This window comes from Streptomyces sp. NRRL F-5727 (assembly GCF_000719555.1).
Lineage (GTDB): Bacteria > Actinomycetota > Actinomycetes > Streptomycetales > Streptomycetaceae > Streptomyces.
In genome coordinates this window covers 57,672-159,968 of sequence record NZ_JOGX01000011.1, presented here as the reverse complement: position 1 = coordinate 159,968, position 102,297 = coordinate 57,672, and the positions used below count along the sequence as shown (strand labels likewise).

Here is a 102,297-nt window from a genome sequence, read left to right as displayed (position 1 = left end):
GGGCACGGCGGCGGCCGGAGCGGCAGGTGCGGCCTGTGCGGGGCCCGCCTGCTGCGCCGAGGGCGCGGCCGTCGTGGTGGCGGCCGGGGCGGACGGGGTCTCCGCCGCACCCGGCTTGTAGTCGGCGAAGAAGTCCCACCAGGCACGATCGACCGAATTCGGGTCCTGGAGGTACTGCTGGTAGATCTCGTCGACGAGCCACTCGTTGGCACCGAAGGCGGCTGCGGGGCTCACGCCACGCCCGTCTTGGTCGGCCGGGGAGCTCGGGGTACTGGGGGACTGAGACGACACGGCGGCAACCGCCCTCTTCCGCTTCGCAAGGTGATGGACAGCGGAAATAAAGGCTACGCCTGTCCGGGCGGGACGTGCAGGCCGGGCACTCCAACGTCGTGCAAGTCACACTTGACGACGTGTTTCGACGCCGTGAATGGCGGGAAACAAGCGAGGTTCCGCATCTGTGAGGGTACGGAAAAGCGCGGGCTACGGCCCCCTTCGGCCGTTCCCTGACCACGTCCTGCCACTGATCACGCAGAACGTTCGCTTCCGGTTCGAACCCTACGTCAATCGCGAAGGGGAAGGCTGCCCGGAAGAGTGACGCGGATGCGGCACCCGCGTGAAGATTCGGCCACACCGATCCCGCCACCGTGCAGATCCACCGCCCAGCGCGCGATCGCCAGACCGAGCCCCGTGCCCCCGTCGCTCCCCGGCCCCTGTCGGTCCGGGGCCGTGCCCCGGTTGAACCGCTCGAAGACCTTGTGCCGCTCCTGCTCCGGGATGCCCGGACCCTCGTCCTCGACCACCAGCTCCAGCGACTCCGGGTACGGGCCGCGCCGGGCCCGCACCGTCACGCGCCCGTGCGGCGGGGAGTGCTTCACCGCGTTGTCGATCAGGTTCGCCATCACCTGGTGCAGCCGCTCCACGTCCGCGTACGCCGTCAGGTCGGACGGCGACACGTCCAGATGCAGATGCACGTCCGTACGCCGGTGCAGACCGGACGTCGACGGCAGACCGCGCTGCGCGGCGGCCAGATTCGCCTCCCGCAGCACCCCGGACAGATAGGGCCACACCTCGAAACGGCGCACCCGCAGCTGTACGACACCGTTGTCGAGCCGCGACAGGTCGAGCAGCGTCTCCACCAGCCGGCCCAGCCGCTCGGTCTGCTTCAGCGCCGACCGCATCGTCTCCGGATCGGCCTCCGAGACCCCGTCGACCACGTTCTCCAGCACCGCGCGCAGCGCCGCGATCGGCGTGCGCAGCTCGTGCGAGACATTGGCGACCAGCTCCTTGCGGTGCCGGTCCACCGCCTCCAGGTCGTCCGCCATGCGGTTGATCGTCGACGCCAGGTCGCCCAGCTCGTCGCGCCGGTCCGCGCCCCGCACCCGCCGAGAGAAGTCACCGCGCGAGATCGACCCCGCCACCGTGTTCATCTCGTCCAGCGGCGCGGTCAGCGACTGCGCCACGAACTGCGTGATCAGCAGCGTCGCGATCATCGCGAAGATCGTGATGTACCGGAACTCGGTGGACGTGCGGATCGCCACCAGGGCGAGACCCGAGGTCAGCAGCACCGCGCCGACGACCAGCGCGCCCAGCTTCGTCTTGATCGAGATCACGATCCGGCGCCGGGACCGTCCGGTGCGCCGCCCCGGCCGGCTCACGACGCCGGGGTCTCCAGCGCGTACCCGACGCCGTGCACCGTACGGATCCGCTCGGCGCCGATCTTCCGGCGCAGCGCCTTGATGTGGCTGTCCACGGTCCGGGTGCCGGAGGCGTCCGCCCAGTCCCACACCTCGGCCAGCAGCTGCTCCCGGGAGAGCACCGCGCGCGGGGTGTTGGCCAGGCAGACCAGCAGGTCGAACTCGGTCGGCGTCAGGTGGACGTCCTCCGCCCGCACCCGGACCCGGCGCTGCGCGTGGTCGATCTCCAGCTCGCCCAGCCGCAGTATCCCGCTGCGCGGGGTCACGGCGGCGAGCGCGGCCCGCTCCACCCGGCGCAGCAGCACGTGCACCCGGGCGGCCAGCTCACGCATGGAGAAAGGCTTTGTCATGTAGTCGTCGGCGCCGACGCCCAGCCCGACCAGCATGTCGGTCTCGTCGTCCCGCGCCGTGAGCATCAGCACCGGCACCGGGCGCTGCGCCTGGACCCGGCGGCAGACCTCCAGGCCGTCGAAGCCGGGCAGCATCACGTCGAGCACCATCAGGTCCGGCTGCCACGCCTCGGCCGCCTCGACGGCCGCCGGGCCGTCGGTGGCCGTCTGGACCAGGAAGCCCTCGGCGCGCAGCCGGGCGGAGACCGCCTCCACGATCGTCGCGTCGTCCTCGACGACCAGGACGCGCCGCTGGGCCCCCGGAGTCGCCGCACCGTGGTGAGTGGTGTGTGTCTGCTCCATTGCCCCGCCTCGCGTCGCCGATGTCGGTGCAGCAGCCTAGAGGTACCGGCGGCGTCCCGGCTACGCAGGCCGGATGCCGAGGTGGACCACGTCGGGGACGCCCCGGGCAACGGGGATCTCTTCCGTCCGTACCCCGCTGAATCCGGCATTCCGCAAGGACTCCTCGAAATCGCCGGACGGCCGCGCCGACCACACGGCGAGCACCCCGCCCGGGTTCAGCCGGGCCGCGCAGGACGCCAACCCCCGTGCCCCGTACAGGGATTCGTTGTCCTCGGTGACCGTCCAGTCCGGGCCGTTGTCGATGTCCAGACAGAGTGCGTCATAGGTGTCGCCGGACGTCTCCAGGTACGCCACCAGGTCCGTGTGCAGGATCACGGTCCGCTCGTCGGCGAGCGCGCGCCCGGAGAGCGCGGCCAGCGGGCCGCTCCGGTGCCAGTCGATGATCGCCTCCTCCCGCTCGACCACCGCGATCCGCCCCCAGCGCGGGTCGGCGGCCGCGTGGGCGAGGGAGAAGCCGACGCCGAGCCCGCCGATCAGGACGGACGCGCCCGCGCGCGCCCGCGCGGGAAGCGCCTCCATCGCCGCGTCCACGAGCAGCCGCTCGGAGCGCCCGTCGGAGGTGTCCATCAGGAAGGTGCCGTTGGCGATGATCTCGAAGTCGGTGCGGTCACCGGCGTCCCGGCGCCGCAGTACGACCTCTCCGTACGGGCCCTCGCGGCGGTCGAGGGTGACGGGGCTGTTCATGATCACTCCGTGTCTCGTCGTGCGGTACGCGTGGTCCCGGCCATCCTCGCGGAGCGCGGACGGCCGGGACAAACACGTTTCGGAGCCGCCGGGTGACGGAGCGGAACCGCCCCGCTACGGGCGCGGCGCCTCGCGCTCCACGTACCGCTGGACCGCCTTCAGCTCGCGCCGCGCGTCGACCGGGGTGCCGTAGGTGCGGTCCCAGGTGATCGGGGCGACGGTCACGTGCCCCCGGCCCAGCAGCCAGGTCGAGTCCGCGTCCGCGCGGTGCTCGACGCACTCGCCGGTGCTCCGCTCGCCCTCGCACAGGCCCAGCGCGATGTCGAAGGTGTCCCCCGAACCGCGCTGCTCGTACGCGTGGTAGGCCACCGCCCCGTCGCCGACCCGGGTCCACACCGGGGCCTTCGCCCGCTGCCCGGCGCTCACGTCCGGGTAGTCGACCTTCAGGGCGAAGGCGGAGGTCAGCAGCCCCCGCTCCCTCAGTCCCGCGACGAACCGCGCGCCGAACTCGGCGTGCGCCCGGTAGTTCTCACGCGGGAAGTACAGCTGGCTCTCGTCGCCCGAGGAGGAGAACGCGATCGCCGGCACCTCCTGGTCGATCGCCGCCACGGCCGCGCCGACGGTCCCCGAGTCGTTCACGCTCGCGGCGACGTTCGGGCCCGAGTTGATGCCGGTGAGCACCAGGTCGGGGGCGCTCTTCCAGCCGACCTTCGCCGCCAGACCGCCGCGCAGGGCCAGCTTCACGGTGTCCGCCGGGGTCGCGCTGGGGGAGTCCGGCGCACAGCCGCCCTCCGCGAGGCAGACGCCGAAGACGGCGCCCCCGGAGGGCGCCCCCGCGCAGTCGCCCTCGTACCCGGCGGGCAGCGCGGTACGGCGCTGGGCGGTCAGCGCCCCGCCGTTGGTGACGGCCGTGCCCTTGCCGGACTGCACCTGCCAGGGCGCCATCACCACGACGTCGGCCCCCGCCGCGCACATCGCGCGGCGGAGCTCGTACAGGCCGAGCCCGTCCGAGTTGCTCGCCTTCGCGGCCCGCATGGAGTCGTCGTTGGAGAGGAGGATCCGCAGGCCGGCGAGCGGGCGGCGCCCGTCCTGTGCCCCCTCGGCGGCGGGGGTGGTCGCGTAGGCGGTGGCGCCCAGGCCGGCGAGTACGGCTGCTGCGGTGGTCAGCGCGAGAGTACGGCGCATGGCGGTGCGTCCTTTCATGGGCATGACAGGTGAAGGGGCGGGGAGGACGGGGAGATCCGGGGCCCGGCCCCCCACGGGCGGGCCCCGGATCGCGCGGGGTCGTCAGGATCCCCGCGGTCTGTGATCGGATCCGATGGCTGTCCTGGACCCGATGTCCTGGATCCGGATCCGGCGTGCTGGATCCGATGGCCTGGATCCTGGATCCGACAGCCTGGATCCGATTCCTGGATCTTGGATCCGATGTGCTGGATCCCGGACCCCATTCGTCAGGTCAGAGCGTCAGCCCGTGCCCGTGCGGGAACACCGGATCCTCCGTGTCGTTCGGTACGTCCGGCCGGGCCGCGCGGACCGCGGCCATCGAGCGCGGCAGTTCGAAGGGGAGGCGGCCCTCGGGGCGGGCGCGGCCGAAGACGACGTCGAGGACGGCGGCGTCGCTCGCGCCGTAGTCGGCGAGGAGGGCGGCGGCGTGGGCGGCGATCTCGGGGAGGACGGCCGGGCGCTCCAGGTTGACGCAGACGACGGTGGGCACGGTGGCGAGGAGGCGGAGGATCCGGTCGAGTTCCGGTGCGTCGAAGGCGAGCGAGCCGGAGTGGAAGAAGGACTCGAAGCGGCCCGGGCGCCGCTCGTACGGGGTGCGGAGGCGGAGGAGGGCGAGGTCGGCGGCGTCCGGGGTGGCGACGACCTCGCCGTAGCCGGCGGCGACCGCGGGGTCGACGCCTTCGACGTACAGCCGGGGGGAGCCGGGGAGCGGCAGCGGGCCGTCGGTGAGGACGGTGAGCGAGCGGCGCTGGGCGGCGGCGCCGGCGGCGGTGAAGTCGGCGCGGCCGACGGTCTCGGCGGCCTCGTCGGGGTCCACGTACCGGCGCTCGTCGAAGAGGCCGAGCAGGAACTTCTCGCGCAGCAGGCGCCGTACGGACGCGTCGACGCGGGCCTCGGGGATCCGGCCGGACGCCATCAGCTCCACGATCACCTCGGGGCACTGCTCGCCGCCGAACTGGTCGACGCCCGCGTCCAGTGCCTGCGCGGCCCGTTCGGCCACGCTCAGGTGCTCGACGCCCCAGGCGCGGGCCGGGTGCGGTTCGCCGAGGATCACCGAGTCGGTGAGGAGGCCCCAGTCAGTGCAGACGATCCCGGCGAAGCCCAGCTCCTCGCGGAGCAGGCCGGTGATGACGCCGCGGTTGAAGCCGAAGCCGACCTCCTCCCAGTCGGTGCCGACCGGCTGTCCGTAATACGGCATCACCTGCGAGCAGCCGGCGGCGATCGCCGCCCGGAAGGGCTCCAGGTGGTGGTCGCGCAGGCCGCCCGGGTAGACCTGCTCCTTGCCGTGCGGGAAGTGCGGGTCCTCGCCGTCCTTCTGGGGGCCGCCGCCGGGGAAGTGCTTGACCATGGCGGCGACCGAGTCCGGGCCGAGCGTGTCGCCCTGGAGGCCGCGGACGTACGCCGCCGCCAGTTCGCCGGTCAGTCTCGCGTCGGAGCCGAAGGTGCCGGACTGACGGGACCAGCGGGGCTCGGTCGCGAGGTCGATCTGCGGGTGGAGCGCGGTGCGGAAGCCGACGGAGAGGTACTCGCGGCGGACGGTGTCGGCGAAGCGGAACACCAGCTCCGGGTCGCGGAGGGCGGCCAGGCCGAGGGGTTCGGGCCAGGCGGAGAAGGCGCCGGCGTCGAAGGAGGCGCCGATGTTGTCGGTGAAGGCGTGGCGCGGGTCGGTGGAGAGGCTGACCGGGATGCCGAGGCGGGTCTCGGCGGCCATCGACTGGACCGCGTTGTGCCACCGGGCCATCTCGCGGGGGCCGTGGCTGCCGAGCAGGTTGAAGTGGGTGAGGCCGCGGCCGGCGATCAGCTCGGGGGTGGTGAAGCGGGAGGTCGAGTCGTCGGGCTCGGTGACCGGGGTGCCGTCCGGGTTCATCGTCAGGATCGTGTGGAAGAGCTGACCGGCCTTCTCCTCCGGCGTCATCCGGGAGAGCAGGTCCTCCACGCGCTCGTCCACGGGGCGACCGGCGTCCTGATAGGGGTGCGGCATCGCGTCCGTACCTGCCTTTCGTGACGGAGCGGACGGGGCGGCGCCGTCCTCGACGGGCACAGGCTAAGTGCGAAAACCGAGTGGGTACTAGGTTTGTCATCTGTGAGCCGGATCACAGCCCGGAGGGGCCGGTCGAGGGCCGGGCTAAGGTGTCCGCATGCCGGAGAAGAAGGTCACCGCGAGCGGCAGAAGCGCAGGTCGCGGCAGTTACGCCGTCGGCGACGCCCGCCGCCGGCTGATCCTGGACACCGCCGTCGACCACTTCGGGCAGTGGGGCTTCCACGCCTCCTCCCTCGCCCGCATCGCCCATGACTGCGGCATCACCCAGGGCGGGCTGCTGCACCACTTCCGCAGCAAGGAGGACCTGCTCCTCTCGGTCCTGGCGCAGAGCGAGGAGCACGACGTCGAGCGCCTCTTCGGCACCGAACCGGAGTCGTACGCGGCCTTCCTCGACGCCCTCGTCCGGCTGATCGAGGACAACACCCGGCGCCCCGGCATCGTCCGCATGTTCAACGTCCTCGTCGGCGAGTCCGGTAACGCCGGCCACCCCGCCCACGCCTACTTCAAGGACCGGTACGCGCGCGTGCTCGCGCACAGCGTCGAACGCCTGGAGGAGGCCGTCCGGCGCGGCGAACTCCGCCCCGACATCGACTGCCAGGGCATCGCCCGGGAGTACCTGGCCGTCATGGACGGCCTTCAGATCCAGTGGGCCCTCGACCCGGACTCCCTGGACATGCCCGCCCGGGTGCGGGACTACCTCCAGCGCCAGTACGCGACGATCCGCGCGACGCCGGAGTGACCCCCGGGGGCCCTGGCCCCTTCGTTCACGGAGAGGTCGGGGGGCCGCCCTCCGGGAGGGCGTCGAGGACGCGCTGGAGGGCGGCGGGGCGGTCGCGGTCGCCTGCCACGACCGTGCGGTCGTGGTACGTGACGGCGTACTGGAAGCCGTCGGCGACCGGCGGGCCGGTCGGGCGGTCGGGCACGCGCGCGTAGGCGGGGTCTTCGAGGGCGGCGCGCAGCTCGGCGAGGTCGGCGGCGGTCATGCGTCCGGTGCGCGGCTCCCCGGTCCTGGACCGGACGGTCCAGCTTCCGTCCTCGCGGACCACGAGGCGGTTGTCCACGCCGGCGAAGCCGCCGCTCACCCTGATCTCGACGAGCACGGTTTCGGAGCGCGGGTCCGCGGTGGCTTCGGTGGCTTCGGTGGTGGCCGTGCTCGCCGTGCCGGCCGTGGTCGCCGTGCTCGCCGTGCCGGCCGGGGGCGCCGTGCCGGCCGGGGGCGCCGTGGTCGCCGTGCTGGCCGTGGTCGCCGTGCTCGCGGGGCGGTCCGTGGCCGGCGGGGGGTCGGCGTCGGCGCATCCGCCCACTCCGACCACCAGGGCCGCCACCACCGCCGGCACCGCGGCCCACGCCCGTCCACGCCGCACACGAGACTCCATGGGCCCGAGCATGCCCGTCCCCGCGTCCGGGCGCAGCCGGAACGCGCGAGGGCGGGGCGGAACCGGCCCCCGGCCTGGCGCTCTTCGCATGATCGCTCAGAGCGAACAACCCCCGGGGAACATTCCCGCGCTCACATGCATTGAGTCGGCATAGCTCAACTTGACTGCCGAAGGGGAGATCATGGCTTCTGTCTCCAAGCCGTCCGTGCCGCTCACTCTGCCTGTGCTGCCGCTCGATGACGAGGTCGTGCTGCCCGGGATGGTCGTGCCGCTCGATCTGTCGGACAACGAGGTCCGGGCCGCCGTCGAGGCCGCTCAGGCCGCCGCCCGCGGGGCGGGCGGGAAGCCGCGGGTGCTGCTGGTGCCGCGGGTGGACGGGACGTACGCGGGGACCGGTGTGCTCGGGATCGTCGAGCAGGTGGGCCGCCTGTCGGACGGTGACCCGGGCGCGCTGATCCGGGGCATCGGACGGGTGCGGATCGGGGCCGGGACGACCGGGCCGGGCGCGGCGCTGTGGGTCGAGGGGACCGTGGTCGAGGAGACCGTGCCCGAGCCGCTCCCCGGTGCCGTGACCGAGCTGGTCACGGAGTACAAGGCGCTCGCCACCAGCTGGCTGAAGAAGCGCGGCGCCTGGCAGGTCGTCGACCGGGTGCAGCAGATCGACGGGGTCGGCGCGCTCGCCGACAACTCCGGATACTCGCCCTTCCTCACCGTCGAGCAGAAGGTCGCCCTCCTGGAGACCGCCGACCCGGTCGCCCGCCTCAGGCTCGCCACCGCCCAGCTCCGCGAGCACCTCGCCGAGCAGGAGGTCGCCGAGACCATCGCCAAGGACGTCCAGGAGGGCGTCGACAAGCAGCAGCGCGAGTTCCTGCTCCGCCGCCAGCTCGAGGCCGTCCGCAAGGAACTGCGCGAGCTGAACGGCGAGAAGGACGGCGAGGAGTCCGACGACTACCGCGCCCGCGTGGAGGCCGCCGACCTGCCCGAGCAGGTCCGCGAGGCCGCGCTCAAGGAGGTCGACAAGCTGGAGCGCTCCAGCGACCAGTCGCCCGAGGGCTCCTGGATCCGGACCTGGCTCGACACCGTCCTCGAACTGCCGTGGAACGAGCGGACCGAGGACCGGTACGACATCCAGGGCGCCAAGGCCGTCCTGGACGCCGAGCACGCGGGCCTGGAGGACGTGAAGGAGCGCATCACCGAGTACCTGGCCGTGCGCAAGCGGCGCTCCGAGCGCGGCCTCGGCGTCGTCGGCGGGCGGCGCGGCGGCGCGGTGCTCGCGCTCGTCGGCCCGCCCGGCGTCGGCAAGACCTCGCTCGGCGAGTCCGTCGCCCACGCCATGGGCCGGAAGTTCGTCCGCGTCGCCCTCGGCGGCGTCCGGGACGAGGCCGAGATCCGCGGCCACCGGCGGACGTACGTGGGCGCCCTGCCCGGCCGGATCGTCCGCGCGATCAAGGAGGCCGGCTCGATGAACCCGGTCGTCCTCCTCGACGAGATCGACAAGGTCGGCTCCGACTTCCGCGGCGACCCCGCCGCGGCCCTGCTCGAAGTCCTCGACCCGGCGCAGAACCACACCTTCCGGGACCACTACCTGGAGGTCGAGCTCGACCTCAGCGACGTCGTCTTCCTGGCCACCGCCAATGTCCTGGAGGCCATCCCGGAGGCCCTGCTCGACCGCATGGAGCTGGTCCGCCTCGACGGCTACACCGAGGACGAGAAGGTCGTCATCGCCCGCGACCACCTGCTGCCCCGGCAGCTGGAGCGGGCCGGCCTGGAGCCCGGCGAGGTCGCCCTGGAGGAGGCGTCGCTGCGGAAGCTGGCCGGCGAGTACACCCGGGAGGCCGGCGTCCGCACCCTGGAGCGGGCCATCGCCCGGCTGCTCCGCAAGGTGGCGGCCCAGCACGAACTCGGCGACCGCGAGCTGCCGTTCACGGTCACGCCCGAGGACCTGCGGGCCCTCATCGGACGCCCGCACCACGTGCCCGAGTCCGCCCAGGACCCGGCCGAGCGGCGGACGGCCGTGCCCGGTGTGGCCACCGGCCTGGCCGTGACCGGCGCCGGCGGTGACGTCCTCTTCGTCGAGGCGTCCCTCGCCGACCCGGAGACCGGCGCCGCCGGACTGACCCTCACCGGCCAGCTGGGCGACGTGATGAAGGAGTCCGCGCAGATCGCGCTCTCCTTCCTCCGCTCGCACGGCGCGGAGCTGGAGCTGCCCGTGACCGGTCTGAAGGACCGGGGCGTGCACATCCACTTCCCGGCGGGCGCGGTCCCGAAGGACGGCCCGAGCGCGGGCATCACCATGACGACCGCGCTGGCCTCGCTGCTCAGCGGCCGGCTGGTCCGCACGGACGTGGCCATGACCGGCGAGGTCTCCCTCACCGGCCGGGTCCTGCCCATCGGCGGCCTGAAGCAGAAGCTGCTCGCCGCGCACCGGGCCGGGATCACCACGGTGGTCATCCCCAAGCGGAACGAGGCCGACCTGGACGACGTCCCGGCCGAGGTCCTGGAGAAGCTGGAGGTCCACCCGGTGACCGACGTCCGCCAGGTCCTGGAGATCGCCCTGGCTCCGGCGGAGGTCCCGGTGGCGGTCGTCGCCTGACCCGCGCCGACGACGGCGAGGCCCCCGGTACGCGCGCGTACCGGGGGCCTCGCCCGCGCTCAGGCCGGGGTCGTACGGCGCACGGCCTCGACGATCACCGAGGCCAGCGACGGGTCGTCGGCGTGGGCGGCGGCGCGCTGGAGGTCCGCGCCGGTGCCGCGGGACAGGACCCGGGCCACGCCCTGCTCGGCGCGCTCCAGGTCGCCCGCCTCCTCCAGGGCGGGGCGCACGTGGTCGAGCAGGGCGAACAGCACCTCCCCGGCCGGGGCGGGCCGCCAGCTCAGCGGGTGGAGCAGCTCGCCGCCGAGCCCGTACCGGCTGGCCCGCCAGGCGGCGAGCCGCAGCACGACCGTCGACACGGGGTCGGGGACCCGGTGCCGTCGCCACTCGCGGGCCGCGGTCTCCACCAGCGCGCGGCTCAGCACGGCCAGCAGGACCGTGTCCTCCACGTCCAGGCAGACGTCGCCGACCCGGATCTCCACCGTCGGGTAGCGGCGGGAGAGCCGGGCGTCGAAGTAGACCATGTGGTCGTCGACCAGCACGTCGCTGGCGAGCATCTCGCGGGTGGTCCGCTCGTACGCCTCCACGTCCCCGTACAGCTCGCTCGGGCCGGACATCGGCCAGCGCTGCCACAGCTGGTGGCGCCAGCTCGCGTAACCGGTGTCGACGCCCTGGAAGTAGGGGGAGTTGGCGCTGAGCGCGAGGAGCGGGGCGAGCCACGGCCGGATCCGGTCGAGCACGCCCACCCCTTCCTCCGGCGAGCAGAGGTGGACGTGGACGTGGCAGGCGCAGGCGTACTCCTCGTCGACGAGGTGGGCGTACCGGTCGCGGATCCGCCGGTAGCGGTCGTCCGGGGTGAGCAGGGGGCCGAAGTCCACGGGCGGGGTCGCGAGGGCCGCGACCGCCACCCCGGCCTCCTTGGCCGCCGCCGCGGCGGCGAGCCTGGCCCGCCGCAGCTGGTCGGCGAGCTGGGAGGTGGTGGCGCAGGGGGCGGTGCCGATCTCCAGCTGCTCGGAGTACAACTCGGGCTTCGCCGGTTCCGGGCCCTCGGTTCGCGGCCCGGCGTCGGCGTGCCAGGCGGCGATCTCGGTGACGGTGCCGGCGACGGGCTGCGGGAGCCCGGTCTCGGGATCGACCAGGAGGAGCTCCTCCTCCACCCCGAACGTGCGCAGCCCTTCCCCGCGGTGGTAGACCCACCGCTGCTGGTTCCGCATGGAGCGCTCTCCTTCACGGGCGGACGGTGGTGCGCTGACGGGCGTTCGAACGTGCTTTCTCCAAGGCTGTCCACGAACGTCCCGTCTTCCACCCGTCCTCGCACAGATGGCGCGAAAACGCCCCCCGGAGGTGGATTCCGGGGGGCCAGGCGGGGGAGTGGGTCTAGGAGGCGGACGTGTCGCGGCGGCGGCCCAGGAGCAGGCTGCCCGCGCCGAAGACGGCGAGCGCGCCCGCGCCGGCCAGGGCGAGCGGCAGCGGGGAGTCGGGGGTGGCGGTGGCCTCGGCGGAGAGCGCCGGCGGCTGTTCGTCGCCGCCGTGGCCCGCGTGGCTCACGGTGGACAGTTCGGCGCCCGCGGCCAGTTCGGCCTCGGTCGGCGCCTCGGCCTTCCGTGCGGCGGTGGAGGCGGCGGACGTGCCGAAGGTGACGTCGGAGCAGCTGTAGAACGCCTCGGGGCTGTCGTTGCGCTGCCAGACCATGTAGACGATGTGGCGGCCGGTGCGGGCCGGCAGGGTGCCGGTGAAGGAGTAGTAGCCGTCGGTGGCGGTGCGGGTGGTGTCGTACACGGCGACGGGGGTGGCGTCGAGGTCGGACCACTTGAGCGGCTGCGTCGGGTCGAAGCCCGCCTTGGTGACGTACATGGTCATCCGGCCGGAGTGCGCGGCGGTGGCACGGATCCTGAAGCCGAAGGCGCCGGCGCTGACGGCGGTGGCGGGCCAGTCGGTCCGCGCCCAGTCGAGGGCCCGGTACTTCTCGCGGTTGGCCGAGCAGAGCTTGCCGTCGGGGATGAGGGCCTGGTGGTTGCCGTCGGCGTTGGCGATGTTGACCTCGTTCCAGTCGTAGAGCGGCTGGGTGCCGGAGTCGGCGACGAGGTCCTTGCACACCTGCGAGTCGGGGCTCTCGGGGCCCTCGGCGTAGCAGGCGGCGACCCGGCTCACGGGGTTGAAGACGGCTCCGTGGGCGGCGGCGGTGGTGGGGGTGAGGGTGACGAGTGCCGCGGCGGCGGACAGGGCGGCGACGCCGGCGGCGGTACGGCGGGTGGACGGCATGCGGGGGCTCTCTCTCGTGCGTGGGGGAGTACGGGACGAGCAACGCGCGCGTGGCGCACGGAAGTTGAAACCCGGGCGACCGGGGTAGAGACTCGCATTGGTCCATACCAATGGGCAAGGGGGTGGGCGGAAAAAGCCCCTGAGCACGCGGAACGGCGGCCCCGGGGGAGCCGCCGCATCCCCGGAACCGCCGTGCGCCGTACGGGTGTCAGCCGTGCGGAGGTCATGCGTGCGGACGTCGGCCGGGCGGACGTCCGCCGTGTGTGGACGCCGGTCGTGCGGGCGTCCGTCGTGCGGGCGTCCGTCGTGCGGGCGTCAGCCGTTCGCGAGCGCCTGGACCCGCGAGAGGTCGCCGTTGAAGTGGTTGTGGTCGCCGACCGTCGGGCCGGACGAGGTGTACTGCCACATCGTGTAGTACGGCCAGCCGGCCGGGAGTTCGCCGACCTCGGAGGCGTACCGCGCGATCCACAGCGGGTTGGTCGAGGCGAAGCCGGAGTAGTTGCCGGTGCACTGCTTCCACCAGCTGGTCGCCGTGTAGATGACGGCGTCACGGCCGGTGCGGGCCTTGTACCGGTTGAGGAAGTCGCGGATCCAGGTGACCATCCCGGACTGCGTCTTGCCGTAGCAGGTGGCGCCGTACGGGTTCCACTCGATGTCGAGGACGCCGGGGAGGGTCTTGCCGTCCCTGGACCAGCCGCCGCCGTTGTTGACGAAGTAGTCGGCCTGGGCGGTGCCGGTCGTCGTGTCCGGGGTGGCGAAGTGGTACGTGCCCCGGATCATGCCGACGTTGTACGAGCCGTTGTACTGCTGCGTGAAGTAGGTGTTCTTGTAGTACGTGCCCTCCGTCGCCTTGACGTAGGCCCACTTCACGCCGCTGTTCCAGAGCGTGGACCAGGCGACGTTGCCCTGGTGGCTGGAGACGTCGACGCCCTCCGTCCAGGTGGCGAGGGTGGAGACGCCGCCGGAGTCGGTGACGCCCCGGCCGTCGTGCTTGAGGACGCCCATGCCCATGTGGGCGGTGCCGCGCGCGGGGACCGCGGCGCGGGCGCCCGGGTCGGCGGCGCCGGCCTGGCCGGCGAGGGGCAGGACGAGGGCGGTGGCCGCGAGGCCGGCGAGCAGGGTGGTGGAGACGGATCTGCGCACACGCATGGCGTGACTCCCGAGGGGGCGTGGGGGTGGTGTGGACATGCCAGTCGCTTGCTCGACGGCGACTCTACGCACGTAGACAGCCGGGGTGGAAGAGGGCCCGGGTTCCGCCGTTGGTCTACTCCTGCGAAATACTGAAGGAGCTGCGGCGATACCCGCCGGAGCGGGAAACTTTCAGCCGACGAAACACGCGTGGGAGGTGCGGCGTGCGCGCAGGCGGAACGACCGGTGAAGACGGCGCCACGCCCGGGGGAACCCCCGACGCCCCCGCCGGCGGCACCGGCGCCGCCGCGCCCGCCGAGCGCCCGCACGCCGCCGGGCCCGGTGGGAGCCCCCGTGCCGGCGAGGCCGCCGAGCGCCTTCAGGCCGGCGAGGCCGCCGAACGCCCCCGGGACGCCGAGCCCGTCGAGCGCCCGCCCGCTGCCCCGCCCGACGGCCGCCCTCGGGCGGGGGAGGCCGCCGAACGCCCCCGGGACGCCGTGCCCGCCGAGCGCCCGCACGCCGCCGGGCCGGCCGAGGGCCCTCGCGTCGGCGCGCCCGCCGGGCGTCCTCACGCCGACGGGTCCGCCGAGCCCGACGGGCCCGCCGGGCGCGGGTCCGCCGAGCGGGAGTTTCTCGCGTTGGAGCGGGAGCTTGCCGTGTTTCTGCGGCGGGCTCGGGCGCAGTCCGGGGAGATGGCGCGTGAGGTCCATCCGGAGCTGGAGTCCTCCGCGTACGGCCTCTTCGTGCGGCTCGACGACGCCGGGCCCCAGCGGGCCACCGAGCTCTCCGCCTACTTCGGGGTCGGCAAGGCCACCATGAGCCGCCAGCTGCGCGCCCTCGAACAGCTCGGGCTGGTCGCCCGCGACCCCGACCCCGCGGACGGGCGCGCCTCCCTGGTCCGGCTCACCGACGAGGGACGCGACCGCTTCCGGCACGTCCGCGGCGCCCGCCGCGAGCGGTACGTCCGGAAGCTCGCCGACTGGGACCGCGCCGAGGTCGCCGAACTGGCCCGGCTGCTCCACCACTTCAACCAGCGCTCCGAAGGCTGAGCCGCCTCAGAACGTCACGTACACGCCCGTCGCGTCGTCATGGGTCTTCCCGCGGCGGACGTTGCCCGCCGCCGCGTCCGCCGTCTCCAGCACCCGCACCCGCTGGAGCAGCCCCGCCGGGCCCTCCTTCGCCAGGACCCGGGCGCACTCCGTCCAGTCGCCCGCCCGGAACAGCTCCACCCAGCGGCTCGCCCCGTCCGTGAGCGCCGCCAGCGCCCGGACCTCCGCCAGCGGGGTCGTACCGGTCACCGCCCGCTCCGCCACCGACGGGTCCGCGGCCGCCGTGAAGAACCCGCCCTCCCGGTTCCGCACCCGGTCCGTCGCCTCGTGCGAGCGGAGCACCTCGCGCGGGATCCGGTCCAGCCGGTCGTCCCGCACCGCCCGGACCGAGCCGTCCGGCGCCTGCAGCAGCAGCACCGCGTCGGACAGGACGAGATGGTCGACCGCCTCCGCGTCCCACCGCGCGAGGACCACGGTCGCCTGAGGCGTACGCACGTGAGAAAGGTCACAGGTGTCCGCATGGAGCTCCGCGGTGCGCCGGATTGCCAGGGACAGGATCTCGGACAGCGTCAGATCGGCACGGGAAGCGGACAGTTCGGTCAAAGCGCCGCCCAGTCGCGCGGTGAACCACGGCACCGAGTGCACACAACCGTCATCGCCCGGGGGAGGGGTCACCCCGTCCAGGAGGGCCAGCGTCCCCCCGTCCCCGGAGGCGGGCAGAGCTGCGGCGGCCCAGTCCTCGTTGGGGCGTTCGGGGCTGCCGGGGAGGGTGGCGACTTCGCTGCGCATGATGTCCAGTGTGCCCGGCTCGCGCACGGTCTTCACACCACCTGCAAAGGGCCGAAAATGGCCTGTACCAACCAGCGATGGCCCGTCCGGACGCCGGAACCGTCAGCTCCGGCGAGCTGCGGGCGGGCATCCTGCCAAAGCCCGCCCGGAAGATCCAGCCGGGGCTCCGCACATGCCCCTGGCGGCGGCCGCCGGAAGTTGTTCGCCAACTCAGGAGTGTTGTTCACTCGTTCGGGTGGCGGAGCGGCCGATGCCCGTCCCCTGCCGAGAAGCGCTGGAATGGTCGGAAGCCGTACCAGGGGTGGGGGCGGAACCTCGTGACCGGCCGTCACCTCTGCTGTGTGGCGGACGAGTCAAGAATGCGAGCACCGGTGCAGAAGAAGCGGCCTCGGAGCATGAACGGCGCGCGGAGCCAGACCCCCGGTGAGCCGTCGACCCCCGGCACCCCGCCGAACACGGGAAGTACGCCGTCCGCCGGAACCGGCACCGGAACCGGCACGCCCGTCGTCGGCGCACCCGCTGTCGGTACGCCCTCCGTCGGCGCCCCCGCTGTCGGCGCCCCCGCGCCCACCCCCGGCGGCCGTACCAAGCGCGTCCGCAACCGCCTCGTCGCCGGTGTCGCCCTCGTCGGCGTCATCGTCCTCGGCGCCGGCGCCCCCGCCGTCCTCACCGCCTCCACCGAACTGAACGAGTCCCGGCGCCTGGTCACCCTCGCCGAACTCGACCGGCAGGCCGTCACCCTCGCCCACTCCCTCGCCGACGAGCGCGACGAGGTGGTCGCCTTCGTCGCGGCCGGCCGCGACGAGCAGACCGGCCCGAAGAAGGACCGGCGGACCCTCACCCCCGCCAAGTCGACCCGGGTCGACCGCCAGATCGACGAGATCCGGTCCGCCGCCCCCGACGCGCTCCGCCGCGAACTCGCCGGCATCGCCTCCGTCCGCCGCACCGCCGTCACCGGCAAGGGCACGGCCCTGGAGGCCCACAAGGCGTACAGCGACGTCATCGCCAAGCTCCAGGACCTCGCCGACGAGCTCGCCGAGCGGACCCCGCCGCGCGCCACCGACCCCGGCCTCACCGGCACCGGCCGCGCCCCCGCCGACCTCGGCCGCGCCGTCGAGCAGGCGTCCGCCACCCGCGGCCTCCTCCTCGCCGCGCTCACCGTCCCGCAGCCCGAGCCCAGCGGCGACCTCCGCTACGACGCCACCACCGGCACCTACGTCGCCGACGAACCGGAGGGCAAGGAGGAGGCCGAGCGCGCCCGCGACCTGCTGAGCGCCGCCGCCCAGCAGGCCCGCGTCCGCGAACTCGCCGCCCTCGGCGACTTCGACCGGTCCGCCGGACCCGCCGCCCGCGACTCCCTCGCCGCGACCGTCGCCGGCCCCGAGGTCAAGACCGCCGAACTGGCCCTCGGCCGCCTCACCGACCAGCCCACCCTCTCCGAGGCCGAGACCCGCACCTCCCCGTCCGGCCTCGACTCGGCGCTCTCCGCCCGCATCGAGCAGATGCGCGGCGTCGAGTCCGCCCTCGCCGCCAAACGGGTCGAACGGCTCACCGCGCTGCGCGACGACGACGTCACCGCCCTCGAACTGCGCCTCGCCTTCCTCGGCGGCTGCCTGCTGCTCGCCGTCGGCGTCTCCACCTACGTCGCCCGCAGCCTCACCCGGCCGCTCGCCGTGCTCCGCCTCGGCGCCGCCCGGCTCGCCGCCGCACCGGACCCGGCCGCCGAGGAAGCCGTCCGCTTCACCGGCCGCAACGACGAGTTCGCCCAGGTCGTCCGCTCGCTCAACACCCTCCACGGACAGCTCGCCGCCCTCGCCGCCCACACCGGCCGGCTCACCGGCGAGCGGGCCGGCCTGGTCGCCGCCGAGGAGGCCGCCCAGGCCGAACTCGCCGCCCAGCGCGCCGAGCTCCAGGGCCGGATCGCCGTGCTCACCGCCGACCTCGAACGGCTGCGGGGCACCGTCCAGCACACCTTCGTCAACCTCTCGCTGCGCAGCCTCGGCCTCGTCGACCGGCAGCTCGGGGTCATCGAGAAGCTGGAGGAGCGCGAGCAGGACCCGGACCGGCTCGCCACCCTCTTCAAGCTCGACCACATGGCGACCGTCATGCGCCGCCACAGCGAGAACCTGCTGGTCCTCGCCGGGCACGAGCACGTCCACGGCCACACCGGCCCCGTCCCGCTGGTCGACGTGCTGCGCGCCGCCGTCAGCGAGATCGAGCGGTACGAGCGGGTCACCATCCAGTCGCTGCCCCCGCACGCGCAGCTCGCCGGTTTCGCCGCCGACGACCTCAGCCACCTCGTCGCCGAACTCCTGGAGAACGCCACCGCGTTCTCCCCGCCGGACGCCGAGGTCCAGCTCTCCGGCTGGCTCCTGGAGACCGGCGAGGTCATGCTCTCCGTCCAGGACTCCGGCATAGGGATCCCCGAGCACCGGCGCGCCGACCTCAACGCCCGCCTCGCCGCCGCCGACCCGGAGGCGTTCGAGGGCGAGGGGCTCGGCATGCGCGTCGTCGCCCTGCTCGCCGCCCGCCACGGCGTCGGCGTCGAGCTGCGCGAGCAGAAGCCGGGCGGCACCGCGGCCGTCGTGGTGCTGCCGCTGCCGCTGCTGCCGACCGCGCCGCCGGCCGCCGTCCCCGAGCCGGTACGGCTCGCGGGCACCGGCACCGTACCCGTGCTGCACCTCCCCGGCTCGGAGGCCGAGGCCAACTCCAACGCCCTGCCGTCCCGCAGCCGCGACCCGCTCGTGGAGGCGGCCGAACGCGCCTTCCGCGAGGCGGAGTCCGAGCCGGCCCCGGCGGAGCCGCAGCCCGAGCCGGTGTACGAGGCCGAGCCGACGTACGAGCCGGAGCCGGAGCCGGAGCCGACGTACGAGCCCGAGGCCGAGCCCGAGGCGTCCGCGTACGAGCCCGAGCCGGTGAACGAGCCCGAGCCCGAGACGCCCGCGTACGAGACCGAGCCCGAGGCCCCCGCGTACCAGACCGACGCGCCCGCCCCGGAGCCGTACGAGCAGCCCGTCGGGAGCGCCGGGCAGCGGCCCGCCGAGTCCGTCTCCGAGACGACCCTGCAGGTGCGGCTGCCCGACCCGCCGCCCGAGCCGGACCGTCACGAGCGGGCCGCCGAGCCGCAGGTCACGTCCGTACCGGAGCAGACCGGGCCCGTCGACGACCCGCAGGTGCCGGGACCGCGGCCCGCGCAGTGGGAGCGCGTGACCGACAAGGGCCTGCCCAAGCGGACCCCGCAGGTGGTCCGCGGCCCCGCCGCGCCCACCGCCCCCCGCCAGGGCTCGGTGGACGCCGAGGCGCTGCGCCGCCGCCTGGGCGGCTTCCACCGCGGCGCCGTGGCCGGGCGCCGCGACGTCGAGGCGGAGATAGCAGCAGGAAGCACCGCGCGCACAGAGGAGATGACGGGGGACACAGTCGAGGAGGCACGCAGTTGACCGCCACGGGAACGAGCACCACGAGCACGACCGGTACGTACGGACTGAGCACGGAGGCCCGCAACCTGCAATGGCTGCTGGGCAACCTGGTGGAGGAGGTACCCGGCGTCCGCTCGGTCGCCGTCGTCTCCTCCGACGGGCTCCTGCTGCTCTCCTCCGACCCCGACGAGCGCCCGGACCGGGCCGCCGACCTGGCCGCCGACGGGCCCGCCCGCCCCCGGGGCCCGCGCGGCTCCAGCGCCGACCTGGCCACCATCGTCTCCGGCATCGGCAGCCTCACCGTCGGCGCCGCGCGGCTCATGGACGGCGGCGGCGTGAAGCAGACCATGGTCGCCATGGAGGAGGGCAGCGTCTTCGTCATGTCGATCAGCGACGGCTCGCTGCTCGGCGTGCACGCCACCCCCGACTGCGACATGAGCGTCATCGCCTACCACATGGCGCTCTTCGTGGGCCGGGCCGGACACGTCCTCACCCCCGAAGTCCGCAGCGAGCTGCGCAAGTCGATGGAGACCCACCGGTGACCTCGCTGACCGCCGCCCACCGGCTGCCCGTGCGGGGCGAGGGACGGCGCCCCGCGCGCGTGCGCCCGTACTCGCTCACCGGCGGCCGCACCCGGTTCGGACACGTGCTGCTCGTCGAGACCTTCGTCGCCGCCCTGGAGGCGCCGATCGCCCGCAAGGTCCTCACGGACGGCGGCCACGGCGCGCGCGGGCTGATGCCCGAGATGCGCGCCATCGTCGAGATCTGCCGCCGGATGCGGACGGTGGCGGAGATCTCGGCCCTCCTCAAGATGCCGTTGGGTGTCGTCCGGGTGCTGCTCAGCGACCTGGCCGACCAGGGAAAGATCCGTGTGTACGGGACCGGTCACGGCACCGGCCAGCCCGACCGCGCGCTCCTCGAAAGGGTGCTGAGTGGACTCCGTCGTCTCTGACGCCACCGCCGTCGACACCGCCGTCGACACCCCCGCCGCCTCCCCGGCGGAGACCGTCCCCACCGCCGCCATCCCCGCCCAGCCCGGGCCCGCCACCGGGGAACCCGACCCCGAGGACGGCGCCCAGGACTGGCAGCTCGACCACTCCCGCGCCCCGATCGCGACGAAGATCGTGGTCGCGGGCGGCTTCGGCGTCGGCAAGACCACCTTCGTCCGCGCGGTCTCGGAGATCACCCCGCTCCAGACCGAGGCGCTGATGACCCGGGCGAGCGAGGAGACCGACGACCTCACCGCCACCCCGGACAAGCTCACCACCACCGTGGCGATGGACTTCGGCCGGATCACGCTCGACAACGACCTGGTCCTCTACGTCTTCGGCACCCCGGGCCAGCAGCGCTTCTGGTTCATGTGGGACGACCTCGTGCGCGGCGCGATCGGGGCGATCGTGCTCGCCGACACCCGCCGACTCACCGACTGCTTCCCGGCGCTCGACTACTTCGAGAGCTGCGGCCTGCCGTACGTCGTCGCCGTCAACCACTTCGAGGGCACCGAGCGGTTCGACCCGGAGGACGTCAGGGAGGCCCTGACGATCACCCCCGAGGTCCCCGTGGTGATCATGGACGCGCGCAAGCGCTACAGCGTCGTCGAGACCCTGCTCGCCATGGTCGAGCACGCGCTCTCCGCGACGCCCGAGTAGCCGCCCCACCCTCCCCGTTCTCGCCAGGAGCTCCACCCATGCGGAAGATACTCATAGTCGGCGCCGGACAGTCCGGTCTCCAGCTCGCCCTCGGCCTCCAGTCCCACGGGTACGAGGTCACCCTGATGTCGAACCGGACCGCGGACGAGATCCGCTCCGGCCGCGTCATGTCCACCCAGTGCATGTTCGACACCGCGCTCGGGCACGAGCGCGACCTCGGCCTGAACTTCTGGGAGTCCCAGGCCCCGAGGATCGAGGGCCTCGGCGTCTCCGTCGCCGGCCCCGACTCCGCCCGTCTCATCGACTGGGTCGGGAAGCTCGACGGCTACGCCCAGTCCGTCGACCAGCGCGTGAAGATGGCCGGCTGGATGGAGACCTTCGCCCAGCGCGGCGGACAGCTCGTCATCCACGGCGCGGCCGTCGGCGACCTCGACTACTTCGCCCGCCGCTACGACCTGGTGCTCGTCGCCGCCGGCAAGGGCGAGCTGGTCTCCATGTTCGGCCGCGACGCCGACCGCTCCCCGTACGCCGAGCCGCAGCGCGCGCTCGCCGTCGCGTACGTGCACGGGCTCGGCCCGCGCCCCGAGCACCCCGACTTCGACGCGGTCCGCTGCAACCTCGTGCCCGGCGTCGGCGAGCTCTTCGTGATGCCGACCCTCACCCTCGGCGGCCGGGCCGACATCCTCTTCTGGGAGGGCGTCCCGGGCGGCCCCGTCGACGCCTTCCAGGGCGTCAAGGACCCCGCCGAGCACCTGGCGCTGACGCTGGAGCTGATGGAGAAGTTCCTGCCCTGGGAGTACGCGCGCGCCACCCGGGTCGAGCTGACCGACGCCGGCGGCACCCTCGCCGGCCGGTACGCGCCGACCGTCCGCAACCCGATCGGCCGGCTCCCCGGCGGCGGCCTGGTCCTCGGCGTCGCCGACGTCGTCGTCGCCAACGACCCGATCACCGGCCAGGGCTCCAACTCCGCGTCCAAGTGCGCCGCCGCCTACCTCGCGGCCATCGTCGAGCACGGCGACCGGCCCTTCGACGAGGAGTGGATGCGGTCCGCGTTCGACCGCTACTGGAAGACCGCCGAGCCGGTCACCAAGTGGACCAACGCCATGCTGGCGCCGCCGCCGGAGCACGTCCTGAACCTGCTCGGCGCGGCCGGACAGCTCCAGCCGGTCGCCGACCGCTTCGCCAACGGCTTCGACGACCCGGCCGACTTCGAGGACTTCTTCTTCGACCCGGAGAAGGCGTCCGCCTACCTGGCGTCCGTCGCCGGAGCCTGACCGCCGCCGCCCCACCTCGTGCCGGACCCCCTGTCGTACCCCTCGTCCGAGCCCTCCCGGGCGCCCTCCGGGAGGGCCGGCGGGGTGTACGACGCCAGGGCCGTGCCGCCGGGATCCGGCCGTACGGCCCCGAGCAGCGGGTTCGCCGCGAGGGGGGAGACCTTCACCCGCCCGCCCGGCCGCGGGGCCTGCACGACCAGGCCCTCACCCAGGTAGAGGGCCACGTGCGTGGCGCCGGGGAAGTACACCACCAGGTCCCCGGGCCGCAGCTCGCCCAGCGCCACCCGGGGCAGCTCCGCCCACTGCTCCTGGCTGGTGCGCGGGATCTCCCGGCCGGCCGCCGCCCACGCCCGCTGCGTCAGCCCCGAGCAGTCGTAGCTGTCCGGGCCCTCCGCGCCCCACTCGTACGGCTTGCCCAGCTCCCCGACGGCGAAGGCCAGCGCCTCCGCGCCCGCCCGGGACGGGGTGAGGGCGGGGTCGAGGACGCCCGAGTCGAGGAGTTCGCGCTGGGCGCCGGCCGTCTCGGCCCGCTCCAGCTCGGTCAGGCGCGCCAGCTGCTCGGCGGAGAGCGAGGCGAGCAGCCCCTCGACCTCGGCGAGCTTCCGCCGCACCTCGTCCCGCCGGGTCCGCTGCCGGGTGGCGAGCGTCTTCTGCCGGCCGAGCGCGGTGCGGGAGGCGGCGGCCAGCGCGGCGGCCCGGCGCTCGGCGGCCTGGAGCCGGGGCACGGCGGAGGCCCGGTCGCGGGCCGTGCGGTCCATCAGATGCCGGGCGTCGAGGGCCGACTGGGGGTCCGGGGCGAAGAGCAGCCGCAGCGGGGAGGCGAAGCCGGTGCGGCCCTGGTACTGCTCACGGGCCAGCCGCCCCGCCTCGGCCCGGCCCCGCGCGAGCGCGGTCCGGGCGGTCTCCAGGTCGGCGGTGACCCGCCGGGTGGCGGTGTTCTGGAGCCGCAGCGCCTCCTCGGCGGCGTTGAACCGCTCCGTGGCCTCCTCGGCCTGCCGGTAGAGGGTGCGGAGCCGTGTGAGCAGCGTCGCCACGGAGTCCCCGCCGGAGGGCGCGAGCGCGGCGGCGTCGTCGGCCTCCGCGGCGGGAGCGGCCTCTCCGGCGGGAGCGGCTGCCTCGCCGGGCTCGGCTGCGTCTGCCGGTCCGGCTTCCGCGTCCGGTCCGGCTTCTCCGTCCGGTCCGGCTTCTCCGTCCGGTCCGGCTTCTCCGTCCGGTCCGGCTTCTTCGTCCGGTGGGGTCTCCGTGTCCCGTGCGGCGGCCGCCGCCGCGTCCGGGTCCACCGGTCCGACCGGTTCCGCCGCCGGGTCCGCCCAGGCGATCGGCGCCGATTCGGCGGGCGGGTCCGCCGGCGGACCGGGCGGTACGGGCACGGCCGCCGCCGTGCCGGTCAGGGCCGTCAGCGCGGCCAGCGCTCCCGTACAGACCGTGCGCAGCAGCCTTCGCGACACGTCACCACCACCTCCAGAGCGGGCTCCGGAGGCATCATGGCGCGTCGATTCATCCGATTACCGTACGAAGCGGGGCGCGCCCTCCCGACTCACCCGTTCGGCTCTCCGGGGGACCGCCCGGGCTCCTCGGGCCCGTCGGGACCGTCGGGGCGGGGGGTCGGCTTGGACCACGGCCACTTCAGCTCGCGCCGCTCGCGGCCCTCGGGGGCGTACTCGTAGACCCAGCCGCGCTGGAGGCCGAGCCGCTTGGTGTGGCCCGCGGGCTCGCGCCGGTACGTGTACAGCATGGGCGGCCGGCCGTCGTGGGCCGGCACCGGCACCTCGTACCACTTCGGCGGGTGGCCGGTCGCGCCGAGCAGGATGGGCAGCACCCGCCCGTCGAGCGGGCCGCCGCGGAAGGGGGTGTTCTCGCTTCTCACCCCACCAGTCTCTCCCGGCCGCCCCGGGCGCGGGCGGTCAGAGCAGGTGCGCCGCCTCGCCGGCGAGCGGCGCGAGACGGCGGGCGAGACCGGCGACCGGACCGTCGGGGGTCTCCTGGGCGAGCAGCCGCCGGACGACCTCCGCGGTCTCGGGGTCGCGCGCGGAGCTCGCGGCGAGCAGCGCGACGAGATGGTCGACCAGCCAGTCGCGCAGCTCGCCCGCGTCCGGCCGCTTGCCGTCGCCGAGCCAGAGGAGGGAGGCCGCCTCGACGGCCGCGATCCAGGTGCGGACCAGCATCCCGAGCCGCCCGCCCGGCCGCTCCACGCCCAGGTGCAGGAAGATCTGCCCGGCCGCGGCCCGCCGCACCTCGTCCACGATCGCGGCCGTGTGCGCGGTCTCGACGACGCTGCCGCCGCGCAGCAGCGCGCTGAAACCGGCGTCGTGGCCGTCCACGAAGGCCAGGTAGCGGTCGAGGACCCGGCCGAGCCGCTCGGTGGGCGGGCCCTCGGCCGGCTCGGCGAAACAGCGGTGCAGGGCGTCCGCCGAGGAGCGCAGGGCGGCCTCGTACAGCTGCTGCTTGCCGCCGGGGAAGTAGCGGTAGACCAGCGGCCGGGAGACCCCGGCGGCCTCGGCGACGTCGTCGAGCGACACGTCCTCGGGGGCCCGGTGCGCGAAGAGCCCGAGCGCGGCCTCCAGGAGCTGGCCGCGCCGCTCCTCGACGCTGAGCCGGCGGTACGCGGGGGAGGCGGCGCTCGTCATGCCCGCAGCGTAACCCCGGTACCGCCCGCTCCGGCGCCCCGGCCGGAAGCCTGCCCCGGTACCGCTCCGGACCGTGGCCGGAACCCGCCCGGTGCCGCTCCCGTCCCTGGCCGGAAGCCGCCCCCGCCGTCCCGGCGCACCCTCCCCTCAGGCCAGCAGTCCCGACGAGCGCCACAGCCGGCGGCCCGGGCCGCGCAGCACCCCGATGTCGTCGAGGAAGTCCGTCAGGCGCCGGGCGCCGCTCTGCATGACCTCCCGCCGGTGTCCGCTCGCCCGCACCTGGGCGACCGCCTCCCGCCGGTCCAGGCCCACCGCGTCGTACACCGCCGGGTTGACGAAGCAGGTGGAGAAGACCCGGGCGGCCTCTCCGCAGCTGAGCCGGGTGAACTCCCGCTCCCAGCGCGGCGCCGTCACCATCTGCCGGCGCAGCTCCTCGCGGGCGTACCGCACGTGCCGGGCCTCCTCCACCACATGGATCCGGGTGACCCCGCGCACCAGCGGCTGGACCCGCTCGTCCGGGAAGGTCAGCCGCTGCATCCAGTCGAGGATCTCCTCGCCGAGCAGGGTGGCGGCGAAGGAACCGGGGGTGGTGGAGACGGTCTTCAGGACGCGCCCGAGGTTGTGGTAGACCCGCGGCACCGGGTACTCGCCGGTCCCGCTCTTGCGGATCAGCCGGGCGAACATCATCGAGTGGCGGCACTCGTCGGCGATCTCGGTGAGCGCGTACCCCACGTGATGGCTGGTCAGCGACTTGTCGTAGATGTGCCGGACGAGCAGCTGCATCAGGATGACCTCGAACCAGATGCCCAGCGAGGCGAGCGAGGCGGCCTCGTGGCGGGAGAGGGCGATCCGCTGTTCCTCGGACATCCGGTGCCACAGCGGGGTGCCGTGGAGCGAGACCAGCTCCGGCGGCCAGTACCACTTCCCGTCCTCGAACGGCGCGTCCCAGTCGAGTTCGGTGTCGGGGTCGTGGGAGTGCTTGCGGGAGGACTCCAGGAGCCGTTCGGCGAGCCGCTCGCGGTCGCGGAGCGGCCCCAGGGCGTCCCGCAGCAGGGTGAGGTCGGGCTCGGTGAAGGGGCTCGTGGCGCGGCTCATGGCGGGGACACCTCGCTGGCGGCGGGTTCGGGTTACCGTCGGTCACTCGCTATCAGACTGCCCGTCAGCAAGCCCGTCAATCCCTCGTGTACGACTTGTTGACGCTTCGTCCAGCAACGTGTGAGCCTGCTGGCGACGGCTGACGTGCCGTCAGGCCGGAAGGAGTGGTCGATGTCGACCCACGAGCTCTACGTGAACCCCCCGTCCGGACCCGGCCGGGAGATCCCGGCCACCGGAGAGGCCCGCTTCTCCTGGGAGTACGACATGGCCGACGCCGGCCGTGACCGGCTCCTCGCCCTCTACCAGAAGGGCAAGGACAAGCAGTGGGACGGCGCCCGCCGCATCGACTGGGAGCTGGAGGTCGACCCGTACGACCCGCTCGGCACCCCCGACGAGGCGCTCGCCCTGTACGGCACCCGGCACTGGGCCAAGCTCACCGAGAAGGACAAGGGCGAGCTGCGCCGGCACTACGCCTCCTGGAACTTCAGCCAGTTCCTCCACGGCGAGCAGGGCGCCATGGTCTGCGCCGCCCGGATCGTCGAGTCCGCGCCCGACCTCGACGCCAAGTTCTACTCCGCCACCCAGACCATGGACGAGGCCCGGCACGCCGAGATCTACGGCCGCTTCCTGCACGAGAAGATCGGGATGCTCTACCCGATCAACGACCACCTCCAGTCCCTCCTCGACGACACCCTCCGCGACTCCCGCTGGGACATGCCCTACCTCGGCATGCAGGTGCTCATCGAGGGCCTGGCCCTCGCCGCCTTCGGCATGATCCGCGACACCACCGACAAGCCGCTGCCGAAGCAGATCCTCGCGTACGTCATGCAGGACGAGGCCCGGCACGTCGCCTTCGGCCGGATGGCCCTGCGCGACCACTACAAGCAGCTCACCGACGCCGAACTGCGCGAACGCGAGGAGTTCGTCATCGAGGGCTGCTACCTGATGCGGGACCGGCTGCGCGGGGTCGAGGTCCTGGAGAGCTTCGGCGTCGGGCGGAAGGAGGCGGAGGAGTACAGCGAGCAGAGCGAGTTCCTGCACCTCTTCCGGAAGCTGCTCTTCAGCCGGATCGTGCCCTGCGTCAAGGACATCGGCCTCTGGGGCGAACGCCTCCAGCGCGCCTACCTCGACATGGGCGTCTTCGACCTCGGCGACTCCAACCTCGACCTCCTCATGACCCAGGACGAGGAGATCGCGGAGCGCCTGGACGCGGAACGCTTCGCGGCGGAGGAGCGCGAGCGCGTGGCGGAGGTGGCACGGGCGGTCGCGGACGGCGCGGCGGAGTAGGCCCCTCACCGCGCCGGCGGTCCGCGGCGGGGCGGGTGACTGGTGCGCCGCGCGGGTGGGGCGGGGCGATACCCGGCTCAGCCCGTCCCGCCGGTCCCGCCCGTCCCGCTGGTCCCGCCGGTCCCGCCCGTCCCGCTGGTCCCGCCCGTCCCGGGCGCTCCGCGGGGCGCGGGCGGGGTGGCCGCTCGGCCCCCGGCGGGGCGGGTGACCGGTGCCTTCCGCGGGTGGGGCGGGGGTGTGGCCTCCGGCGCCCGGCCGCCGGGCGGGCCGGCGGGGCGGGGTGCCTTCGTCTGCGGGGCCGGCGCCCGCGCGCCGCGCGGTCCCGGCGTGCCGGACGCGCGCGCCTCCGCCTCCAGGCGGAGCGCCTCCCGCATCACGTCCCGGGCGATCGGCGCCGCGCTGCCGCCGCCGCTGATGTCGGTGCGGGACGCCTCCGCGTCCTCCACGACCACCGCCACCGCCACGGCCGGCCGGCCCGAGTCCTCCGCCTGCGCCCAGGCGATGAACCAGGCGTACGGGGTCCCCGTGTTGCCGAGGCCGTGCTGCGCGGTGCCGGTCTTGCCGCCGACCCGGGCCCCGGGGATCGCCGCGTTCGACCCGGTCCCCTCGTCCACCGCCCTCACCATCAGCCGCTGGAGCTGGAGCGCGGTCGACGGGCTCATCGCCTGCCGGTAGGTGCGGCGCGGGGTGCGGTCCACGGTCGTGCCGCCGGAGGTCGTCGTCCGGTCCACCAGGTACGGCTGTGCGATCTCCCCGGTGTTGGCGACCGCCGCCGCCACCATCGCCATCTGGAGCGGGGTCGCCGTGGTGTTGAACTGCCCGATCGACGACAGCGCCAGCTGGTCCGGGCTCATGTCGCGGTCGAAGTTGGACTTCGCCACCCAGGACGGCACCCGCAGCGTCGTGTCGTCGAAGCCGAACCGTTCCGCCGCCTCCACCATCCCGGCCAGGCCCACGTCCACGCCGAGCCCGGCCATCACGGTGTTGCAGGACCACTGGAGGGCGTACGCGAGAGAGGCGTCCTCGCAGCCCCGGGCCGCGTTCGGCAGCACCTGCCGGGTGCCGGGCAGCACGAACGGGTCCGGCGTGTCCGTCGGCGCGTCCACGTCCCGCACCACGCCCGCGTCCAGCGCCGCCGCCGCCGTCACGATCTTGAAGGTGGAGCCGGGCGGATAGGTCTGCCGCAGCGCCCGGTTGAGCATCGGCTGGTTCGGCGAGGTGGTCAGCCGGGTCCAGGCGTCCTTCACGTCCGGGCCGTTGCCGGAGAGCACGCCGGGCTCGTACGAGGGGGAGGAGACCAGCGTCAGGATCCGCCCGCTCGACGGTTCGAGCGCGACGACCGCGCCGCGCTTGCCGCCGAGCCCCCGGTAGGCGGCCTCCTGCATCGGCGCGCGGATCGTCGTCACCACGTCGCCGCCGGGGGAGCGGCCCCGGGTGAGGTCGTTCCACAGCGGCAGCGGCGCCAGCATCGGGTCGGTGCCGGCGAGGATCCCGTCCTCCGCGTGCTCGACCATCGTGGTGCCGTACGTCTGGGAGGCGTAGCCGGTCACCGGCGCGTACAGCGGGCCCCGGCGGTAGGTCCGCTCCCAGCGCAGCTGCTGGCCGCTGTCCCGGGAGCCGGTGACCGGCTTCCCGTCGACGACGATCTCGCCGCGCGGCTCGGCCCAGCGGGCGATGGCGCTCCGCCGGTTGGCCGGGTTCGCGTCCAGCTCGCCGGCCTCGACCAGCATCACCCGGGCCGCGTTGACCAGCAGCGCGGCGAGCAGCAGCAGACAGAGCGCGGCGGCCCGCCGGATGTACCGGATCACCGGCCGGCCTCCACCCGGGCCGGCTCGCCGGTCTCGGCGGCCTCCGGCTGCGGGGCCCGCGCCGAGTCGCTGACCCGGATCAGGAGGGCGACGATCACCCAGTTGGTCACCACCGACGAACCGCCCTGCGCCAGGAACGGCATCGCCATGCCGGTCAGCGGGATCAGCCCCATCACCCCGCCCGCGATCACGAAGACCTGGAGCGCCACGATCGACGCCAGCCCCACCGCGAGCAGCCGCCCGAAGGGGTCCCGCAGCGCGAGCCCGGCCCGGTAGCCGCGCGCCACGAAGAGGGCGTACAGCAGGAAGAGCGCGGTGAGCCCGACCAGCCCCAGCTCCTCGCCGGCCGTCGCCAGGATGAAGTCCGACTTGGCGGCGAAGCCGATGAGGACCGAGTGGCCGAGGCCGAGGCCGGTGCCGAGCATCCCGCCGGCGGCGAAGGCGAAGAGCGACTGGGCGAGCTGCCCGGGCCCGTCCCCGGCCCGGATGGAGGCGTACGGATCGAGCCAGTCCTCCACCCGGCCGTGCACGTGCGGCTCGACGGAGCCGATGAGAAACGCCCCGGCGGCGGCCAGCAGCAGCCCGATCGCGATCCAGCCGGTGCGCCCGGTGGCCACGTACAGCATGATCACGAAGAGGCCGAAGAAGAGCAGCGAGGTGCCCAGGTCCCGCTCCAGGACGAGGACGCCGACGCTGAGCAGCCAGATCGCCACGATCGGCCCGAGCACCCGCCAGGTGGGGAACTGGAACCTCCAGATCCGGCGCCCGGCGTAGGCGAGCGCGCTGAGGTTGGCGGAGAGGTACGCGGCGAAGAAGACCGCCAGCAGGATCTTCGCGAACTCGCCCGGCTGGAAGGAGAGCCCGCCGATCCGGATCCAGATCCTGGCCCCGTTCACCGCCGGGAAGAAGATCGGCAGGATCATCAGGGCGAGCGCGGCGGCCACGGAGACGTACGCGTACCCCCGCAGGGCGCGGTGGTCGCGCAGCACGAGGACGACCACGATGAAGAGCGCGACGCCGAGCGTCGACCACACCAGCTGGGTGGTGGCCGCCAGGTCGTGCGGGGTCTCCAGGTCCAGCCGGTAGATCAGCACCAGACCGAGCCCGTTGAGCAGCAGGGCGATCGGCAGCAGGAGCGGATCGGCGTACGGGGCCCGGAACCGCACGGCGAGGTGCGCGAGCAGCGCGAGGAGCCCGAGCCCCGCCCCGTACCGGGCGGCGTCCGGCGGCACGGCCCCGTCGTGGGCGAAACCCACCTCGGCGTAGCCGCAGACGGAGATGAGCACGGCGCCGAGGAGCAGCACCAGTTCCACCCCGCGCCGCTTCCGGCCCCGGACACCCGGCGGCGGCGCGGCCGGGGGCGCGTCCATGGTCCGAGGTGCGGTCATGGTCGGCAACGTAGCAAGCCGTATGCCGTATGTCCCTTTTGTGTGACGGTGTGCCGTGCGGGCTGTTCACGTGGTGCGGGCTGCTCATGTGGTGCGGGCTGTTCATGTGGTGCGGCTGTTCACGTGGTGCGGGCCGTTCACGCGGCAGGGGCGTTCATCCCTCCGGGCCGTCGTCCGTGAGCCGCACGTACTCCGGCAGTCGGATCCGTGCCTCGGCCCCGCCCTCCGGGGCGTCGGCGAAGACCAGCTCCGCGCCGATCACCTCCGCCTGCCCCACCGCGATCGTCAGCCCGAGACCGTGTCCCTTGCCGCCGCTCTCGGTGCGGAAGCGCTGCGGGCCGGAGGTGAGCAGGTACTCCGGATAGCCCGGCCCGTGGTCCCGCACCGCCACCACCGGCCCGTCCACGGTCACCACGACGGGCGCGCGGCCGTGCCGGTGCGCGTTGGCGACCAGGTTGCCGAGGACGCGTTCCAGGCGCCGCCGGTCGGTCTCGACCTCCGCGTCCCGGACGATCCGCACCGCCGTGTCGGTGCCCGAGGCGCGCACCACCCGCTCGACCAGCGGCCCGAGCTCGTGCACGGCCAGATCGACGGTCTCGTTGCGGGCGTCGAGCCGGGAGATCTCCAGAAGGTCCTCGGTCAGCCCCCGCATCGCCCGCACCCGGTCCCGCACGAGCTCGGCGGGCCGCCCCTCCGGCAGGAGTTCGGCGGCGGCCGACAGCCCGGTCAGCGGGGTCCGCAGCTCATGGGCCACGTCGGCCGTGAAGCGCTGCTCGCTCTGGAGCTTGCGCTGGAGCGAGGAGGCCATGGTGTCGAGCGCCCCGGAGACCGTCGCCACCTCGTCCTGCGGGCGCCGGGGGTCCTTCGTGCGGGGGTCGTCCACGCGCGCGTCCAGGTCGCCCGCGGTGATCCTGCGGGCCACCTGCGCGGTGGCGTGCAGCCGCCGGGTGACCCGGGTGACGGCCAGGACGCCGACCGCCAGGGTCGCCGCGATGGCGAGGACCGACGAGCCGACGATCGACCGGTCCAGGGCGTCGATGGTCCCCGCGCCCACGCTGTGGTCGACCCGGACGGCGAGGGCGTGCCCGTCCGCCGGGCCCGCCGCCCACATGGTGGGCCGGCCCTCGTGGTCGGCGATCATGGTGCCGCGCTCGCCGCGCGCCGTCAGCCGCCGCAGCGGTTCCGGCAGCCCGTCCGGGTCGAGCCCGGCGAACGGCGGCAGCGGCTCGCCCGCCTCGTACACCCGGGTGACCTCCACCAGCCGGGCCAGCGCCTTCTCCCGCGCGTCCCGCTCGGTCTGCCGGGTCACCGAGACGTGCACCAGCGTGCCGAGCAGCGCGGCGAGCGCGCAGCACATCACGGCGATGAAGACGGCGGCCTTCCAGGTGAGCGTCGCGGTCCAGGCGGGCGCCCGGGGCCGGCGGGCGCGGCGCGCGGTCACGGGGCGGGCTCCGAACGCGGGGAGGCGCGGCGGGGAGCCGCGGACGGCGTGCGTACGGGCACGATCTCGTCGCGCGCCGGGAGCATGCTGTGCTGCCGCTCGTCCCACGACCAGGCCGTGCGGTACTCGTACCCCGGGATCCCGGCCGAGGCGGCCCGCACGATCAGGTCCCGGCCGGCCAGCTCCACGCTGATCACCTGCTCGACGGTGGACATCACCCGGGTGAGCCCGCCCCGCTCGGCGAGGTACACCCGGACGGCGACCTGCTGCTCGGGCATCCGGATCCCGACGATCAGCTCGTCCCGGCCGTTCCCCGTGAGGTCCCGGTAGTACGGCGACAGCACCGGGCAGGCCGCCGGCGCGGTGTCGCAGGCGAGGATCGCCCGGGCGGTCTCCTCGTACATCCCGTCGCCGCCGGTGTACGTGTCGGGGTGGGCGGCCACCTCGGCCCGGACCACCGCGACCGGGTCCACGGTCCGCACGTCGGCGCCGCGCACGACGATCCCCGGCACCCGGGCGGTGTCCGTCTCCCCGTAGTCGACGGGCGGGTCCGAGGCGGGCGGCAGCTCCGGCCAGAGCCGCACCGGCCCCACCGCCGTCTCCACCGGGCCGTCGCTCTTGAGGCCGCCCTCGCCGCCGCAGCCGGCCGTCGCCGCGGCGATCGCGGCGACGGCGGCGAGGGTGCGGGCGGCGGTGCGGACGCTCACGGGGCTCCCGGGTCGGAGGGACGGTCTCGGAAAGACCATATGTCCAAATGGAGAAGGACATCCCTCTTCGGGGTGTGGGCCTCGGTCTCCGGGGTGTGGGCCTCGGCCTTCGGGGTGCGGGCCTCGGCCTTCGGGGTGTGTGGGCCTCGGCCTTCGGGGTGCGGGCCTCGGCCTTCGGGGTGTGTGGGCCTCGGCCTTCGGGGTGCGGGCCTCGGCGGCCCCGCGCCCGTCAGGCGCCGTCCGGGTCCCGGCCCCCCGGGCGGTCCGTGTCGGCCAGGGGCCGGGCCTCCTGCCACGGGGTCCGCCGCTCCATGCGGGCCAGGGCCGCCCGGCACAGGGTCAGGAGCTTCTCGTCCTGGTGGATGTCATGGCTGCCGGAGGCGCCCTCCCGGGCGTTGTGCCGGCGGCGGCGGGTCAGCTCGGTGAGGATCGACAGCTGGGCCTCCGCCGCCGCGGGACCCATCTCGGCGAGGCACTCGGCGATGTCCACGCGCGCGTGCCGGTTCTCCTCCCAGGCCGCGAGCAGCACCGGCAGCGTCCGCTCCGTCTCCCCGGACACCCGCCACAGGGCCGCCGCGCACCGCACCCGCTCCCACAGGTCACGCGAGGTCAGCCCCGGCCGCAGCGCCCGCGCCGCCCCGGCCGCCGCCGGGCCGATCGCGCCCAGCGCCTGCGCCGCCGCGCACCGGTCGGCGCCCGACGCACCCGGCCGCAGCCACCGCACCAGCACCGGCACCACCGCGTCCGCGTCGCCCTCGACCTCCCACAGGGCGCGCGCCGCCGTCGTGGAGACCGTCGCCGAGTCCGCGGCCAGCAGCTCCCGCAGCTCCGGTACGGCCTCCCGGGCCGCGGGCCCGAACGCGCCGAGGGTCCGCGCCGCCGCCTCCCGCACCCACGCGCGCCGGTGCTCCGGCGCCCCGCGCAGCAGCCGCAGCACCTCCGGCAGCGCCTGGCCGCCCCGCACCGCCGCCAGCGCGTACAGCAGCGGCGCCGCCCGCTCGTACAGGTCCTCGTCCAGCTCGACCGCCGCCAGCCGCCGCCGCAGCAACGGCGCGAGGCCCGCCGCGGCCGGCCCGAGCCCGTCGACCGCGTACAGCAGCTCCCGCCGCACCTCACCCCGGCCCTCAAGAGCCCGCGCGAGCAGCGGTACGGCACGGGCGTCGCCACTCCGCGCCAGCGCCAGCAGCGCGCCGTCCCGCCCGGTCCTGCCGGTCAGCTCCGCCAGGCCGCCGGGCGCCGCGGGCGCCCCGCCCGGCCCGCGCGCCAGGACGCCCGCGAGCGCGTCGGCCGCCGGGGCCGCCCGCTCGAAGAGCCGCTCCAGGAAGGAGATGGCGGCCTCCCGGAGCCGCGCGTCGGGATCGGCGAGCTGCTCGCCGACGAGCCGTACGACCTCCTCGTACCGCCCCCGCCAGAGCCGTATCAGCCCGCCGCACAGCCAGATCGCGTCCGACCGCTGCCCCGGGTCGGGGCTGCGCAGCTGCGCCGTGATCAGCGCGATCCGGTCGTCCACCCGGTCGTCCAGCGCGCCGTGCAGGGTCCGCAGCAGCTCCTCGGTCCACGGCGTCCGCCGCCCCGCCGCATGCTCCTCCAGGAGTTCGCGGACCTGCCCCACGAGCGTCACCGGCATCCGCGCGGGACCCGGCTCGCCGCCCCCGTCGTCCGGCTCCGGCGCCGTCCGGATCTCCTCCAGGAGCTCCGTCACGCGCCCCACGATGTCGTCCGGGATCCGGCCGGGGCAGCACCGCGCGAGCTGTGCGAGGGCCGCGAGCCTCAGCCCCGGGTCGTGGGCCGCCCGCGCCAGCCAGGCCAGCCAGTCGACCGTCTCGGCGCAGAGCGAGGCGTGCCGCAGCGCGATCCGCCCCACCGCCTCGACCAGCGCGAGCCGCACCTCCGTGTCCGGCTCCACGGTCAGCCGCTCCCGCAGCAGGGTCAGCACGCGCGCGGGGTCCGGGTGCAGCGACGCCAGCGCCACCGGCGCGGCGAGCCGCACCTCCGGGTCGGCGTCGTCGACCAGACCGAGGAAGACGTCGGCTCCGGCGGCGACGGCCGCGGCCGCCATCGCGAAGTTCGCGGCCGGGACGAACCCGTCGTCGTCCACACCCGTCCCGGCCGGCCCGTCCAGGTCGTCGTCCTCGTCGTCGAGCTCGATCCCGCCGATGCTGGTGAGCAGTTCGACGATGCCGCCGCGGTCCTGGACGGCGGGATCGGCGACCAGTTCCAGGAGGAAGGGGATGCAGGCGAGGGTGGAGTCGTACACGTCGCCCTGGTGGTGGACCGCCCCGTACATGCCGTCGAGGCCGGCCTCCCGCTCGGCGGGGTCGGGCGAGGCGAGACCGCGGAGCAGTGCCGGCACGTCGTCCGCGGGGCCGTAGGCGTGCCCCAGCGAGGCCCAGTCGACCTCCTCGATCCCCGTCAGCATTGCCCGGCCGCCTTCCCCGTGAGCCCTCTACCAGGCAGCAAGTGTGCACCACAGGAAGGACATCGACGCCGAACCGGCGCCACCCACCCCACGACCGGCGAGTGTTGCGCTCGGTTTGCGCCATGTACGGTGCGAGGACCCGCCGTTGTCGACGAAAACACCCCCACGCACGCGCGCGCGGGGGTCGCGGGGGCGCGCGCCACGCCCCCGCGGGCACGCGCGCGTGGAGGTCACGCGGACCGGAACCACGTCACCCCCACCCCCTCAGGCACGCGCGCGTGGAGGTCACGGGGAAGCGGGTTCCACGCCCCCCGGCGCCCGCCCGCCCGGAGGTCCCGGGGGCCGGGTCTCACACCCCCTCCCCCCGGAACCGTACGAACGCGGGGGCGCCGGTCTGTCGTCCCGCGACCTGCCGCAGCTCCACCGCCTGCGGCCGCGCGAGCCGCAGCACCGGTCCGTGCTCGGGGTCGGTCTCCGGCGTCAGCCCGCCGCCTGCCTCCGCGACCCGGGCCCCGACCTCCCGGGCCTGCACCGCGGTCAGCCGGGGCACCGTCGTCAGGGTCCGTCCGTCCGGCAGCCGGACCAGCAGCGCCCGGGGGCGGTCGGCCGGGCCGACCAGCCCGGTCAGCTCCGCGTCCACGGTCTCGGAATGCCGCACCTTCCGCCAGGCCCAGGTGGCGCCGGAGCGGTACGCCGAGCCCATCGCCTTGGCCACGACCCCCTCCACGCCCGCCGCCCGCAGATCCCGGAACCACGCGCGCGCGGTCTCCTCGTCGTCCGTCGCCAGCACCCGCTGGAGCGGCGGCCCGACCTCGCTCAGCGCCGTGCCGAGCAGCTCCCACCGGTCCCGCAGCGGCAGCGCCCGGACGTCCCGGCCGGGCACGGCGAGCAGGTCGAAGGCGATGTACGAGACGGGCACCCCGGTCCGTACCCGGTCGGCGTGCGAGCGCAGCAGGTCGGTGAAGCTGAGCCGCCCCTCGCGGTACGCGCACAGCTCCCCGTCCAGCACGATCCCGGCCGGCAGCCGGGCCGCCAGGGCCGCCGCGATGTCCGGGAACTCGGGGGCGAGGTCGCGCCGGGACCGCGACTGGAGCACCACCCGCCCGCCCTCCAGGACGAAGGCGAGCGCCCGGAAGCCGTCGAGCTTGAGGGAGTACTGGAGCTCCCGGGGCGGCGGCGCCTGCGGGGGGATCTCCTCCGCCGGCCGCGGCCGCATGACCTCCACCGGCGGCACGAGCACGACTCCGCCGCCACCGCTCACCCCGCTGCCGGCGTGGCCATCGCGCATCCCGCTGCCGCCGCTCCCACCGTGCCCACCGCGCACCCCGCTCCCACCGTTCCCGGCGTGGCCCCCGCGCACTCCGCTGCCGCCGCTCACGGCACTTCCCCCGCCCGCCCCGCGTCGAACAGCGGCCCCATCAGCTCCCCGTACCGCTCCAGACGTGGCGTGATGTCGTCCATCACGAAGACCAGGTCCGCGGGGTTCGCGCACGCCTCGACCTCCTCCCAGGTGACCGGCGCGGAGACGGTGGGCCGTTCGCGGGCCCGGAGGGTGTAGGGGGTGGCGGTGGTCTTGGCGGCGGCGTTCTGGCTGTGGTCGACGAAGACCTTCCCGGCGCGCAGGGCCTTCGTCATCCGGTGCGTGACCAGCCGCGGCAGCTCCGCCTCCGTCTCGACGGCGAGCCGCTTCGCGTACGCGGAGACCTGCCCGGACGGCGTCGGCAGCACCGGGACCAGCAGATGGAGCCCCTTGGCGCCGGAGGTCTTGGCGAAGGCGGCCAGACCGTCCCGGGCGAGCCGTTCGCGCAGGTGGAGCGCGACCCGGCAGCAGTCGACGACGGTGGCCGGCGGCCCCGGGTCGAGGTCCAGGACGAGCCGGTCGGCGACGGCGGGGGAGGCGGCGGTCCACTGCGGGGTGTGGAACTCCACGACCAGGTTCGACGCCCACACCAGCGACGGCAGGTCCTGGACCATCACCTGCCGGGCGCGCGGGTCCTCGGTGCGCGGCACGGGCGTGGTGGCCACCCAGGCGGGCGTACCGGGCGGCGGATTCTTGGTGAAGAAGAGCTGCCCGCCGGGCCCGTCCGGATAGCGCAGGAAGGAGACGGGCCGGTCGCGCAGATGCGGCAGGATCGCGGCCTCGACGGTGGCGTAGTAGTGCAGCAGCTCGCCCTTGGTGGTGCCCGTGGCGGGGTGGATGACCTTGCCGAGGTTACTGAGCGTGATGCGCCGCCCGGCCACCTCTGTGATGGGCGTCATACGATGAGACTCCCATGTTTCCCGCCGAACCGGTACGAAGGGAACAAACCGTGCGATCGATCTGGAACGGCGCCATATCCTTCGGCCTGGTCAGCATCCCGATCAAGCTGGTGAACGCCACCGAGAGCCGGTCCGTCTCCTTCCGCCAGATCCACGCCGCGGACGGCGGCCGGATCCGCTACCGGAAGGTCTGCGAGCTGGACGGCGAGGAGGTCACGCAGGCCGAGATCGGGAAGGCGTACGAGGACGCCGACGGGACCATGATCCCGATCACCGACGAGGACCTGGCCGCGCTGCCGCTGCCCACGGCCAAGACGATCGAGATCGTCGCCTTCGTCCCGGCCGGCGACATCGACCCGCTCCAGATGGACGCCGCGTACTACCTCTCGGCGAACGGGGTGCCGGCCGCCAAGCCGTACACGCTCCTGCGGGAGGCGCTGAAGCGCAGCGACAAGGTGGCGGTGGCGAAGTACGCGCTGCGGGGCCGCGAACGGCTGGGCATGCTCCGGGTCGTGGACGACGTGATCGCCATGCACGGCCTGCTCTGGCCGGACGAGATCCGCGCGCCGGAGGGCGTGGCCCCGGAGACCCAGGTGACGGTCCGCGACGCCGAACTCGACCTGGCGGACGCCCTGATGGCCACCCTCGGCGAGGTCGACATCAGCACCCTCCACGACGACTACCGCGAGGCGGTGGAGGAGATGATCGCGGCGAAGGCGGCGGGCGGCGCGGGAGTGGCGCCCCCGGAGCCGGGCGAGGAGGGCGGCGGCCAGGTGATCGACCTGATGGCGGCGCTGGAGAAGAGCGTCCGCGAGGCGAAGGAGTCCCGGGGCGAGCCGGCCGTGGTCACGGACATCAAGAGCCGCCCGGCGAAGAAGACGGCGACGGCGAAGAAGACGGCCGAGAAGACGACGACGACGGCGAAGAAGACGACGACGGCGAAGAAGACCGCGGCGGCCAAGAAGACGACCGCGACGAGCAAGACGGCCGGGACGAAGAAGGCGGCCGAGACGAAGAAGGCGACGGCCAAGCAGGCTGCATCGAAGAAGGCGGCACCGAAGAAGGCGGCACCGAAGAAGCGCACGGCCTGACCCCGGGCCGACCCCGCCCCCTGAACCACCACGGGCCCCCTGCCTCCCTCCGGAGGCAGGGGGCCCAGCCATGCCCGACCCGCCCCAACTGTTCCCGCTCCGAGCCCGGTTGACATGCCGCATAGCGGACACCCCACCCCGTCCTTCGGACAACAGATGGTCAAATTCTTGTTGCATACCTGTCAAAGAACGCGTTCTCCTGGCACGCTCCCCACCGCGTCACCCCCCACATGAACCCCCACGCGTTTCAGCGAAGGAGCCCGCGTGATCCGCCAGCAGTCCTCGCACCGCCGGACCGTCGTCCGCACCGCCGCCCTCGTCGCCTCGGCCGCCATGGTCGTCGTCGGAGTCCAGACCGGAACCGCCGGAGCCGCGGTCGTCAACGAGACCGGCACCGGGGCCGGGGCCACCGCCCTCGTCCTCAGCGCCCCCCAGCGGGCCGCCGCGATCCAGCAGGCCCAGGCGTCGGCCGCCGCCACCGCCGAGGCGATCGGCCTGGCCGACCGGGAGAAGCTGGTCGTCCGCGACGTCGTGAAGGACGCGGACGGCACCGTCCACACGCGGTACGAGCGCACCTACGACGGCCTGCCGGTCCTCGGCGGCGACCTCGTGGTCCACCAGAAGAAGAACGGCGCCCGCTCCACCACCAAGGCGACCTCGGCCCGCATCTCCGTGCCGACCACGGCCGCCGCCGCCACGGCGCGCGAAGGCGCCCGCAAGGTGATCTGGGCGGCCGGCGGCAAGCCCGTCCTCGCCTGGGAGACCGTGGAGACCGGCCACCAGCACGACGGCACGCCGAGCGAGCGCCACGTCATCACGGACGCCACCACCGGCAAGGAGCTGCACTCCTACGAGGCGATCGAGACGGGCGTCGGCAACACCCAGTACAGCGGCCAGGTCACCCTCGGCACCTCGCCCGGCTTCACCCTCACGGACGCCGGCCGCGGCGGCCACAAGACGTACGACCTGAAGGGCGGCACCAGCGGCACCGGCACCCTCTTCACCAACTCCACCGACACCTGGGGCAACGGCCTGGCGAGCAACCGCGAGACCGCGGCCGCCGACGCCCACTACGGCGCGGCCGTCACCTGGGACTTCTACAAGAACGAGCTCGGCCGCAACGGCATCCGCGGCGACGGCGTCGCCGCCTACTCACGCGTCCACTACGGCAACGCCTACGTCAACGCCTTCTGGTCCGACTCCTGCTTCTGCATGACGTACGGCGACGGCGCCGGCAACGCCAAGCCGCTGACCTCCCTCGACGTCGCCGGCCACGAGATGACCCACGGCCTCACCGCCTCCACGGCGAACCTCCGCTACAGCAAGGAGTCCGGCGGCCTCAACGAGGCGACCTCCGACATCCTCGGCACCTCGGTCGAGTTCTACGCGAACAACGCGTCCGACGCCGGCGACTACCTCATCGGCGAGAAGATCGACATCCGCGGCAACGGCACCCCGCTCCGCTACATGGACAAGCCCAGCAAGGACGGCAACTCCGCCGACTACTGGTCCAGCAGCCTCGGCCGCCTCGACGTCCACTACTCCTCGGGCCCGGCCAACCACTTCTTCTACCTCCTGGCGGAGGGCAGCGGCACCAAGACGATCAACGGGGTCACCTACAACTCCCCGACCTACGACAACTCCACCGTCACCGGCATAGGCCGCGAGAAGGCGTACCAGATCTGGTACAAGGCCCTCTCCACCTACATGACCTCCTCCACCACCTACGCCGGCGCCCGCACCGCCACCCTCTCCGCGGCGTCCGACCTCTACGGCGCGACCTCCTCCGAATACAACGCGGTCAACGCCGCCTGGAAGGCCGTCAACGTCAAGTGACGTGACCACCCGTGCCCCCGGCCCCGACGCCGGGGGCACACCCCTTGCCCAAGCCCCCACGCGATCTCCCCATGGACCGCCGATCACGGTGCCTCGACGAGCGGTGTCGAGCCGGCGGCAGCGTTCGTTTGACCGCGTCTCCGGTGCCGAGGCCGAGTCGGCATGGACGTACCTGTGCTCGGAGGCGCCGGGCGCGCTACGGAGAGCGACGAAACTAAGCCGTTCGAGTGAAATCGAACTGTGCCGCTCATGTAACTTTCCGTGCGCAAGGGGAAGGGGCGGGCGTCCGTGGTGTGCCTTGCCGGGCGGGAGCCACTTCGACTGTCTGTCGCTGCCCCATGTCCCAGAGCACTACTCCCTGCATCGGGGGATGCCGAGCTGCCTCGTCGGTGTCTGACTGGCTAATGGGCCGAGTCCGGCCGAAACAGGCATGAAGGGAGAGCACCGTGGGATGGGACCGCAATGATCTGACCGTCGCTTCGGGCAGCCCGGCACCTGCCGGCGGAAACCCGGACGGATACACCTGGGACGTGGACAAGACCCAGCACGTGGTCTACCGCGGCCAGGACAATCGCATCCATGAGCTGTGGTTCAACGGCGCCTGGCACCACAACGACCTGATCACCGCATCGGGCAGCCAAGTGCTGGCGAACGGCGATCCCTCTGGTTACACCTGGGACGTGGACGGGACCCAGCACGTCGTGTACTGCGGTCTGAACACGCACATCCAGGAACTGTGGTTCAACGGCGCATGGCACCACAACGATCTGATCGCCGCATCGGGCAGCCCGGAACGCGCCCATCCCAACGGCGACCCCTGTGGTTACACCTGGGACGTGGACAAGACCCAGCATGTCGTGTTCTGCGATGAGGACAGCAACGTCCGGGAGCTGTGGTTCAACGGCTCGTGGCACCACAACAATCTGAATGCCGCGTCCGGCAGCACCGCGAAGGTGGCAGGGTTTCCAGACGGGTACACCTGGGACGTGGACGGGACCCAGCACGTGGTCTACCGCGGCCCGGACAACCACATCCACGAGCTGTGGTTCAACGGCGCCTGGCATCACAACGACCTGACCGTCGCGTCCGGCAGCCCCGTCGAGGCCGATGGCGACCCCGCCGGGTACACCTGGGATGTGGACGGAACCCAGCACGTGGTCTACCGCGGCCCGGACAGTCGCATCCATGAGCTGTGGTTCAACGGCGCCTGGCACCACAACGACCTGATCACCGCGTCGGGCAGTCAGGTTGCGGCGCATTCCGATCCGGTCGGATACACCTGGGACGTGGACAAGACCCAGCACGTGGTCTACCGCGGGAGTGACAAGCACATCCACGAGCTGTGGTTCAACGGCGCCTGGCATCACAACGACCTGACCGTCGCGTCGGGTGGCTCCATGCAGGCTGTCGGTACCCCTGCCGGGTACACCTGGGACGTGGACGATACCCAGCACGTGGTCTACCGCGGCCAGGACAACCACATCCACGAGCTGTGGTTCTCGTGATCACACCCGGCGCATCCGCTGTCAGCCCGCCGGTCCCGCATCTCGCCGGCGGGTGAAGACCGGCCCGGTGGACAAGGCCGCCGCACATGAATGGCCCCTGACCGGGCAACCTGGTCGGGGGCCGCTTCCGTGTCCGCGCACCGCGACCACCCGGCGTTCCCCGCTCGACCGGGCACGGGAGGGGCACGCTTCTCCTCGCCGAGCCGTGTACTTCGGCGGCTCCCGGCCCGCCGAAGCGGTCGGCCCGGCCGAGCAGGACCTCACCCTCCCCGAGTCCGGCTGGGGGCCCTCCTGCCCCCGAGCCCCCGGCCGCGAAGAGGGCATACAACAAGACCCCGCTCTCAGCGATTTCGCTGATCACGGGGTCTGTCTGGCACTTCTCGCGAAGTGCCCCCGGCAGGATTCGAACCTGCGCACACGGCTCCGGAGGCCGTTGCTCTATCCCCTGAGCTACGGGGGCTTCGTCGCTGCTTGGCGGCGACGGGTGAAACCTTACCAGCTCTCGCGGGGTGCCTGTGAACAGGTATTTCCGGGGCGTCACCAGGGGGGTGTTCGCTCGCACGGGTCGGAAGTGGGCAAAACCCGGACGCAGCCCCTCGGGGCGGCCTACTCTCGTTCACGTGTCAGGCATGTCCGGGCGGGTGCTCGTTGTCGACGACAACAAGGTCATCCGGCAGTTGATCAGGGTCAATCTCGAACTCGAGGGGTTCGAGGTCGTGACCGCGGCCGATGGTGCCGAGTGTCTGGACGTCGTGCATCGCGTCCGGCCCGACGTCGTCACCCTCGACGTCGTCATGCCACGGCTCGACGGCATCAAGACCGCCCAGCGGCTGCGGGAGGACCCGCGGACCCGGCATCTGCCCGTGGCCATCATCAGCGCCTGCGGGGAGGGCGAGGCCGCGCCGGCCGCGGACGCGTTCCTCGCCAAGCCCTTCGAGCCGGCGGAGCTCGTACGGGTCGTCCGGCAGCTGCTGCACCGGGAGCCCCGGCAGCGGCGACAGGCCGGTGCGCCCGACGCGGGAGAGGAGCCGTCCGCAGGGGACGGCAGCCAGGGCAGACCGGCGGCCGGGAGCGTACGCCCCGGGCGGTGAGCCGGGTGGTGAGTCGGATGTGAGTCGGCGGTGAGTCGCCGGTGAACCGTTTCCGCCTGGGGATTCGTCGCGTGCGGCGCCGCGGGTGACCGGATGGCGAAACCGGTTCGCGTTCCGACCCCCCTCCTCCCCTAGGCTGGGACCGTGACCCCCGCGGACCTCTCCCTCACCGTGCAGCACGCCGTGCGCCGTGCGGTCGACGACGGTGCGCTGCGGGTCGACGTCCCCCCGCGGGTCAAGGTCGAGAAGGCCCGCCCCGGGGGAGTGGGGGAGTACGCCAGCAGCGTCGCCCTCAGCCTCGCCCGGCCCGCCGGGCGGCCCGCGCTCGACGTCGCCTCCGTGCTCAAGGAGCGGCTGGACGGCGCCGCCGGGATCCTCGCCGTGGACATCACCGGGCCCGGCTTCCTGAACTTCACCCTCCGGCCCCAGGACGGCGCCGAACTCCTCCGGGCCGTGCGGACCGCCGGGCTCGCGTACGGGCAGGGCGACGCGCTCGCCGGGGAGGCCGTGCGGTTCGAGCCGCCGGCCGAGGACCGCGCCACCGTGATCGTCGGCTGTCTCACCGGGCTGCTGCGCGGCCAGGGCGCCGACGCCCGCGTCGAGGCCGGCGGCGAGCGGCCGTACGTCCACCCCGGCGCCGACGAGACCGCGCTCCTCGGGAGCGACGCCGCCCGGTGGCGGCTGCTGCGGGCCGCGCCCCACGACCGGCCCCTCGACGGGCCCCCGCTCCTCGTACGGCACGAGCGCAACGCGCTCTTCCGCGTCCAGTACGCCCACTCCCGCACCCGGCGGCTCCTCGCCAACGGCGCGCAGCTCGGCGTGCTCCCCGCCTACGAGACCGAGGTCCACGGCACCGAGGGCGAGGGCCCGCTGCTCGGGCTGCTCCGGGACCACCCCGCCGTCCTCCTCGCCGCCGCCCGCCACCGCGCCCCCGACCGGGTCGCCCGGCACCTCGAAGCCGTCGCCGACGCGCTGCTCGGCTTCCAGCACACCGTTCTGCCGCTCGGCGACGAGAAACCCTCGGCCGCCCACCGCTCCCGGCTCGCGCTCGCCGAAGCCACCGGGACGGTGCTCGCCGGCGGCCTCTCCGTGCTCGGCATCAGCGCACCCGACCGGATCTGAAAGAGCTGACCAGACATGAGCCGTTCCGCCCACCCCGCCGGCCCCCGGCACGCCGACGTCCTCCCCGAGGGGCACTACACCGCGCCGCCCGCCGACCTGAACACGCTCGACCCCAAGGTGTGGGCGCGGACCGTCGACCGTGACGAGCAGGGCGTCGCGACCATCGGCGGACTCCGCGTCACCGACCTCGCCGAGGAGTTCGGCACCCCCGCCTACTTCCTCGACGAGACCGACTTCCGCACCCGCTGCCGCGCCTGGGCCGACGCCTTCGGCCCGGACGCCGACGTCTTCTACGCCGGCAAGGCGTTCCTCTCCCGCGCCATCGTCCGCTGGCTGCACGAGGAGGGGCTCAACCTCGACGTCTGCTCCGGCGGCGAGCTCGCCACCGCGCTCTCCGCCGGCATGCCCGCCGAGCGGATCGCCTTCCACGGCAACAACAAGAGCGAGGCCGAGATCCGGCGGGCCGTCGAGGCCGGCGTCGGCCGGATCGTCCTCGACTCCTTCCAGGAGATCGTCCGGGTCGCCCACATCGCCCAGTCCCTCGGCAAGCGGCAGCGCGTCCAGATCCGCGTCACCGTCGGCGTCGAGGCGCACACCCACGAGTTCATCGCCACCGCCCACGAGGACCAGAAGTTCGGCATCGCCCTCGCCGGCGGCCAGGCCGCCGAAGCCGTGCGCCGGGCGCTGCAGCTGGACGGCCTGGAGCTCATCGGCATCCACTCGCACATCGGCTCCCAGATCTTCGACATGGCCGGCTTCGAGGTCTCCGCCCGCCGCGTCGTCCAGCTCCTCGCCGAGGTGCGCGACGAGCACGGCGTCGAGCTGCCCGAGATCGACCTCGGCGGCGGCCTCGGCATCGCGTACACCTCCGAGGACGACCCGCGCGAGCCGCACGAGATCGCCAAGGCGCTCAGCGAGATCGTGACGCGGGAGTGCGAGTCCGCCGGGCTGCGCACCCCCCGGATCTCCGTCGAGCCGGGCCGCGCCATCGTCGGCCCGACCGCCTTCACCCTGTACCGGGTCGGCACCATCAAGCCCCTCGACGGGCTGCGCACGTACGTGAGCGTGGACGGCGGCATGTCGGACAACATCCGCACCGCCCTCTACGACGCCGAGTACAGCGTCAGCCTCGTCTCCCGCGTCAGCGACGCCGAGCCGATGCTCTCCCGGGTCGTCGGCAAGCACTGCGAGAGCGGCGACATCGTCGTCCGCGACGCCTTCCTCCCCGCCGACCTGGCGCCCGGCGACCTGATCGCCGTGCCCGCCACCGGCGCCTACTGCCGCTCCATGGCGAGCAACTACAACCACGCCCTCCGGCCGCCCGTGGTGGCGGTCCGGGACGGCGAAGCAAGGGTCATCGTCCGGCGCGAGACGGAGGAAGATCTCCTGCGTCTCGACGTCGGCTGATGAAATAGTCGGGTGGTGGAATCGATGTCTCAGGATCCGGACGGACGGCTGAATCGCCCGTCCGGTGAGTGAGACTGGTTCCCACCCCCGTCAGAACCGTAGAGATACGAATCAGAAGTACGAGAAACGAGGTCGGATGATGCGTACGCGTCCGCTGAAGGTGGCGCTGCTGGGCTGTGGAGTTGTCGGCTCCGAGGTGGCGCGCATCATGACGACGCACGCCGACGACCTCGCCGCGCGCATCGGCGCGCCGATCGAGCTCGCCGGCGTCGCCGTCCGCCGGCCCGACAAGGTCCGCGGCGGCATCGACCCCGCCCTGATCACCACCGACGCGACCGCCCTGGTCAAACGCGGGGACATCGACGTCGTCGTCGAGGTCATCGGCGGGATCGAGCCGGCCCGCACCCTCATCACCACCGCCTTCGAGCACGGCGCCTCCGTGGTCTCCGCCAACAAGGCGCTGCTCGCCCAGGACGGCGCGACCCTCTACGCCGCCGCCGAGCAGCACGGGCAGGACCTCTACTACGAGGCCGCCGTCGCCGGCGCCATCCCGCTGATCCGGCCGCTCCGCGAGTCCCTCGCCGGCGACAAGATCAACCGTGTCATGGGCATCGTCAACGGCACCACGAACTTCATCCTCGACAAGATGGACTCGACCGGCGCCGGCTACCAGGAGGCCCTGGACGAGGCCACTGCGCTCGGTTACGCCGAGGCCGACCCGACCGCCGACGTCGAGGGCTTCGACGCCGCCGCCAAGGCCGCCATCCTCGCCGGGATCGCCTTCCACACGCGCGTGCGCCTCGACGACGTCTACCGCGAGGGCATGACCGAGGTCACCGCCGCCGACTTCGCCTCCGCCAAGCAGATGGGCTGCACCATCAAGCTGCTCGCGATCTGCGAGCGGGCCGCCGACGGCGGGTCCGTCACCGCGCGCGTGCACCCCGCGATGATCCCGCTGAGCCACCCGCTGGCCTCCGTCCGCGAGGCGTACAACGCGGTCTTCGTCGAGGCGGAGGCCGCCGGGCGGCTCATGTTCTACGGCCCCGGCGCCGGCGGCTCGCCGACCGCCTCGGCCGTCCTCGGCGACATCGTCGCCGTCTGCCGCAACCGTCTCAACGAGGCGACGGGCCCCGGCGAGTCCGCGTACACCCAGCTGCCCGTGAGCCCCATGGGCGACGTGGTGACGCGGTACCACATCAGTCTCGACGTGGCCGACAAGCCGGGCGTCCTCGCCCAGGTCGCGACGGTCTTCGCCGAGCACGGCGTATCGATCGATACCGTGCGCCAGCAGGGCAAGGACGGCGAGGCCAGCCTCGTCGTCGTCACCCACCGCGCCGCCGACGCCGCCCTCTCCGGGACGGTCGAGGCGCTGCGCAAGCTCGACACCGTGCGCGGTGTCGCCAGCATCATGCGTGTTGAAGGGGAGTAAGGACCCATGACCAACCAGGGCACCCACCAGTGGCGCGGCATCATCGAGGAGTACCGGGACCGTCTTCCGGTCACGGACACGACGCCGGTCGTCACACTCCGTGAGGGCGGTACGCCGCTCGTCCCCGCTCAGGTCCTCTCCGAGCGCACGGGTTGCGAGGTGCACCTCAAGGTCGAGGGCGCCAACCCCACCGGGTCCTTCAAGGACCGCGGCATGACGATGGCCATCACCCGGGCCAAGGAGGAGGGCGCCAAGGCGGTCATCTGCGCCTCCACCGGCAACACCTCCGCCTCCGCCGCCGCGTACGCGGTCCGGGCCGGGATGGTCTCCGCCGTGCTGGTGCCCCAGGGCAAGATCGCGCTCGGCAAGATGGGCCAGGCCCTCGTGCACGGCGCGAAGATCCTCCAGGTCGACGGCAACTTCGACGACTGCCTGACGCTGGCCCGCTCGCTCTCCGAGAACTACCCGGTGGCGCTGGTCAATTCGGTCAACCCGGTCCGTATCGAGGGCCAGAAGACCGCCGCGTTCGAGATCGTGGACATGCTGGGCGACGCCCCCGACATCCACGTGCTGCCCGTCGGCAACGCCGGCAACATCACGGCCTACTGGAAGGGCTACACCGAGTACGCCGCCGACGGCATGGCCACCCACCGGCCGCGCATGTGGGGCTTCCAGGCGTCCGGTTCGGCCCCGCTGGTGCGCGGCGAGGTCGTCAAGGACCCGTCGACCATCGCCACCGCGATCCGCATCGGCAACCCGGCATCGTGGCAGTACGCGATCGCCGCGCGCGACGAGTCGGGCGGTTTCATCGACGAGGTGACGGACCGTGAGATCCTGCGCGCCTACCGCCTGTTGGCCGCGCAGGAGGGCGTCTTCGTGGAGCCCGCCTCGGCCGCCTCGGTCGCCGGTCTGCTGAAGGCCGCCGAGCAGGGCAAGGTCGACCCGGGCCAGCGGATCGTCTGCACGGTCACCGGAAACGGCCTGAAGGACCCCGACTGGGCCGTCGCCGGCGCCCCGCAGCCGGTCACCGTCCCGGTGGACGCCGCGGCCGCCGCCGAGCGGCTCGGACTGGCCTGATCCCGATGCCCCGGACGGGGGAGCGGATGCTCGGGAACGAGCGGAGAACTCCCCCGACCGGGTGAGGCTCCTGGTCGAAACCCGATCAGGAACGTACATAGGCGCACAGGTTGGCGCGCGACACGCATCGTGCGCCTCCCGTGCGCCCTATGTCGCCACAGAACCTTCCTTCGATAGGCTGTACCGAACCCGCCCCGGCGCATATGCGCGGTGTCGTCGCCGTGGTCGCCTCTCCGCGACCGAACGGCCGAAACGGCCCCCCGGGTTCCCCAGCACTTCTCTTGAACACCCCCGTTGCCGCAGTCAAGGAGAGTCATCGAGCGATGGCCGGTCCCGCGTTCCGCGCCGCCGCCGTACGGGTGCGCGTCCCCGCCACCAGCGCCAACCTCGGCCCGGGCTTCGACGCCTTCGGCCTGTCGCTGGGCCTCTACGACGACGTCGTCGTCCGGGTCGCCGACTCCGGGCTGCACATCGACATCGCCGGAGAGGGCGCCGAGACGCTCCCGCGCGACGAGAAGCACCTGCTCGTACGCTCCCTGCGCACGGCCTTCGACCTGCTCGGCGGGCAGCCGCGCGGCCTGGAGGTCGTCTGCGCCAACCGCATCCCGCACGGCCGCGGCCTCGGCTCCTCCTCCGCCGCCATCTGCGCCGGCATCGTCGCCGCCCGCGCCGTGACCATAGGCGGGGACGCCAAGCTCGACGAGGCCGCCCTCCTGGAGCTGGCCACCGAGATCGAGGGCCACCCCGACAACGTCGCCGCCTGTCTGCTCGGCGGCTTCACCCTCGCGTGGACCGAGGCCGGCGCCGCGCGGGCGATCAGGATGGATCCCTCGGATTCCATCGTTCCGGTGGTTTTCGTGCCCGGCAAGCCCGTGCTGACCGAGACCGCCCGGGGCCTGCTGCCGCGCACCGTCCCGCACGTGGACGCCGCCGCCAACGCCGGTCGCGCCGCCCTCCTCGTCGAGGCCCTGACCCGCCGCCCCGAGCTGCTGCTCGCGGCCACCGAGGACCGGCTGCACCAGGAGTACCGGGCCCCCGCGATGCCGGAGAGCATCGCGCTCGTGAACCGGCTGCGGGCGGACGGCGTGCCCGCGGTCATCTCCGGCGCGGGCCCCACGGTCCTCGCGCTGGCCGACAACGGGACGGCCGACAAGGTCGCCCTGCTCGCGGGCGAGGGCTGGGCCGCCAACCGGCTCGACCTCGACGCGTCCGGAGCGAGCGTGCTGCCGCTGACGCCCTGACGGCGCGGTGGCGGACGCCGTACGGGACGCCGGGCAGCGTCCTGAACACGCGATTGCCGGTGAGTGAGAGGGGGAATGTTTGTTGGAGCCGGTAGTGTTAACCTCAAGTCTGCACCCGACCTCTTTGTGGAGCGGTGCGGAGTGTCCCCTCAGGGACCACCCATTCTTCCGGGAGCCTCCCCAACTGCCTGAGCAGCCTGCCTGAGCAGTTTCGAGCACGCTCCGGAACCGGCACGACACCCCTCGCTCTTTCCACGCGAGGGCCGAGCAGGGGGCGCTCGGGCCGGACCCACAGCACGTTTTCTCTCCTCTCGCCGCATCCCGGCGGGACCACCGCCCCGGACACGGTCCGCCAACCAGGACCGCTGCCGGACAGCACAACCGGTCGCCGAGCCACAGGGCCGACGTCCGCTCCAGGGAAGGACCCTTCGTGAGCGACACCACCGATCTGATGGGCGTGACTGCCGACGAGACCGTCGACGCCGCCGCGCCCGCCGCAGGTGCTGCCAGTGGCGGCACCGCACGGCGCCGCCGCTCCGGCACCGGCCTCGAGGGCATGGTCCTGGCCGAGCTGCAGCAGGTCGCGTCCGGCCTCGGCATCAGGGGCACCGCGCGGATGCGCAAGAGCCAGCTGATCGAGGTCATCAAGGAGGCGCAGGCCGGTTCCGGCGCTGCCGCCCCCGCCAAGACCGAGGCCGCCGCCGAGGCCAAGCCGAAGCGCCGCGCCACGTCCAAGGCCCGCACGGGCGAGACCGCCGAGGCCGCCGCGCCGAAGGCGGAGAAGGCCGAGCAGGCCCCCGCCCAGCAGCAGATCGACATCCCGGGCCAGCCGTCGAAGTCCGCCGAGGCCGACGAGCAGCCGGCCGGCGAGCGCCGCCGCCGCCGTGCCACCGCCCCCGCCGGTTCGCCGGAGGGTGCCGAGGGCGCGCAGGCCGTGAAGACCGAGGCCCGTACCGAGACGCGTACCGAGGCCAAGGGCGAGCCGCAGGGCGACAAGGCCGAGGCCGCCGTCGACGGCGCCGAGGGCCGCAGCCGCCGGGACCGCCGTGACCGTCGCGACCGCCAGCGCGAGCGCGGCAAGGGCGACGACCAGCAGCAGGGCGGCGGCCAGCGCAAGGACCAGCAGCGCCAGGGCCAGGGCCAGGGTCAGGGCCAGCAGCAGGGCCAGGGCCAGGGGCCGCAGGGCGGCGGCTTCCAGGACGACGACGACTTCGAGGGCGGCCGTCGCGGCCGTCGCGGCCGCTACCGCGACCGCCGCGGGCGTCGCGGGCGCGACGAGTTCGCCGCCGGCGAGCCGCAGGTGTCGGACGACGACGTCCTGATCCCCGTCGCGGGCATCCTCGACATCCTCGACAACTACGCGTTCATCCGGACCTCCGGCTACCTGCCCGGTCCGAACGACGTGTACGTCTCCCTCGCCCAGGTCCGCAAGAGCGGCCTGCGCAAGGGCGACCACCTCACCGGCGCGGTCCGCCAGCCGAAGGAGGGCGAGCGCCGCGAGAAGTTCAACGCGCTGGTCCGCCTGGACTCGGTCAACGGCATGGCGCCGGACTCCGGCCGCGGCCGCCCTGAGTTCAACAAGCTGACCCCGCTCTACCCGCAGGACCGGCTCCGCCTGGAGACCGACCCGGGCGTGCTGACCACGCGGATCATCGACCTCGTGTCGCCGATCGGCAAGGGCCAGCGCGGTCTGATCGTGGCCCCGCCGAAGACCGGCAAGACCATGATCATGCAGGCGATCGCCAACGCGATCACCCACAACAACCCCGAGTGCCACCTGATGGTCGTCCTGGTCGACGAGCGTCCGGAAGAGGTCACCGACATGCAGCGGTCGGTGAAGGGCGAGGTCATCTCCTCGACCTTCGACCGCCCGGCCGAGGACCACACCACCGTCGCCGAGCTGGCCATCGAGCGCGCCAAGCGTCTCGTCGAGCTGGGTCACGACGTGGTCGTCCTGCTGGACTCCATCACCCGCCTGGGCCGCGCGTACAACCTCGCGGCGCCCGCCTCCGGCCGCATCCTGTCCGGTGGTGTCGACTCGACCGCGCTCTACCCGCCGAAGCGCTTCTTCGGCGCCGCGCGCAACATCGAGGACGGCGGCTCGCTGACCATCCTGGCCACCGCGCTGGTCGACACCGGCTCGCGCATGGACGAGGTGATCTTCGAGGAGTTCAAGGGCACCGGCAACATGGAGCTCAAGCTCGACCGGAAGCTCGCCGACAAGCGGATCTTCCCGGCCGTCGACGTCGACGCCTCGGGCACCCGCAAGGAGGAGATCCTCCTCGGCAGCGACGAGCTCGCCGTCACCTGGAAGCTCCGCCGCGTGCTGCACGCGCTCGACCAGCAGCAGGCCATCGAGCTGCTCCTGGACAAGCTCAAGCAGACGAAGTCGAACGGCGAGTTCCTGCTGCAGATCCAGAAGACGACGCCGGGCGGCAACAACGACTGACGTCGTCGAGGAGACCCGCGTCACATCGCGGAGACCGGCCCCCGGGCCGTAATCCGTTCGTGACCTGCGCGAACACTGTGCCCGCCACTCATCGAGTGGCGGGCACAGCGCGTTGTCGGCAGCTCGCTCACCGAAACCCCACAGGTCCGTATGCAACCCTTTCGGGTGCTTCGCCGTCACAAAAGGTGAACCATAGGCCCGAGGGAAGACGATGACCGAGCAGAACCAGAGCGGGCGCGCACGCGGAGGCGCCACCGGACGCCGCCGCAAACAGCCCGCCAAACGCCGCCGCCGGGTGGGCATAGCCGTGTCCGGCGCCACCGCCGTGCTCGTCCTGGCCGGCGCCGGACTCGGCTACGTGTTCCTCAAGCTGGACGGGAACATCCAGGGCGTCGACATCAACGCCCAGCTGGGCACCGACCGCCCCAAGAACGTCGACAACGGCTCGATGGACATCCTCGTCCTCGGCTCCGACTCCCGCTCCGGCGACAACGGCGCCTACGGCAAGGACGAGGGCGGCGCCCGCTCCGACACCGCGATGGTCGTCCACGTCTACGAGGGTCACAAGAAGGCGAGCGTCGTCTCCATCCCGCGCGACACCCTCGTCGACCGCCCCGCCTGCACCGACGGACAGGGCGCCGAGGTCGCCGGCGAGAGCCGCGCCATGTTCAACACCGCGTACGAGGTCGGCGGCCCCGCCTGCGCCGTCAAGACCGTCGAGGCGATGTCCGGCATCCGCATGGACCACTACATCGAGGTCGACTTCACCGGCTTCAAGAAGCTCATCGACACCCTCGGCGGCGTCGAGATCACCACCACCCAGGCCATCAGGGACTCCAAGAGCCACCTCGACCTGGAGCCCGGCACCCACACCCTCGACGGCGAGCAGTCCCTCGGCCTCGTCCGCACCCGGAGGAGCGTCGGCGACGGCAGCGACCTGGGCCGCATCCAGCTCCAGCAGGCGTTCATGAAGGCGTTCATCGACCAGGTCAAGGGCCTCGGCCTCGGCACCAACCCCAAGAAGCTCCTGGACGTCGCCGACGCCGCCACCAAGGCCATCACCCCGGACTCCGAGCTCGACTCCGTCCAGGAGCTGATGGGCTTCGCCCAGGGCCTCACCGGCCTCTCCGCCGGGAACGTCCACATGGTGACCCTCCCCGTCCGGTACGACCCCGCGGACCCCAACCGGGTCGTCCCCGTCGACGAGAAGGCCGGGCAGGTCTGGACGGCCCTGGAGGGCGACCTCCCGATCCCCGCCTCGGCCACCAAGGACACCGCCACCGGCAAGGCCGAGGGCGTCGTCCGCTAGCCCCTTCGCGGACCCCCGGGAATACCGGCGCTCCCACCCCGGTTTGGGGAGATGCGGCCGGTCCTGGCAGACTGGTACGTCGGCCCCGGTTCACGTCCGCCGCAACCCGCGGCGACGACCCGGCGCCCTCCCGGAACTAGGAGACACCTTGAAGCGCGAGATCCACCCCGAGTACGTCGAGACCCAGGTCAGCTGCACCTGTGGCGCGTCGTTCACCACCCGCAGCACCCTCACCGAGGGCACCATCCGTGCCGAGGTCTGCTCCGAGTGCCACCCGTTCTACACGGGCAAGCAGAAGATCCTCGACACGGGTGGCCGCGTCGCCCGCTTCGAGGCCCGCTTCGGCAAGGCCGCCGGCTCCGCCAAGAAGTAGCGAGCCCCCGCGCCGGTCATCGGCCGCCCCCGAGCGGGGCGGCCGGGACCGGCGCTTTGGCGTCCCCGTAGCAACTGACGAAACCAGGAGCCCGAGATGTTCGAGGCGGTCGAGGAACTGGTCGGCGAACACGCCGACCTCGAGAAGAAGCTCGCCGACCCGTCGGTCCACGCCGACCAGGCCAACGCGCGCAAGCTGAACAAGCGCTACGCCGAGCTGACCCCGATCGTCGGCACGTACCGCTCCTGGAAGCAGACCGGGGACGACATCGAGACCGCGCGCGAGTTCGCGCACGACGACCCCGACTTCGCCGCCGAGGTCAAGGAGCTGGAGAAGCAGCGCGAGGAGCTCACCGAGAAGCTCCGCCTCCTGCTGATCCCGCGCGACCCCAGCGACGACAAGGACGTCATCCTGGAGATCAAGGCCGGCGCCGGCGGCGACGAGTCCGCCCTCTTCGCCGGGGACCTGCTCCGGATGTACCTCCGCTACGCCGAGCGCGTCGGCTGGAAGACCGAGATCATCGACGCCACCGAGTCCGAGCTCGGCGGCTACAAGGACGTCCAGGTCGCCGTGAAGACCAAGGGCGGCAACGGCGCCACCGAGCCCGGCCAGGGCGTCTGGGCCCGCCTCAAGTACGAGGGCGGCGTCCACCGCGTGCAGCGCGTGCCCGCCACCGAGTCCCAGGGCCGCATCCACACCTCCGCCGCCGGCGTGCTCGTCACCCCGGAGGCCGAGGAGGTCGACGTCGAGATCCACGCCAACGACCTGCGCATCGACGTCTACCGCTCCTCCGGCCCCGGCGGCCAGTCGGTCAACACCACCGACTCCGCGGTCCGCATCACCCACCTGCCGACCGGCATCGTCGCCTCCTGCCAGAACGAGAAGAGCCAGCTCCAGAACAAGGAGCAGGCCATGCGCATCCTGCGCTCCCGGCTCCTCGCCGCCGCCCAGGAGAAGGCCGAGGCCGAGGCCGCCGACGCCCGCCGCAGCCAGGTCCGCACGGTCGACCGCTCCGAGAAGATCCGCACGTACAACTTCCCGGAGAACCGCATCTCCGACCACCGCGTCGGCTTCAAGGCGTACAACCTCGACCAGGTCCTCGACGGCGAGCTCGACGCCGTCATCCAGGCGTGCGTCGACGCCGACTCGGCGGCGAAGCTCGCCGCGACCTGAGCAAGGCCACTCCCCAGCCCCACCCCGCACCACGGAGGACCGCGTGAACCTGCTGCTCGCCGAGGTGGCCCAGGCCACCCAGCGGCTGGCCGACGCCGGCGTTCCCTCACCGCGTTTCGACGCCGAGGAGCTCGCCGCGTTCGTGCACGGCGTCAAGCGGGGGGAGCTGCACAACGTCAAGGACGCCGACTTCGACGCCCGCTACTGGGAGGCCATCGCCCGCCGCGAGGCGCGCGAACCCCTCCAGCACATCACCGGGCGGGCGTTCTTCCGCTACCTGGAGCTGCAGGTCGGCCCCGGCGTCTTCGTGCCCCGGCCGGAGACCGAGTCCGTGGTCGGCTGGGCCATAGACGCCGTGCGCGCCATGGACGTCGTCGAGCCGCTCATCGTCGACCTCTGCACCGGCTCCGGCGCCATCGCCCTCGCCATGGCCCAGGAGGTGCCGCGCTCCCGGGTCCACGCCGTCGAGCTGTCCGAGGACGCCCTCGTCTGGACCCGGAAGAACGCCGAGGGCTCCCGCGTCACCGTCCACCAGGGCGACGCGCTCACCGCGCTCCCGGAGCTGAACGGCCAGGTCGACCTGGTCATCTCCAACCCGCCGTACATCCCCCTCACCGAGTGGGAGTACGTCGCCCCCGAGGCCCGCGACCACGACCCCGAGATGGCCCTCTTCTCCGGCGAGGACGGCCTCGACACCATCCGCGGCATCGAGCGCACCGCGCACCGGCTGCTCCGCCCCGGCGGCCTCGTCGTCATCGAGCACGCCGACACCCAGGGCGGCCAGGTGCCGTGGATCTTCAACGAGGAGGCCGGCTGGGCGGACGCCGCCGACCACCCCGACCTCAACAACCGGCCGCGCTTCGCGACCGCCCGCAAGGCGATGCCATGAGCCGGCACCGCACCACCACAGAGGAGGAGCGCGACTGATGGCACGTCGATACGACTGCAACGAGGCGACCGACCGCGCGACCGGCCTGCGCGAAGCCGCGTCGGCCGTCCGCCGCGGCGAGCTCGTCGTGCTCCCCACCGACACCGTGTACGGACTCGGCGCGGACGCCTTCTCCGGCGAGGCCGTCGCGGACCTGCTCGCCGCCAAGGGCCGGGGCCGCACCATGCCCACGCCGGTCCTCATCGGCTCCCCGAACACCCTGCACGGCCTCGTCACCGACTTCTCCGAGCAGGCGTGGGAGCTCGTCGACGCCTTCTGGCCCGGCCCGCTGACCCTCGTCGCCCGCCACCAGCCGTCCCTCATGTGGGACCTCGGCGACACCCGCGGCACCGTGGCCATCCGCATGCCGCTGCACCCGGTCGCCATCGAGCTGCTCACCGAGGTCGGCCCGATGGCCGTCTCCTCGGCCAACCTCACCGGGCACCCCGCGCCGGAGGACTGCGACGCGGCCCAGCAGATGCTCGGCGACGCCGTCTCCGTCTACCTCGACGGCGGCCCGACGCCCGGCATCGTCCCCTCCTCCATCGTCGACGTCACGGGCAAGGTCCCGGTGCTGCTGCGCGAGGGCGCGCTGTCACCGGAGGAGCTCCGCAAGGTCGTACCCGACCTCGAGGTGGCCAGTTGACCGCCCCTGAGGGGCGTGGCATAGCGGGGTACGAGCAGCACGTCGGCACCTTCCGCATCCTCCACGTCAGCACCGGCAACGTCTGCCGCTCGCCCATCACCGAGCGGCTGACCCGCCACGCCCTGGGCCAGCGGCTCGGCGACGGGCTCGGCCGGGGCCTCATCGTGGAGAGCGCCGGCACCTGGGGCCACGAGGGCGCCCCCATGGAGACCAACGCGGAGCTGGTCCTCGCGGACTTCGGCGCCGACCACAGCGGCTTCGTCGGGCGCGAGCTCCTCGACGAGCACGTCATCCGCGCCGACCTCGTCCTCACCGCGACCCGCGACCACCGCGCGCAGGTCATCTCGATGGGTCACTCGGCCGGCCTGCGCACCTTCACCCTGAAGGAGTTCACCCGGCTGGTCCGCGCCATCGACCCCGCGACCCTCCCGGACCCGCGCGACGGCGTGGTCGAACGCGCCCGCGCGCTGGTCCGCGCGGCCGCCGCTCTACGCGGGTGGCTCCTGGCCCCCTCCGCCGAAGCCGACGAGGTCAACGACCCCTACGGCGCCCCCATCACCGTCTTCCGCTCCATCGGCGACGAGATCCAGGAGGCCCTGGACCCCGTCGTCACCGCCCTGACGGGCGTGCCGACGCGGCGCTGACGCGACCATCCGGCACCCCGCTGCGCCGGCGGCCGGAGGCCGCCGCAGCGGCCCGAAGCCCGGGAGGCCCCCGGGCCGAGCGGCGCGAGCGGCGCGTGCAGGGCCGGCCCCCCGTGGTCACCGCCCTGACGGGCGTGCCGACCAGGCGCTGACGCGGGATCGTACGCCCGGTCCCCGATTCCGCGGCCGGAGGACGCCGCAGCGCCCCGAAGCCCGGGCGGCCCCGGGGTCGAGCGGCGCAAGCGGCGCGTCCAGGGCTGGCCCCGGCTGGCCCCCGGTGGTCACCGCCCTGACGGGCGTGCCGAGCAGGGGCTGATCTCCCGGGGGGCGCCTGGGGGAGGGCGCGCCTACATTGGTGCTACGTCCCTCCAGGCACGGAGTCAGCCATGTCCGTCAGCGCGCCCCCCGATGAGGTCCTCGACGTCCTGCGGCGGCAGGATCCGCAGATCGCCGACGTGCTGCTGGGGGAGGCGCGGCGGCAGGCCGAGACGCTGCAGCTGATCGCGGCGGAGAACTTCACCTCGCCGGCGGTGCTGGCGACGCTGGGGTCGCCGCTGGCGAACAAGTACGCCGAGGGGTACCCCGGCGCCCGGTACCACGGCGGCTGCGAGTACGCCGACGCGGCCGAGCGGATCGCCGTGGAACGGGCCACCGCGCTCTTCGGAGCGGATCACGCGAACCTCCAGCCGCACTCCGGCTCCTCGGCCGTCCTGGCGGCGTACGCGGCCCTTCTCAGGCCCGGTGACACGGTCCTCGCCATGGGCCTGGACCAGGGCGGGCACCTCACCCACGGCTCGCCGGCGAACTTCTCGGGCCGCTGGTTCGACTTCGTCCCGTACGGCGTCGACCCCGAGACCGGGCTCATCGACTACGAGCAGCTCGCCGCGCTCGCCCGCCACCACCGGCCGAAGGCGATCGTCTGCGGCTCGATCTCCTACCCCCGCCACCCCGACTACGCGCTCTTCCGGGCCGTCGCCGACGAGGTCGGCGCCTATCTGATCGCCGACGCCGCCCACCCCATCGGGCTGGTCGCCGGGGGAGCGGCGCCGAACCCGGTCCCGTACGCCGACGTCGTCTGCGCCACCACCCACAAGGTGCTGCGCGGTCCGCGCGGCGGGATGGTGCTGTGCACGGCGGAGCTGGCCGAGCGGGTGGACCGGGCGGTCTTCCCGTTCACCCAGGGAGGCGCGCAGATGCACACCATCGCCGCGAAGGCGGTGGCCCTGGGGGAGGCGTCCACTCCGGCGTTCACCGGGTACGCCCATCGGGTGGTCGACCACGCGCGCGTGCTGGCGGCCGCGCTCTCCGCCGAGGGCTTCGCGCTGACCACCGGCGGCACCGACACCCACCTCATCACCGCCGACGCCTCCCCGCTCGGCGTCGACGGCCGCACCGCCCGCGCCCGGCTCGCCGCGGCCGGCATGGTCCTGGACACCTGCGCCCTTCCGTACGGGGACGGGCGCGGGATCCGGCTCGGCACCGCCGCGGTCACCACCCAGGGGATGGGCGCCCCGGAGATGGCCAGGATCGCCGCCCTGTTCACCGCGGCGCTGCGCGATGAACCGGAGGAGACGGCTCGGGTACGGGCCGAGGTACGGGAGCTGACCAGGAGTTTTCCCCCGTATGGACGGTGAGCGGGGGGCTGCCGCAACCGTTCCGCGGCCCCCGATGTCTCCAACCACATGGACGGCACGGCTAGGGTGTGGGGCTGAGATGGCCAGCGATTCCTGTGGGGACAGCCCGTGCGTGATTACCTGCTGACGCTCTGTGTCACGGCCGCGGTGACCTATCTGCTGACCGGTCCGGTGCGGAAGTTCGCCATCGCGACCGGCGCGATGCCGGAGATCCGCGCGCGTGACGTGCACCGAGAACCGACTCCGCGGCTCGGTGGCATCGCCATGTTCTTCGGGCTCTGCGCGGGCCTGCTCGTCGCCGACCACCTCCAGAACCTCAACAGCGTCTTCGACCAGTCGAACGAGCCGCGGGCGCTGCTCTCCGGCGCCGCGCTGATCTGGCTGATCGGCGTCCTGGACGACAAGTTCGAGCTGGACGCGCTGATCAAGCTGGGCGCCCAGATGATCTCCGCCGGCGTCATGGTGGCGCAGGGCCTGACGATCCTGTGGCTGCCGATCCCCGGTGTCGGGACGGTCGCGCTGACCCAGTGGCAGGGCACGCTGCTGACGGTGGCCCTGGTGGTCCTCACGATCAACGCGGTCAACTTCGTGGACGGCCTCGACGGCCTCGCCGCCGGCATGGTGTGCATCGCCACCGGCGCCTTCTTCCTGTACGCGTACCGGCTCTGGTACGGCTACACGATCGAGGCGGCGGCCCCCGCGACCCTCTTCGCCGCGATCCTCATGGGCATGTGCCTGGGCTTCCTGCCGCACAACATGCACCCGGCGCGGATCTTCATGGGCGACTCCGGCTCGATGCTGATCGGCCTGATCCTGGCCGCGTCCGCCATCTCGATCACCGGCCAGGTGGACCCCGACACCCTGAAGATCTTCGAGGGCTCGACCCGGGAGGCGACCCACGCGGCCCTGCCGGTCTTCATCCCGCTGATCCTGCCGCTGACCATCATCGCGATCCCGATGACCGACCTGGTCCTGGCGATCGTGCGGCGCACCTGGAAGGGCCAGTCGCCCTTCGCCGCCGACCGCGGGCACCTGCACCACCGGCTCCTGGAGATCGGCCACTCGCACAGCCGGGCGGTGCTGATCATGTACTTCTGGTCGGCGCTGATCGCCTTCGGCACCCTCGCGTACTCGGTGCACTCGACGTCGATGTGGATCGTGCTGGTCATCACCGTGCTGAGCGCCATCGGTCTGGTGCTGCTCCTGCTGCCGCGCTTCTCGCCGCGGGCGCCCCGCTGGGCGGAGGCCGTCGTCCCGCCGCGGTACCGGCGCCGCAAGCCGGTCCCCGAACCGGAGCCGGAGCACGAGGCCGCGGCGGACGAGCGGGTTCCGGTGCCGGCCGGGCTGCACGGTTCGACGGCCATCGGTCACCGTTCGCGCTTCTCCGACCGGCGGAAGGCCGGAACGCCGAGTTGACGCGGCGCCCTGCCCGCCCGCCCGAAAGCCGCAGCGAAGCCCAATACCAGACAAGCCACCCCGCTGTCGCGCACAACCGCGCGTTGTACCCCTCATGTGTGACAGTTGGCACACCCATGAGTAAAGACCTATTCAAATAGTTTGTGATACGGTTCACGAGACCCGGCGACAGTGCCGAAAGACCGTAGTGCGACGGTCTGTTGGCCCCGAGACCCACCTCGGACCGGGCATACGCTCGTCCCTGACGACACCATCGCCCCCTCCAGCAAGCGGAGACACCGCCATGCCTTCCACCGACGCACGCCTTCTTCTCTCGGCCGTCGTACCCACTGCCGCCGTCGGCGCCATCGCCACGGTCGTCAGCGGGATCGTCGCCGGCGGGAAGGGGGCGATCGGCGCCGTGCTCGGCACCCTGGTCGTGATCCTCTTCATGGGCATCGGGATGCTGGTGCTCCAGCGGACGGCGAAGAAGCTTCCGCAGCTGTTCCAGGCCATGGGGCTCTTGCTCTACACGACCCAGCTGCTGGTGCTGTTCGTCTTCCTCGCCTTGCTGAAGGGCACCACGGTGTTCGACTTCAAGGCGTTCGCCTTCACGCTGCTCGCGGCGACCGTGGTGTGGGTCGCGGCCCAGGCCCGTGCCTACATGAAGGCCAAGATCGCGTACGTCGAGCCCGAGAAAACGGGTTCGAAGCCGTGAGGGGTAGGGCCGGTATAAAGACGCGTTCTGCTTCCTGCTATCGTCCGGTGCCAACTGCGGCACTGCGGGCGCGGGCATCCGAAGAGGCGCCTGTCCCAGCGCGAGGCTCGATGCCGAACCGCCGCCCCCTTATCCGTAAGACCAGTCCAGTGCCGACCCGCGGCTGCGCGCCGCGCCGACACAACGAGGTTGCCGTACCTATGCGCCACGCTGAAGGAGCCCGCGGTGAGTGCTGACCAGACGCTTGCCTTCGACCCGGATTGCCACATCTTCACCGGATGTGGCTTCCCGGCTCCGGGCCTGCACACGTTCATCTACGAGCCGATCGCGACGTGGGGCAGCTTCGAGCTGACCAAGCCCATGCTGCTCGCGGTCCTGAGCTCGGTCGTGGTGGTCGGTTTCTTCTGGGCGGCCTTCCGCAAGCCGAAGCTGGTCCCCGGCAAGATGCAGATGGTCGGCGAGGCCGGTTACGACTTCGTGCGCCGCGGCATCGTCTACGAGATCATCGGCAAGAAGGACGGCGAGAAGTACGTCCCCTTCATGGTCTCGATGTTCTTCCTCGTCTGGATGATGAACCTCTGGTCGATCATCCCGCTCGCCCAGTTCCCGGTCACCTCGCTGATCGCCTTCCCGGCGGCCCTCGCGCTGATCGTGTACGTGCTCTGGGTCACGCTGACCTTCAAGAAGCACGGCTTCGTCGGCGGCTGGAAGAACATCGTCGGCTGGGACAAGTCCCTCGGCCCGATCCTCCCGCTGGTCGTCGTCCTCGAGTTCTTCTCGAACCTGATCATCCGGCCCTTCACGCACGCGGTCCGACTGTTCGCGAACATGTTCGCCGGTCACCTGCTGATCGTGATGTTCTCGCTGGCCTCCTGGTACCTGCTCAACGGCATCGGCGTGATCTACGCCGGCACCTCCTTCGTGATGGTGCTCGTGATGACCGCCTTCGAGCTCTTCATCCAGGCCGTCCAGGCGTACGTCTTCGTCCTCCTGGCCTGCAGCTACGTCCAGGGCGCGCTCTCCGAGCACCACTGAGCCCCCTGCCACGGACCAGCTCCACCACCCACCCCGCAGTCTCCGGTGGCCAACCCCCACCGGGTCCTTGAAAGAGAAGGAAGAACCGGCATGTCCGCTCTCCAGACCCTTGCTGCTGTCGAAGGCAACGTCGCCGCCATCGGTTACGGCCTCGCCGCGATCGGCCCCGGCGTCGGCGTCGGCATCATCTTCGGTAACGGCACCCAGGCCCTCGCCCGCCAGCCCGAGGCGGCCGGCCTGATCCGCACCAACCAGATCATGGGTTTCGCCTTCTGTGAGGCGCTCGCCCTCATCGGCATCGTCATGGGCTTCGTCTACTAAGCCTGCTTCTCGACGACAGCCACATTTTCACGGAAGGCACTGATGTGAACGCTCTGCTTCTTGCGGCCGAGGGGGAGCCCCAGCCCCCCCTCCTCCCGCATCTTGACGAGCTCGTCATCGGCCTGATCGCCTTCGTCATCGTCTTCGGCTTCCTCGCCAAGAAGCTCCTCCCGAACATCAACAAGGTTCTGGTCGAGCGCCGCGAGGCCATCGAGGGTGGCATCGAGAAGGCCGAGTCGGCCCAGATCGAGGCTCAGAGTGTGCTGGAGCAGTACAAGGCACAGCTTGCCGAGGCCCGCCACGAGGCCGCGCGTCTCCGCCAGGAGGCGACGGAGCAGGGCACCGCGATCATCCAGGAGATGAAGGCGGAGGGCCAGCGCCAGCGCGAGGAGATCATCGCCGCCGGCCACACGCAGATCGAGGCCGACCGCAAGGCCGCGGCCGCCTCGCTGCGCCAGGACGTCGGCAAGCTCGCCACCGACCTGGCCGGCAAGCTGGTCGGCGAGTCCCTCGAGGACGCCGCCCTCCAGAGCCGCACGATCGACCGCTTCCTCGACGAGCTCGAGGAGAAGGCTGAGGCCGTCCGATGAACGGAGCGAGCCGTGAGGCACTGGCCGCCGCCCGCGAGTCCCTCGACGCACTGACCGACAACACCTCGGTCGACGCGACGAAGCTGGCGGACGAGCTGGCCGCAGTCACCGCCCTGCTCGACCGTGAGGTGTCGCTGCGCCGGGTCCTGACCGATCCCGCGCAGTCGGGTGAGGCCAAGGCCGAGCTCGCGCAGCGACTCCTGACCGGTCAGGTGGGCGGGGAGACCGTCGATCTGGTCTCCGGCATGGTCCGGTCCCGCTGGTCGCGCTCGCGCGACCTGGTCGACTCGGCCGAGGAGCTGGCGAACACCGCCGACCTCACCGCGGCCCAGAAGGCGGGCGCCCTCGACTCCGTCGAGGACGAGCTGTTCCGGTTCGGCCGGATCGTGTCCTCCAGCACCGAGCTCCGCTCGGCGCTGACGGACAAGACCGCCAAGGCCACCGCCAAGGGCGAGCTGCTCCGCAGCCTGCTCGGCGGAAAGGCCCACACGACCACCGAGCGTCTGGTCGTCCGTCTGGTGACCCAGCCCCGGGGACGTAGCCTGGAAGCGGGACTCGAGTCCCTGTCCAAGCTCGCCGCGGCGCGCCGGGACCGGATGGTCGCGGTCGTCACCTCGGCGGTCCCGCTGACCGATCAGCAGAAGCAGCGCCTCGGAGGCGTCCTCGCGAAGCTGTACGGCCGCGAGATGCACCTGAACCTGGACGTGGACCCCGCGGTCCTCGGCGGGATCTCGGTGCGAGTCGGTGACGAGGTCATCGACGGCACGGTCTCCGAGCGCCTCGGCGAGGCGAAGCGGCGGCTGGCCGGCTGACGGCAGCAGCCGCCGGCAACACAACACGCATCACAGCGGCCCGGTTGGGCCGTGCAGAGATTGCAGAAGATTCCTGGGGGTCGGCCCCCAGACCCCTTAAGAAACTTCGGGCCCAACAAGGAGAGCAGGGAACCCAGATGGCGGAGCTCACGATCCGGCCGGAGGAGATCCGGGACGCACTGGAGACCTTCGTCCAGTCGTACCAGCCGGACGCGGCCTCGCGCGAGGAGGTCGGCACGGTCAGCCTGGCCGGCGACGGCATCGCGAAGGTCGAGGGTCTTCCCTCGGCCATGGCGAACGAGCTGCTGAAGTTCGAGGACGGCACCCTCGGCCTCGCGCTGAACCTCGAAGAGCGCGAGATCGGCGCGATCGTCCTCGGCGAGTTCAGCGGCATCGAGGAGGGACAGTCGGTGCAGCGCACCGGCGAGGTCCTCTCCGTCGGCGTCGGTGAGGGATACCTGGGTCGCGTCGTCGACCCGCTCGGCAACCCGATCGACGGTCTCGGCGAGATCGCGACCGAGGGCCGCCGCGCCCTCGAGCTGCAGGCCCCGGGCGTCATGGCCCGTAAGTCGGTGCACGAGCCGATGGAGACCGGCTACAAGGCCGTCGACGCCATGACCCCGGTCGGCCGCGGCCAGCGTCAGCTGATCATCGGCGACCGCCAGACGGGCAAGACCGCCCTGGCCGTCGACACGATCATCAACCAGCGCGACAACTGGCGCTCGGGCGACGTGAACAAGCAGGTCCGCTGCATCTACGTCGCCGTCGGCCAGAAGGGCTCCACCATCGCGTCCGTGCGCGGCGCCCTGGAGGAGGCCGGTGCGCTCGAGTACACGACGATCGTCGCCGCCCCCGCGTCCGACCCGGCCGGCTTCAAGTACCTCGCCCCGTACACCGGCTCGGCCATCGGCCAGCACTGGATGTACCAGGGCAAGCACGTCCTGATCGTCTTCGACGACCTGTCGAAGCAGGCCGACGCCTACCGCGCCGTGTCGCTGCTGCTGCGCCGCCCGCCGGGCCGCGAGGCGTACCCGGGTGACGTCTTCTACCTGCACTCCCGCCTGCTCGAGCGCTGCGCCAAGCTCTCGGACGAGCTGGGTGCCGGCTCGATGACCGGTCTGCCGATCGTCGAGACCAAGGCCAACGACGTCTCGGCGTTCATCCCGACCAACGTCATCTCCATCACCGACGGCCAGTGCTTCCTGGAGTCCGACCTGTTCAACGCCGGCCAGCGCCCGGCCCTGAACGTCGGTATCTCGGTCTCCCGTGTCGGTGGCTCCGCCCAGCACCCGGCCATGAAGCAGATCGCCGGTCGCCTCCGCGTGGACCTCGCCCAGTTCCGTGAGCTGGAGGCGTTCGCCGCCTTCGGTTCCGACCTGGACGCGGCCTCGAAGGCGCAGCTGGAGCGCGGTCAGCGGATGGTCGAGCTGCTCAAGCAGGCTCAGTACCAGCCGATGCCGACCGAGAACCAGGTCGTCTCCGTCTGGGCCGGCACCACCGGCAAGATGGACGACGTCCCGGTCGCCGACATCCGTCGCTTCGAGGCCGAGCTCCTGGCGTACCTCCGCCAGAACCACTCCGGTCTCATGACCTCCATCCGCGAGGGCAAGAAGATGTCGGACGACACCCTGACGGCCGTGGCCGACGCCATCGCGGAGTTCAAGAAGCAGTTCGAGACCTCTGACGGCAAGCTGCTCGGCGAGGACGCTGCCGCTCCCGCCGCCGTCAACGTCTCGAAGTGACGACGGAAGGGACCTGACTCATGGGAGCGCAGCTCCGGGTCTACAAGCGTCGCATCAAATCCGTCACCGCGACGAAGAAGATCACCAAGGCGATGGAGATGATCGCCGCCTCGCGCGTGGTCAAGGCTCAGCGCAAGGTGCAGTCGTCGACCCCGTACGCCACCGAGCTCACCCGCGCGGTGACCGCGGTGGCCACGGGCGCCAACGACAAGCACCCGCTGACCACCGAGGCCGAGAACCCGACCCGCGCCGCGGTTCTGCTCCTGTCGAGCGACCGCGGCCTGGCCGGCGCCTTCAACTCCAACGCCATCAAGGCGGCGGAGCAGCTCATCAAGCGGCTGGAGGGCGAGGGCAAGGCGGTCGACATCTACGTCGTCGGTCGCCGTGGCATCGCGCACTTCAACTTCCGTGAGCGCAAGCTGGCCGACACCTGGGCCGGCTTCACGGACGAGCCGACGTACGCGGACGCCAAGAAGATCGGCCAGCCGCTGATCGAGGCGATCGAGAAGGCCACGGCCGAGGGTGGTGTGGACGAGCTCCACATCGTCTACACCGAGTTCGTCTCGATGATGACGCAGACGGCGGTCGAGGCCCGGCTGCTGCCCCTCAGCCTCGACGAGGTGGCGAAGGAGGCCGGCGAGACGGACACGCTCCGTCCGCTGTACGACTTCGAGCCGTCGGCGGAGGACGTCCTGGACGCCCTCCTGCCGCGCTACGTCGAGAGCCGCATCTACAACGCGCTGCTCCAGTCGTCGGCGTCGAAGCACGCCGCGACGCGGCGCGCGATGAAGTCGGCGACCGACAACGCGGGCGAGCTGATCACCAGCCTGACCCGACTTGCCAACGCGGCCCGACAGGCCGAAATCACCCAGGAAATCAGCGAGATCGTCGGTGGCTCCGCAGCCCTGGCCGACGCGACCGCGGGGAGTGACAAGTAATGACGACCTCTGTTGAGACCGCCGCTGCCACGGGCCGCGTCGCCCGGGTCATCGGCCCGGTCGTCGACGTGGAGTTCCCCGTCGACGCGATGCCGGAGATCTACAACGCGCTGAACGTCGAGGTTCCGGACTCGGCCGGCGAGGGCACCAAGACGCTGACCCTCGAGGTCGCGCAGCACCTCGGTGACGGCATGGTCCGCACCATCTCGATGCAGCCCACCGACGGTCTGGTCCGCCAGGCCCCGGTGGTCGACACCGGCGACGGCATCACGGTGCCCGTCGGCGACGTCACCAAGGGCCGCGTGTTCAACACGCTCGGTCAGATCCTGAACGAGCCCGAGGCCGAGTCCGAGGTCGGCGAGCGCTGGTCCATCCACCGCAAGGCCCCGGCGTTCGACCAGCTCGAGTCGAAGACCGAGATGTTCGAGACCGGCCTGAAGGTCGTCGACCTTCTCACCCCGTACGTCAAGGGTGGAAAGATCGGTCTGTTCGGTGGCGCCGGTGTCGGCAAGACCGTTCTGATCCAGGAAATGATCATGCGTGTGGCGAAGCTGCACGAGGGTGTTTCCGTGTTCGCCGGTGTCGGTGAGCGTACGCGTGAGGGCAACGACCTCATCGCGGAGATGGAGGACTCGGGCGTTCTCGACAAGACCGCCCTCGTCTTCGGCCAGATGGACGAGCCCCCGGGCACCCGTCTCCGTGTGGCCCTCGCCGGTCTGACCATGGCGGAGTACTTCCGCGATGTGCAGAAGCAGGACGTGCTGTTCTTCATCGACAACATCTTCCGCTTCACCCAGGCCGGTTCCGAGGTGTCGACCCTGCTCGGCCGTATGCCCTCCGCGGTGGGTTACCAGCCGAACCTGGCCGACGAGATGGGTCTCCTCCAGGAGCGCATCACCTCGACCCGTGGTCACTCGATCACCTCGATGCAGGCGATCTACGTCCCCGCCGACGACCTCACCGACCCGGCGCCGGCGACCACCTTCGCCCACCTCGACGCGACGACGGTTCTCTCCCGTCCGATCTCCGAGAAGGGCATCTACCCGGCCGTGGACCCGCTGGACTCCACGTCCCGGATCCTGGACCCGCGCTACATCGCGCAGGACCACTACGACGCCGCCATGCGCGTCAAGGGCATCCTGCAGAAGTACAAGGACCTCCAGGACATCATCGCGATCCTCGGTATCGACGAGCTCAGCGAGGAGGACAAGCTCGTCGTGCACCGTGCGCGTCGTGTCGAGCGCTTCCTGTCGCAGAACACCCACGCCGCCAAGCAGTTCACCGGTGTGGACGGTTCGGACGTTCCGCTCGACGAGTCGATCGCCGCGTTCAACGCGATCTGCGACGGTGAGTTCGACCACTTCCCGGAGCAGGCCTTCTTCATGTGTGGTGGTCTCGAGGACCTCAAGAAGAACGCCAAGGAGCTCGGCGTCTCCTGAGCCCCGTGCTCGCCCGAGGGGGGCGGGAGCCCTTCCCGCCCCTCTCACCACGCCTTCTGGCTGCATCCCCCCGGCATTCACCCGCCGGGGGCGGGCTCCGGCACCGCGGTGCCGGGCGCCCTACTAGACTTTGACCCAACACCCGGCCGGCCCGCCGGGTGGTGAACCGAGGAGCCCACCCTTGGCTGCTGAGCTGCATGTCGAGCTGGTCGCCGCGGACCGGAGTGTCTGGTCCGGCGAGGCCACCCTGGTCATCGCGCGTACCACCTCCGGCGACATCGGCGTCATGCCCGGTCACCAGCCGCTGCTCGGTGTGCTGGAGTCGGGCCCGGTGACCATCCGCACGAGCGAGGGCGCGACCGTCGTGGCCGCCGTCCACGGCGGTTTCATCTCCTTCGCGGACGACAAGCTGTCGCTGCTGGCGGAGATCGCCGAGCTGGCGGACGAGATCGACGCCCAGCGCGCCGAGCGCGCGCTGGAGCGTGCCAAGTCGGACGAGGACGCCGCCGCCGAGCGGCGCGCCGAGGTCCGGCTGCGCGCGGTAGCGGTCCGCTAGCGGACCCGCGACCGAAGAGTAGTGCCCTCAGCCGCGGCACGGCTGGAATGTTCCAGACCGTGCCGCGGCTGAGGCGATGCAGATGCAGGTTGTATTCGGTGAGGCCGGCGGCGCCGGTCACGGGACGCAGCGAGGAGGTCGGTGAAGATGTTCCTCACGCTGCTCGTGTGCGGCCTGGTCGTCGCACTGGTGGTGATCGGGCTCTTCGTCTTCGGCTTGCGCCGGCGGCTGATCCAGCGGGCCGGCGGCACCTTCGACTGTTCGCTGCGCTGGGACGTCCCGGAGGAGCCGGACCTGTCCGGCAAGGGCTGGGTGTACGGCGTGGCCCGGTACAGCGGTGACGAGATCGCCTGGTTCCGGGTCTTCTCGTACGCGCCCCGGCCGCGCCGGTTCCTGGAGCGCTCGGCCATCGTGGCCCTGGAGCGCCGGATGCCGGAGGGCGAGGAGGAGCTGGCGCTCCTGTCCGACTCGGTGATCCAGCCCTGCATGTACAACGGGGTCCGGCTGGAGCTCGCGATGAGCGAGGACGCCCGGACCGGGTTCATGGCCTGGCTGGAGGCGGCGCCGCCCGGCCAGCGGGTGAACGTGGCCTGATCGGAACGTGGCCTGGTCGGCCCCCGCCGGATGGGGGTCCCCCCGGACGAGGTCCGGGGGAGGGTGGACGTCGCGGAGCACGTGTGAAGCGGGGGACGGTGTGCTGCACCGTCCCCCGCTTCGTCGTACCCGGGAGGCTAGCCCAGTCCGCCGTTGATGGCGGTCACGAGTTCGCCGTTCGTGGTGTCACCGCTGAACTCCCAGAAGAAGGCGCCGCCGAGGCCCTGGTTCTTGGCCCAGCTCATCTTGGAGGTGACGGTGGCGGGGGTGTCGTAGCTCCACCAGTTGGTGCCGCAGTGGGCGTAGGCGGTGCCGGCGACGGTGCCGTTGGACGGGCAGGAGGTCTTGAGCACCTTGTAGTCCTCGATGCCCTGCTCGTACGTGCCCTGCGCCGGGCCGGTCGCCGTGCCGCCGGGGGCGGACTGGGTGACGCCGGTCCAGCCGCGGCCGTAGAAGCCGATGCCGAGCAGCAGCTTGTTGGCCGGGACGCCCTTGGCCTTGAACTTGGCGATCGCCTCGGCGGAGTTGAAGCCCGCCTGCGGGATGCCGGCGTACGAGGTCAGCGGGGAGTGCGGGGCGGTCGGGCCCTGCGCGGCCCAGGCGCCGAAGAAGTCGTACGTCATCACGTTGAGCCAGTCGTAGTACGGCGCGGCGCCCGCGTAGTCGGCGGCGTCGATCTTGCCGCCGGCGGAGGCGTCGGCCGTGACGGCCGCGGTGACCAGGTTGTTCGCGCCGAACTTGGCGCGCATGGCCTGCATCATGTTCTTGAAGGACGCGGCGCCGCTGGTGTCACAGGTGAGGCCGCAGGCGTTGGGGTACTCCCAGTCCAGGTCGATGCCGTCGAAGACGTCGGCCCAGCGCGGGTCCTCGACCAGGTCGTAGCAGGACTGCGCGAAGGCGGACGGGTTCTGCACGGCCTGGCCGAAGCCGCCGGACCAGGTCCAGCCGCCGAACGACCAGAGGACCTTGATGTTCGGGTACGCCTTCTTCAGCTTGCGCAGCTGGTTGAAGTTGCCGCGCAGCGGCTGGTCCCAGGTGTCGGCGACGCCGTCGACGGACTGGTCGGCGGTGTACGCCTTGTCGTAGTCGGCGTAGGCGTCGCCGATGGTGCACTTGCCGCCCTGGACGTTGCCGAAGGCGTAGTTGATGTGGGTGATCTTGGACGCGGAGCCCGAGGTCACGATGTTCTTCACGTGGTAGTTGCGCCCGTAGACGCCCCAGTTGGTGAAGTAGCCCATCTTGACGGCCTTCGGCGGGGGCTGGGTGCCGCCGCCGGTGGTGCGGACCGGGGTCGGGCCGGCGGCCGGGCCGGTCTGGTCGGCGGTGTCGCGGGCGACGACGGTGTAGCTGTAGTCGGTGCCGGCGGTGAGGCCCTGGTCGGTGTAGGTCAGCGCGGTGGTGGTGGTGACCCGGGTGCCGTCGCGCAGGACGTCGTAGTTCTTGACGCCGGTGTCGTCGGTGGCCGCGGTCCAGGTGAGCTTCACCGAGGTGTCGGTGATGTTCGAGGCGACCGGGGTGCCGGGGGCCGAGGGCGGGTTGTCCCCGGGCTGCTGGGTGCCGTCGCAGGAGGCGCCGTTGATCTTGCAGCCGCTGGGGGCGCCGGCGCCGGAGCCGTTGTAGCCGAAGGAGACGGAGGCACCGGGGGCCAGGGTGCCGTTCCAGCCGACGTTCTTGGCGGTCCAGTGGTTGCCGCTGCTGGTGACGGTGGCGTCCCACGCGGAGGTGACCCGGGTGCCGGTGGGGTAGTCCCACTCGACGGTCCAGGAGGTGAGGGTGGTGGTGCCGGTGTTCTTCACCGTCCACCTGCCCTCGAAGCCGGTGCCCCAGTCCTGGGTCTTGGTATAGGTCGCCGTGGCCGAGGTGGCCGCCTCGGCGGGGGAGGCGAGGCCGACCATGGCGGCGAGCGGGAGGGCCAGGGCGGTCAGGGCGGCGGCGGCCCGTGCCCTGAATCCTCTTCGGCGCGTCGGTGCTTGAGTGCTCAACGGTGCTCCTCAAGTTGCGGACGTTCGGGGTGGGGGTGGTCCGTGGAGAGTTGCGCGCGCCCCGCGAGCGTAGGAAGGTCTGGACCAATCGTCAAGAGGTCCAGACCAACGTCGATTCCGGTCTACTGAAGCCCCAACTCCTGCGCCAGCACGGCGGCTTGCACCCGGCTGCGCAGCCCCAGCTTCCCCAGCACCTTGCTGACGTGGGTCTTCACCGTCGCCTCCGCCATCTCCAGACGCACCGCCACCTCCGCGTTGGACAGGCCCGCCCCCAGCGCCGCCAGCACCTCCCGCTCGCGCGGCGTCAGCGACTCCAGCACCACCGGGTCCCTCCGTACCGGCGGGGACGGGGAGGCGAACTCCGCGATCAGCCGCCGGGTCACCGCCGGCGCGATCAGCCCCTCGCCCCGCGCCACCGTCCGCACCCCCTCGATCAGCTCCCGCGCGTCCGCGTTCTTCAGCAGGAAGCCCGACGCCCCCGCCCGCAGCGCCCCGAACACGTACTCGTCCAGGTCGAAGGTGGTCAGCACCAGCACGTCCGCGAGCCCCTCCGCCACCACCAGACGGGTCGCCGTCACCCCGTCCATCCGGGGCATCTGCACGTCCATCAGCACCAGATCGGGACGGAGCTCCCGGGCCAGCTCCACCGCCCGCTCGCCGTCCTCGGCCTCCCCGACCACCTCGATGTCCGGCGCGCTGCCCAGGATCAGCACCAGGCCGGCCCGTACCGCCGCCTGGTCCTCGGCCACCACCACCCGCACCGTCATGCCCGCTCCTCCTCGCTCGCTCGCACGGGCAGCTCCGCCCGCACCCGCCACTCCCGCGCGCCCCCGGCCGACGTCACCGGACCCGCCTCCAGGGACCCGCCGAGCAGCGCCACCCGCTCCCGCATGCCCACCAGACCCGCTCCCGACCCCGGCGCGCGCGGCCCCGGCCGCTGCCCGTACGGGCTGGTCACCGTCACCCGCAGCGCCCCGTCCCGGTGCGCCAGCGCCACCCGCACCTCGCCCGGCACCGCGTGCTTCAGCGCGTTCGTCAGCGACTCCTGCACGATCCGGTACGCGGCCAGCTCCACCGGCGCCGGCAGCCCGGCGCCGTCCCGGCGGGCGTCGTCCAGGGCGAAGCGCAGCCCGCTCGCCGCACCGTTCGCCCGCGCCTGCCCGACCAGGGCGTCGAGCCCCGCCAGGGTCGCCGTCGCGGCCGGCTCGCGCTCCGCGCCGCTGTCCCGCAGCAGCCCGATCAGCCGCCGCATCTCGGCGAGACCCGCCACGCTGTTCTCGCGGATCACCGACAGCGCCTGCCGGGTGGTGCCGGGATCGTCCAGGGAGAGCGCCGCCGTCGAGTGGATCGCGATCGCGGAGAGGTGGTTGGCCACCATGTCGTGCAGCTCCCGCGCCATCCGAGCCCGCTCCGCCACCACCGCCTGCGCCCGGTCCATCTCGGCCAGCAGCGCCGTCTGTTCGGCGCGCAGCCGGGCGGACTCGGCGGCCTCGCGGTGGTTGCGCACGATCGAGCCGGTGACGGCGGGCAGGAAGGAGATGAGCCCGGTGATCACCCCGACCAGCAGGGCGAGCGCGTTCTGCCACCAGACCAGGAACGCCACCGTGGTGGCGACGGTGACCAGCGCGGTGGTGTACGGGATGCGGCGGGCCTGCGCCGGGGTGCCGTAGACGACCGCCGCGTAGACGACGTCCGTGAACATCAGCACGGTGCACAGGTTCCCGTTGGTGAACTGGTCGGCCACGATCGCCAGCGTCCCGGTGGCCAGCGCGGTCTGCGGCGCGGCCCGGCGCAGCGCCTCGGCCCCGGCCATCACCGCCAGCGGGACGAGCGCCGCCCAGTGCTGTTCGAAGATCCGGCCGCCCGTGGTGAACAGCCCGAACGACCACAGCAGCACGCCGACGGAGAGGCCGGCGAGGGCGATGAGCAGGTCGTGGCGGTGCGGGCGGGGGAGGGTCACGGACCCATCCAACACGGCCCGCGCCCTCCCGGCCTCGACGTCCGGGCCGATCCGCGCGGGTCCGCGCCTCCGTCGAACGATGTAGACGCGTTTCCTCACCGGCGACGACGAACCGCCCCCGGTCGCACGGGAGGCTGGGAGAGACCCGACGGGGGAAGCGAAAGGGGAAGCGTCGTGATCGTCACGCTGATCGTCGTCTGCGAGGTGGGGTTCTGGGTCCTGCTGGCCGCCGGGCTCGGTGCCCGCTACGTGCTGCGCATGCCGAGGCTGGGCGCGGGGCTGCTGCTGTGCGAGCCGCTCCTGGAGGTCCTGCTCCTGGTCGTCTCCGCGATCGACCTCAAGAACGGCGCCGACCCCAGCTGGCGGCACGGTCTGGCCGCCGTCTACATCGGCTACACCGTCGGCCACGGCCATCGCACCGTGAAGTGGCTCGACGGGCACGCCGCACACCGCTTCGGCGGCGCCCCGCCGCCCGCGAAGCCGCCCCGGTACGGCATGGCCCGCGCCCGCCACGAGGGCGCGATCTGGCTCGGCACGCTGATCGCCGGCTCCGTCGCCTCCGCGCTGCTCCTCGCCGCGGTCTGGTACGTCGGCGACGCGGGCGACACCTCGAGGCTGGAGGCGTCGATCGCCGGTGTCTGGCGGGCCGTCGGGATCCACGGTTTGATCGCCCTCAGCTACTCTGTCTGGCCGAAGAAGGCCCCGGAGGCCCCGGAGGCACCGGCCCCGGAGGCCCCGCAGGGCACTCCGGAGAAGACCTCAGCGGTCGCCGCCCGGGACCCAGAGCACGTCCCCGACCTCGCGGTTCGCGGTCCGCGCCAGGATGAAGAGCAGGTCTGACAGCCGGTTGAGGTACGTGGCCGTGAGCGGGTTCATCGTCTCGCCGTGCACCTCCATGGCAGCCCAGGTCGAGCGCTCGGCCCGCCGGACCACCGTGCACGCCTGGTGCAGCAGCGCCGCGCCGGGCGTGCCGCCGGGCAGGATGAAGGAGCGCAGCTTGTCCAGCTCCTCCAGGAAGCGGTCGCAGTCCGCCTCCAGCTTGTCGACGTACGCCTGCTCCACCCGCAGCGGCGGGTACTCGGGGTTCTCGACGACCGGGGTGGCGAGGTCGGCGCCCACGTCGAACAGGTCGTTCTGGACCCGGACGAGGACCTTCACGACGTCCTCGTCGAGGCGGCCGAGCGCGATGGCGGTGCCGATGACGGCGTTGGCCTCGTTGGCGTCGGCGTAGGCCGCGATCCGCAGATCGGTCTTGGCGGTGCGGCTCATGTCGCCCAGGGCCGTCGTGCCCTGGTCGCCGGTGCGGGTGTAGATGCGCGTCAGATTGACCATGCGACCAGCCTAGTTACGCTCCGGCGCTCCGGAACGCACGTGTGCCGACCGTCACGGCGAACACCGTCAGCGCGACGGCGACCAGCAGCCCGGACAGCATGGCCGGGGTCGTGTAGTGGCCGATGTACGCCTCCCGCACCGCGTCCACCGGACAGCGGAACGGCATCAGGCGCGAGACCGCGTCGAGCCAGCCGGGGGCGAGGGCCATCGGGGCCCCCACCCTCCAGGCCCGGCTCATGGCCCTCCAGCAGGAGGTCCGCCGGACCACCGTCGCCGCCCTGCGCGAGGAGGCCGGTGCCGGGCCCGACGACCCGCTGCCGCTGCTCGTGGGCGGGCAGATCGCCTGGATCCAGGAGGCCGTCGTCGAGTTCGTCGGCGACGCCGTGATCGCCGAGGGCAGGCGGGCGCCGTCTCCCGCGACGCCCTGGTCCTCCTCGACGAGATCGAGGAACTGCTGAGCGAGCAGGTCCTGGCGTACGCGGTGCGCGAGGGCTGAGCCACCCGCCGCCCGCTCCCCGCCCCCCGGCCGAGCCGCCGCCGGGACGCGCGGGGGTGTCGTGAGTGTGACGTCCGTCAAAGAGAGCGTGACGCGCATTACTTCACGGTCACATGGCGCCCCGGGCCCGCTAATCTCCGCCGGAGAGCCAGAAGTGAACAGGTGTTAAGGGGTGGAATCAGTGGCTGGGAAGCTCGCCGTCATCGGGGCCGGACTCATGGGATCCGGCATCGCTCAGGTCTCGGCCCAGGCCGGCTGGGACGTCGTCCTGCGCGACGTCACCGACGCCGCCCTGACCCGCGGCACCGACGGCATCAAGGCGTCGTACGACAAGTTCGTCGCCAAGGGCCGTCTGACCGCCGAGGACGCCGAGGCGGCGCTCGGCCGGATCACCGCCACCACCGAACTCGACGCGGTCGCCGATGCGGACGTCGTCGTCGAGGCCGTCTTCGAGAACCTCGACGTCAAGCACGAGATCTTCCGCTCCCTCGACAAGATCGTGAAGGACGGCGCCGTCCTCGCCTCCAACACCTCCGCGATCCCGATCACCAAGATCGCCGCGGTGACCGGGCGCCCGGAGGCCGTCGTCGGCGTCCACTTCTTCTCGCCCGTGCCGATGATGCAGCTCGTCGAGCTCGTCCGCGGCTACAAGACGAGCGACGAGACCCTGGCCACCGCCCGCGCGTTCGCCGAGTCCGTCGGCAAGACCTGCATCGTCGTCAACCGCGACGTCGCCGGCTTCGTCACCACCCGCCTGATCTCCGCCCTCGTCGTCGAGGCCGCCAAGCTCCACGAGTCGGGCGTCGCCACCGCCGAGGACATCGACATCGCGTGCAAGCTGGGCTTCGGCCACGCCATGGGCCCGCTCGCCACCGCCGACCTCACCGGCATCGACATCCTCGTCAACGCGGCGAACAACATCTACACCGAGTCCCAGGACGAGAAGTTCGCGCCGCCGGAGCTGATGCGCCGGATGGTGGACGCGGGTGACATCGGCCGCAAGAGCGGGCAGGGCTTCTACAAGTACGGCGCCTAGCCCGCCACCCCACCTCACCCCACAGGGTGAATTTCGGTATCGGTTTGCTGACAAGGCGCAACGTATCTGCCGAGGCAGCAGTCAGTTGTTGCGAAGACGGAGCATTTCCCGGGGAGCGACTATGCACATCAGGGGCGATCACGTCGAGCTGGTCGTCGGGGGCCGCCTCGACGTCCGCAGCGCGGCGGACGCCCGTACGGTCCTGCACTCGGCCGTCGACGACGGCGTCGGCGACCTGGTGCTCGACCTGACCGGGCTCGACTCCTGGGACGCGACCGGACTCGGCGTGATCATGGGCGCCCACCGACGGGCCGGCCGCTGCGGCCGCCGGCTCGTCCTGCGCGGGGTGCCGCCGCAGATGCAGCGGCTCCTCGTCGCCACCCGCCTCCACCGCATCCTCGCCATCGAGGGCGGCCTCGCCCTGGAGTCGCTGCCCCGCGTCTGAACGGGCGGTCCGCGCACCGGCCCCCCGGGGTGAACCGTCTGTGAAGCCCCTGTGCGAACCAGGCGTCACGCTCAATCCTCACAAGACCGTGACGTCTTGGGCTCGACGGCACCCCGGCTGTTCCCGGGCGTCCCGCGACCGTCTAGGGTTCGGTCGCCCGCACCCCTTCGCCACACCCACCCGGCGGGCTCCGCACCACCGCTCTTGGGGGCTTTGACCATGGACCCGATACACCGGGGGCCGGACGAGTCCGGTCACGACACCGCGGCCGAGGACGCCCGCCCCGCACAGCCCGCCGCCCTGCCCGAGCGCGCCACCGCGACACCCGCCCGCGCCCGCGTCACCCGGATCGTCTCCGGCGGACTGCTGCTCACCGTCAACCCCGTCGACGGCAGCGAGATCGAGGCGTGCCCACCTGGCGAGGAACCCCCCGCCGCCCGCCGCCGCACCCCCGAGGAGCGCGCCGAGGCCGCCCGCGCCGCCACCGTGCCCGCGCCGCCCGGTCCCGCCGCCCCCGAGCTGCCCCTCCTGGAGCGCGAGGAGCAGCGCGCCCGGCTCACCGAGACCCTCACCCGCGGCCGCAGCGCCCGCCTCACCGGCCCCGACGGCTCCGGCCGCACCGCCCTCCTCGACGCCGTCGCCGACGACTGCGCCGCCCTCGCCCCCGACGGCGTCGTCCGCCTCTCCGGCCACCACCGCACCACCGGCGAACTCCTCCACGAGCTGCGCACCGCCGTCCTGCACGCCCCCCACCACCGGCCCGACCGCGACGGGCTCCGCGCCGATCTCGCCTCCATCGGCGCCGTCGTCGTCGTGGACGACCTGGAATTCGGCGGCGCCGCCCTCGACGAGCTGCTCGCCGCCGCCCCCGAGTGCGCCTTCCTGCTCGCCGCGGCCCCCGGCGTCCCCGCCCCCTCGGCCGACGCCCCGATCGAGGAGGTCGCCCTCCCCGGCCTCGGCCGCGCCGCCTCCCTCGCCCTCCTGGAGGCCGCCGTCGGCCGCCGCCTCACCGACGAGGAGGCCAACTGGGCCGGCGACCTCTGGTTCGAGTCCGAGGGCCTGCCGCTCCGCTTCGTCCAGGCCGGCGCCCTGCTCCGGCAGCGCGACCGGCTGCGCGTCACCCCCGCCGAGTTCGACGCCTTCGGCGCCCTGGAGGAGGCGTTCGGCCCGTCCGGCTCGGGACCGGGCGCGGGCTCCGCCGGCCCCGTCCCCGACCCGTACGAGGACCCCGACGTCGAGCTCCACGAGGTGCCGCTGCCCAGCCTCGGCGAGGGCGCCGCCCCCGCCGCGCTGCTCGCCTCCCGGCTCAGCCGCTCCGCCCAGACCACCCTCCGCTTCGCCGTCGCCCTCGGCGGCGAGGTCCCGCACCACGCCCACCTCCCCGCGCTGGTCGGCGACACCCACGCCGACGCGGCCCTCGGCGAGCTCCGCGCCTGCGGCCTGCTCACCCCCGTCGGCGCCCGGTACCGCCTCGCCGGCGGCGTCCTCACCCAGCTCCTCGCCCACGGCTACGGCCTCGACGCCGCCGACCGCGTCCACACCGCCGCCCAGCACTACGCCTGGTGGGCCGGCCACCCCTCGGTCGGCCCCGACCGGGCCGCCGCCGAGTCCGACGCCCTGCTCGCCGCCCTCGCCGCCCTCGTCGGCGGTACGCCGGGCGGAGCGGCCGACGGCGCGAGCGGGGGAGCGGCCGCGGGCGGCGACTCCGGCGAGGCCGGGGACGGGCCCCGGGCCACCGCCGTCGCCCTCGCCCGGGCCGCGGCCCCCGCCTTCGCCGCCGGCCTGCACTGGGGCGCCTGGGAGCGCGCCCTGCGCTCCGGCCAGGAGGCCGCCCGGCTCGCCGGGGACGTCGCCGAGGAGGCGTACTTCCACCACGAACTCGGCGTCCTCGCCCTCTGCGCCGGCCATCTCGCCCGGGCCCGCGCGGAACTGGAGGCGTCCATCGGCCTGCGCGGCGTCCTCGCCGACAAGCGCGGCACCGTCGCCGGCCGCCGGGCCCTCGCCCTCGTCGCCGACCTCGGCCGCGGGCAGGAGCCGCCGCAGCCCCCGCTGCCGTCCCGCACCGACTCCCCGCCGCGCGGCGTGCCCGTCGCCCGGGCCGCCGCCCAGGCCCCCGTCGAGCCGCCGACCGAGGTGCTGCCGCCGGTCCCCGCCACCGGCACCGGCGCCGGCACACCGCCCGCCTTCCCGGCCTTCCCGGACTTCGCGGACCAGGGCCCCACCCTGATCACCCGCACCGAGACCGCCCCGGCGGACGGACCGGCGGACGGACGGCGCCGGAGCCTCAAGGCCGGCATCCTCGACGGCACCCGCCGCAACCTCGCGGCCGTCGGCGCCGGCGTCCTCCTCGTCGCCGTCCTCGGCACCGTCGTCACCCTCGGCGCCACCTCCGGCAACGACGACACGCCCACCTCCGGCACCGTCACCACCGACGCCACCGCCGACCAGGGCGCCGGCGACGTCCCCGACACCGACGACGGGGCCCCCGCGGAGGGCGAGCCCGGCGACCCGACCGGGACCGGCACGCCCAGCACCTCCGGCTCGCCCGGCCCCACCACCCCGGGCACCACCCCGACCGGCTCCGCCACGGACCCGACGGCGACGGGCTCGCCGTCCACCAGCGGCTCCGGCGCACCGGACCCGACCGCGACCAGCGCGCCGGGCACCGGACCGGGGACCACGGACGCGCCGACGACCCCGCCGCCGGGGCGGCCGACGACGACCCGCCCGCCGACCTCCTCCACGGGACCGAACCCGGGCTCGTCGTCCCCGACCACGTCGCCCTCGGCGTCCTCGTCCAGCGCGGACCCCGAGCCGACCACGACCTCCACGTCCCCGTCCTCGTCCCCGACGCCGAGCGAGACGTCCAGCAGCGAGGCCCCGAGCAACTCCGCCTCCTCCACCCTCGACGGCGCCCCCACCGCCTCGGACACCGCCACCGTGAGCTGAGGCCACGACGGACAAGGGGACGGCCCCGGGCGCTCAGCGCGCCCGGGGCCGTCCCCTTCGCCGTACCGTCCTAGAACAGCCGCAGCTTGTCGTCCTCGATGCCGCGCAGGGCGTCGTAGTCGAGCACCACGCAGTCGATCCCGCGGTCCGTCGCGAGGACCCGCGCCTGCGGCTTGATCTCCTGGGCCGCGAAGATGCCCTTCACCGGGGCGAGATGCGGGTCCCGGTTGAGCAGCTCCAGATAACGGGTCAGCTGCTCGACGCCGTCGATCTCACCGCGGCGCTTGATCTCGACCGCGACCGTGGCGCCGTCCGCGTCCCGGCAGAGGATGTCGACCGGGCCGATCGCCGTCGGGTACTCGCGGCGGACCAGCGTCCAGCCCTCGCCGAGCGTCTCGATGCGGTCGGCGAGCAGCTCCTGGAGGTGCGCCTCGACGCCGTCCTTGATCAGACCCGGGTCCACACCCAGTTCGTGGGACGAGTCGTGGAGGATCTCCTCCATCGTGATGATCAGTTTCTCGCCCGCTTTGTTGACCACGGTCCAGACGCCGGCCTCACCGTCGGCACCTTCCTTCAGGGTGCACGGCGGCGACATCCAGTTGAGCGGTTTGTACGCCCGGTCGTCCGCGTGGATCGAGACGCTGCCGTCTGCCTTGATCAGGATCAGACGGGGCGCGGAGGGCAGATGGGCCGTGAGCCGACCCGCGTAGTCCACGGAGCAACGGGCAATGACGAGACGCATGGTCGCCAACGCTACAAGAGGAGCGCCCTTCTACGCGATTCGGGCACCCGAGTCAGACGAACACCCGTCGGTTATCGGCCTGTTGTGTGCCCAATCGCCTGGTGCGGGCCGGACCGCGCGCTTACCGTGGATGCTGGAGGTCGTCGTCCGTGCACGCTGCGTGGCGTACGGCGGCCCTCGACCCTGCCCGCACAGACCCCGTCCGCGGGGTCGCGAGAGGAGAACCCATGTCGCTCGACGTCTCACCGGCACTGTTGGAACAGGCCGAGCGAGGCGAGGTCGACGAAGCCGCCTTCGTCGACTGCGTCCGGACCTCCCTGCCCTTCGCGTGGGAGATGATCAGTTCTCTGGTGGCCCAGCTGGAGGTGGAAGGCGGCGAGTTCGCCGACAACCAGACGCCGCCGCCGAACGAGCAGGCACGTGGTCAGCTGCTGCGCGCGCTGGCGAGCGACGCGATCCGCGGGGCGCTCCAGCGTCACTTCGGGGTGCGTCTTGCCTTCCAGAACTGCCACCGGGTGGCGGTCTTCCCGCTGGACCCGGCGGTGGACGAGCGCCTCGCCCGCTTCACCTCGATCCGGGGACAGCTGCTCAACCAGTCGCCGGAACTCCGCGACTGCTGAGCCCGGCCGTCGTCACCGGGATCCACCGGGACTCGAACGCCGCCGCTCCGCGTCGCGGGAGCCGCGATCGGTGCGTGCCGACACGCACCGTCCCGCGGGGACGCCGGGGCGGCGGCGGGTCCCGGCCCTCAGTCCAGCCGGGGCAGGACCTCGGCGCCGAGCCGCCGGAGGTTCTCCTCGGTGCCGGCGAGATCGCCGGAGCCCTCGGCGAGCAGCGCGAAGCGGGTGATGCCGGTGCGCTCCGCGGTCGCCGCCAGCCGGTCGGCCGCCAGCGACGGGGTGCCGACCGGGTGCAGCGAGCAGAGCAGCTCGGTGTACGCCACCGGGTCCCGCATCGCCCGGTGCCGGCCGTCCACCGTCACATGCGCGTCCAGCCCCTGCCTCAACCAGCCCGGCATCGCCTTCACCAGCGTCTCCGCCGCCTCCTGCGTGCGGTCCGCGAGCTGCACCACGCCCGCGGAGACGTGCCCGGCGCCGATCCGCGCGATCTCGTCCGGGTCCCGCCCGGCCTCCCGCGCCCAGCGCGCCCAGGCCGTGACCATCTCCGCCTTGTCCTCGTCGCCGCAGTGCATGCCGAGCAGCATCGGCAGCCCGCGCTCGGCCGCCAGCCGCACGCTCCTCTGCGAGGTGCAGGCGACGACGACCTCCGGCGACGGCTCGCCGCCGATCAGCTCGCCGGCCCGGGGCACCACGGCCACCTCCCGGAAGGAGAATCGTTCTCCCTCGGCGCCCACCCGGGCCTCGGTGAGCCAGCGCAGCAACAGGTCGAGCGCCTCCGGGAAGCCACGCTCGTACGCCTCCAGACCCGCGCCGAACACCTCCAGGTCCACCCAGGGCCCGCCGCGACCCACCCCGAGGGTGAATCTGCCGCCCGAGGCGATGTGCAGCAGCGCCGCCTGCTCGCCCAGCGCGACCGGGTGGACGGTCGGCAGCACGCTCACCGCCGTGCCCACCCGCAGCCGCCGGGTCCGGCCGAGCAGCAGCGCCGCCAGCGTCACGGCCGACGGGCACACGCCGTACGGTACGAAGTGGTGCTCGGCCAGCCAGACCGAGTCCAGGCCCGCCTCCTCGGCCACCTCGGCGGTCCGCACCGCACGGTGCAGCGCCTCTCCCTGACCCTGGCCCGGAAACTGAGCCGCCAGAACGAATGTCCCTACGCGCATCGCCTTCTGCCTCCTCGCGGCCGACGCGTTCACTCCCCCTCGTACGGCAACAACGTCTGACACGTGCCAAAGGCAACGGCCGAACATGAAGTTCTTGCGATTTTCGGTCCGGGCGTCCGGACCGGGGCCCCGGCCGGCCTGTCGCGGCCCGTACGCTGGGACGAACGGTCCGTGTTCCCCGACCCCGTGAGGTGTGCTGTGTCCCCGCGTCACCACCGCCCCCGCCGCTCCGCCAAGCCGGCGGCGCAGGAGGACCGCGACGACCGGTACGGCGGCTCACAGCGCACCGAGAGCTGGCAGGGCGAGGAGTGGTACGTCCGCCTCGTCGCCGGCGCCAGCTCCCCGGGCAAGCGCTACCGCTGCCCCGGCTGCGACCAGGAGATCCCGCCCGGCGCCCCGCACGTCGTCGCCTGGCCCGAGTACGGCGGCGTCGACGACCGCCGCCACTGGCACAAGGCGTGCTGGAACGCGAAGGACCGCCGCACCACCCGGGTGCAGCGGTCCCGCAACGCGCCGAAGTACTGAGCCCCGGGCTTCAGACGTCCCGGCTGTTCAGCAGCGCGTACGCGGCGCCCATGGCCACCACCGCGATGCCCGTGAGCGTGAACAGCGCCTCCCAGCCCGCCGGACCGCTGTCGCCGAACGGCGGCTCCGCCGCGTACAGCGCGATCATCTGCGAGGGGATCGCGTAGGTGAAGAGCGCCTCCTGGATCCCCTTCAGCCCCGGCGCGAGCATGAACAGGGCCGCCACCAGCGGCAGCAGCAGCAGACCGATCATCACGGTGATCGCCCCGGCCGAGTGCCGCACCAGCGCGCCCACCGCCATCGACAGCAGGCCGAGCACCGCCAGGAACCCGGCCGCGCCGACCGTGGCCCGCGCCCACTCCGCGCCCGTCGGCTCCGCCGCGTCCACCATCGCGACCTGCGCCGTCGCCACCGCGAAGGCGACCACCAGGGTCACCGTGAAGACCAGCAGGAAGAAGACGATCGCCTTCGCCGTCAGCACCCGGGACCGGCTCGGGCACGCCGTCAGCGTGGTCCGGATCATCCCCGTGCCGTACTCGGACGAGATGGTCAGCACGCCCAGCGTGATCACGCAGATCGACGCCGGCAGCATCCCGAAGAAGCCCAGCGGCAGCGCCGAGTCCTCGCCCATGTTGCCGCCCTCGGAGGCGGCGACCGCGGCCACGCCCAGACCGATCACCAGCATCAGCAGGACCATCGTCCCCAGCGTCCACATGGTCGACCGCACCGAGCGGATCTTCGTCCACTCCGAGGCGAGCGCGTCCCCGAGGTGCGCCCGGCGCACCGGGATGGGGGAGACGTAGCCGTACGGCGGGGGAGGCGTGGGGGTCGGCGTCGGGGCGGTCATCGGGCGTCCTCGGTGGTGTCGCTCGGCTTCTGGAGGCTCGGCTGCGGGGCGGACTGCGGCGCGGCCGGCGCGGTCGGCGCGGCCGCGGGGGGCTGCGGGGCGGCGTACGGGTTCTGGCCGGGCGGCGGCGGGGCGTACCAGCCCTGCTGCGGCACGTCCGCCGGAAGCGGCGGCTGCGGCGGCACCCCGTACCCCGGCTGCCCGGGCTGCGGCGGGGCCTGGAGATGGGCCAGCTTGTCGTCGGTGGAGCGGTAGTCCACGGCGCCCTGCGTCAGCCGCATGTACGCCTCCTCCAGAGACGCCTGGTGCGGGGACAGCTCCCAGAGCCGTACGTCCGCCTCGTGCGCCAGGTCGCTGATCCTCGGCAGCGGCAGGCCGGTGACGCGCAGCGCCCCGTCCGGCTCGGAGAGGACCTGGCCGCCGGCCTCGACCAGCACCCGGGACAGCTTCTCCCGGGGACCGGCCTCGCCGGCCGGGACGCGGACCCGGGCGAAGTCCGCCGAGTTCGCCGAGATGAACTGCTTCACCGGCATGTCGGCGAGGAGCTGGCCCCGGCCGATCACGATCAGATGGTCCGCGGTCAGCGCCATCTCGCTCATGAGGTGGCTGGAGACGAAGACCGTGCGGCCCTCGGCGGCCAGCTTCTTCATCAGGTTGCGGACCCAGAGGATGCCCTCCGGGTCGAGGCCGTTGACCGGCTCGTCGAAGAGCAGCACCTGCGGGTCGCCGAGCAGCGCGGCGGCGATGCCGAGCCGCTGCCCCATGCCGAGCGAGAAGCCCTTGGAGCGGCGCCGCGCCACCTCCTGGAGGCCCACCACGCCCAGCACCTCGTCCACCCGGCGGGCCGGGATGCCGGCCAGCTGGGCCAGCGACAGGAGGTGGCTGCGGGCGCTGCGGCCGCCGTGCACGGCCTTGGCGTCGAGGAGGGCGCCGACCTGCCGGGGCGCGTTCGGGAGCTGCCGGAAGGGGTGGCCGCCGATCGTCACCTGGCCGGCCGTCGGCTGGTCCAGGCCGAGGATCATGCGCATGGTGGTCGACTTGCCGGAGCCGTTCGGGCCCAGGAAGCCGGTCACGACACCCGGCCTCACCTGGAAGGAAAGGTTGTACACGGCCGTCTTGGCGCCATAGCGCTTGGTCAGGCCGACTGCCTCGATCATTCTCCAGCCCCATCGACAGCTCGGTGGTGTGCGATCGGGGCGTGGCGGCGCGCGGCCGGAAGGCCCCCGTACGAGTCAGGAGCTTATCCAGCCGTTGACGGTTCCCGCTCCGGCGAAGCGAGACCGAAGCGAAACCTCAGGGAGAAATCCGGGACGCGCCCCGCAGGCGCGCCCCCGTCCTCAGGCGTCCCGCCGCTTCAGCACCAGATAGCCGCCGAGCAGCGCGGCCGCCACCCAGGCCAGCATGATCCCGAGCCCGCCCCACGGCCCGTAGGGCGCCTTCTCCGAGCCCAGCGCGTCCGGCACCACCTGCATGATCTTGGAGCCGGCCTGGTCCGGGAAGTACTTGGCGACCTCCTTCGCCTTCGGCACCGCCGACAGGATCTGCGAGATCAGGAAGAAGAACGGCACCAGGATGCCGAGCGACAGCATCGAGGAGCGGAGCATCGCCGCCACGCCCATCGAGAAGACCGCGATCAGCCCCATGTAGATCCCGCCGCCGACCACCGCCCGCAGCACGTTGTCCGCGCCGATCGTCGTCCGGTGCTCGCCGAGCAGCGCCTGCCCGAGGAAGAACGACATGAAGCTCGTCACCAGACCGACCACCAGGGCCAGCGCCCCGGCCACCGCGATCTTGGAGAAGAGGAACGTGGCGCGCTGGGGGACCGCGGCGAGCGAGGTGCGGATCATGCCCGAGGAGTACTCGGTCCCCACCACCAGGACACCGAAGACCACCATCGCCAGCTGGCCGAGGACCATGCCGGAGAAGCTGACGAAGGTCGGGTCGAAGGTGGCCCGCTCCAGCTCGGACAGGTCGTCGAAGCTGGAGTTCAGGACCGCGGAGAGCGCCGCGCTCATCGCCACCGTGACGATCAGCGCGCTCGCCAGGGTCCAGATCGTCGACGAGACCGTCCTGATCTTGGTCCACTCGGACTGGAGGACCGCCGGTACCGCTGCCATGGATCAGACCCCCTCGGTGGTCGTGCCGGACCCGGCGCCCGGTGCGGGGCCCCAGCCGGAGTTCGCGCCCCACGCGGGGCCGGGCGCGGCCGGCTCGCCGCCGCCGTGCGTGTCGGTGCCGTGCGCGTGGTACTCCACCGCGCCCGCCGTCATCTGCATGAACGCCTCCTCCAGGGAGGCGCGCTGGGCGCTCAGCTCGTGCAGCGTCAGCTGGTGCGCCGCCGCCAGCTCGCCCAGCCGCTCGGTGGTGGCGCCGTCGACCTCCAGGGTCCCGTTTCCGGCCTCGACCACCACGAATCCGTCGGCGTGGAGCACATCCCGCAGCCGTTCCTGCTGGGGAGAGCGGAGCCGGACGAAACTCCGCGAATTCCGCTGGATGAAATCGGCCATGGACATGTCCGCAAGCAGCTTTCCCTGCCCGATCACGATCAGATGATCTGCCGTCAGCGCCATTTCACTCATGAGATGACTGGAGACGAAGATCGTTCTGCCTTCCGCGGCGAGCGACTTCATCAGATTGCGGATCCAGTGAATTCCCTCGGGGTCCAGACCATTGACGGGTTCGTCGAACATCAGGATCTCGGGATCGCCGAGCAGCGCCGACGCGATGCCGAGCCGCTGACCCATGCCCAGCGAGAAGCCCTTTGACTTCTTCCGCGCCACCGCGGTCAGACCCACCAGGTCCAGCACCTCCGCCACCCGGCTCTCCGGGATCCGGTTCGACTGCGCCAGACACAGCAGGTTGTTGTACGCCGACCGGCCCCCGTGCATCGCCTTGGCGTCGAGCAGCGCCCCGATGTACTTCAGCGGCTCGTCCAGCTCGCGGTAGTGCCGGCCGTCGATCCGCACCGTCCCGCTCGTGGGGTTGTCCAGATCGAGCATCATCCGCATCGTGGTCGACTTCCCCGCCCCGTTGGGCCCCAGGAAGCCGGTGATCATGCCCGGCCGGACCCGGAAGGAGAGATGATCGACCGCCGTCTTCGTCCCGTACCGCTTCGTCAGTCCGTCAAGCTCGATCATGCGTACCAAGCTAAGGGCGCGCGAAACCCCCCGCCACCGGAGTGACGGGGGGTTCGGGGACGCGACGGCGGGGCCTCAGCGGGTCTGCTGGGCCGGCACGCCGGCGGAGCGCTCCTCGTCCAGCGGGGAACCGGCGGCGGCGACCGCGGCACCGGTCAGCGTGGCCAGCATCTCGCGGACGTTGGTCAGCTGCGCGTTGATGGAGTCGCGGCGGTTCGTCAGCGCCGCGAGCTCGCGCTCCGATTCCGAGCGGATCCGGTCCGCCTTGGCGTTGGCGTCGGCCACGATGTCCTCGGCCTGGCGCTGCGCGGTCTCCACCGTCTGGCGGGCCCGGCGCTCGGCGTCCGTGCGGAGCTTCTCGGCCTCCAGGCGGAGCTGCTCGGCGCGGTGCTCGATCTCGGCGAGGCGCTTCTCGGCCTTGGCCTGACGGGAGGCCAGGTCGCGCTCGGACTGCTCGCGGCGCTTGGCCAGGTTGGTCTCGAAGTCCGCGGCGGCCTGGGCGGCCTTGGCGCGGGTCTCCTCGAAGAGGGCGTCCGCCTCCTCGCGCTTCGACTGCGCGTCCTTCTGCGCCTCGGCACGCAGCGAGTTGGCCTCGCCCTGCGCCTTCTCGACGATCCGGACGCCCTCGTCCTCGGCCTTCGCCTTGCGCTCGGCCGCGAACGACTCCGCGTCGTTGCGCACCTGCTGGGCGGCCGACTCGGCCAGCTCGCGGTGCTGCTCGGCGGCGCGACGGGCCTCCTCGCGCAGGTCCTTCGCCTCCTCCTCGGCGAGGCGGAGGATCTTCTCGACGCGCGCGCCGAGACCGGCGTACGACGGCTCCGCGTCGCTCACCTGCGCCTGGGCGTTCTGCGTCTCGAGGTGGAGTTCCTCGATGCGCTTCTCCAGGGAGGTGATGCGGCCCAGTGCGCTGTCACGGTCGGCGACGAGCTTGGTAATGCGGTCGTCCACCTGACCGCGGTCGTAACCACGCCGCACGAGCTCGAAGCCGAAGGGGGAGGAAGTGTCGCTCATGGGGTTCCTGTCGAATGAGACCGGTGAGGTGTTAGAGGGAATCCTAGGGGCCGAAGCGGCGTGTCATCGAGCGTATGCCCGTTTGATCTGGAGAATGTCCAGCCTTTTGAGTGGCTAGCCGTCCTGGGACTTGCCACTCGAACGAGTGGAACCCGAGGAAGCGCCCGCCTTGAGCCCGTCCTTCGCCCCCGCCGACGGCGTCTCGAAAGACTCCAACGCCTCCAGCACGTCCTGGACACGGGAGATCTCGGCATTGATGTCGGTACGACGACGGGTCAGGGTCTCCAGCTCGCGCCGGCCCTCCTCGACCAGCCGGTCCGCCTCGGCCTCCGCCTCCACCTTGAGCCGCTCGGCCTCCGCCTTGATCCGCTCGCCCTCCGCGATCAGCGAACTCTTCTTCTGCTCGGCCTCCTTGAGCAGCGCGTCCGCCTTCCGGACGGCCGCGATGCGGACCTTGCTCGCCTCCGAACTCGCCTCCGAGACCATCTCCTTGGCCTTCTCCTCGGCCTCGGCCCGCTGCTCCTCCGCGGCCTTCACCAGCTTGTCGACGCGCTCGCCGGCCGTCTTCATCTGCTCGGCCGACTCGCGCCGCGCCCGCTCGTGCAGCTCCTCGATCTCGCCCTCGATCCGGCCCCGCAGCTCCTCGGCCCGCTCCCTTATGTCGGTCGCGTCCTTCCGCGCCCCGACCAGGAGTTCGTCCGCGTCGGTCCGCGCCTTCTCCACCAGCGCGTTGCCCTCGACGGTCGCCTCGGCGACGATCCGGTCGGCCTCCTTGCGGGCGGCGCCGACCATCGTGTCCGCCTGCGCCTCCGCCTCGGCGGTGGCGCGCAGCGCCTCCTCCCGGGCCTTCGCGATCAGCTGGTCGGCCTGCTCGGCCGCGTCCGCGCGCTTCTTCGCGCCGGCCTCGCGGGCCTCGTCCAGGGTGCGGTCGGCCTCCTCGCGGGCCGCCGCGCGCATCTGCTCGGCCGCCGCCTCGGCGTCCTCCCTGACCCGCGCCGACTCCGTACGGATCCGCTCGGCGTCCTGACGGGCCGACTCCAGCGCCTCGGCGCCCTCGGTCCGCAGCCGCTCGGCCTCGCCGGCCGCGTCCGCGATCGTCCGCTCGGCCTCGGCCCGGGCGTCGGCGGTCACCGACTCGGCCAGCTCACCGGCCTCCTCGGTGATCCGGCCGGCCTCCGCCGTCGCCTCGCCGACCAGCGCGTCGGCCTGCTCGGCCGCGTCCTGGCGGCGCTTGTCGGCGGCCTGCCGGGCCTCGTCCAGGATCTGCTCGGCGTCGGCCAGGGCCGCGGTCCGCAGCGCCTGGGCGTGCGCCTCGCCGTCCGTCTTGACCTGCTCGGCCTCGGTCCGCAGCCGGGCCGTGTCCCGCTCCGTGGTCTCCCACAGCTCGGCCGCCTCGGCCGTGATCCGCTCCGCCTCGGCGGTGGCCTCGCCGATGAGGGTGTCCGCCTGTTCGGCGGCGTCCTGGCGGCGCTTGTCGGCGGCCTGGCGGGCCTCGTCGAGGATCCGCTCGGCCTCCGCCCCGATCCGCTCCGCCTCGGCCGTCGCCTCGCCGACCACGCCCTCGGCCTTCTCGGCCGCCTCCGAACGGATCCGGTTGGCGTCCTCCCGGGCGTCCGCCCGGGTGCGGGCCGCGTCCTGCTCGGCCGCCGCCAGCGCGTCCGTCGCCTCGGTCCGCAGCCGCTGCGCGTACTCGGCGGTGTCCGTACGGAGCTTCTCCGCCTCCGCGATCGCGTCCCCGACCGTCCGCTCGGCCAGCGCCTTCGCCGCGTCCGACTCCTCCTGGGCACGCGCGCGCGTGCGGGCCGCGTCCTCCGACGCCCGCTCCCGCTCCTCGTACGCGTCGGCGCGGACCCGGTCCGCCTCCTCCTGCGCCTCGGTCCGGGTCCGCTCCGCCGCGTGCTCCGCGGCCGAGCGCAGCCCGGCGATCTCCTCCTCGGCCTGCTCGCGCAGGCCGGCGACCGAGTCGCGGACCTCCTGCGCGGTCTGCTCGGCCGCGCCGACCATCTCGGTCGCCCGCGCGTCCGCCTCCTCGACCAGGCGCTGCGCCTCGGCCTGCGCCTCCTCCACCCGCTTGCGGGCGGCGGCCAGGAGCTCCTCGGACTGCGCGCGGGCGTGCTCCCGCTCCCGGCCGGCCTCGGAACGGGCCGACTCCAGCGTCTCCTCGGCCTCCCGGCGGCGCCGGACGGCCTCCTCCTGCGCGGCGGACAGCGCCTCGGCTGCCTCGGCGGCCACCCGCTCGGCGGCGGCCGCGGCCTCGGCCCGTACCCGGTCGGCGGTCTCCTGGGCCTCCGACCGCAGCCGCTCGGCCTCGGTCTCCGCCTCCGAGGTCAGCCGCTGCGCGGTCGCCTCGGCCTCCGCGCGGGACGCCGACGCGTCCGCCGTGGCCTCGGCCCGCAGCCGCTCGGCCTCCTGCTCGGCCTGCTCCCGCAGCACCCGGATCCGCTCGGCCCCCTCGGTCCGCAGCCGCTCGGTCTCCTCGGCGGCCTCGCGCCGGATCCGCTCGCCCTCCGCGCGGGCGTCGGTCAGCTCCCGCCCGGCCGCGGCCACCTTCGCCTCGGCGTCGGCGTGCAGCCGGGTCAGCTCCTCGGCCGCCTCGGCCCGCCGGGCCTCGGCGGCCCGCTCGGCGTCCGCGCGCAGCTCGGCGGCGGCCTTCTCGGCGGCCTCCCGCACCGACTCGGCCTGCTCCTCGGACTCGGCGCGCAGCCGCTCCGCCTCGGCGCGGGTCCGCTCCAGGGTCTCCTCGGCCTGGGTCCGGAGCGTCTGGGCGCGCTCCATCGCCTCCGACCTGACCTTCTCGCTCTCCGCGCCGGCGCTGGCGCGCAGCTCGTCGGCGTCGCCCCTCGCCTTGGCCAGCAACTCCTCGGCGGTCTTCGCCGCCTCCTCGATCTGCTGGACGGCCTCGCGGCGGGCCTCGCCGCGGATCCGCTCGCCCTCGGCGATGGCCTCGGCGCGCAGCTGCTCCGCCTCGCCGCGCAGCCGCCGGGCCTCCTCCTGGAGCTCGACGGTCTTGGCCCGGTACTCCTTGGTGTCGTCCTTCGCCGAGCCGAGCAGCTCGTCGGCCTGCTCCTCGGCACGGGAGCGCAGCCGGTCGGCCTCGGTCTCGGCCTCGCGGCGGATCCGCTCGGCCTCCTCGGACGCCTTGCGGGTGGTCTCGGCGGCGTCCTCGGACGCCTTGCTGAGGATCTCCTCGGCGCTGCGGGCGGCCTTGGCGAGCGCGGCGGCCGAGTCCTCGGCGGCGCTGGCGCGGGCCTTCTCGGTGGCCTCGGCGAGGACCTTCTCGGAGTGCGCGGTGGCCTCGCGGAGCTTCTCCTCGGCCTCGGCCTTGAGCTGCTCCGCCTTCTCGGTGGCCTCGCCGACCAGCCGGGCGATCTCGGACTTGGCGGTCCGGGTGCGCTGCTCGTTGACGGAGTCGGCGGAGGCGATCGTCTTCGCGGCGGCGTCCTTGGCCTCCGCGAGCGCCTTGTCGGCCTCGGCGCGGGCCTGCCGCAGCTTCTCCTCGGCCTCCTGCATCCGCTGCTCGGCGGCGCGGGTCAGCTCGGTGGCCTGGCGGCGGGCCTGGTCGGTCTCGGCGACGGCGGCGGTCCGCAGCTGCTCGGCGTGACCGGTGGCCTCCTGCGCCTGGGTGGAGGCGGTGGTCATCAGCCGCTCGGCGTCCTTGCGGGCGCGCAGCAGAATCGCTTCGGCCTCGGCGCGTGCGGCCTCCGCCTCGGCGCCGACGCGGCGGCCGGTCTCCTCGGTGAGGCGGGCGGCCTCGGCGCGGGCGGCGGCGAGCGACTGCTCGGCCTCGGCGCGGGCCTCGTCCATCAGCCGGCGGGCCTGGGACTCGGTGCGGGCGCGCAGCTGTTCGGCCCAGGCCACGTTCTCGTTGACGTGCGCCTCGACGGTCTGGCGGCGCTCGTTCAGCTCCTGGTCGAGCTGCTGGCGGCGCTGGACGGCCTCGTTGTGCAGCTCGGCCTGGAGCCGGGCCTGGTGCTCGGCGTGCTCCTGGAGGATCCGCTGGGTCTGCGCCCGGGCCTCGCGCAGCTCGCGCTCGGCGTCCTGGCGGAGCTGTTCGGCCTGCGCCTGGGCGTTCCGCAGCAGCTGTTCGGCCTGGTAGCCGATGTCCGCGCTGTCGTAGGCGGGCCGGGACGCGATGGTGCGCCGCGCCTCGTGGAGCTTGGCACGCAAGACCTCGACCTGGTAGCCGAGGTCCTCGGCGTGCTGGACGGCCTTCTCTCGCTCCTTCTTCAGCCGGTCCATCTCGGCTTCGAACCGCGAGAGATGGTCGTCTTCAGCTCGGTGGCTCTCCTGGCGTTCGTAGCCCCGCACTGCGCGGTCCATCCTTCCCCGAGCTCTGCGAGCAGGGGAGTCCCCAACCCGGTCGCAACTTTCCGACGAGCACCGTTCAGCTGGACAGAACGGCCCCCCGGGGAATCGTGACAGATCGGACGACCCCGACATCCCGACTACGGCGCCGCGCGAAGCGGCCCCGACCGGCCCCGGCCCGGAGTCGCCCACTCTACCGGGCCGGGAATACGGAGGTCAGTGCTCCGCTGAGGAGTGGTCAGCGGAAGCCGGTGCCGAGGTGACGAGTTCGGTCAGGACGCCGTGGCAGTCCTTGGGGTGGAGGAAGGTGATCCGGGAGCCCATGGAGCCGGTCCGCGGCTCGTCGTAGAGGACCCGGACGCCCTTGCCGCGGATCGCCTCGGCGTCCCCGTCGACATCGGCCGTGCCGAAGGCGATGTGGTGCACCCCCTCGCCGTTCTTGGCCAGCCACTTGCCCACCGCGGAGTCCTCGCGGGTGGGCTCCAGGAGCTGGAGGTAGGAGGCGCCGCCGTCGTCCGTGGCGTTGATCCTCAGCATGGCCTCGCGGACGCCCTGCTCCTCGTTGACCTCGGAGTGGTAGACCTCGAAGCCGTACGTGGCACGGTAGAACTCGACGGTCTTGTCCAGGTCGAAGCAGGCGATTCCGATGTGGTCGATACGCGTCAGCATGGCTCCAGTGCACCCCCGGCGGGATGGTTACGCAACGTGCGCGCCGTCACACCGGCTGGCCGGTGACCCGGCGCCGCACCGCTCAGTACATTGGCGGTAAACCCTCGTTCACTCCTCATCCCTAGGGGCCGTGCCTCATGTCTGGAACGACCGGTACCACCTCAGTGATCGTCGCGGGCGCCCGCACGCCCATGGGGCGCCTGCTCGGCTCGCTCAAGTCCTTCTCGGGCGCCGACCTCGGCGGCTTCGCCATCAAGGCCGCGCTCGACCGGGCCGGCATCGGCGGCGACCAGGTGGAGTACGTGATCATGGGCCAGGTGCTGCAGGCGGGGGCCGGGCAGATCCCCGCCCGCCAGGCCGCCGTCAAGGCCGGCATCCCGATGAACGTCCCCGCCCTCACCGTCAACAAGGTGTGTCTGTCGGGTCTGGACGCCATCGCGCTGGCCGACCAGCTGATCCGCGCCGGCGAGTTCGACGTGATCGTCGCCGGCGGCCAGGAGTCGATGACCAACGCCCCGCACCTGCTGCCGAAGTCCCGCGAGGGCTACAAGTACGGCGCGATCGAGATGCTCGACGCGATGGCGTACGACGGTCTGACCGACGCCTTCGAGAACATCGCGATGGGCGAGTCCACCGAGAAGCACAACACCCGCCTCGGCATCGACCGCGCCGCGCAGGACGAGATCGCCGCCCTGTCCCACCAGCGCGCCGCCGCCGCCCAGAAGAACGGCGTCTTCGAGGCCGAGATCACCCCGGTCGAGATCCCGCAGCGCAAGGGCGACCCGGTGATCTTCTCGAAGGACGAGGGCGTCCGCGCCGAGACCACCGTCGAGTCCCTCGGCAAGCTCCGCCCGGCCTTCGCCAAGGACGGCACCATCACCGCCGGCACCTCCTCGCAGATCTCCGACGGCGCCGCCGCCGTGGTCGTGATGAGCAAGGCCAAGGCGGAGGAGCTGGGCCTGGAGTGGATCGCCGAGATCGGCGCCCACGGCAACGTGGCCGGCCCGGACAACTCGCTCCAGTCGCAGCCGTCCAACGCCATCCGGCACGCCCTGAAGAAGGACGGCCTGACCGTCGACGACCTCGACCTGATCGAGATCAACGAGGCGTTCGCCGCGGTCGCCGTGCAGTCCATGAAGGACCTCGGCGTGTCCCCGGAAAAGGTGAACGTCAACGGCGGCGCCATCGCGCTCGGCCACCCGATCGGCATGTCCGGCGCCCGCGTGGTGCTCCACCTCGCGCTGGAGCTGAAGCGGCGCGGCGGCGGCATCGGCGCGGCCGCGCTGTGCGGCGGCGGCGGTCAGGGCGACGCCCTGATCATCCGCGTGGCCGGCAAGTAAGACAGCACCACGTCACAGGGAGAAACACGCATGGTGGACGTCCCCGCTCTGGTCGCCCAGGCACGGGAGGGCCGGCCGCGGGCCGTGGCCCGGCTGATCTCGCTCGTGGAGGGGGCGTCCCCGCAGCTGCGCGAGGTGATGGCGGCGCTGGCCCCGCTCACCGGCAACGCCTACGTGGTGGGCCTGACCGGCTCGCCCGGCGTCGGCAAGTCGACGTCGACCTCGGCGCTGGTGACCGCGTACCGCAAGGCCGGGAAGCGGGTCGGCGTGCTCGCCGTCGACCCGTCCTCGCCGTTCAGCGGCGGCGCGCTGCTCGGTGACCGGGTGCGGATGTCGGAGCACGCCTCCGACCCCGGCGTCTACATCCGCTCGATGGCCACCCGCGGGCACCTGGGCGGTCTCGCCTGGTCCGCCCCGCAGGCGATCCGGGTGCTCGACGCGGCCGGCTGCGACGTGATCCTGGTGGAGACCGTCGGCGTGGGCCAGTCCGAGGTGGAGATCGCCGGGCAGGCGGACACCTCGGTGGTGCTCCTCGCCCCGGGCATGGGCGACGGCATCCAGGCCGCCAAGGCGGGCATCCTGGAGATCGGCGACGTGTACGTGGTCAACAAGGCGGACCGGGACGGTGCCGACGCCACCGCCCGCGAGCTCAACCACATGCTCGGTCTCGGCGAGGCCCGCGGCCCCGGCGACTGGCGGCCGCCGATCGTGAAGACGGTCGCGGCGCGCGGCGAGGGCGTCGACGAGCTGGTGGAGGCCCTGGAGAAGCACCGGGCCTGGATGGAGGAGCACGGGGTCCTGGCGGAGCGCCGGAAGGCGCGCGCGGCCCGCGAGGTGGAGACCATCACCATCACGGCGCTGCGCGAGCGGATCGGCGACCTGCACGGCGACCGGCGGCTCGACGCGCTGGCCGAGCGGATCGCGACCGGCGCGCTCGACCCGTACGCGGCCTCCGACGAGCTCCTGGCCAGCCTGACCGGCAACTGACCGGCCGACACGGAGAAGGGCCTCCCCGCGGACGGGGAGGCCCTTCTCCGCATCTCTGTCAGGTCACGGCTTGCCGCGCTTGCCGCGGAGCCGCTCGGCGACCGGCTTCAGCGACTCGTGGAGGTCGCCGAGCGCCTCCGGGGTGAGCCGGTCGATGAAGTGGTCGCGGACCGACTCCACGTGGTGCGGGGCGACCTTGCGCATGGTCTCCATGCCGTGGTCGGTGAGGACGGCGTACAGGCCGCGCCGGTCGGACTCGCAGTTCACCCGTTCGACCAGGCCGGCGTTCTCCATCCGGGTGATCTGGTGGGAGAGGCGGCTCTTGGACTGGAGGGTGGCGGTGGCGAGGTCGCTCATGCGGAGCCTGCGCTCGGCGGACTCCGAGAGGTTGACGAGGATCTCGTAGTCGTTCATGGTCAGACCGAAGGGCTGGAGGTCCCGCTCCAGCTGGTGCGTCAGCATTCTCTGGACGTCGAGGAAGGTGCGCCACGCGCACTGCTCGGCGTCGGTGAGCCAGGGAGTGGCCGTCTCGGTGTCCATAGAGTGGATTCTACCTAAGAAGTTGAATACTTGACGAAATCTGCGGGGTGACGCTCGGCACCCGCCGGGCCGGCCGCACGCCCCGCGCGGCCGTTCGACGCGTCACGCTCCGCAGAGTACCGCTCACAACCCGAAGCGCCGCTGCAGGTCACCGAGCTGGCCGGGAAGGCGCGGTACCGCACCCTGCGCCGCCTGGCCGGAACCGTGCGCCCCGTGCCCGCCCGGCACCCCGGCCTGGGCCGGCGGCCCGCCGATCTCCCGCTCCGCCATCAACAGCTCCGTCGACTGCAGCAGCACCGTGCCCGCGCCGACGAACTCGAACTGGTGCTCCTCGCCCGAGGAGCCGCCGATGCCGGTCAGGGCCCGTACACCGCCCATCACGCCCGTCAGGTAGGCGTGGTCGTAATGGTGACAGGGGGAGGGACAGTCCGCCCAGCCGACCAGCGCCTGCGGGTCCACCCGCAGCGGCGGCTCCATGAAGACCACCGGCCCGTTCGACGCGGCCACGAACTTGCCCGTGCCGATCAGCGTCACGAAGCCCGGCACGATCGACTGCTTCAGCGCCAGCGTCGGCTGGTAGGCCAGCAGGTTCCCCGACCGGATCGTCAGGTTGCCCTCGTCCAGGTCGTACGAGTTCACGTCGAAGGCCCGGTCCGCCAGCAGCATCTTCCCGGTGCCCTCGGCCACCACCCAGTCGCTCGCGTGCAGCGGCGAGTGGAACGCGGTCCGCACCAGCCGGTCGAGCCGCCCGTGCCCGATCCCGTTGAACTCGATCCGCCCGTAGTAGGCGATCATCTTCCCCTTCTGCAGGAACCAGGGGGAGCCCTTCAGCTCCACGCAGAAGGTGTACGCGTTGACGTTGTCGTCCGACGGCAGGGTGTGCGGATCGTGGATGACAGGGGTGCTCACAGCTTCTCCTCCGACGCCTGGACGTACACCGCACCGCTGCCGCTGAGCTCAAGCTGGAACGCCTCGCCGGAGCCGCGGCCCACCATGTCCCGCCAGCCCAGCGCGGTCGAGAGCTTGTTGCGGACGTCGCCGTGGTGCGCCACGTACGCCTGCGGGTCGACGTGGACCGGACGGCCCGGCGTGATCGGCAGCTCGATCACCCCGCCGTGCGCCATGACCGCCACCGAGCCGTGGCCCCTGAGCGTCGTCGTGAAGAGGCCCTGGCCGGTCACCTGGCCACGGACCAGGCCCATCACGCCGCCCTGCGAACCCATGAACATGGTGCCCTGCTCCAGGGTGCCGTCGAAGGCGAGCAGCCGGTCGGCCTCCACGTAGAGGGTGTCGCCGGTCAGCGCGATCACCTGGATGTGGTGGCCGCCGTGCCCGAACATCACCGTGCCGCTGCCCTCCACCGTCATCAGCGGCGTCGCCTCGCCGGCCACCCGGCGGCCGATCATCGACATCAGGCCGCCCTGGCCGCCCGCCATGTTCGGCGTGAACGTGACGTCGCCGCGGTACGCGAGCATCGCGCCGCGCTGGCTGAAGAGGCGCTGACCGGGGATCACGGTCGCCTCGACCATCTTCGAGTTGACCTCACGGAACGGCACTAGACGTCCCCTCCGATCGTGTTGCGCTCGCTCGGCTGCACATAGACCAGCCCGTCGCCCTCGAAGCGGATCTGGAACGCCTCGCCGCCGCCCTCGCCGATCAGGGTGCGGAAGGTCACACCCGACTGGAAGTGCTGCTGGAGGTTGCCCTGGTGGGCGACGTACGCCCCCGGGTCGACCGACAGCGGGTACTGCGGAGTCACCCGGAGCACCGTCGCCGGACCGTCGGACATGATCGCCGCCTGCCCGGTGCCCTCCACCGTGGTGGTGAAGAGGCCGTTGCCGGTCGCGCCGCCGCGCAGCCCGGTGAAGGTGGTGCCGGTGCGCAGCCCCGCGTCGGTGCAGAGCAGGTTGCTCGCCTCCACCCACAGCTTGTCGCCGTGCAGCTGGACGAGGTTGATCTCGGAGGCCCGGTCGGCGAACCAGCAGGTCCCCTGGCCCCTGACCTCCATCACCTCCATCTGTTCGCCGGTCAGCCGACGGGTGACCATGCCGCGCAGGCCCTCCCCGCCGCCGCTCATCTTCTTGAACGCCATCTGCCCGTCGTAGGCGACCATCGAGCCGTTCTTCGCCTTGACGGCGTCGCCGGTCATCGTCACGGCGAGCACCTTGCTGCCTTGGAGTCGGAACGTAGCCACCGGTCGAAGGTAGCGGGGACCCGGATAAAGAGACAGCAAAGTCGGCGTGCACAATGGACCCGCCCACCCTTGTGCATCCGTTCACAAGATCGGTTCGGCAGCCCGCCGCCGGCCCGCATCACCGGCTCGAATACGAAGGTGACCCCTCCGTGGACCTCAAGACCGCTTCCTCGCTCCACCGCCTCCGGCTCGTCTCCGCGCCCGAGGCCGTCTCGTTCCTGCTCCTGCTGGTCTGCTCGGTGCTGAAGCGGACCACGGACTTCAACGCGGTGCCGGTGATGGGCGCCGTCCACGGCGTGCTCTTCGTCCTCTACGTGCTCTTCTGGCTGGACGCCTGGAACCGCACCAAGTGGAGCTTCGGCACCGCGGCCGTCTACTTCGTCCTCTCCGTCCTGCCCTTCGGCGGCTTCTTCGCCGACCGCAGGCTGAAGGCCGAGGCCGAGGCGGCCGTCGCCGCCTCCCGCGCCGGCGCCGAGGCCGCCCAGGGGGCGGTGAAGGCGTGATCGTCGCGTTCTCGGTCACCCCGCTCGGCGTGGGCGAGGAGGTCGGCGAGTACGTCGCCGACGCCGTCCGGGTGGTCCGCGAGTCCGGCCTGCCGAACCGCACCGACGCCATGTTCACCAGCGTCGAGGGCGAGTGGGACGAGGTCATGGACGTCGTGAGGCGGGCCGTCGCCGCCGTCGAGGCCCGCGCCCCGCGCGTCTCCCTCGTCCTCAAGGCCGACATCCGGCCCGGCGTCACCGACGGCCTCACCGCCAAGGTCGAGACGGTGGAACGCCACCTCGCCGGCTGACCCTCCGCACCCGCAGCCCCTGGCCCTCCGGCCAGGGGCTTCGTCGTGTCCCGGGGGACTTTGAGCGGACGCTCAACATCGGCTAACGTCCTCCTTGAGCGATCGCTCAAGACGGGGCGGCTCCCGTTTCCGGCCGTCGCCGGCGCCGGTGTCTCCGCGGGGGAGCGCCACCGGGCCGGCGACGCGCCGCGTACGCCAGGAGGGGGCGGGATGGCGCAGGACGCCAAGGGGCGGGAGACCCGCGAGAAGCTGCTCGACGGGGCGCTGCGGTCGCTCGTCGAGCACGGGATCACCGGCACCTCGGCCCGGTCCGTCGCCGCCGCGGCGGGGGTCAACCAGGCGCTGGTCTTCTACCACTTCGGCTCCGTCGACGAACTGCTCGCCGCCGCCTGCCGGCACGGGGCCGAGCAGCGGGTGGCCCGCCACCGCGACCGGCTCCGGGCCGTCACCAGCCTCACCGAGCTGCTCGCCTTCGGTCGCGCGATGCACGAGGAGGAGCGGGACGCCGGGCACGTCGCCGTCCTCGCCCAGCTGCTCGCCGGCGCCCAGAGCCACCCCCGGCTCGCGCCCGCCACCGCCGCCGGGCTCGACCTGTGGGTCGAGGAGATCGAGACCGTGCTGCGGCGGGTGCTCGCCGGCACCCCGCTGGACGGCTTCGCCGACCCCGCCGGACTGGCCCGGGCGGTCGCCGCCTCCTTCGTCGGGCTCGAACTCTACGAGGGCGTCGACCCGGAGGGTGCCGACGCCGCCCTCACCGCGCTGGAGCAGCTGGGTGCGCTGATCGCCGCGGTGGAGGAGCTGAACCCGGTGGCGCGGAAGGCGGTCGCGTACACGCTGCGTCGATCGGGTGGACGCGGGCGCTAGAGCACCCTCACTCGGAGTACTCCAGTCGACACGCCGGATGATGTCCCTTTTCGTGGGGATATCGACCCGATCGACGACAGCTGGAGGCACCGTGCGGCCGGGAGGCTACGACTACGACACCTACAGCCGACTCGCCGGTCCCCTCACGGAACCGGACACGGCGGAGTACCAGGTGCAGTACACGAGTCTGCTCTCGAAGGAACCGCACCGAATACGAGCCGTCCTCCTCATGGCCCTCGCGCCGCTGCTCTCCGCGGTGCTCCTGGCCTACCTGGTCTGGCCCACCCACTGGACCGTCCGCGAGGGCGACGACACCTGGCGGGTGCCCTACGACACGGTGATGCTCGTGTCGATCGGCCTCATCTGCCTCTTCATGCTGGTGAACGTCGTCTCGATCGCCCACGCCACCATGGTCGCCCGCGACCCCGTCCCCGTGTACCCCGCGAAGGGCACCCGGGTCGCCTTCCTCACCACCTACGTGCCCGGCAAGGAACCCCTCGCCATGGTGCGCGGCACCCTGGAGGCCGCCGTCCGCATGCGGCACGACGGCACCCTGCACGTCTGGCTCCTCGACGAGGGCGACTCCGACGAGGCCAAGGCCCTCTGCGCCGAACTCGGCGTCCGCCACTTCACCCGCGCCGGGGTGCCCGAGTGGAACCGGAAGAAGGGCGTCCACAAGGCGAAGACCAAGCACGGCAACTACAACGCCTGGCTCGCCATGCACGGCGACGCCTACGACTACTTCGCCTCGGTCGACACCGACCACGTCCCGCTCCCCAACTTCCTGGAGCGGATGCTCGGCTACTTCCGCGACCCCGACACCGCCTTCGTCGTCGGACCGCAGGTCTACGGCAACTACACGGGCGCCGTCACCAAGGCCGCCGAGTCCCAGCAGTTCCTCTTCCACGCGCTCATCCAGCGCGCCGGCAACCGCTACCGCGCCCCGATGTTCGTCGGCACGAACAACGTCGTCCGGATCGCCGCCCTCAAGCAGATCGGCGGCCTGTACGACTCCATCACCGAGGACATGGCCACCGGCTTCGAGCTGCACCGCCGCAGGAACCCGGTCACCGGCCGCCGCTGGCGCTCCGTCTACACCCCCGACGTCCTCGCCGTCGGCGAGGGACCCGAGTCATGGACGGACTTCTTCACCCAGCAGCTCCGCTGGTCCCGGGGGACGTACGAGACGATCATCAAGCAGTACTGGAAGGCGCCGTTCAGCATGCCGCCCGGCCGCCTCCTCAACTACACGCTGATGCTCGTCTACTACCCCATGACGGCCGTCAACTGGCTGCTCGGCATCCTCAGCTGCGTCCTCTACCTGTGGCTCGGCGCCTCCGGCACCCAGGTCTCCTCCCAGGTCTGGCTCATGATCTACAGCGACGCCGTCGCCCTCCAGATCGGCCTCTACCTCTGGAACCGCCGCCACAACGTCTCCCCGCACGAACCCGAGGGCTCCGGCGGCCTCGCCGGCATGGTGATGTCCGCGCTCTCCGCGCCCATCTACCTCAAGTCCCTCGGCTCCGCGCTGCTGCGCACCCGCGGCCGCTTCGTCGTCACCCCCAAGGGCGGCGCCGCCAGCCCCGACCGGGTCCTCACCTTCCGCATCCACCTCTACTGGGCGGTCGTCCTCGTCGCCTCCCTGGTGGCCTCGGTCCGCTTCGACCACACCCACGCGGCCATGCGCACCTGGGCGGTCCTCGCCCTCGTCATCGCGCTCGCCCCGGTCACCGTCTGGGCCTGGACCCTGCTGCGCGACCGGCGCGCCCGCACCGTCCGCGAGCGGGCCCGCATCCGGACCCGCGACCGCCGCCTCGCCCTCGCCCGGAAGGGGGTCGAGCTGCGCACCGTACCGCCGCTGCCGCAGTTCCCGCCCCTGCCGCCGCACCCGCCCGCGACCACCGCGCCCACGACGACCGGAGGGAACTGATCCATGGCCTACCGGCCGTCCAAGAAGTTCAAGAAGACCCTGCTCGGCAGCGGCGCCGTCGTCGTCCTCGCGGCGCTCAACGCGCCCGCCGCCGTCTCCTTCGCCTCGGAGAAGTACCACGCCTACAAGATCGCCCAGCCCGGCTACAAGAAGAAGTACGGCTCCTGGGGCGGTGTCTCCGTCCCCGACGGGGCCCGGATCAACGCCATCCACGCCGCCCTCCTGCACACCGGCAAGGTGCTGCTGATCGCGGGCTCCGGCAACAACCAGAAGAACTTCGACGCGGGGACCTTCGACACCGTCCTGTGGGACCCGGTGAAGAACACCTTCAAGAAGATCCCCACCCCGGAGGACTTCTTCTGCGCCGGCCACAGCCAGCTCCCCGACGGGCGGCTCCTGGTGGCCGGCGGCACGGCCCGCTACGAGGTGCTCGACGGCGGGGTGAAGAAGGCCGGCGGCGGGATGCGGGTGAAGAACGAGAGCCCCGACAAGGCCGTCACCCTGAAGAAGGGCACCCGCTTCCGCTCCCCGTCCGGGGTCGAGTACGTCACCACCACCGACGTCACCGTGCCCAAGGCGAAGCGCGAGTTCGAGATCTCGTACTTCAAGAGCGGCCAGATGAAGCCGTGGAAAACCAAGGTGACCGCGGCCGAGGCCCGGGTCTTCGTCGAGGCCGTCGAGGAGGGCCCGCAGGGCCTCACCACCGAGGCCGCCCAGTACGAGGTCGTCGGGCTCAAGGGCGAGCAGGCCGACAACGTCTACGGCCTCGCCCAGAAGCTCACCACCGAGAAGCAGGACTTCCAGGGCATCAAGGCCGCCTACGAGTTCGACCCCAGGGCGGAGAAGTACATCCCGGTCGCCCCGATGAAGGACGCCCGCTGGTACCCCACGCTCGTCGGCCTCCAGGACGGCAAGGTCCTCGCCGTGTCCGGGCTCAACGACGTCGGCGACGTCGTCCCCGGCGACAACGAGATCTACGACCCGAAGACCAAGAAGTGGAGCAAGGGCCCCTTCCGCTACTTCCCCACCTACCCCTCGCTCTTCCTCACCAAGGGCGGCAAGCTCCTCTACACCGGCTCCAACGCCGGCTACGGGCCCGCCGAGAAGGGCCGCGCGCCGGGCCTGTGGGACCTGAAGACCAACAAGTTCACCACCCTGCCCGGGCTGACCGACCCCGACCAGCTGGAGACCTCCGCCTCCCTGATCCTGCCCCCGGCGCAGGCCCAGAAGGTGATGGTCCTCGGCGGCGGCGGGGTCGGCGAGTCCGCCAAGTCCACCGCCCGCACCTCCATCGTCGACCTGAACACCGACAGCCCGACCTTCCGGGACGGCCCCGCCCTCCCGCAGGGCACCCGCTACCTCAGCAGCGTCCTGCTCCCCGACGACACCGTCTTCACCACCGGCGGCTCCCGCGACTACCGCGGCCGCGGCGGCAGCGACATCCTCAAGGCCCAGTTCTACGACCCCGCCGCCAACGCCTTCGCCGCCGCCGCCGACCCCATGGTCGGCCGCAACTACCACTCGGAGGCGCTGCTGCTGCCCGACGGCCGGGTCGCCACCTTCGGCTCCGACCCGCTCTTCGACGACAAGGACAACACCAAGCTCGGCACCTTCGAGCAGCGCATCGAGGTCTTCACCCCGCCCTATCTGCACAAGGCGGGACCCGACCGGCCGGCCCTCGGCGAGGGCCCGCGGGAGCTCGACCGGAACGGCCGCGCCACCTTCAAGACCAAGGACGCCGGCCGGATCGCCAAGGCCCGCCTCATGCGGCCCAGCGCCGTCACCCACACCACCGACGTCGAACAGCGCTCGGTGGCCCTGGAGCTGACCAAGGGCAAGGACGGACTCACCGTGACCGTGGACGCCCCCGAGGACCGCACGCTCGTGCCGCCCGGCTGGTACATGCTCTTCGTCACCGACGACGCCGGCATCCCCTCGGAGGCCAAGTGGGTCCAGGTGAAAGGCGACTGACGGATGATCAGGACCGTGCGCGGCGGGCGAGCCCGAGCGCGTAGTCCGGCCACCAGGTCCCCGCGGCCGGGCCGCCCCGGCACTGCCCGTCCGAATCGCCCGGACGCTTGATCCACAGATACGCGTCCACCAGCGCGTCCCCGGTCCGGTCCGTCGGCGGCACGCCGAGCGACCGGCCCGGGGGATTGCACCACGCCTCCGCCCGGTCGCCCGGGAGGGGGCCGGCGCCGTTCCGGCTCGTGTCGATCGTGAAGTGCATCCCGCCGAGCAGCCCCGACAGGGCCGCCCCGAAGTCCCGCACCGCCGCGTTGGTCTGGAAGTTCGACACGTTCAGCGAGAAGCCGTCCGCGCGGGAGATCCCCGCCCGCCGCAGCGGCTCCACCAGCTTCCCCGGATCGTCGA

Annotated in this window: 89 protein-coding genes, 1 tRNA gene and 3 pseudogenes (1 of these 93 cut by a window edge); 51 read left to right on the top strand and 42 right to left on the bottom strand. The window is 72.7% G+C overall.

Annotated features, from left to right (window positions below):
* The 6 genes from IF73_RS0111595 to IF73_RS0111570 form a co-directional block, all read right to left on the bottom strand.
* Positions 1–291: 2-oxoglutarate dehydrogenase E1 subunit family protein (locus IF73_RS0111595; RefSeq protein WP_158821984.1), on the bottom strand; the 291-nt coding region annotated here is incomplete at its 3' end.
* Positions 292–560: 269 nt separating this feature from the next.
* Positions 561–1,613: an ATP-binding protein gene (locus tag IF73_RS0111590; protein ID WP_107049234.1), complete on the bottom strand. Its 1,053-nt coding sequence runs from the start codon at positions 1,611–1,613 to the stop codon at positions 561–563.
* Between the two features lie 38 nt (positions 1,614–1,651).
* A complete protein-coding gene (locus IF73_RS0111585) occupies positions 1,652–2,386 on the bottom strand; it encodes a response regulator transcription factor (protein WP_031006349.1) in 735 nt (244 codons plus the stop codon).
* Positions 2,387–2,446: 60 nt separating this feature from the next.
* Positions 2,447–3,130 (bottom strand): spermidine synthase, encoded by a 684-nt coding sequence (locus IF73_RS0111580; protein ID WP_031006347.1) that lies wholly within the window; start codon positions 3,128–3,130, stop codon positions 2,447–2,449.
* Positions 3,131–3,244: 114 nt separating this feature from the next.
* Positions 3,245–4,315 (bottom strand): 5'/3'-nucleotidase SurE, encoded by a 1,071-nt coding sequence (surE, locus tag IF73_RS0111575; RefSeq protein ID WP_051716684.1) that lies wholly within the window; start codon positions 4,313–4,315, stop codon positions 3,245–3,247.
* 271 nt (positions 4,316–4,586) lie between these two features.
* Positions 4,587–6,335: a glycoside hydrolase family 3 protein gene (locus tag IF73_RS0111570; RefSeq protein ID WP_031006343.1), complete on the bottom strand. Its 1,749-nt coding sequence runs from the start codon at positions 6,333–6,335 to the stop codon at positions 4,587–4,589.
* A gap of 157 nt (positions 6,336–6,492) precedes the next feature.
* Between IF73_RS0111570 and IF73_RS0111565 the strand changes: the two genes are divergently transcribed.
* Entirely contained in the window at positions 6,493–7,134 is a 642-nt protein-coding gene (locus IF73_RS0111565) for a TetR/AcrR family transcriptional regulator (RefSeq protein WP_031006341.1), read from the top strand.
* A gap of 25 nt (positions 7,135–7,159) precedes the next feature.
* On the opposite strand, the gene IF73_RS0111560 is transcribed toward IF73_RS0111565, so the two are convergent.
* On the bottom strand, positions 7,160–7,771 hold the full coding sequence (locus IF73_RS0111560; protein WP_158821982.1) for a hypothetical protein: 612 nt from the start codon (positions 7,769–7,771) through the stop codon (positions 7,160–7,162).
* Between the two features lie 181 nt (positions 7,772–7,952).
* Here IF73_RS0111560 and lon point away from each other — a divergent pair, with 181 nt between their 5' ends.
* The gene (gene lon / locus IF73_RS0111555) at positions 7,953–10,364 is read left to right on the top strand and encodes an endopeptidase La (RefSeq protein ID WP_031006338.1); all 2,412 of its coding nucleotides are present in this window, start codon (positions 7,953–7,955) and stop codon (positions 10,362–10,364) included.
* 59 nt (positions 10,365–10,423) lie between these two features.
* On the opposite strand, the gene IF73_RS0111550 is transcribed toward lon, so the two are convergent.
* From IF73_RS0111550 to IF73_RS0111540, 3 genes are all read right to left on the bottom strand, one after another.
* On the bottom strand, positions 10,424–11,578 hold the full coding sequence (locus IF73_RS0111550) for a glutamate--cysteine ligase (RefSeq protein ID WP_051716683.1): 1,155 nt from the start codon (positions 11,576–11,578) through the stop codon (positions 10,424–10,426).
* 163 nt (positions 11,579–11,741) lie between these two features.
* On the bottom strand, positions 11,742–12,626 hold the full coding sequence (locus IF73_RS0111545) for a lytic polysaccharide monooxygenase auxiliary activity family 9 protein (RefSeq protein WP_031006334.1): 885 nt from the start codon (positions 12,624–12,626) through the stop codon (positions 11,742–11,744).
* 315 nt (positions 12,627–12,941) lie between these two features.
* The gene (locus tag IF73_RS0111540; RefSeq protein WP_031006332.1) at positions 12,942–13,775 is read right to left on the bottom strand and encodes a lysozyme; all 834 of its coding nucleotides are present in this window, start codon (positions 13,773–13,775) and stop codon (positions 12,942–12,944) included.
* A 617-nt stretch (positions 13,776–14,392) separates the two neighbouring features.
* On the opposite strand from IF73_RS0111540, the gene IF73_RS0111535 reads away from it, so the two are divergent.
* Positions 14,393–14,803, top strand: coding sequence for a MarR family winged helix-turn-helix transcriptional regulator (locus IF73_RS0111535; protein WP_031006330.1), 411 nt, complete (start codon positions 14,393–14,395; stop codon positions 14,801–14,803).
* 6 nt (positions 14,804–14,809) lie between these two features.
* Here IF73_RS0111535 and IF73_RS0111530 read toward each other — a convergent pair whose 3' ends face one another.
* Entirely contained in the window at positions 14,810–15,592 is a 783-nt protein-coding gene (locus IF73_RS0111530; protein ID WP_031006328.1) for a hypothetical protein, read from the bottom strand.
* A gap of 395 nt (positions 15,593–15,987) precedes the next feature.
* Between IF73_RS0111530 and IF73_RS0111525 the strand changes: the two genes are divergently transcribed.
* The 5 genes from IF73_RS0111525 to IF73_RS0111505 all read left to right on the top strand — a co-directional run bounded on the left by IF73_RS0111525 (position 15,988) and on the right by IF73_RS0111505 (position 21,931).
* Positions 15,988–19,029, top strand: a complete 3,042-nt coding sequence (locus IF73_RS0111525; protein WP_078868018.1) for a nitrate- and nitrite sensing domain-containing protein — start codon at positions 15,988–15,990, stop codon at positions 19,027–19,029.
* Entirely contained in the window at positions 19,026–19,550 is a 525-nt protein-coding gene (locus IF73_RS0111520; RefSeq protein ID WP_051716682.1) for a roadblock/LC7 domain-containing protein, read from the top strand. Before IF73_RS0111525 ends, IF73_RS0111520 begins: the two co-directional genes overlap by 4 nt.
* Entirely contained in the window at positions 19,547–19,960 is a 414-nt protein-coding gene (locus tag IF73_RS0111515) for a DUF742 domain-containing protein (RefSeq protein WP_031006322.1), read from the top strand. Before IF73_RS0111520 ends, IF73_RS0111515 begins: the two co-directional genes overlap by 4 nt.
* 70 nt (positions 19,961–20,030) lie before the next feature.
* On the top strand, positions 20,031–20,657 hold the full coding sequence (locus tag IF73_RS0111510; protein WP_031006320.1) for a GTP-binding protein: 627 nt from the start codon (positions 20,031–20,033) through the stop codon (positions 20,655–20,657).
* A gap of 38 nt (positions 20,658–20,695) precedes the next feature.
* Positions 20,696–21,931, top strand: coding sequence for a styrene monooxygenase/indole monooxygenase family protein (locus tag IF73_RS0111505; RefSeq protein WP_031006317.1), 1,236 nt, complete (start codon positions 20,696–20,698; stop codon positions 21,929–21,931).
* Here the strand turns inward: IF73_RS0111505 and IF73_RS0111500 are convergent.
* The 4 genes from IF73_RS0111500 to IF73_RS0111485 all read right to left on the bottom strand — a co-directional run bounded on the left by IF73_RS0111500 (position 21,904) and on the right by IF73_RS0111485 (position 25,653).
* Positions 21,904–23,379: a C40 family peptidase gene (locus tag IF73_RS0111500; protein ID WP_051716681.1), complete on the bottom strand. Its 1,476-nt coding sequence runs from the start codon at positions 23,377–23,379 to the stop codon at positions 21,904–21,906. The two genes, IF73_RS0111505 and IF73_RS0111500, sit on opposite strands and share 28 nt — an antisense overlap.
* 89 nt (positions 23,380–23,468) lie before the next feature.
* Complete coding sequence (locus IF73_RS0111495; protein WP_051716680.1) at positions 23,469–23,798, bottom strand: hypothetical protein; 330 nt, start codon at positions 23,796–23,798, stop codon at positions 23,469–23,471.
* A gap of 37 nt (positions 23,799–23,835) precedes the next feature.
* Entirely contained in the window at positions 23,836–24,558 is a 723-nt protein-coding gene (locus tag IF73_RS0111490) for a TetR/AcrR family transcriptional regulator (RefSeq protein ID WP_031006312.1), read from the bottom strand.
* A gap of 147 nt (positions 24,559–24,705) precedes the next feature.
* On the bottom strand, positions 24,706–25,653 hold the full coding sequence (locus tag IF73_RS0111485; protein ID WP_031006309.1) for an AurF N-oxygenase family protein: 948 nt from the start codon (positions 25,651–25,653) through the stop codon (positions 24,706–24,708).
* A gap of 171 nt (positions 25,654–25,824) precedes the next feature.
* Here IF73_RS0111485 and IF73_RS0111480 point away from each other — a divergent pair, with 171 nt between their 5' ends.
* Positions 25,825–26,940, top strand: a complete 1,116-nt coding sequence (locus IF73_RS0111480; RefSeq protein WP_031006307.1) for a ferritin-like domain-containing protein — start codon at positions 25,825–25,827, stop codon at positions 26,938–26,940.
* Positions 26,941–27,296: 356 nt separating this feature from the next.
* Here IF73_RS0111480 and IF73_RS0111475 read toward each other — a convergent pair.
* The 7 genes and pseudogenes from IF73_RS0111475 to ligD all read right to left on the bottom strand — a co-directional run.
* Positions 27,297–28,748: pseudogene (locus IF73_RS0111475) on the bottom strand (penicillin-binding transpeptidase domain-containing protein); the annotation flags it as partial.
* Entirely contained in the window at positions 28,745–30,118 is a 1,374-nt protein-coding gene (locus IF73_RS0111470) for an FtsW/RodA/SpoVE family cell cycle protein (RefSeq protein ID WP_031006303.1), read from the bottom strand. The pseudogene IF73_RS0111475 and the gene IF73_RS0111470, both read right to left, overlap by 4 nt.
* A 172-nt stretch (positions 30,119–30,290) precedes the next feature.
* A complete protein-coding gene (locus tag IF73_RS0111465) occupies positions 30,291–31,577 on the bottom strand; it encodes a sensor histidine kinase (protein ID WP_031006301.1) in 1,287 nt (428 codons plus the stop codon).
* A complete protein-coding gene (locus IF73_RS0111460; RefSeq protein ID WP_420706550.1) occupies positions 31,574–32,323 on the bottom strand; it encodes a hypothetical protein in 750 nt (249 codons plus the stop codon). The genes IF73_RS0111465 and IF73_RS0111460 overlap by 4 nt, the downstream gene beginning before the upstream one ends.
* A 190-nt stretch (positions 32,324–32,513) precedes the next feature.
* Complete coding sequence (locus IF73_RS0111455) at positions 32,514–34,703, bottom strand: HEAT repeat domain-containing protein (protein WP_078868016.1); 2,190 nt, start codon at positions 34,701–34,703, stop codon at positions 32,514–32,516.
* 349 nt (positions 34,704–35,052) lie between these two features.
* Positions 35,053–35,991, bottom strand: a complete 939-nt coding sequence (locus tag IF73_RS0111450) for a DNA ligase (RefSeq protein WP_234338209.1) — start codon at positions 35,989–35,991, stop codon at positions 35,053–35,055.
* Between the two features lie 86 nt (positions 35,992–36,077).
* Complete coding sequence (ligD, locus tag IF73_RS0111445) at positions 36,078–36,962, bottom strand: non-homologous end-joining DNA ligase (protein WP_031006293.1); 885 nt, start codon at positions 36,960–36,962, stop codon at positions 36,078–36,080.
* 50 nt (positions 36,963–37,012) lie between these two features.
* On the opposite strand from ligD, the gene IF73_RS0111440 reads away from it, so the two are divergent.
* From IF73_RS0111440 to IF73_RS0111430, 3 genes are all read left to right on the top strand, one after another.
* Positions 37,013–38,053, top strand: a complete 1,041-nt coding sequence (locus IF73_RS0111440; protein ID WP_031006291.1) for a Ku protein — start codon at positions 37,013–37,015, stop codon at positions 38,051–38,053.
* 333 nt (positions 38,054–38,386) lie between these two features.
* Entirely contained in the window at positions 38,387–39,889 is a 1,503-nt protein-coding gene (locus IF73_RS0111435; RefSeq protein WP_078868021.1) for a M4 family metallopeptidase, read from the top strand.
* Between the two features lie 446 nt (positions 39,890–40,335).
* Positions 40,336–41,394 carry a hypothetical protein gene (locus tag IF73_RS0111430; protein WP_158821980.1) on the top strand — a complete coding sequence of 353 codons (1,059 nt, stop codon included), beginning with the start codon at positions 40,336–40,338 and terminating at the stop codon, positions 41,392–41,394.
* A 388-nt stretch (positions 41,395–41,782) separates the two neighbouring features.
* On the opposite strand, the gene IF73_RS0111425 is transcribed toward IF73_RS0111430, so the two are convergent.
* Positions 41,783–41,854 (bottom strand) — tRNA-Arg (locus tag IF73_RS0111425).
* A gap of 169 nt (positions 41,855–42,023) precedes the next feature.
* Between IF73_RS0111425 and IF73_RS0111420 the strand changes: the two genes are divergently transcribed.
* The 25 genes from IF73_RS0111420 to IF73_RS0111300 all read left to right on the top strand — a co-directional run bounded on the left by IF73_RS0111420 (position 42,024) and on the right by IF73_RS0111300 (position 68,057).
* Positions 42,024–42,485, top strand: coding sequence for a response regulator (locus tag IF73_RS0111420; RefSeq protein WP_031006285.1), 462 nt, complete (start codon positions 42,024–42,026; stop codon positions 42,483–42,485).
* A 144-nt stretch (positions 42,486–42,629) separates the two neighbouring features.
* On the top strand, positions 42,630–43,607 hold the full coding sequence (nrtL, locus tag IF73_RS0111415) for an ArgS-related anticodon-binding protein NrtL (RefSeq protein ID WP_031006283.1): 978 nt from the start codon (positions 42,630–42,632) through the stop codon (positions 43,605–43,607).
* Positions 43,608–43,622: 15 nt separating this feature from the next.
* On the top strand, positions 43,623–45,014 hold the full coding sequence (gene lysA, locus IF73_RS0111410; protein ID WP_031006281.1) for a diaminopimelate decarboxylase: 1,392 nt from the start codon (positions 43,623–43,625) through the stop codon (positions 45,012–45,014).
* A 139-nt stretch (positions 45,015–45,153) separates the two neighbouring features.
* Positions 45,154–46,443, top strand: a complete 1,290-nt coding sequence (locus IF73_RS0111405; protein ID WP_031006279.1) for a homoserine dehydrogenase — start codon at positions 45,154–45,156, stop codon at positions 46,441–46,443.
* A gap of 6 nt (positions 46,444–46,449) precedes the next feature.
* On the top strand, positions 46,450–47,520 hold the full coding sequence (gene thrC, locus IF73_RS0111400) for a threonine synthase (protein ID WP_031006277.1): 1,071 nt from the start codon (positions 46,450–46,452) through the stop codon (positions 47,518–47,520).
* 323 nt (positions 47,521–47,843) lie between these two features.
* Entirely contained in the window at positions 47,844–48,761 is a 918-nt protein-coding gene (gene thrB / locus IF73_RS0111395; RefSeq protein WP_031006275.1) for a homoserine kinase, read from the top strand.
* Positions 48,762–49,191: 430 nt separating this feature from the next.
* Positions 49,192–51,210, top strand: a complete 2,019-nt coding sequence (gene rho / locus IF73_RS0111390) for a transcription termination factor Rho (RefSeq protein ID WP_031006273.1) — start codon at positions 49,192–49,194, stop codon at positions 51,208–51,210.
* 211 nt (positions 51,211–51,421) lie between these two features.
* Complete coding sequence (locus IF73_RS0111385) at positions 51,422–52,519, top strand: LCP family protein (protein WP_031006271.1); 1,098 nt, start codon at positions 51,422–51,424, stop codon at positions 52,517–52,519.
* 148 nt (positions 52,520–52,667) lie between these two features.
* On the top strand, positions 52,668–52,892 hold the full coding sequence (rpmE, locus tag IF73_RS0111380) for a 50S ribosomal protein L31 (RefSeq protein WP_030761597.1): 225 nt from the start codon (positions 52,668–52,670) through the stop codon (positions 52,890–52,892).
* A gap of 96 nt (positions 52,893–52,988) precedes the next feature.
* Entirely contained in the window at positions 52,989–54,065 is a 1,077-nt protein-coding gene (gene prfA / locus IF73_RS0111375) for a peptide chain release factor 1 (protein ID WP_031006268.1), read from the top strand.
* Positions 54,066–54,108: 43 nt separating this feature from the next.
* Positions 54,109–54,954, top strand: coding sequence for a peptide chain release factor N(5)-glutamine methyltransferase (gene prmC, locus IF73_RS0111370; RefSeq protein WP_031006266.1), 846 nt, complete (start codon positions 54,109–54,111; stop codon positions 54,952–54,954).
* Positions 54,955–54,991: 37 nt separating this feature from the next.
* Positions 54,992–55,639 (top strand): L-threonylcarbamoyladenylate synthase, encoded by a 648-nt coding sequence (locus IF73_RS0111365; protein WP_031006264.1) that lies wholly within the window; start codon positions 54,992–54,994, stop codon positions 55,637–55,639.
* Positions 55,636–56,283 carry a low molecular weight phosphatase family protein gene (locus IF73_RS0111360; protein ID WP_031006262.1) on the top strand — a complete coding sequence of 216 codons (648 nt, stop codon included), beginning with the start codon at positions 55,636–55,638 and terminating at the stop codon, positions 56,281–56,283. Before IF73_RS0111365 ends, IF73_RS0111360 begins: the two co-directional genes overlap by 4 nt.
* Positions 56,284–56,669: 386 nt before the next feature.
* On the top strand, positions 56,670–57,917 hold the full coding sequence (gene glyA / locus IF73_RS0111355) for a serine hydroxymethyltransferase (RefSeq protein ID WP_031006260.1): 1,248 nt from the start codon (positions 56,670–56,672) through the stop codon (positions 57,915–57,917).
* 108 nt (positions 57,918–58,025) lie between these two features.
* Positions 58,026–59,333 (top strand): MraY family glycosyltransferase, encoded by a 1,308-nt coding sequence (locus tag IF73_RS0111350; protein WP_031006257.1) that lies wholly within the window; start codon positions 58,026–58,028, stop codon positions 59,331–59,333.
* Positions 59,334–59,616: 283 nt separating this feature from the next.
* On the top strand, positions 59,617–60,030 hold the full coding sequence (locus IF73_RS0111345; protein WP_031006255.1) for a hypothetical protein: 414 nt from the start codon (positions 59,617–59,619) through the stop codon (positions 60,028–60,030).
* Positions 60,031–60,255: 225 nt separating this feature from the next.
* Positions 60,256–61,065, top strand: a complete 810-nt coding sequence (gene atpB, locus IF73_RS0111340) for a F0F1 ATP synthase subunit A (RefSeq protein WP_031006253.1) — start codon at positions 60,256–60,258, stop codon at positions 61,063–61,065.
* A gap of 90 nt (positions 61,066–61,155) precedes the next feature.
* Positions 61,156–61,386, top strand: coding sequence for an ATP synthase F0 subunit C (gene atpE / locus IF73_RS0111335; protein WP_006346597.1), 231 nt, complete (start codon positions 61,156–61,158; stop codon positions 61,384–61,386).
* 44 nt (positions 61,387–61,430) lie between these two features.
* Positions 61,431–61,976 carry a F0F1 ATP synthase subunit B gene (locus IF73_RS0111330; RefSeq protein ID WP_031006250.1) on the top strand — a complete coding sequence of 182 codons (546 nt, stop codon included), beginning with the start codon at positions 61,431–61,433 and terminating at the stop codon, positions 61,974–61,976.
* Positions 61,973–62,788: a F0F1 ATP synthase subunit delta gene (locus IF73_RS0111325; protein ID WP_031006248.1), complete on the top strand. Its 816-nt coding sequence runs from the start codon at positions 61,973–61,975 to the stop codon at positions 62,786–62,788. The genes IF73_RS0111330 and IF73_RS0111325 overlap by 4 nt, the downstream gene beginning before the upstream one ends.
* 137 nt (positions 62,789–62,925) lie before the next feature.
* Entirely contained in the window at positions 62,926–64,530 is a 1,605-nt protein-coding gene (gene atpA / locus IF73_RS0111320; RefSeq protein ID WP_031006246.1) for a F0F1 ATP synthase subunit alpha, read from the top strand.
* Positions 64,531–64,550: 20 nt separating this feature from the next.
* Positions 64,551–65,468, top strand: a complete 918-nt coding sequence (locus IF73_RS0111315; protein ID WP_031006244.1) for a F0F1 ATP synthase subunit gamma — start codon at positions 64,551–64,553, stop codon at positions 65,466–65,468.
* Positions 65,468–66,907: a F0F1 ATP synthase subunit beta gene (gene atpD, locus IF73_RS0111310; protein WP_031006242.1), complete on the top strand. Its 1,440-nt coding sequence runs from the start codon at positions 65,468–65,470 to the stop codon at positions 66,905–66,907. Before IF73_RS0111315 ends, atpD begins: the two co-directional genes overlap by 1 nt.
* A gap of 181 nt (positions 66,908–67,088) precedes the next feature.
* A complete protein-coding gene (locus IF73_RS0111305; RefSeq protein ID WP_031006240.1) occupies positions 67,089–67,463 on the top strand; it encodes a F0F1 ATP synthase subunit epsilon in 375 nt (124 codons plus the stop codon).
* Between the two features lie 147 nt (positions 67,464–67,610).
* Complete coding sequence (locus IF73_RS0111300) at positions 67,611–68,057, top strand: DUF2550 domain-containing protein (RefSeq protein WP_031006238.1); 447 nt, start codon at positions 67,611–67,613, stop codon at positions 68,055–68,057.
* Between the two features lie 137 nt (positions 68,058–68,194).
* Here IF73_RS0111300 and IF73_RS0111295 read toward each other — a convergent pair whose 3' ends face one another.
* The 3 genes from IF73_RS0111295 to IF73_RS0111285 all read right to left on the bottom strand — a co-directional run bounded on the left by IF73_RS0111295 (position 68,195) and on the right by IF73_RS0111285 (position 71,999).
* Positions 68,195–69,952 carry a glycoside hydrolase family 18 chitinase gene (locus tag IF73_RS0111295; RefSeq protein ID WP_037878893.1) on the bottom strand — a complete coding sequence of 586 codons (1,758 nt, stop codon included), beginning with the start codon at positions 69,950–69,952 and terminating at the stop codon, positions 68,195–68,197.
* A gap of 209 nt (positions 69,953–70,161) precedes the next feature.
* Complete coding sequence (locus IF73_RS0111290; protein ID WP_031006235.1) at positions 70,162–70,806, bottom strand: response regulator; 645 nt, start codon at positions 70,804–70,806, stop codon at positions 70,162–70,164.
* On the bottom strand, positions 70,803–71,999 hold the full coding sequence (locus tag IF73_RS0111285) for a sensor histidine kinase (RefSeq protein ID WP_031006233.1): 1,197 nt from the start codon (positions 71,997–71,999) through the stop codon (positions 70,803–70,805). The genes IF73_RS0111290 and IF73_RS0111285 overlap by 4 nt, the downstream gene beginning before the upstream one ends.
* 174 nt (positions 72,000–72,173) lie before the next feature.
* Between IF73_RS0111285 and IF73_RS0111280 the strand changes: the two genes are divergently transcribed.
* Positions 72,174–72,839 carry a hypothetical protein gene (locus IF73_RS0111280; RefSeq protein ID WP_031006231.1) on the top strand — a complete coding sequence of 222 codons (666 nt, stop codon included), beginning with the start codon at positions 72,174–72,176 and terminating at the stop codon, positions 72,837–72,839.
* On the opposite strand, the gene IF73_RS0111275 is transcribed toward IF73_RS0111280, so the two are convergent.
* Together IF73_RS0111275 and IF73_RS38605 are read right to left on the bottom strand one after the other, a co-directional pair.
* Entirely contained in the window at positions 72,759–73,331 is a 573-nt protein-coding gene (locus tag IF73_RS0111275; RefSeq protein WP_031006229.1) for a cob(I)yrinic acid a,c-diamide adenosyltransferase, read from the bottom strand. The genes IF73_RS0111280 and IF73_RS0111275 overlap by 81 nt on opposite strands.
* Positions 73,332–73,344: 13 nt before the next feature.
* Positions 73,345–73,542 (bottom strand): annotated as a pseudogene (locus IF73_RS38605) (ABC transporter permease); the annotation flags it as partial.
* 25 nt (positions 73,543–73,567) lie between these two features.
* On the opposite strand from IF73_RS38605, the gene IF73_RS37600 reads away from it, so the two are divergent.
* The 4 genes from IF73_RS37600 to IF73_RS0111250 all read left to right on the top strand — a co-directional run bounded on the left by IF73_RS37600 (position 73,568) and on the right by IF73_RS0111250 (position 78,257).
* Positions 73,568–73,789 carry a hypothetical protein gene (locus tag IF73_RS37600; protein WP_051716678.1) on the top strand — a complete coding sequence of 74 codons (222 nt, stop codon included), beginning with the start codon at positions 73,568–73,570 and terminating at the stop codon, positions 73,787–73,789.
* 219 nt (positions 73,790–74,008) lie between these two features.
* A complete protein-coding gene (locus IF73_RS0111260; protein WP_031006227.1) occupies positions 74,009–74,863 on the top strand; it encodes a 3-hydroxyacyl-CoA dehydrogenase family protein in 855 nt (284 codons plus the stop codon).
* A gap of 121 nt (positions 74,864–74,984) precedes the next feature.
* The gene (locus IF73_RS0111255; RefSeq protein WP_030210572.1) at positions 74,985–75,308 is read left to right on the top strand and encodes an STAS domain-containing protein; all 324 of its coding nucleotides are present in this window, start codon (positions 74,985–74,987) and stop codon (positions 75,306–75,308) included.
* Positions 75,309–75,527: 219 nt separating this feature from the next.
* Positions 75,528–78,257, top strand: a complete 2,730-nt coding sequence (locus tag IF73_RS0111250) for an ATPase AAA (RefSeq protein WP_031006224.1) — start codon at positions 75,528–75,530, stop codon at positions 78,255–78,257.
* A 70-nt stretch (positions 78,258–78,327) separates the two neighbouring features.
* Here the strand turns inward: IF73_RS0111250 and nucS are convergent, their stop codons facing one another.
* Entirely contained in the window at positions 78,328–78,999 is a 672-nt protein-coding gene (nucS, locus tag IF73_RS0111245; protein WP_031006221.1) for an endonuclease NucS, read from the bottom strand.
* A 227-nt stretch (positions 79,000–79,226) separates the two neighbouring features.
* Here nucS and IF73_RS0111240 point away from each other — a divergent pair, with 227 nt between their 5' ends.
* On the top strand, positions 79,227–79,619 hold the full coding sequence (locus IF73_RS0111240) for an SCO5389 family protein (RefSeq protein ID WP_031006219.1): 393 nt from the start codon (positions 79,227–79,229) through the stop codon (positions 79,617–79,619).
* A 128-nt stretch (positions 79,620–79,747) separates the two neighbouring features.
* Here IF73_RS0111240 and IF73_RS0111235 read toward each other — a convergent pair whose 3' ends face one another.
* On the bottom strand, positions 79,748–80,782 hold the full coding sequence (locus tag IF73_RS0111235; protein WP_031006217.1) for an LLM class flavin-dependent oxidoreductase: 1,035 nt from the start codon (positions 80,780–80,782) through the stop codon (positions 79,748–79,750).
* Positions 80,783–80,980: 198 nt separating this feature from the next.
* On the opposite strand from IF73_RS0111235, the gene IF73_RS0111230 reads away from it, so the two are divergent.
* A complete protein-coding gene (locus IF73_RS0111230) occupies positions 80,981–81,307 on the top strand; it encodes a hypothetical protein (protein WP_031006215.1) in 327 nt (108 codons plus the stop codon).
* A 10-nt stretch (positions 81,308–81,317) separates the two neighbouring features.
* On the opposite strand, the gene IF73_RS41955 is transcribed toward IF73_RS0111230, so the two are convergent.
* From IF73_RS41955 to mce, 7 genes are all read right to left on the bottom strand, one after another.
* A complete protein-coding gene (locus tag IF73_RS41955; RefSeq protein WP_031006213.1) occupies positions 81,318–82,154 on the bottom strand; it encodes an ABC transporter permease in 837 nt (278 codons plus the stop codon).
* Positions 82,151–83,311, bottom strand: a complete 1,161-nt coding sequence (locus IF73_RS41950) for an ABC transporter ATP-binding protein (protein ID WP_031006212.1) — start codon at positions 83,309–83,311, stop codon at positions 82,151–82,153. Before IF73_RS41950 ends, IF73_RS41955 begins: the two co-directional genes overlap by 4 nt.
* 180 nt (positions 83,312–83,491) lie before the next feature.
* The gene (locus IF73_RS0111215) at positions 83,492–84,271 is read right to left on the bottom strand and encodes an ABC transporter permease (RefSeq protein ID WP_031006210.1); all 780 of its coding nucleotides are present in this window, start codon (positions 84,269–84,271) and stop codon (positions 83,492–83,494) included.
* A gap of 3 nt (positions 84,272–84,274) precedes the next feature.
* Entirely contained in the window at positions 84,275–85,291 is a 1,017-nt protein-coding gene (locus tag IF73_RS0111210; protein WP_031006208.1) for an ABC transporter ATP-binding protein, read from the bottom strand.
* A gap of 75 nt (positions 85,292–85,366) precedes the next feature.
* Positions 85,367–86,302 carry a cellulose-binding protein gene (locus IF73_RS0111205; RefSeq protein ID WP_031006206.1) on the bottom strand — a complete coding sequence of 312 codons (936 nt, stop codon included), beginning with the start codon at positions 86,300–86,302 and terminating at the stop codon, positions 85,367–85,369.
* Between the two features lie 114 nt (positions 86,303–86,416).
* Positions 86,417–90,622 (bottom strand): polarized growth protein Scy, encoded by a 4,206-nt coding sequence (gene scy, locus IF73_RS0111200; protein WP_420706549.1) that lies wholly within the window; start codon positions 90,620–90,622, stop codon positions 86,417–86,419.
* A gap of 201 nt (positions 90,623–90,823) precedes the next feature.
* On the bottom strand, positions 90,824–91,276 hold the full coding sequence (mce, locus tag IF73_RS0111195) for a methylmalonyl-CoA epimerase (protein ID WP_031006202.1): 453 nt from the start codon (positions 91,274–91,276) through the stop codon (positions 90,824–90,826).
* A gap of 137 nt (positions 91,277–91,413) precedes the next feature.
* Here mce and IF73_RS0111190 point away from each other — a divergent pair, with 137 nt between their 5' ends.
* Both IF73_RS0111190 and meaB read left to right on the top strand, forming a co-directional pair.
* Positions 91,414–92,616 carry an acetyl-CoA C-acetyltransferase gene (locus tag IF73_RS0111190; protein ID WP_031006200.1) on the top strand — a complete coding sequence of 401 codons (1,203 nt, stop codon included), beginning with the start codon at positions 91,414–91,416 and terminating at the stop codon, positions 92,614–92,616.
* Positions 92,617–92,646: 30 nt separating this feature from the next.
* The gene (meaB, locus tag IF73_RS0111185; RefSeq protein WP_031006199.1) at positions 92,647–93,603 is read left to right on the top strand and encodes a methylmalonyl Co-A mutase-associated GTPase MeaB; all 957 of its coding nucleotides are present in this window, start codon (positions 92,647–92,649) and stop codon (positions 93,601–93,603) included.
* A gap of 63 nt (positions 93,604–93,666) precedes the next feature.
* Here meaB and IF73_RS0111180 read toward each other — a convergent pair whose 3' ends face one another.
* The 4 genes from IF73_RS0111180 to IF73_RS0111165 all read right to left on the bottom strand — a co-directional run bounded on the left by IF73_RS0111180 (position 93,667) and on the right by IF73_RS0111165 (position 96,337).
* A complete protein-coding gene (locus IF73_RS0111180) occupies positions 93,667–94,143 on the bottom strand; it encodes a MarR family winged helix-turn-helix transcriptional regulator (protein ID WP_031006198.1) in 477 nt (158 codons plus the stop codon).
* A gap of 123 nt (positions 94,144–94,266) precedes the next feature.
* Positions 94,267–95,052 (bottom strand): AIM24 family protein, encoded by a 786-nt coding sequence (locus IF73_RS0111175; RefSeq protein WP_031006197.1) that lies wholly within the window; start codon positions 95,050–95,052, stop codon positions 94,267–94,269.
* The gene (locus IF73_RS0111170; RefSeq protein ID WP_031006196.1) at positions 95,049–95,699 is read right to left on the bottom strand and encodes an AIM24 family protein; all 651 of its coding nucleotides are present in this window, start codon (positions 95,697–95,699) and stop codon (positions 95,049–95,051) included. The genes IF73_RS0111175 and IF73_RS0111170 overlap by 4 nt, the downstream gene beginning before the upstream one ends.
* A complete protein-coding gene (locus IF73_RS0111165) occupies positions 95,699–96,337 on the bottom strand; it encodes an AIM24 family protein (protein ID WP_078868013.1) in 639 nt (212 codons plus the stop codon). Before IF73_RS0111165 ends, IF73_RS0111170 begins: the two co-directional genes overlap by 1 nt.
* Positions 96,338–96,486: 149 nt before the next feature.
* Between IF73_RS0111165 and IF73_RS0111160 the strand changes: the two genes are divergently transcribed.
* The 5 genes and pseudogenes from IF73_RS0111160 to IF73_RS0111140 all read left to right on the top strand — a co-directional run bounded on the left by IF73_RS0111160 (position 96,487) and on the right by IF73_RS0111140 (position 101,895).
* Positions 96,487–96,840, top strand: coding sequence for a DUF3817 domain-containing protein (locus tag IF73_RS0111160; RefSeq protein WP_031006193.1), 354 nt, complete (start codon positions 96,487–96,489; stop codon positions 96,838–96,840).
* The gene (locus IF73_RS0111155) at positions 96,837–97,130 is read left to right on the top strand and encodes an MTH1187 family thiamine-binding protein (RefSeq protein ID WP_031006191.1); all 294 of its coding nucleotides are present in this window, start codon (positions 96,837–96,839) and stop codon (positions 97,128–97,130) included. The genes IF73_RS0111160 and IF73_RS0111155 overlap by 4 nt, the downstream gene beginning before the upstream one ends.
* Before the next feature lie 210 nt (positions 97,131–97,340).
* The gene (locus IF73_RS0111150; protein ID WP_031006189.1) at positions 97,341–97,994 is read left to right on the top strand and encodes a TetR/AcrR family transcriptional regulator; all 654 of its coding nucleotides are present in this window, start codon (positions 97,341–97,343) and stop codon (positions 97,992–97,994) included.
* A gap of 40 nt (positions 97,995–98,034) precedes the next feature.
* Positions 98,035–99,924 (top strand): annotated as a pseudogene (locus IF73_RS0111145) (glycosyltransferase family 2 protein).
* 3 nt (positions 99,925–99,927) lie between these two features.
* Positions 99,928–101,895: a kelch motif-containing protein gene (locus IF73_RS0111140; RefSeq protein WP_031006185.1), complete on the top strand. Its 1,968-nt coding sequence runs from the start codon at positions 99,928–99,930 to the stop codon at positions 101,893–101,895.
* A gap of 7 nt (positions 101,896–101,902) precedes the next feature.
* On the opposite strand, the gene IF73_RS0111135 is transcribed toward IF73_RS0111140, so the two are convergent.
* Positions 101,903–102,297 carry the final stretch of a glycoside hydrolase family 6 protein gene (locus IF73_RS0111135; RefSeq protein WP_031006182.1) on the bottom strand. Its footprint extends 628 nt past the window's final position, so the window shows 395 of its 1,023 coding nt (coding positions 629–1,023); its start codon lies off the right edge, out of view — the gene reads right to left on this strand; its stop codon occupies positions 101,903–101,905.

Bases quoted from the DNA above. Each gene is read 5' to 3' on its own strand.
- IF73_RS0111140 (WP_031006185.1), top strand. From the start codon at position 99,928: ATGGCCTACCGGCCGTCCAAGAAGTTCAAGAAGACCCTGCTCGGCAGC.
- IF73_RS0111205 (WP_031006206.1), bottom strand. From the start codon at position 86,302: ATGAGCGACACTTCCTCCCCCTTCGGCTTCGAGCTCGTGCGGCGTGGT.
- atpD (WP_031006242.1), top strand. From the start codon at position 65,468: ATGACGACCTCTGTTGAGACCGCCGCTGCCACGGGCCGCGTCGCCCGG.
- atpA (WP_031006246.1), top strand. From the start codon at position 62,926: ATGGCGGAGCTCACGATCCGGCCGGAGGAGATCCGGGACGCACTGGAG.
- IF73_RS0111295 (WP_037878893.1), bottom strand. From the start codon at position 69,952: ATGGTCGGCCTCGCCTCCCCCGCCGAGGCGGCCACCTCGGCCACGGCG.
- IF73_RS0111215 (WP_031006210.1), bottom strand. From the start codon at position 84,271: ATGGCAGCGGTACCGGCGGTCCTCCAGTCCGAGTGGACCAAGATCAGG.
- IF73_RS0111385 (WP_031006271.1), top strand. From the start codon at position 51,422: ATGACCGAGCAGAACCAGAGCGGGCGCGCACGCGGAGGCGCCACCGGA.
- IF73_RS0111365 (WP_031006264.1), top strand. From the start codon at position 54,992: ATGGCACGTCGATACGACTGCAACGAGGCGACCGACCGCGCGACCGGC.
- meaB (WP_031006199.1), top strand. From the start codon at position 92,647: ATGGTGGACGTCCCCGCTCTGGTCGCCCAGGCACGGGAGGGCCGGCCG.
- ligD (WP_031006293.1), bottom strand. From the start codon at position 36,962: ATGACGCCCATCACAGAGGTGGCCGGGCGGCGCATCACGCTCAGTAAC.
- prfA (WP_031006268.1), top strand. From the start codon at position 52,989: ATGTTCGAGGCGGTCGAGGAACTGGTCGGCGAACACGCCGACCTCGAG.
- IF73_RS0111550 (WP_051716683.1), bottom strand. From the start codon at position 11,578: ATGCGGAACCAGCAGCGGTGGGTCTACCACCGCGGGGAAGGGCTGCGC.
- IF73_RS0111505 (WP_031006317.1), top strand. From the start codon at position 20,696: ATGCGGAAGATACTCATAGTCGGCGCCGGACAGTCCGGTCTCCAGCTC.
- IF73_RS0111180 (WP_031006198.1), bottom strand. From the start codon at position 94,143: ATGGACACCGAGACGGCCACTCCCTGGCTCACCGACGCCGAGCAGTGC.
- IF73_RS0111455 (WP_078868016.1), bottom strand. From the start codon at position 34,703: ATGCTGACGGGGATCGAGGAGGTCGACTGGGCCTCGCTGGGGCACGCC.
- IF73_RS0111585 (WP_031006349.1), bottom strand. From the start codon at position 2,386: ATGGAGCAGACACACACCACTCACCACGGTGCGGCGACTCCGGGGGCC.
- IF73_RS0111345 (WP_031006255.1), top strand. From the start codon at position 59,617: ATGCCTTCCACCGACGCACGCCTTCTTCTCTCGGCCGTCGTACCCACT.
- IF73_RS0111470 (WP_031006303.1), bottom strand. From the start codon at position 30,118: ATGGACGCGCCCCCGGCCGCGCCGCCGCCGGGTGTCCGGGGCCGGAAG.
- IF73_RS0111540 (WP_031006332.1), bottom strand. From the start codon at position 13,775: ATGCGTGTGCGCAGATCCGTCTCCACCACCCTGCTCGCCGGCCTCGCG.
- IF73_RS0111545 (WP_031006334.1), bottom strand. From the start codon at position 12,626: ATGCCGTCCACCCGCCGTACCGCCGCCGGCGTCGCCGCCCTGTCCGCC.
- IF73_RS0111530 (WP_031006328.1), bottom strand. From the start codon at position 15,592: ATGCGCAGCGAAGTCGCCACCCTCCCCGGCAGCCCCGAACGCCCCAAC.
- IF73_RS0111150 (WP_031006189.1), top strand. From the start codon at position 97,341: ATGGCGCAGGACGCCAAGGGGCGGGAGACCCGCGAGAAGCTGCTCGAC.
- IF73_RS41955 (WP_031006213.1), bottom strand. From the start codon at position 82,154: ATGACCGCCCCGACGCCGACCCCCACGCCTCCCCCGCCGTACGGCTAC.
- IF73_RS0111560 (WP_158821982.1), bottom strand. From the start codon at position 7,771: ATGGAGTCTCGTGTGCGGCGTGGACGGGCGTGGGCCGCGGTGCCGGCG.
- IF73_RS0111315 (WP_031006244.1), top strand. From the start codon at position 64,551: ATGGGAGCGCAGCTCCGGGTCTACAAGCGTCGCATCAAATCCGTCACC.
- IF73_RS0111420 (WP_031006285.1), top strand. From the start codon at position 42,024: ATGTCCGGGCGGGTGCTCGTTGTCGACGACAACAAGGTCATCCGGCAG.
- atpE (WP_006346597.1), top strand. From the start codon at position 61,156: ATGTCCGCTCTCCAGACCCTTGCTGCTGTCGAAGGCAACGTCGCCGCC.
- IF73_RS0111580 (WP_031006347.1), bottom strand. From the start codon at position 3,130: ATGAACAGCCCCGTCACCCTCGACCGCCGCGAGGGCCCGTACGGAGAG.
- IF73_RS37600 (WP_051716678.1), top strand. From the start codon at position 73,568: ATGGCCCTCCAGCAGGAGGTCCGCCGGACCACCGTCGCCGCCCTGCGC.
- IF73_RS0111275 (WP_031006229.1), bottom strand. From the start codon at position 73,331: ATGGTCAATCTGACGCGCATCTACACCCGCACCGGCGACCAGGGCACG.
- IF73_RS0111565 (WP_031006341.1), top strand. From the start codon at position 6,493: ATGCCGGAGAAGAAGGTCACCGCGAGCGGCAGAAGCGCAGGTCGCGGC.
- IF73_RS0111450 (WP_234338209.1), bottom strand. From the start codon at position 35,991: ATGCGCGATGGCCACGCCGGCAGCGGGGTGAGCGGTGGCGGCGGAGTC.
- IF73_RS0111405 (WP_031006279.1), top strand. From the start codon at position 45,154: ATGCGTACGCGTCCGCTGAAGGTGGCGCTGCTGGGCTGTGGAGTTGTC.
- surE (WP_051716684.1), bottom strand. From the start codon at position 4,315: ATGCGCCGTACTCTCGCGCTGACCACCGCAGCAGCCGTACTCGCCGGC.
- IF73_RS41950 (WP_031006212.1), bottom strand. From the start codon at position 83,311: ATGATCGAGGCAGTCGGCCTGACCAAGCGCTATGGCGCCAAGACGGCC.
- IF73_RS0111460 (WP_420706550.1), bottom strand. From the start codon at position 32,323: ATGGTCTTTCCGAGACCGTCCCTCCGACCCGGGAGCCCCGTGAGCGTC.
- IF73_RS0111490 (WP_031006312.1), bottom strand. From the start codon at position 24,558: ATGACGAGCGCCGCCTCCCCCGCGTACCGCCGGCTCAGCGTCGAGGAG.
- thrC (WP_031006277.1), top strand. From the start codon at position 46,450: ATGACCAACCAGGGCACCCACCAGTGGCGCGGCATCATCGAGGAGTAC.
- IF73_RS0111210 (WP_031006208.1), bottom strand. From the start codon at position 85,291: ATGATCGAGCTTGACGGACTGACGAAGCGGTACGGGACGAAGACGGCG.
- IF73_RS0111325 (WP_031006248.1), top strand. From the start codon at position 61,973: ATGAACGGAGCGAGCCGTGAGGCACTGGCCGCCGCCCGCGAGTCCCTC.
- thrB (WP_031006275.1), top strand. From the start codon at position 47,844: ATGGCCGGTCCCGCGTTCCGCGCCGCCGCCGTACGGGTGCGCGTCCCC.
- IF73_RS0111525 (WP_078868018.1), top strand. From the start codon at position 15,988: ATGAACGGCGCGCGGAGCCAGACCCCCGGTGAGCCGTCGACCCCCGGC.
- IF73_RS0111255 (WP_030210572.1), top strand. From the start codon at position 74,985: ATGCACATCAGGGGCGATCACGTCGAGCTGGTCGTCGGGGGCCGCCTC.
- glyA (WP_031006260.1), top strand. From the start codon at position 56,670: ATGTCCGTCAGCGCGCCCCCCGATGAGGTCCTCGACGTCCTGCGGCGG.
- IF73_RS0111240 (WP_031006219.1), top strand. From the start codon at position 79,227: ATGTCGCTCGACGTCTCACCGGCACTGTTGGAACAGGCCGAGCGAGGC.
- IF73_RS0111435 (WP_078868021.1), top strand. From the start codon at position 38,387: ATGGTCGTCGTCGGAGTCCAGACCGGAACCGCCGGAGCCGCGGTCGTC.
- IF73_RS0111480 (WP_031006307.1), top strand. From the start codon at position 25,825: ATGTCGACCCACGAGCTCTACGTGAACCCCCCGTCCGGACCCGGCCGG.
- lon (WP_031006338.1), top strand. From the start codon at position 7,953: ATGGCTTCTGTCTCCAAGCCGTCCGTGCCGCTCACTCTGCCTGTGCTG.
- IF73_RS0111250 (WP_031006224.1), top strand. From the start codon at position 75,528: ATGGACCCGATACACCGGGGGCCGGACGAGTCCGGTCACGACACCGCG.
- IF73_RS0111190 (WP_031006200.1), top strand. From the start codon at position 91,414: ATGTCTGGAACGACCGGTACCACCTCAGTGATCGTCGCGGGCGCCCGC.
- lysA (WP_031006281.1), top strand. From the start codon at position 43,623: ATGAGCCGTTCCGCCCACCCCGCCGGCCCCCGGCACGCCGACGTCCTC.
- IF73_RS0111235 (WP_031006217.1), bottom strand. From the start codon at position 80,782: ATGCGCGTAGGGACATTCGTTCTGGCGGCTCAGTTTCCGGGCCAGGGT.
- mce (WP_031006202.1), bottom strand. From the start codon at position 91,276: ATGCTGACGCGTATCGACCACATCGGAATCGCCTGCTTCGACCTGGAC.
- IF73_RS0111485 (WP_031006309.1), bottom strand. From the start codon at position 25,653: ATGAGCCGCGCCACGAGCCCCTTCACCGAGCCCGACCTCACCCTGCTG.
- IF73_RS0111570 (WP_031006343.1), bottom strand. From the start codon at position 6,335: ATGCCGCACCCCTATCAGGACGCCGGTCGCCCCGTGGACGAGCGCGTG.
- IF73_RS0111290 (WP_031006235.1), bottom strand. From the start codon at position 70,806: ATGACGGTGCGGGTGGTGGTGGCCGAGGACCAGGCGGCGGTACGGGCC.
- scy (WP_420706549.1), bottom strand. From the start codon at position 90,622: ATGGACCGCGCAGTGCGGGGCTACGAACGCCAGGAGAGCCACCGAGCT.
- nucS (WP_031006221.1), bottom strand. From the start codon at position 78,999: ATGCGTCTCGTCATTGCCCGTTGCTCCGTGGACTACGCGGGTCGGCTC.
- IF73_RS0111300 (WP_031006238.1), top strand. From the start codon at position 67,611: ATGTTCCTCACGCTGCTCGTGTGCGGCCTGGTCGTCGCACTGGTGGTG.